General features: G+C 65.0%; 82 protein-coding genes. 49 read left to right on the top strand and 33 right to left on the bottom strand.

Annotated elements, in window-relative coordinates; all coding sequences use genetic code 11:
- The 10 genes from J5J83_RS12960 to purU form a co-directional block, all read right to left on the bottom strand.
- On the bottom strand, nucleotides 1-267 hold a 267-nt coding region (locus J5J83_RS12960; RefSeq protein WP_282959127.1), incomplete at its 3' end, for a tetrahydrofolate dehydrogenase/cyclohydrolase catalytic domain-containing protein.
- Between the two features lie 91 nt (nucleotides 268-358).
- Complete coding sequence (locus J5J83_RS12965) at nucleotides 359-1,720, bottom strand: FMN-binding glutamate synthase family protein (RefSeq protein ID WP_249115709.1); 1,362 nt, start codon at nucleotides 1,718-1,720, stop codon at nucleotides 359-361.
- Between the two features lie 24 nt (nucleotides 1,721-1,744).
- Entirely contained in the window at nucleotides 1,745-2,434 is a 690-nt protein-coding gene (locus tag J5J83_RS12970; RefSeq protein WP_212349749.1) for a protein glxC, read from the bottom strand.
- A complete protein-coding gene (locus J5J83_RS12975) occupies nucleotides 2,422-3,330 on the bottom strand; it encodes a class II glutamine amidotransferase (RefSeq protein ID WP_212349751.1) in 909 nt (302 codons plus the stop codon). Before J5J83_RS12975 ends, J5J83_RS12970 begins: the two co-directional genes overlap by 13 nt.
- Nucleotides 3,331-3,372: 42 nt before the next feature.
- Nucleotides 3,373-4,707, bottom strand: a complete 1,335-nt coding sequence (glnT, locus tag J5J83_RS12980) for a type III glutamate--ammonia ligase (protein WP_212349753.1) — start codon at nucleotides 4,705-4,707, stop codon at nucleotides 3,373-3,375.
- Nucleotides 4,708-4,740: 33 nt separating this feature from the next.
- Nucleotides 4,741-5,349, bottom strand: coding sequence for a hypothetical protein (locus tag J5J83_RS12985; protein WP_212349755.1), 609 nt, complete (start codon nucleotides 5,347-5,349; stop codon nucleotides 4,741-4,743).
- Nucleotides 5,346-8,246 carry a 2Fe-2S iron-sulfur cluster-binding protein gene (locus J5J83_RS12990; RefSeq protein ID WP_212349756.1) on the bottom strand — a complete coding sequence of 967 codons (2,901 nt, stop codon included), beginning with the start codon at nucleotides 8,244-8,246 and terminating at the stop codon, nucleotides 5,346-5,348. Before J5J83_RS12990 ends, J5J83_RS12985 begins: the two co-directional genes overlap by 4 nt.
- Entirely contained in the window at nucleotides 8,246-8,503 is a 258-nt protein-coding gene (locus J5J83_RS12995; protein ID WP_212349758.1) for a sarcosine oxidase subunit delta, read from the bottom strand. Before J5J83_RS12995 ends, J5J83_RS12990 begins: the two co-directional genes overlap by 1 nt.
- 12 nt (nucleotides 8,504-8,515) lie before the next feature.
- A complete protein-coding gene (locus J5J83_RS13000) occupies nucleotides 8,516-9,703 on the bottom strand; it encodes an FAD-dependent oxidoreductase (protein ID WP_212349760.1) in 1,188 nt (395 codons plus the stop codon).
- A 63-nt stretch (nucleotides 9,704-9,766) separates the two neighbouring features.
- Complete coding sequence (purU, locus tag J5J83_RS13005) at nucleotides 9,767-10,627, bottom strand: formyltetrahydrofolate deformylase (protein WP_212349762.1); 861 nt, start codon at nucleotides 10,625-10,627, stop codon at nucleotides 9,767-9,769.
- Between the two features lie 150 nt (nucleotides 10,628-10,777).
- Here purU and J5J83_RS13010 point away from each other — a divergent pair, with 150 nt between their 5' ends.
- Nucleotides 10,778-11,371: an XRE family transcriptional regulator gene (locus J5J83_RS13010; protein WP_212349764.1), complete on the top strand. Its 594-nt coding sequence runs from the start codon at nucleotides 10,778-10,780 to the stop codon at nucleotides 11,369-11,371.
- A gap of 60 nt (nucleotides 11,372-11,431) precedes the next feature.
- Here the strand turns inward: J5J83_RS13010 and J5J83_RS13015 are convergent, their stop codons facing one another.
- The gene (locus J5J83_RS13015) at nucleotides 11,432-12,886 is read right to left on the bottom strand and encodes an ammonium transporter (RefSeq protein ID WP_212349766.1); all 1,455 of its coding nucleotides are present in this window, start codon (nucleotides 12,884-12,886) and stop codon (nucleotides 11,432-11,434) included.
- Nucleotides 12,887-12,896: 10 nt separating this feature from the next.
- Nucleotides 12,897-13,235 (bottom strand): P-II family nitrogen regulator, encoded by a 339-nt coding sequence (locus tag J5J83_RS13020; protein ID WP_212349768.1) that lies wholly within the window; start codon nucleotides 13,233-13,235, stop codon nucleotides 12,897-12,899.
- 470 nt (nucleotides 13,236-13,705) lie between these two features.
- Between J5J83_RS13020 and J5J83_RS13025 the strand changes: the two genes are divergently transcribed.
- The 3 genes from J5J83_RS13025 (at nucleotide 13,706) to J5J83_RS13035 (ending at nucleotide 16,726) form a co-directional block, all read left to right on the top strand.
- Complete coding sequence (locus tag J5J83_RS13025; RefSeq protein ID WP_212349770.1) at nucleotides 13,706-14,677, top strand: tripartite tricarboxylate transporter substrate binding protein; 972 nt, start codon at nucleotides 13,706-13,708, stop codon at nucleotides 14,675-14,677.
- 93 nt (nucleotides 14,678-14,770) lie between these two features.
- On the top strand, nucleotides 14,771-15,214 hold the full coding sequence (locus tag J5J83_RS13030; RefSeq protein WP_212349772.1) for a tripartite tricarboxylate transporter TctB family protein: 444 nt from the start codon (nucleotides 14,771-14,773) through the stop codon (nucleotides 15,212-15,214).
- Nucleotides 15,215-15,217: 3 nt separating this feature from the next.
- On the top strand, nucleotides 15,218-16,726 hold the full coding sequence (locus J5J83_RS13035; RefSeq protein ID WP_212349774.1) for a tripartite tricarboxylate transporter permease: 1,509 nt from the start codon (nucleotides 15,218-15,220) through the stop codon (nucleotides 16,724-16,726).
- Nucleotides 16,727-16,843: 117 nt separating this feature from the next.
- Here J5J83_RS13035 and J5J83_RS13040 read toward each other — a convergent pair whose 3' ends face one another.
- Nucleotides 16,844-18,247, bottom strand: coding sequence for a sensor histidine kinase (locus J5J83_RS13040; RefSeq protein ID WP_212349776.1), 1,404 nt, complete (start codon nucleotides 18,245-18,247; stop codon nucleotides 16,844-16,846).
- Nucleotides 18,244-18,918: a response regulator gene (locus J5J83_RS13045; RefSeq protein WP_212349778.1), complete on the bottom strand. Its 675-nt coding sequence runs from the start codon at nucleotides 18,916-18,918 to the stop codon at nucleotides 18,244-18,246. Before J5J83_RS13045 ends, J5J83_RS13040 begins: the two co-directional genes overlap by 4 nt.
- A gap of 93 nt (nucleotides 18,919-19,011) precedes the next feature.
- Here J5J83_RS13045 and J5J83_RS13050 point away from each other — a divergent pair, with 93 nt between their 5' ends.
- From J5J83_RS13050 to J5J83_RS13060, 3 genes are all read left to right on the top strand, one after another.
- A complete protein-coding gene (locus tag J5J83_RS13050; RefSeq protein WP_249115710.1) occupies nucleotides 19,012-20,103 on the top strand; it encodes an ABC transporter substrate-binding protein in 1,092 nt (363 codons plus the stop codon).
- 32 nt (nucleotides 20,104-20,135) lie between these two features.
- Nucleotides 20,136-21,197 (top strand): AbrB family transcriptional regulator, encoded by a 1,062-nt coding sequence (locus J5J83_RS13055; protein WP_212349780.1) that lies wholly within the window; start codon nucleotides 20,136-20,138, stop codon nucleotides 21,195-21,197.
- Between the two features lie 146 nt (nucleotides 21,198-21,343).
- Nucleotides 21,344-22,108: a hypothetical protein gene (locus tag J5J83_RS13060; protein WP_349251893.1), complete on the top strand. Its 765-nt coding sequence runs from the start codon at nucleotides 21,344-21,346 to the stop codon at nucleotides 22,106-22,108.
- Between the two features lie 37 nt (nucleotides 22,109-22,145).
- Here the strand turns inward: J5J83_RS13060 and J5J83_RS13065 are convergent, their stop codons facing one another.
- The 4 genes from J5J83_RS13065 to J5J83_RS13080 all read right to left on the bottom strand — a co-directional run bounded on the left by J5J83_RS13065 (nucleotide 22,146) and on the right by J5J83_RS13080 (nucleotide 25,917).
- A complete protein-coding gene (locus tag J5J83_RS13065) occupies nucleotides 22,146-23,987 on the bottom strand; it encodes a DUF5666 domain-containing protein (protein WP_212349782.1) in 1,842 nt (613 codons plus the stop codon).
- Between the two features lie 2 nt (nucleotides 23,988-23,989).
- The gene (locus J5J83_RS13070) at nucleotides 23,990-24,823 is read right to left on the bottom strand and encodes a DUF6502 family protein (RefSeq protein WP_212349784.1); all 834 of its coding nucleotides are present in this window, start codon (nucleotides 24,821-24,823) and stop codon (nucleotides 23,990-23,992) included.
- Nucleotides 24,824-24,960: 137 nt separating this feature from the next.
- Nucleotides 24,961-25,425: a phosphate-starvation-inducible PsiE family protein gene (locus tag J5J83_RS13075; protein ID WP_212349786.1), complete on the bottom strand. Its 465-nt coding sequence runs from the start codon at nucleotides 25,423-25,425 to the stop codon at nucleotides 24,961-24,963.
- 69 nt (nucleotides 25,426-25,494) lie between these two features.
- Nucleotides 25,495-25,917: a TerB family tellurite resistance protein gene (locus tag J5J83_RS13080; RefSeq protein WP_212349788.1), complete on the bottom strand. Its 423-nt coding sequence runs from the start codon at nucleotides 25,915-25,917 to the stop codon at nucleotides 25,495-25,497.
- Nucleotides 25,918-26,100: 183 nt separating this feature from the next.
- Between J5J83_RS13080 and J5J83_RS13085 the strand changes: the two genes are divergently transcribed.
- The 11 genes from J5J83_RS13085 to J5J83_RS13135 all read left to right on the top strand — a co-directional run bounded on the left by J5J83_RS13085 (nucleotide 26,101) and on the right by J5J83_RS13135 (nucleotide 34,589).
- Nucleotides 26,101-26,994 carry a LysR family transcriptional regulator gene (locus J5J83_RS13085; protein ID WP_212349790.1) on the top strand — a complete coding sequence of 298 codons (894 nt, stop codon included), beginning with the start codon at nucleotides 26,101-26,103 and terminating at the stop codon, nucleotides 26,992-26,994.
- A gap of 88 nt (nucleotides 26,995-27,082) precedes the next feature.
- Nucleotides 27,083-28,156 carry a VanZ family protein gene (locus tag J5J83_RS13090; RefSeq protein ID WP_212349792.1) on the top strand — a complete coding sequence of 358 codons (1,074 nt, stop codon included), beginning with the start codon at nucleotides 27,083-27,085 and terminating at the stop codon, nucleotides 28,154-28,156.
- 23 nt (nucleotides 28,157-28,179) lie between these two features.
- Nucleotides 28,180-28,506, top strand: coding sequence for a ferredoxin (locus J5J83_RS13095; protein ID WP_212349793.1), 327 nt, complete (start codon nucleotides 28,180-28,182; stop codon nucleotides 28,504-28,506).
- Nucleotides 28,503-29,171 (top strand): alpha/beta fold hydrolase, encoded by a 669-nt coding sequence (locus tag J5J83_RS13100; protein ID WP_212349795.1) that lies wholly within the window; start codon nucleotides 28,503-28,505, stop codon nucleotides 29,169-29,171. The genes J5J83_RS13095 and J5J83_RS13100 overlap by 4 nt, the downstream gene beginning before the upstream one ends.
- A 14-nt stretch (nucleotides 29,172-29,185) precedes the next feature.
- Nucleotides 29,186-29,797, top strand: a complete 612-nt coding sequence (locus tag J5J83_RS13105; RefSeq protein WP_212349797.1) for a glutathione S-transferase — start codon at nucleotides 29,186-29,188, stop codon at nucleotides 29,795-29,797.
- The gene (locus J5J83_RS13110; protein WP_212349799.1) at nucleotides 29,797-30,795 is read left to right on the top strand and encodes an ATP-binding cassette domain-containing protein; all 999 of its coding nucleotides are present in this window, start codon (nucleotides 29,797-29,799) and stop codon (nucleotides 30,793-30,795) included. Before J5J83_RS13105 ends, J5J83_RS13110 begins: the two co-directional genes overlap by 1 nt.
- A gap of 11 nt (nucleotides 30,796-30,806) precedes the next feature.
- The gene (locus J5J83_RS13115) at nucleotides 30,807-31,061 is read left to right on the top strand and encodes a hypothetical protein (RefSeq protein ID WP_212353637.1); all 255 of its coding nucleotides are present in this window, start codon (nucleotides 30,807-30,809) and stop codon (nucleotides 31,059-31,061) included.
- A complete protein-coding gene (locus J5J83_RS13120) occupies nucleotides 31,048-32,199 on the top strand; it encodes a DUF1615 domain-containing protein (RefSeq protein ID WP_212349801.1) in 1,152 nt (383 codons plus the stop codon). Before J5J83_RS13115 ends, J5J83_RS13120 begins: the two co-directional genes overlap by 14 nt.
- A gap of 508 nt (nucleotides 32,200-32,707) precedes the next feature.
- Nucleotides 32,708-32,995: a T6SS effector amidase Tae4 family protein gene (locus J5J83_RS13125; RefSeq protein WP_212353115.1), complete on the top strand. Its 288-nt coding sequence runs from the start codon at nucleotides 32,708-32,710 to the stop codon at nucleotides 32,993-32,995.
- Nucleotides 32,980-33,387 carry a T6SS amidase immunity protein Tai4 family protein gene (locus J5J83_RS13130; RefSeq protein WP_212349802.1) on the top strand — a complete coding sequence of 136 codons (408 nt, stop codon included), beginning with the start codon at nucleotides 32,980-32,982 and terminating at the stop codon, nucleotides 33,385-33,387. Before J5J83_RS13125 ends, J5J83_RS13130 begins: the two co-directional genes overlap by 16 nt.
- A 416-nt stretch (nucleotides 33,388-33,803) precedes the next feature.
- Nucleotides 33,804-34,589 carry an ABC transporter permease gene (locus tag J5J83_RS13135; protein WP_212349804.1) on the top strand — a complete coding sequence of 262 codons (786 nt, stop codon included), beginning with the start codon at nucleotides 33,804-33,806 and terminating at the stop codon, nucleotides 34,587-34,589.
- Nucleotides 34,590-34,604: 15 nt separating this feature from the next.
- On the opposite strand, the gene J5J83_RS13140 is transcribed toward J5J83_RS13135, so the two are convergent.
- The gene (locus J5J83_RS13140; RefSeq protein ID WP_212349806.1) at nucleotides 34,605-35,885 is read right to left on the bottom strand and encodes an FAD/NAD(P)-binding oxidoreductase; all 1,281 of its coding nucleotides are present in this window, start codon (nucleotides 35,883-35,885) and stop codon (nucleotides 34,605-34,607) included.
- Between the two features lie 491 nt (nucleotides 35,886-36,376).
- Between J5J83_RS13140 and J5J83_RS13145 the strand changes: the two genes are divergently transcribed.
- Nucleotides 36,377-37,276, top strand: a complete 900-nt coding sequence (locus J5J83_RS13145; RefSeq protein WP_212349808.1) for a LysR family transcriptional regulator — start codon at nucleotides 36,377-36,379, stop codon at nucleotides 37,274-37,276.
- Nucleotides 37,277-37,300: 24 nt separating this feature from the next.
- Here the strand turns inward: J5J83_RS13145 and J5J83_RS13150 are convergent, their stop codons facing one another.
- From J5J83_RS13150 to hpaR, 5 genes are all read right to left on the bottom strand, one after another.
- Nucleotides 37,301-38,092, bottom strand: coding sequence for an enoyl-CoA hydratase-related protein (locus J5J83_RS13150; RefSeq protein WP_212349810.1), 792 nt, complete (start codon nucleotides 38,090-38,092; stop codon nucleotides 37,301-37,303).
- 19 nt (nucleotides 38,093-38,111) lie between these two features.
- Nucleotides 38,112-40,280 carry an acetate--CoA ligase gene (locus J5J83_RS13155; RefSeq protein WP_212353118.1) on the bottom strand — a complete coding sequence of 723 codons (2,169 nt, stop codon included), beginning with the start codon at nucleotides 40,278-40,280 and terminating at the stop codon, nucleotides 38,112-38,114.
- A 7-nt stretch (nucleotides 40,281-40,287) separates the two neighbouring features.
- Nucleotides 40,288-41,070 carry an enoyl-CoA hydratase/isomerase family protein gene (locus J5J83_RS13160; protein WP_212349812.1) on the bottom strand — a complete coding sequence of 261 codons (783 nt, stop codon included), beginning with the start codon at nucleotides 41,068-41,070 and terminating at the stop codon, nucleotides 40,288-40,290.
- Nucleotides 41,071-41,131: 61 nt separating this feature from the next.
- Complete coding sequence (locus J5J83_RS13165; RefSeq protein ID WP_212349814.1) at nucleotides 41,132-42,031, bottom strand: MurR/RpiR family transcriptional regulator; 900 nt, start codon at nucleotides 42,029-42,031, stop codon at nucleotides 41,132-41,134.
- 291 nt (nucleotides 42,032-42,322) lie between these two features.
- Nucleotides 42,323-42,853 carry a homoprotocatechuate degradation operon regulator HpaR gene (hpaR, locus tag J5J83_RS13170; RefSeq protein WP_212349816.1) on the bottom strand — a complete coding sequence of 177 codons (531 nt, stop codon included), beginning with the start codon at nucleotides 42,851-42,853 and terminating at the stop codon, nucleotides 42,323-42,325.
- Nucleotides 42,854-43,103: 250 nt separating this feature from the next.
- Here hpaR and J5J83_RS13175 point away from each other — a divergent pair, with 250 nt between their 5' ends.
- The 14 genes from J5J83_RS13175 (at nucleotide 43,104) to J5J83_RS13240 (ending at nucleotide 56,632) form a co-directional block, all read left to right on the top strand.
- Nucleotides 43,104-43,655 (top strand): TRAP transporter small permease, encoded by a 552-nt coding sequence (locus J5J83_RS13175; RefSeq protein WP_212349818.1) that lies wholly within the window; start codon nucleotides 43,104-43,106, stop codon nucleotides 43,653-43,655.
- Nucleotides 43,652-44,983 (top strand): TRAP transporter large permease, encoded by a 1,332-nt coding sequence (locus J5J83_RS13180; RefSeq protein ID WP_212349820.1) that lies wholly within the window; start codon nucleotides 43,652-43,654, stop codon nucleotides 44,981-44,983. Before J5J83_RS13175 ends, J5J83_RS13180 begins: the two co-directional genes overlap by 4 nt.
- Nucleotides 44,984-45,013: 30 nt before the next feature.
- Entirely contained in the window at nucleotides 45,014-45,703 is a 690-nt protein-coding gene (locus J5J83_RS13185) for a fumarylacetoacetate hydrolase family protein (RefSeq protein ID WP_212349822.1), read from the top strand.
- Complete coding sequence (locus tag J5J83_RS13190) at nucleotides 45,700-46,488, top strand: fumarylacetoacetate hydrolase family protein (protein ID WP_212349824.1); 789 nt, start codon at nucleotides 45,700-45,702, stop codon at nucleotides 46,486-46,488. Before J5J83_RS13185 ends, J5J83_RS13190 begins: the two co-directional genes overlap by 4 nt.
- Nucleotides 46,485-47,939 carry a 5-carboxymethyl-2-hydroxymuconate semialdehyde dehydrogenase gene (gene hpaE, locus J5J83_RS13195; protein WP_212349826.1) on the top strand — a complete coding sequence of 485 codons (1,455 nt, stop codon included), beginning with the start codon at nucleotides 46,485-46,487 and terminating at the stop codon, nucleotides 47,937-47,939. The genes J5J83_RS13190 and hpaE overlap by 4 nt, the downstream gene beginning before the upstream one ends.
- Before the next feature lie 153 nt (nucleotides 47,940-48,092).
- Nucleotides 48,093-49,241 carry an MBL fold metallo-hydrolase gene (locus tag J5J83_RS13200; protein WP_212349828.1) on the top strand — a complete coding sequence of 383 codons (1,149 nt, stop codon included), beginning with the start codon at nucleotides 48,093-48,095 and terminating at the stop codon, nucleotides 49,239-49,241.
- Nucleotides 49,242-49,271: 30 nt separating this feature from the next.
- Complete coding sequence (gene hpaD / locus J5J83_RS13205) at nucleotides 49,272-50,120, top strand: 3,4-dihydroxyphenylacetate 2,3-dioxygenase (protein WP_212349830.1); 849 nt, start codon at nucleotides 49,272-49,274, stop codon at nucleotides 50,118-50,120.
- 50 nt (nucleotides 50,121-50,170) lie between these two features.
- Entirely contained in the window at nucleotides 50,171-50,557 is a 387-nt protein-coding gene (locus tag J5J83_RS13210) for a 5-carboxymethyl-2-hydroxymuconate Delta-isomerase (protein ID WP_212349832.1), read from the top strand.
- 23 nt (nucleotides 50,558-50,580) lie between these two features.
- Nucleotides 50,581-51,384 carry a 2-oxo-hept-4-ene-1,7-dioate hydratase gene (gene hpaH, locus J5J83_RS13215; RefSeq protein ID WP_212349833.1) on the top strand — a complete coding sequence of 268 codons (804 nt, stop codon included), beginning with the start codon at nucleotides 50,581-50,583 and terminating at the stop codon, nucleotides 51,382-51,384.
- A gap of 10 nt (nucleotides 51,385-51,394) precedes the next feature.
- Nucleotides 51,395-52,192, top strand: coding sequence for an HpcH/HpaI aldolase/citrate lyase family protein (locus J5J83_RS13220; protein WP_212349835.1), 798 nt, complete (start codon nucleotides 51,395-51,397; stop codon nucleotides 52,190-52,192).
- A gap of 16 nt (nucleotides 52,193-52,208) precedes the next feature.
- Nucleotides 52,209-53,663: an NAD-dependent succinate-semialdehyde dehydrogenase gene (locus J5J83_RS13225; RefSeq protein ID WP_212349837.1), complete on the top strand. Its 1,455-nt coding sequence runs from the start codon at nucleotides 52,209-52,211 to the stop codon at nucleotides 53,661-53,663.
- Between the two features lie 80 nt (nucleotides 53,664-53,743).
- On the top strand, nucleotides 53,744-54,775 hold the full coding sequence (locus tag J5J83_RS13230) for a TRAP transporter substrate-binding protein (protein ID WP_212349839.1): 1,032 nt from the start codon (nucleotides 53,744-53,746) through the stop codon (nucleotides 54,773-54,775).
- Nucleotides 54,776-54,844: 69 nt separating this feature from the next.
- A complete protein-coding gene (locus J5J83_RS13235; RefSeq protein WP_212349840.1) occupies nucleotides 54,845-55,615 on the top strand; it encodes a class II aldolase/adducin family protein in 771 nt (256 codons plus the stop codon).
- 42 nt (nucleotides 55,616-55,657) lie between these two features.
- Nucleotides 55,658-56,632: a 2-dehydropantoate 2-reductase gene (locus J5J83_RS13240; protein ID WP_212349842.1), complete on the top strand. Its 975-nt coding sequence runs from the start codon at nucleotides 55,658-55,660 to the stop codon at nucleotides 56,630-56,632.
- A 50-nt stretch (nucleotides 56,633-56,682) separates the two neighbouring features.
- Here J5J83_RS13240 and hppD read toward each other — a convergent pair whose 3' ends face one another.
- Complete coding sequence (hppD, locus tag J5J83_RS13245; protein WP_212349844.1) at nucleotides 56,683-57,762, bottom strand: 4-hydroxyphenylpyruvate dioxygenase; 1,080 nt, start codon at nucleotides 57,760-57,762, stop codon at nucleotides 56,683-56,685.
- A gap of 440 nt (nucleotides 57,763-58,202) precedes the next feature.
- On the opposite strand from hppD, the gene J5J83_RS13250 reads away from it, so the two are divergent.
- The 4 genes from J5J83_RS13250 to J5J83_RS13265 all read left to right on the top strand — a co-directional run bounded on the left by J5J83_RS13250 (nucleotide 58,203) and on the right by J5J83_RS13265 (nucleotide 62,826).
- Nucleotides 58,203-58,910, top strand: coding sequence for an alanyl-tRNA editing protein (locus J5J83_RS13250; RefSeq protein WP_212349846.1), 708 nt, complete (start codon nucleotides 58,203-58,205; stop codon nucleotides 58,908-58,910).
- Between the two features lie 84 nt (nucleotides 58,911-58,994).
- Complete coding sequence (locus J5J83_RS13255) at nucleotides 58,995-60,422, top strand: AAA family ATPase (protein ID WP_212349848.1); 1,428 nt, start codon at nucleotides 58,995-58,997, stop codon at nucleotides 60,420-60,422.
- A 5-nt stretch (nucleotides 60,423-60,427) separates the two neighbouring features.
- Nucleotides 60,428-61,999 carry a VWA domain-containing protein gene (locus tag J5J83_RS13260; RefSeq protein ID WP_349251894.1) on the top strand — a complete coding sequence of 524 codons (1,572 nt, stop codon included), beginning with the start codon at nucleotides 60,428-60,430 and terminating at the stop codon, nucleotides 61,997-61,999.
- Nucleotides 61,996-62,826 carry a DUF364 domain-containing protein gene (locus J5J83_RS13265; RefSeq protein ID WP_212349850.1) on the top strand — a complete coding sequence of 277 codons (831 nt, stop codon included), beginning with the start codon at nucleotides 61,996-61,998 and terminating at the stop codon, nucleotides 62,824-62,826. Before J5J83_RS13260 ends, J5J83_RS13265 begins: the two co-directional genes overlap by 4 nt.
- A 13-nt stretch (nucleotides 62,827-62,839) precedes the next feature.
- Here J5J83_RS13265 and J5J83_RS13270 read toward each other — a convergent pair whose 3' ends face one another.
- On the bottom strand, nucleotides 62,840-63,847 hold the full coding sequence (locus tag J5J83_RS13270) for a LysR family transcriptional regulator (RefSeq protein ID WP_212349852.1): 1,008 nt from the start codon (nucleotides 63,845-63,847) through the stop codon (nucleotides 62,840-62,842).
- A gap of 283 nt (nucleotides 63,848-64,130) precedes the next feature.
- Here J5J83_RS13270 and J5J83_RS13275 point away from each other — a divergent pair, with 283 nt between their 5' ends.
- Genes J5J83_RS13275 through J5J83_RS13285 form a run of 3 tightly spaced genes read left to right on the top strand, consistent with a single transcriptional unit; the run spans nucleotide 64,131 to nucleotide 70,051 of the window.
- On the top strand, nucleotides 64,131-65,324 hold the full coding sequence (locus J5J83_RS13275; protein WP_212349854.1) for an efflux RND transporter periplasmic adaptor subunit: 1,194 nt from the start codon (nucleotides 64,131-64,133) through the stop codon (nucleotides 65,322-65,324).
- A gap of 9 nt (nucleotides 65,325-65,333) precedes the next feature.
- Nucleotides 65,334-68,537 carry a multidrug efflux RND transporter permease subunit gene (locus J5J83_RS13280; protein WP_212349856.1) on the top strand — a complete coding sequence of 1,068 codons (3,204 nt, stop codon included), beginning with the start codon at nucleotides 65,334-65,336 and terminating at the stop codon, nucleotides 68,535-68,537.
- Between the two features lie 14 nt (nucleotides 68,538-68,551).
- Nucleotides 68,552-70,051 (top strand): efflux transporter outer membrane subunit, encoded by a 1,500-nt coding sequence (locus J5J83_RS13285; RefSeq protein WP_212349858.1) that lies wholly within the window; start codon nucleotides 68,552-68,554, stop codon nucleotides 70,049-70,051.
- 89 nt (nucleotides 70,052-70,140) lie between these two features.
- Here the strand turns inward: J5J83_RS13285 and J5J83_RS13290 are convergent, their stop codons facing one another.
- Nucleotides 70,141-70,764 carry a LysE family translocator gene (locus J5J83_RS13290; protein WP_212349860.1) on the bottom strand — a complete coding sequence of 208 codons (624 nt, stop codon included), beginning with the start codon at nucleotides 70,762-70,764 and terminating at the stop codon, nucleotides 70,141-70,143.
- Between the two features lie 203 nt (nucleotides 70,765-70,967).
- Between J5J83_RS13290 and J5J83_RS13295 the strand changes: the two genes are divergently transcribed.
- Nucleotides 70,968-71,825, top strand: a complete 858-nt coding sequence (locus tag J5J83_RS13295) for an alpha/beta hydrolase (protein WP_212349862.1) — start codon at nucleotides 70,968-70,970, stop codon at nucleotides 71,823-71,825.
- A gap of 276 nt (nucleotides 71,826-72,101) precedes the next feature.
- Here the strand turns inward: J5J83_RS13295 and J5J83_RS13300 are convergent, their stop codons facing one another.
- Together J5J83_RS13300 and J5J83_RS13305 are read right to left on the bottom strand one after the other, a co-directional pair.
- Nucleotides 72,102-73,214 carry an alkene reductase gene (locus J5J83_RS13300; RefSeq protein ID WP_212349864.1) on the bottom strand — a complete coding sequence of 371 codons (1,113 nt, stop codon included), beginning with the start codon at nucleotides 73,212-73,214 and terminating at the stop codon, nucleotides 72,102-72,104.
- A 38-nt stretch (nucleotides 73,215-73,252) separates the two neighbouring features.
- The gene (locus tag J5J83_RS13305) at nucleotides 73,253-73,567 is read right to left on the bottom strand and encodes a metalloregulator ArsR/SmtB family transcription factor (RefSeq protein WP_282959128.1); all 315 of its coding nucleotides are present in this window, start codon (nucleotides 73,565-73,567) and stop codon (nucleotides 73,253-73,255) included.
- Nucleotides 73,568-73,754: 187 nt separating this feature from the next.
- On the opposite strand from J5J83_RS13305, the gene J5J83_RS13310 reads away from it, so the two are divergent.
- The 3 genes from J5J83_RS13310 (at nucleotide 73,755) to J5J83_RS13320 (ending at nucleotide 77,068) form a co-directional block, all read left to right on the top strand.
- Nucleotides 73,755-74,165 carry a group III truncated hemoglobin gene (locus tag J5J83_RS13310; RefSeq protein WP_212349866.1) on the top strand — a complete coding sequence of 137 codons (411 nt, stop codon included), beginning with the start codon at nucleotides 73,755-73,757 and terminating at the stop codon, nucleotides 74,163-74,165.
- A gap of 171 nt (nucleotides 74,166-74,336) precedes the next feature.
- Nucleotides 74,337-76,391 (top strand): ATP-dependent helicase, encoded by a 2,055-nt coding sequence (locus J5J83_RS13315; RefSeq protein WP_249115990.1) that lies wholly within the window; start codon nucleotides 74,337-74,339, stop codon nucleotides 76,389-76,391.
- A 479-nt stretch (nucleotides 76,392-76,870) separates the two neighbouring features.
- Nucleotides 76,871-77,068: a hypothetical protein gene (locus J5J83_RS13320; protein ID WP_212349868.1), complete on the top strand. Its 198-nt coding sequence runs from the start codon at nucleotides 76,871-76,873 to the stop codon at nucleotides 77,066-77,068.
- A 54-nt stretch (nucleotides 77,069-77,122) separates the two neighbouring features.
- On the opposite strand, the gene J5J83_RS13325 is transcribed toward J5J83_RS13320, so the two are convergent.
- The 3 genes from J5J83_RS13325 to J5J83_RS13335 form a co-directional block, all read right to left on the bottom strand.
- A complete protein-coding gene (locus J5J83_RS13325) occupies nucleotides 77,123-78,862 on the bottom strand; it encodes a diguanylate cyclase (RefSeq protein ID WP_212349870.1) in 1,740 nt (579 codons plus the stop codon).
- A gap of 318 nt (nucleotides 78,863-79,180) precedes the next feature.
- Nucleotides 79,181-79,630: a cytochrome c gene (locus tag J5J83_RS13330; RefSeq protein ID WP_212349872.1), complete on the bottom strand. Its 450-nt coding sequence runs from the start codon at nucleotides 79,628-79,630 to the stop codon at nucleotides 79,181-79,183.
- Nucleotides 79,631-79,762: 132 nt separating this feature from the next.
- Nucleotides 79,763-81,913 carry a bifunctional diguanylate cyclase/phosphodiesterase gene (locus J5J83_RS13335; protein WP_249115712.1) on the bottom strand — a complete coding sequence of 717 codons (2,151 nt, stop codon included), beginning with the start codon at nucleotides 81,911-81,913 and terminating at the stop codon, nucleotides 79,763-79,765.
- A gap of 276 nt (nucleotides 81,914-82,189) precedes the next feature.
- On the opposite strand from J5J83_RS13335, the gene gtfA reads away from it, so the two are divergent.
- Together gtfA and J5J83_RS13345 are read left to right on the top strand one after the other, a co-directional pair.
- Complete coding sequence (gene gtfA, locus J5J83_RS13340) at nucleotides 82,190-83,632, top strand: sucrose phosphorylase (RefSeq protein WP_212349874.1); 1,443 nt, start codon at nucleotides 82,190-82,192, stop codon at nucleotides 83,630-83,632.
- 320 nt (nucleotides 83,633-83,952) lie between these two features.
- Nucleotides 83,953-85,668: an ABC transporter ATP-binding protein/permease gene (locus J5J83_RS13345; protein ID WP_249115713.1), complete on the top strand. Its 1,716-nt coding sequence runs from the start codon at nucleotides 83,953-83,955 to the stop codon at nucleotides 85,666-85,668.
- On the opposite strand, the gene J5J83_RS13350 is transcribed toward J5J83_RS13345, so the two are convergent.
- On the bottom strand, nucleotides 85,654-86,760 hold the full coding sequence (locus J5J83_RS13350) for a glycoside hydrolase family 5 protein (RefSeq protein WP_212349878.1): 1,107 nt from the start codon (nucleotides 86,758-86,760) through the stop codon (nucleotides 85,654-85,656). The genes J5J83_RS13345 and J5J83_RS13350 overlap by 15 nt on opposite strands.
- A 200-nt stretch (nucleotides 86,761-86,960) precedes the next feature.
- Here J5J83_RS13350 and J5J83_RS13355 point away from each other — a divergent pair, with 200 nt between their 5' ends.
- The 3 genes from J5J83_RS13355 to J5J83_RS13365 are packed head-to-tail and all read left to right on the top strand — an operon-like array spanning nucleotide 86,961 to nucleotide 89,478.
- On the top strand, nucleotides 86,961-88,637 hold the full coding sequence (locus tag J5J83_RS13355; RefSeq protein ID WP_212349880.1) for an alpha-glucosidase: 1,677 nt from the start codon (nucleotides 86,961-86,963) through the stop codon (nucleotides 88,635-88,637).
- A gap of 40 nt (nucleotides 88,638-88,677) precedes the next feature.
- Nucleotides 88,678-89,019 (top strand): zinc ribbon domain-containing protein YjdM, encoded by a 342-nt coding sequence (locus J5J83_RS13360; protein ID WP_212349882.1) that lies wholly within the window; start codon nucleotides 88,678-88,680, stop codon nucleotides 89,017-89,019.
- A gap of 36 nt (nucleotides 89,020-89,055) precedes the next feature.
- The gene (locus tag J5J83_RS13365; RefSeq protein ID WP_212349883.1) at nucleotides 89,056-89,478 is read left to right on the top strand and encodes a cytochrome c; all 423 of its coding nucleotides are present in this window, start codon (nucleotides 89,056-89,058) and stop codon (nucleotides 89,476-89,478) included.
- Nucleotides 89,479-89,672 lie beyond the last annotated feature (194 nt).

Consider the following 89,672-nt stretch of genomic DNA (forward strand, 5'->3'; position numbering starts at 1 on the left):
CGGGTCGGCGTTGAGCTGGGCGATGCGGGCCAGCATCTCCACCTCCGCCATATCGGCCGGCAGCGCCACGTGCAGCGAGCGCACGCCGCACTCCTCGCACGCCTTCACCTTGTTGCCCACATACACCCGCGAGGCCGGATTGTCGCCGACCAGGATGACCGCCAGCCCGGGGCGCACACCCTGCGCCACCAGTTTTTCCACGCGCTCGCGAAAGCCCACGCGAAGCTGTTTCGACAGCGCCTTGCCGTCGATGATCTGTGCCGTCATGTCGATCGAATCTCCCTGAAAAAAGGGCCGGCCCGGTAACGCCGGCCCGGCCCGATATCGCCTCATCGGGGCGATGGCGGAATCGCTCGAATCAGAAGCCCTGACCCGGAATCCAGTTGGTGCCCGCCAGCGGCAGGCCGGCCATCGCGGCAGCCTCGATGGTGAGCGCAACCAGATCCTCGCGTTCGAGGTGATGCACGTTCTGCTTGCCGCAAGCCCGGGCAATGGTGGTGAGTTCCATGTTCAGGGTCTTGAGGTAGTTCCTGAGGTGCTTGGCGCCGACTTCCGGCGACAGGCGCTGCTCGAGGATCGCATCCTGCGTGGTAATCCCGACCGGGCACTTGCCGGTGTGGCAGTGGTGGCAGAAGCCCGCCGCTGCGCCAATCGCGGTGTAGTCGGCTTCGGCGCTGTGCAGGGTGCCATTCTGGTAGTAGGTCTCGCCGTTACAGCCGAGCGCGACCAGCACGCCCTGGCCGATGGCCACTGCGTCCGCGCCCATGGCCAGCGCCTTGGCGACGTCGGCCCCGGTACGGATGCCGCCGGACACCACGAGCTGGACCTTGCCGATCATGTCGAGGTCTTCGAGCGCATTCACCGCCTGACGCACTGCGGCCAGGGTCGGGATGCCGATGTGTTCGATGAAGCAGGTCTGGGTCGCAGCGGTGCCGCCCTGCATGCCGTCGACCACGATCACGTCGGCGCCGGAATGCACGGCCAGCTTGACGTCGTGGAAGGTACGGGTCGCGCCCACCTTGACGTAGATCGGCTTCTCCCAGTCGGTGATCTCGCGCAGTTCCTGGATCTTGATCGCGAGGTCGTCCGGGCCGGTCCAGTCCGGGTGACGGCAGGCCGAGCGCTGGTCGATGCCTTCGGGCAGGGTACGCATTCCCGCAACACGGGGCGACACCTTCTGCCCCAAGAGCATGCCGCCGCCGCCGGGCTTGGCGCCCTGGCCGATCACCACTTCGATCGCATCGGCACGGCGCACGTCGTCCGGGTTGAAGCCATAGCGCGACGGCAGGCACTGATAGATCAGGGTCTTGGAGGACTGACGCTCTTCCTGTGTCATGCCGCCGTCGCCGGTGGTGGTCGAGGTGCCCATCTCGGTCGCGGCGCGACCGAGCGCCTCCTTCACGTTGGCCGACAGCGAGCCGAAGCTCATGCCGGCGATGGTGATCGGGATTTCCAGCTCGATCGGCTTCTTGGCAAAGCGGGTGCCGAGCAGGGTCTTGGTGAGGCACTTCTCGCGATAGCCTTCGAGCGGGTAACGCGACATCGACGCGCCGAGGAAGACCAGGTCGTCGAAGTTGGGCAGCTTGCGCTTGGCGCCCATGCCGCGGATCTCGTACAGACCGTGGGCAGCGGCGTTGCGGATGTAGTCGAGCGTCTTGCGGTCGTAACCGTAGGATTCTTCGCGCGACACGTTCTTGAAATGCACGGGTTTGGTTTCCATCATCGAACTCCTCTTGATTCCTGCTCAATATTCCTGGTTCGCGTCAGCGTTCCAGTGGTAGAGGGAACGCTGCGAGGCGATCCGCTTGAATGCCTTGGGGTCGTGATCCAGACCGGCCTTGTCGAGCAGTCCGGCCACGGTGGCGATGTCGGCGTCAGTCATCGGCTCGAACTGCGCATCGGCGCCGAGCGACTTCACCGAGCCCTTCACGTACAGCACCGCCTCGTACAGCGAGTCGCCCAGCGCGTCGCCCGCATCGCCGCAAATCACCATGGTGCCGGCCTGGGCCATGAAGGCCGAGAAGCTGCCGACCGAGCCGCCCACGACGATGTTGCCGCCCTTGAGCGAGATGCCGCAGCGCAGCCCGGCGTCACCCTCGATGACCAGCAGTCCGCCATGGGCGGAGGCGCCGGCGCCGTTCGAGGCAAAGCCCTTCACATGCACCTTACCGCTCATCATGTTCTCGCCCACACCGGTGCCGGCGCTGCCGGTAATGGTGATGGTGGCGGACTTGTTCATGCCGCCGGCGTAGTAGCCGGCGTGGCCGACCACTTCGACGGTGATCGGGCAGTCGAGACCGACCGCGATATTGTGGGCGCCGTCCGGATTGACGACGGTAACCGCCTCCACTTTGCCTTCCCTGGCATCCGTGTGCAGGAAGGTATTGAGCTCACGCAGCGACGTGGTGGCGAGATCGAAAGTCAGGCGTTCCATACGTACATCTCCTCGGGCGCGGGTTCGAACACATGGGCGTGCTTCACGCCCGGCAGGTGGGCCAGCGACCGGAATTCGGAGGCGATGGCCACGTAGTCATCGGTTTCCGCCACGACGGCGGGTTTGCAGGCGAAGGGGTCGCGGATCAGCGCAAGCTTGTCCGGGGTGCCCATGAGGAAGGTGTAGAAGCCGTCGAGCTCCTCGAACCCCTTCTGCAGCGCGACCTCGAGGTCGTCACCTTCACGCAGGCGCCATTCCAGGAAGCGGCAGGCTGCTTCGGTATCGTTGTCGGTCTCGAAGCGGATGCCGCGCGGCTCCAGCATGCGACGGATGCCGTTGGGGTTCGACAGCGAACCGTTATGCACCAGGCAAAAGTCCTCGCCCGCGGTAAAGGGGTGGGCGCGGTCCGGGGTCACGGCCGATTCGGTCGCCATCCGGGTATGACCGACCAGGTGCGAGCCCTTGAGTCCTGCAAAACCGTAGCGTGCGGCCACTTCAGCCGGTGTGCCGATGTCCTTGTACAGGTCGATGCTGCGACCGGTCGACAGGATGTGCAGCCTGGGGTAATGCTCCTTCACCCAGCGCTTCACCACTTCGGGGGCGAGACTGAAGCTGAGTACCGCATGGTTGCCCTTGGCCTCGACCTGGGCGCTCACCCCGAGATGCGCCTTCAGTTCGTGACCGAGACCGAGCCAGTTGAAATCCGCACCATCTTCGGTCAGGCCCGAATACAGGCTGATCTTGCGCTCGCTCTCGGGCAGGGGCTGACCGAATACCGCGAGGCCGGCCGAATCGGGTCCGCGCTCGGTCATGCCGATCAGCATCGGCACCATCAACTCGCCCAGTCTTTCACGCAATGCCGGCGTCTTGACCAGCAATCCGACGATTCCACACATGTTTGCTTCTCCTTGTTTCCAATCTTGTCGCGTCAGGCCGAATCAGAAGAATTCGAGGTAGTTCTTGACTTCCCAGTCCGACACATGGCGCATGTACTCCACCCACTCCATGTGCTTGAGGCGCAGGAATTCATCCGCGACCGGCCCCAGTGCCTTGCACAGCACGGTGTCCTGTTCGAGTGCGACCAGCGCTTCATGCAGGTTCTGCGGCAGGATGCCGATGCCCGCTTCCTTCAGCTGCTCCGGGCTCATGTCGTACAGGTTCTGGTTGTGCGGCTCGCCCGGATCAAGATTGCGCTCGATCCCGTCCAGACCCGCCGCGATCACCGCCGCGGTGGCCAGGTAGGGGTTGCAGGCGCCGTCGGGCAGACGCAGTTCGAGACGCCCGCCGGGGATACGCACCATCGACGAACGGTTGTTGTCGCCGTAGCTGATGTAGGCCGGTGCCCAGGTGGCGCCGGTCAGCGAACGACCCACCACCAGACGCTTGTAGGAGTTGACCGTGGGCGCGCAGATCGCGGCCAGCGCCGGGGCGTGGGCGAGGATGCCGGCGAGGAACTGGTAGGCCAGCTTCGACAGCCCGAGGCCATGCTTGTCGGTCTTGTCGGCGAAGAGGTTGGCGTTGCCTTCCTTGTCACCGATCGACATGTGGATGTGCATGCCGTTGCCCGGCCGGTTGGCGAAGGGCTTGGGCATGAAGGAGCAGATCATGCCCAGATCGTTGGCGATCTCGGAAGCCGCCATCTTGAACAGCAGGTAGTGGTCGGCCGAGGTCAGGCAGTCGGCGTAGGTGTAGTTGATCTCGAACTGGCCGTTCGCGTCCTCGTGGTCGATCTGATAGACATCGACATCGACCTCGCGCAGGCTCTCCACCAGCTTTTCGAGGAACTCGCGATTGCGCGACAGGCCCTTGTAGTCGTAACAGGGCTTGGGCAGGGTGTCGGTCGGATCGGTCGGAATGATGTTCCCGGCGGCATCCTTCTTCAGCAGCGAAAATTCAGGCTCAAGCCCGGTGAAGAAGGTCCAGCCCCTGGCGTCGAGGCGCTTGATCTGCTCCTTCAGCACGACGCGGGTATCGAGCGGCCAGGGCTCGCGCTTGACGTGGCCGTCGCAGGCGATGCGGGCATAGCCCGGCTGCCACGGCACCAGCGACAGGGTGTCGAGATCGCCCACGGCCATGAAGTCAGGGCCATTGGGCTCGATGCCGAGCCCCCACACGGCGAAACCGGCAAAACCGGCGCCGTTGGTGAGGATCTCTTCGAAATGCGAAACCGGTACGGACTTGGTCTTGGCCGAACCGTGAATATCGACAAACTGGGCCAGGACATACTTGACCTTGTTGTCGGCGAGAAACTGCTTGGCTTCGATGGGCGTCATTGCCACTCTCCGGATAGGAATGTTGGGATCGGGTTATGCGTATAGATGCTGGGGTGATACCGTGCCGCCACCGAGCTCGTGCGCGATGTCGTGAAGCGTTTCAAACACATACCGGCCATAGCTGCCGTCACACCAGATGCGATAGATCAGCCCTTGCGCGGTCTGCTCCAGCAGCACCGTCACACCGACGCCGATCAGGCTGGTGAGCACCACCGGACGATCTGCGAGGTTCAGGGCCGCGAAATTCACGTTGCAGGTCTGGCGCAGCAGTTCATTCACCCGCGCACCGCCCAGCATCAGCGCCGCATCCTCGCGCTGAACCGGATACACCCCGGCGGCCCGCGGCGTCGTGGTGAGACGCTCGACCACCGCTGCATCGCCCTCGATCAGAAATTCGGTCATGCCCAGGCGGGCGATCCGGCCGCGTTCACCGAGCGGCAACCAGCTGTTGAATTTCTCCGGCACCGGCACGTCGAGGCTGTCGAGCCAGGCGACCGTGCCCGGCCCCTTGCAACCGCAGCGCACCTCCAGCGACACATCGGCAATGCCGAGCACTGCGGCGGCCTCGGCCTGCCGCACCGCATCGGTCAGCAATTCGGCGACGATCTCCGCCACCGGGCTGCTTGCAAGCGCCTGACTCATACCGCCTCCTTCTGCTTCAGGTTTTCGGGGTCATGGAACGGGGTCGGGCTGACTTCTACCTCGACCATGGCACCGTCGGTCAGGCGGATGCTGACCTTGTTGCCGACGGTGGCGAGATCGGGGCGCAGGAAGGCGAGCCCGATGTGGCGTCCCAGCGTCGCACTCCAGGCAATGCTGGTGACGCGACCGGCGATGTCGCCATCGGCGATGACGAGGTTGCATTCCAGCGGCACGTCACCGCTGTAGCCCGGCGGCAGCGTGAAACCGGCGAGCTGCTGCTTGAGCTTCTTCGAGGCGATCGCCTTGAGGCTGCGCTGACCGACGAAGAAGGGCTTGTTCATCTTCACAGCCCAGCCCATGCCGACTTCGAGCGGCGAGGTGAGGCCGTCGGTATCCTGGCCGATGATGATGTGGCCCTTTTCCAGACGCAGCAGACGCTGCGCTTCGACACCGAAGGGGCGGATGCCGTGGGCCGCACCGGCCGCCATCAACGCATCCCACAACGCGCCGCCGAAGCGTGCCGGAACGTGGATCTCGTAGCCCCACTCGCCGACAAAGCCCACCCGCATCAGTCGGGCGGGGATGTCCGCCACGGTGCATTCGCGCACCGCGAGGTAGGGGAAGGCAGCTGCCGAGAGGTCGGTCGCGGTCAGTGTGGCCAGCACTTCACGCGAGCGCGGGCCGGCCAGGTTCATGGCGGCGAAGGCGCCGGTGTGATTGACGATGCCGCAATCCAGCCCCCACATCGTGTTGAGGCGCGACAGTTCGCGATAGATCGTCGCCGCACCGGAGGTGGTGGTGGTGAAGTAGAAATGGTCCTCTGCCAGTCGCGCGACCACGCCGTCGTCGATCACCACGCCAGCCTCGTCGCACATCACGGCGTAGCGGGTCATGCCGACCTTGAGGTTGGCGTAGTTGGAGGTATAGACGCGCTCGAGGAACTCGGCCGCCTGCGGCCCGATCACTTCGAGCTTGCCCAGGGTGCCGACGTCGATCAGACCCACCCCTCCGCGCACCGCCGCCACTTCCTCGCGAATGCAGTCCAGGCGCACCTTGCCGGCCAACTGGTAGAACTCGGGACGCTGCCACACACCGGCCGGCATCCACTTCGCACCCAGCGCCTCATGGCGCGAGTGCAGCGGGGTACGGCGTTCCGGGTTGAAGCCGCGCCCGGCCAGCACCGCCATCGGTACCGGATGGTAGAAGGGACGTGCCGTCGTGGTGCCAACCTGTTGCGGCTCCTTGCCCGAGAGCCGGGCCAGGATGCGCAGACCGTTCATGTTGGAGTGCTTGCCCTGGCTGGGGCCCATGCCCACGGTGGAGTAGCGCTTGAGCAACTCGATGTTGTCGAAGCCTTCCTGCACCGCGTTGTGGAAATCCTTGAGCTGAAGGTCCTCGTCGAAATCAACGAAGTTCTTGCCCTCCGGATGCGCCACAATCGGCCACGGATGGCTGGGCGATTCCACTTCCGGCGCAAGCGCGCTGCCCACCGCCTCGCCAAAGCCTGCAGCCGCTGCGGCATGACTGCCGGCACGGGTGCCATCGGCCATGCGCCGCGAGAGTTCATGCACACCGTTGACGCGGCCGCAGGCGAACACACCGTCGGGCAGCACATCGGGGACGAACTGTTCGACCGCACGCTCGAAACGCATTTTGGTGCCGGCCTGATACAGCAGGTTGGCCGCCGGCGCCCAACCCACGCTCATCAGGATGCCGTCGCAAGCGATGTCGCGCAGGTCTGCCGCCGGCGAGCCGTCCGCCTGCACCGCGCCGACACGCGCTGCGGCCACGCTGGCACCGCCTGTACCAGGCACGGCCTCGACGATGCAGCTCGACATCAGCACCTCGACCTTCGCATCGCGCAGCTGCTGCACCAGCGTCGCCGCCGTGCCTGCACGCGCACGCAGATCGACCACTGCCGCCACGGCCACGCCGCGCGCCAGCAGGTCGAGCGCCGCGCGGTAGCCGTCGGCATTGGCCGTCAGCACCACTGCTCGCTGCATCGGCTTGACGCCGTAACGATGCATCAGGCGCTGTGCTGCCGAGGCCAGCATGACGCCAGGCAGGTCGTTGTAACGGAATACCGCCGGCTGTTCGAAACCGCCGCTGGCCACCACCACGCTGCCGGCTCGCATCTTGAGCATGCGCTCGGCACTGACCAGCGGTAGCCAGTGGTCCTTGTAGTAACCGGCCGCATAGGTGCTGGTGAGCACCCGGATCAGCGGATTGGCAGAGACCTGCGCCAACAGTCGGGCATGAATCTCGGCGCGCGCCGGGTCGTTGCCGATCTGATAGCCGGCGCTGCCGCCAGCGCGTGCGTTCTCATCGACCACCACGACACTTGCACCCTGGGCAGCCGCAGACAACGCGGCGGACAGGCCCGAGGGGCCCGCGCCGATCACCAGCACGTCGCAGAAATCGTAGGCCTTGGGCGTGCTGCGGCGCGGGCTGTCGAGGTCGACCTTGCCCAGACCGGTCATTGCACGGAACATGCGCTCCCACATCGGGAACAGGCCCTTGGTGTGGAAGGCCTTGTAGTAGAAGCCCACCGGCAGGAAGCGGGCGAAGCGGCCGAGCACCCGACCCTTGTCGCCGTCGAGGCCGCCGAAAGTATTGACCGCGGTAAGATCCATGCCGGCCTGCAAGGGCACCACGTCGGCGCGAAGGTTGAGCTGGTCGCCCCACTGGTGCAGCGCGTTGGTGTCATGGTTGGCGAGCGAGAGCACACCGCGCGGACGGTGATACTTGAAGCTGCGGCCGAGCACGCGGACATCCGCGCCCCACAGCGCAGAACTCACCGTGTCGCCGGTGTAGCCGGTGTAGCTGCGGCCTTCAAACTTGAATTCGATGGGTGCGGAGCGGTCAATCCACTCGCCGCTGGTCGCGGGCAGTCGCATCACGCATCTCCCTGATAGAAGTAGGTCTTGAGCACGACGTCCTTTTCGGTATCGCGCTCGGCGATGAACCAGGTGTTGCTCGGGGTGTGGCACCACCACTCGCGCTTGACGCCGGGAGCGCCGTTGCGGTTGAACACGTAGTCGGCCCACTCTGCGTCCGTGCAGGTGTCGGGGTCAGGCATCGGGCGCACTTCGCCCCAGTAGAAGAACTCTGAAACCGGGCGCGGGCCGTTCAGGGGACAGGTCATGATCTTCATGGCGTGATTCCTTCAGTGGCCGACCGACGCCGCACCCTTTTCACCGGTCAGCGCGTAGTGGCTGAAACGGTCGAGGGAGAAGCCGGTGATCAGGGGGTGCGGTGTGTCATTGACGAGGGTGTGGGCCATGGTCTTGCCGCACACTGGCGTGGCCTTGAAGCCCCAGGTACCCCAGCCGGAATCGAGGTAGAAGCCTTCCACCGGCGTCTTGCCCATGATCGGCGCGAAGTCCGGCGTCATGTCGGCCATGCCGGCCCACTGCCGCATCACCTTCACGTTGGACAGGAAGGGGAACATGTCGAGCATGTGCGAGGTGAGGCCCTCGACGAAGTCCAGGGTCGAGCGCGTCGCATGCAGCTCGTACGGGTCGAGCGAGGCACCCATCACCAGTTCGCCGCGTGCAGACTGGCTGATGTACACGTGCAGGCTGCCGGAGACCAGGATCGGGTCGAGCCAGGGCTTGACCGGCTCGCTGACCATGGCCTGCAGCGGATGGATGTAGATCGGCGTGCGCACGTCGACCATCTTCAGGATGCGCGGCGTCGACCCGGCGACCGCACACAGCACCTTGTTGGTGGAGATGTAGCCGCGCGAGGTATTGACTCCCTTCACCTTTCCGCCCTGAACGTCGATGCCAAGCACTTCGGTCTGCTGGTGGATTTCCACCCCGCGCTGATCGGCACCGCGGCCGTAGCCCCAGGCCACCGCGTCGTGACGCGCCACGGAACCCGGCGCGTGATAGAGCGCACCGAGGATGGGTGCATGACCGGCACACGAAAGATCGATCATCGGCGCGGCTTCCTTCACCGCTTCGGGTCCGACGACTTCGGAATCGACGCCGTAATGCTTGTTGACCTCGGCGCGCCAGCGCATGGTGCGCACAGCCGCATCCGTGTGTGCCAGCGTGAAGTGGCCGCGGTTGGCGTAGAACAGGTTGAGGTCGAAGTCGCGCGACAGGTCCTGCCACAGATTGACCGACTCGTCGTAGAACTTCACGCCCTCGGGGGTGAGGTAGTTGGAGCGGATGATGGTCGTGTTGCGACCGGTATTGCCGCCGCCGATATAGCCCTTCTCCAGCACGCACACGTTCTTGACGCCGTGCTCGGCGGCCAGGTAGTAGGCCGCGGCCAGACCATGGCCGCCGGCACCGATGATGACGACGTCGTAGCTCGACTTGAGTTTGTCGTGGTGGGTGAACATCCGGGGCTCCGGATGCTTCCTGTTCAGGGCAAAGCGTAATAGACGCCAGGGCATGGCTGTTCCTTAGCGGAAAACGACGGTTTTGTTGCCATGTACCAGCACCCGGTCTTCCAGGTGGTAGCGCAGGCCGCGGGCGAGGACCGCCTTCTCGATGTCCTTGCCATAACGCACCAGATCGTCCGGTGCGTCCGAGTGGTCGATGCGGATCACGTCCTGCTCGATGATCGGCCCCTGATCCAGCTCCGAGGTCACGTAGTGGCAGGTCGCCCCGATCAGCTTCACCCCGCGCGCATAGGCCTGGTGGTAAGGCTTGGCGCCGACGAAGCTGGGCAGGAAGCTGTGGTGGATGTTGATGATCTGACCCGGGTAGCGATCGCACAGCCCCGGCGACAGGATCTGCATGTAGCGCGCCAGCACCATCACGTCGCCTTCGGCCTCGCGGTACAGGTCCTCGACCCTGGCGTAGGCCTCGGCCTTGGTCTCGGGCGTGACCGGCACGTGATGGAAGGGAATGCCGTGCCACTCCACCAGACCGCGAAAGGTCTCGTGGTTGGAGATCACGCACGGGATCTCGATGTTCAGCTCATCCGCATGCCAGCGCGACAGCAGGTCGTACAGGCAGTGCTCCTGCTTGCTCACCAGCACCACCACGCGCTTCTTGCGCGCGCTGTCGCTGATCTTCCAGTCCATGCCGAACTCACGCGCGATCGGGGCGAACTTCTCGCGCAGCGCATCGATTCCGAAGGGCAGCGAGTCGGCCAGGATCTCCTGGCGCATGAAGAAGCGCTTGCCGTCCACGTCCGCGTGGTGGTTCGCCTCGGTGATCCAGCCCTGGTGGCTGGAGAAGAACGTGCTGACGGCGGCAACGATACCGACCCGGTCCGGACAGGAGAGCGACAGTGTGTAGCGGCGCTGGGGTGACATGGAGACCTCTGATGTTTCATGTAGAGAACTAATGATTCACATTCTGCACAGCAGCATTTTTCAAGTCAACTTATTTTCCTCATGGGAAACAATGTATTTTCGGGCGATATGCAATAATTCTGGAAACGACTGTTTCAGAGAGGAGAAGCCATGTCCGATGCGACCGCTGCAGGGAGCCTGGAGCGCTACCTTGGCAACACCCTGCGAGAGATCCGGCTCAAGCACGGCCTCACGATTGCCGATGTGGCCACGCTCGCCAACATCAGTCGCGGCATGCTGTCCAAGATCGAGAATGCGCAGACCGCCACCAGCCTGGATACCCTGTCCCGCCTCGCGCAGGCGCTCGGGGTCTCGCTTGCCACCCTGTTCAAGAGCTATGACGTACCCTCGGGCAGCGCGCAGCTGGTGCCGAAGGATGAGGGCATGGAAGTGGTGCGCCGCGGCACCAAGCGCGGTCACACCTACCATCTGCTGTCATACGGCCAGGGGCCGACGAAGACTTTCGAACCCTTCCTGATCACCATCGATCACGAATCCGAGACCTTTCCGATCTTCGAGCACCCGGGCACCGAGTTCATCTACATGCTCGAAGGCTGCATCGAGTATCGCCACGGCCAGCACACCTATGTGCTCAATCCGGGCGATGCCCTGACCTTCGACGGCGAAATTCCTCACGGACCGGAGAAACTGATTCAGTGCCCGATCCGCTTTCTCAGCATCCTGATGTATCCGAACCCGGCCTGATCCGGCCTGCCCGTGACCAGCCCCCAACGCGTCCGAGGCTGGTCACGGACAACACGCCAATCAGGCGTGGTAGGCCGTCTCACCGTGTGAGCTGACGTCCAGGCCTTCACGTTCCTCTTCTTCGGAGACACGCAGACCGATGGTCAGATCGACCAGCTTGAGGGCGATGAAGGACACCACGGCGGACCACACCACGGCCGTGCCCACGCCCCATGCCTGAGCAATCACCTGCGACACCATGTCGTACTCGGCGACGGTGTCGGTGACGTAGTCCCACACGCCGGTGCCACCGAGCGAAGGCGCAGCAAAGACCCCCGTGAGCAGGGCTCCGAGGATGCCGCCGATACCATGCACGCCGAACACGTCGAGCGAGTCATCCACGCCGAGGGCGTGCTTGAGGCCATTGACCCCCCAGTAGCACACCACGCCGACCAGACCACCCATGATCAGGCTGCCCATCGGGCCCACGAAGCCGCACGCAGGGGTGATCACGACCAGACCCGCAATGGCGCCAGAGATCGCGCCCAGCATCGAGGGCTTGCCCTTGCGCGCCCACTCGATCAGCGTCCAGGCGAAGGTCGCCGCGCAGGTTGCGAGCAAGGTGTTGATGAAGGCCAGCGTCGCCACGCCGGTGGCTTCCATGTTCGACCCCACGTTGAAGCCGAACCAGCCCACCCACAGCAGCGATGCACCCACCATCGTCATCGGCAGGTTGTGCGGCGCCATGGTTTCGCGGCCGTAGCCAATGCGCTTGCCCACCACGATCGCAGCCACCAGCGCTGCCACACCGGCGTTGATATGCACCACCGTGCCACCGGCAAAGTCGAGCGCGCCCTTCTGGAACAGGAAGCCCGCGGTCGCGCCGGCAGCCTCGGCCGCCTCGGCACTGGTGTAGGCGTCGGGACCGGCCCAGAACCAGACCATGTGCGCCATCGGCAGGTAGGAGAAGGTAAACCACAGCACCATGAACACCAGCACTGCCGAGAACTTGATGCGCTCGGCGAAGGCGCCCACGATCAGCGCCGGCGTGATGGCGGCAAAGGTGAGCTGGAAGGCGATGTAGATGAACTCAGGCACGACCACGCCCTTGCTGAAGGTGCCGGCCAGCGAATCCGCCGTCACGCCCTGCAGGAAGAGCTTGTCGAAGCCGCCGATGAAGGCATTGCCTTCGGTAAAGGCCAGCGAGTAGCCATAGATCGCCCACAGGATGCCGAGCATGCAGAACACCACCAGGGTCTGCATCAGCACCGAGAGCATGTTCTTGGCGCGCACCATGCCACCGTAGAAAAGCCCCAGCCCAGGTGCGGCCATCATCACGACCAGCAGGGTCGATACGATCAGCCACGTCGTATCACCCTTGTCAGGGACCGGTGCGGCAACCACCGCATTTGCCGTACCGCCGTCGGCCACTGCCGCCACTGCGGACGCGGCTACCTCGCCTCCCCCTTCTGCCCAGGCGGGCAGCGCAAAGCCGAAAGCGAACAACATCGCCACCACTGCGAGAATCCTCTGCATCGTGCGCTCCTTACAGTGCTTGCGTACCGGACTCACCGGTACGGATACGAACGACCTCGGCCAGATCGAAAACGAAGATCTTGCCGTCGCCAATCTTTCCGGTAGCGGCCGACTTCTCGATTGCTGCGATCACGTCATCGAGCCGGTCGTCATCGATGGCAACATCGAGTTTCGTCTTGGGCAGAAAGTCCACGACGTACTCGGCGCCGCGATAGAGCTCGGTATGCCCCTTCTGACGCCCGAACCCCTTGACGTCGGTCACGGTCAGCCCCTGCACCCCCACCGCAGCGAGCGCCATGCGAACCTCGTCGAGCTTGAATGGTTTGATGATTGCGCTGACAAATTTCACTGCGCCTCCCTTCGCGCCCGGATCTGCGCGCCGATCGTCCTCGTGCTGTACATGTAATTGACCCCCTGTATTGCAGTTTAAGAACAAATGTTTCCTCACAGGAAAAGCACGAGCCGTGCCACCCCCCGCCGCAGCGAAGAATCAACAAGTTATCTGTATGAATCTTTTATTCATGCACTAAAACATCGCACGCCGAGTGGTTTTGCACCAATATGGACTGCGCTCAGCCGCAGCATTGGCCACCGTGTTCGCCTGGAAGCAAGGCACAGGGGATTCGAAGGCGCTCCTCGCAGGCTGGCCGCCACCAGCACCGGGAAGCAGCGCGTCGACACCAGGCATGCGCGCACGTCTCAAGATCCGATCTTTCGCACTGAAAGCAGAACGAAAGCCGGTTCTCCTATCGTTTGCTGCACGTGCCGGCGTTCAGCGTCCGGATACGCCAAGAGATTCCAGAACGGAGGAGACCTGAAATGTTCAACAAGACCCTGCTCGTCATCGCCACCACCTTTGCGCTCGGCAGCGCCCATGCCGCGGCACCGGAGAAGCCCGAGTGCATCGCGCCGGCCAAGCCCGGCGGCGGATTTGATCTCACCTGCAAGCTCGTCCAGGGCGGATTGCAGAACGGCAAGTACATCGATGCGCCGATGCGCGTGACCTACATGCCGGGCGGCATCGGCGCGGTGGCCTACAACACGGTGATCGCGCAGCGCCCCGACGAAGGCGGCACCATCGTCGCGTTTTCCGGTGGTTCGCTGCTGAATCTGGCGATCGGCAAGTTCGGCCGATATACGGTCAACGACGTCAAGTGGCTGGCCACTGCCGGCGCTGATTACGGCGCCATCATCGTGCGCGCCGATTCGCCGTTCAAGGACCTGAAGGAGCTGATGGCGGCGATCAAGGCCGACCCCACCAAGGTCGTGTTCGGTGCCGGCGGTTCCGTCGGCAGCCAGGACTGGATGAAATCGGCATTGGTTGCCAAGGCTGCCGGCATCGACTTCAAGAGCATGCGCTACGTCGCCTTCGAAGGTGGCGGCGAGGCCATGACCGCGCTGCAGGGCGGGCACGTACAGGTCTATTCGGGTGACGCCTCGGAAGTGTCCGCCCACATGAAGGGCGGCCGCGTGCGCGTGCTGGGCGTGCTCGCCGCCGAGCGCCTGCCGGGCGAACTGAACGCCATCCCCACCGCCAAGGAGCAGGGCTACGACGTCGAGTGGCCGATCATTCGCGGCTATTACATGGGACCGAAGGTCGCCGACGCCGATTACAAGTGGTGGCTGGGGACCTTCGACAAGATGCTGCCCTCGCCCGAGTTCGCCAAGCTGCGTGAAGCCCAGGGACTGTTCCCCTTCAACCTGACCGGCGACAAGCTCGACGCCTACGTGAAGGAGCGCGTGAAGCACTACGCCGAGCTGGCCACCGAATTCGGCATGGTCGCCCAGTAATTTCGTCTGGTCCGGACGCGTCGGCCACGGCGGCGCCGCGAATGCGGCGCGACACGGCCGACGCTGCTCCCTCACCCACGACTGGAGAGAATCATGAGCGAACGCGTCTTTGGCGTCTTCCTACTGCTGCTTGCTGCGGGCGGCATCTACTTCGGTTGGGACCTGCGGGCCCCGATCTCCTACGAACCGGTCGGCCCGCGCGCGTTCCCGCTGCTGGTGTTCTCGCTGCTGGGCATCTGCGCAATCGGACTCATTGCCACCCGGCGCCCCCCCACCGAATGGGCACCATCACCGGTGTTGATGCGCATTGGCGCCATGTTCCTGGTCGTTCTGGCCTATGCGCTGTTGTTCGACAAACTCGGTTTCGTGATCTCGACCGCGCTGATGTCGATTCCGCTGGCCCGCTTCTTCGGCGGCACGTGGAAGCAGGCCGCGATCGGCGGCACCGGCCTCGGTATCGCATTGTTCGTGATGTTCGATCGCGTGCTCGACGTCGCCCTGCCCACGGGCTTCTGGCTCAAGCCACTTCTGGGGTAAGCCATGGAAATCATCTCTCATCTGCTCGACGGCTTTGCCGTCGCCGGCACCCCCACCAACCTGCTGATCTGCCTGATCGGTGCCTTCCTCGGCACCATCATCGGCATGCTGCCTGGGTTGGGTCCGATCAACGGGGTCGCGATCCTGCTGCCCATCGCCTATGCGATGAAGCTGCCACCGGAGTCCGCCCTCATCCTGCTTGCAGCGGTCTATTCCGGCTGCGAGTTCGGCGGCCGTATCTCGGCCATCCTGATCAACGTACCCGGCGACGCCGGTGCGGTCATGACCACGCTCGACGGCTACCCGATGGCCAAGAAGGGGCTGGCCGGCCCCGCACTGTCGATCTCGGCGGTCGCCTCGTTTACCGGCGCCATCATCGCCACCGTCGGCATCGTCGCCTTTGCGCCGCTGCTGGCCAACTGGGCACTGGCATTCGGTCCGGCCGAGTACTTTGCACTGATGGTGCTGGCCCTGTCCTGCCTCGGCGGACTGGTCGGCGACTCACTGCTCAAGGCGGCGATCGGCATGCTGATCGGCCTGGTCATCGCCTGCGTCGGCATCGATGCCAACAGTGGCGTGTATCGCTACACCTTCGACCTGCTTCATCTGTCGGACGGCATTCCCTTCATCGTGGTGGTGATCGGCCTGTTTGCCGTCAGCGAGCTGATGCTGATGCTGCAGGGTCACCATGGCGGCGTGCAGGCGGTGGAGGTTACCGGGCGCACGATGTTCAACTCGGCGGAGTTCCTGCGCGCGAAATGGACCATGCTGCGCTCCGCGGTCGTGGGCTTCTTCGTCGGTGTGCTGCCGGGCGCGGGCGCCTCGATCGCGTCGGCGATGACCTACTCGATGGAGCGCCGCCTCGCAGGCAAGGACCACTGCTTTGGCGAAGGCGACGTGCGCGGCGTGGCCGCGCCGGAAGCGGCCAACAACGCCTCCGCCTACGGTTCGCTGATTCCGATGCTGACCCTCGGCGTACCGGGCTCGGGCACCACCGCGGTAATGATCGGTGCGCTCACGCTGTACAACATCACGCCGGGTCCGACCCTGTTCCAGGACCAGCCGGTGATCGTGTGGGGCCTGATCGCATCGCTTGCCATCTGCAGCGTGATGCTGGTGCTGATGAACATCCCGATGATCAAGCTCTTCGTGAAGTTCCTGCAGATCCCGAACTGGATCCTGGTGCCGGGTGTCGCCGCAGTGTCGATGGTCGGGGTGTATGCCGTGCATGGGACCACCTTCGACCTCATCGTCGGCACGCTGCTGGGCGGGTTCGGCTACCTGCTCAGGGTGATGAACTTTCCCATGGCACCGTTCATCCTCGGCTTCGTGCTCGGAGACATGATGGAGCAGAATCTGCGCCGCGCGCTGTCGATCAGCAATGGCGAACTGGGCATCCTGTTTTCGAGCCCGATCTCGATCGGCTTGTGGATTGCCGCCATTGCGATGCTGGTGGGGCCCCGCGTGTTCAAGGCCATCGACGCCCATCGTCGCCAGCACGCAATGGCATGATGTCCGGCTCGGGCGGCGGACCTCCTCCCCGTATCCGCCCGGCCTGATGTGGCGCCCTCCGGAAATTGCGCCGGCGGCGATACATCCACCTGCAGGGCGCCCCGGCGCCCTGCTTTTTTATTCCGGCGCCCGGCGCGCCCGCGGAAACTCCACCAGCACGGTCAGCCCGCAGCCATCCGTACCCTCGTCGAGGGAAATGCTGCCACCGTGGGCAAGTACGATCTCGCGTACGATCGCCAGACCAAGTCCGCTACCCGAGGCCTTGTCCTGCCCGAGGATGCGATAGAAGCGCTGGAACACCTTGTCCCTTTCGGACGGCGGAATTCCCGGTCCCTGGTCACTCACGCACAAGGCCACCCGCTCTCCGGTCGCACCACTGGCGATGACCACCTGGGTATTGGCAGGGCTGTAGCGGATCGCGTTGTCGAGCAGATTGGCCGTCAGTTCGCGCAGCATCTGCAGGTTGCCATCGACGTGGGCTTCACCACCATCCTCGAAGGCCAGCTCGATACCCTTGTTCAGCGCCACCGGCGCCAGTTCGAGCGCCACCTCCCTGGCCAGGCGGCTGATGTCGACGCGCTCCTGCGACTGCATCAGCAATTCGGCCGATTCCGCATGCGACAGCGCCAACATCTGGTCGGCCATCCTGCGCGTACTGCGCAAGGTGCCGAGCAGGCTCTTGAAGGTATGCCGGACCTCCTGCAGATCGCTCAGGCGCTGGCCGTACTCGGCCTGGGTACTGAGCACCGCCAGCGGGGTACGGATCTGGTGTGCGGCATCTGCAAGAAAGCGCCGCCGCGCCGCATGCATGCGTGACAGACGTTCGGTGTGATGGTTGATTGCATCGATCAGCGGCCTGACCTCGGTCGGGACGTCGGTGGCGGTGATGGGCGTCAGGTCCTCCTCGTCGCGGGTACGAATGGCCTCGCGCAGCGCCAGCAGCGGACGAAAGGCCGAGGTCAGCGCCATCGCCAATACCACGGCGCCCAGCGCGACCAGCAGAAACTGCCTCTTCAGACTGTCGAAAAACAGCTCCTTTGCCAATTCGAGCCGCGACTCCGTCGTCTCGGCGAACACGATCGTTGCCGCATCCCCCCCGTTCAACGCGGGGTCGTAGAGACGTTTGCGGACCGCCCCCACGCGCACGCTGAAGTTGCGGTAGATGCTATCAACGATCTGCGGCGGCTGGTCGTCGGCCAGCCCGGACGGCGGCACGAGATCACCGTACCCCGTCACCAGAACGCCATCGGGCCCGATCACCGCATAGAACAGGCGCTCCTGCATGTTCGACTCGAATACGTCGAAGGCCGAATACGGCATGTCCACCGAGATATTGCCCTCGAGCGAATGCACGCGCTCTGCGATTGCACTGATGGACGCGGTGAGCGAACGGTCGTAGGCACGGTTTACCGCCGTGAGCGCGCCGTAATATGACAGCACCGCATTGATCAGCAGCAACGCGAGCAGCGAGGGCAGCAGCCAGGTCGCAAACCGGCGCCGCAGGCTGACGTCACGCGTCATCCAGCGGCTTCGCTCAACAGGTAGCCCAGGCCTCGCAAGGTCGTCACCACCGCGCCCGAACCATCGAGCTTCTTGCGCAGACGATGCACATAAATCTCGATGGCCTCGGCGCGCGCCTCCTCGTCGAAGGCAAACACTTTCTCGAACAGGGTTTCACGCGCCACCGGCCGCCCCTGGCGGGAAATCAGCACTTCCAGCACGGCAAGCTCACGCGGCGTCAGTGCCAGCGGCTTGCCATCCACCCTTGCCAGCCTGGAGCCGGTGTCGAATTCGAGCCGGCCGATACGGACCACGGGCACCAGATTGCCGGCACGACGCAGCAAGGCCTTGATCCGGGCCTCGAGCTCCGAGAGATCGAAGGGCTTGGGCAGATAGTCGTCCGCCCCCAGATTGAGGCCACGCACCCGATCTTCGGTGCTGCCACGCGCCGTCAGCACGAGGACCGGCGTATGCGCCGTCGTCTCGCGGGCGCGCATGCGCTTGAGCACCTCGAGACCGTCGAGCCCCGGCAGCGACAGGTCGAGCACCACCACATCGTAGGGCTGGGTCAGCAGTGCATGATCCGCGTGATCGCCACGGCTCATGACATCGACCGCATAACCGGCATGGTTCAGGGCTTTCGACACCCACTCGGCCAGGTCCGCATGGTCTTCCACGAGCAACAGGCGCATAAGAATGAAAGTGGATCGAAAGGTTGTTGGTCAATTATCCTGCCGCAAAACGCCTGCCGAGCAAAGCACCCCGCATCCGACTGGAGCATTCCATTGCGTATCCTGACCTGCCGTATCGGTCGCCTCGTCGCCCTGATGTGCGCGCTGGCGACTGCCACTACGGCCGCAGGTGCCGAATTCGTCTCGGATCAGCACGAGGCCGCCGTGCGCGAAGGCACGGTGGTGATCTATGCTGCGACCGACGAAGTCGTCGCCCGCGAACTCGTACTCGATTTCGAGCGCCGCTACCCGGGCGTCAGGATCGACTACCGTGACATGGCCTCGTCCGACCTGTACCGGCGCATTGTCGCCGAAGCGCCCGAGGGCGGTGTCGCGGATGTGGTGTGGAGCTCGGCCATGGACCTGCAGGTGAAGCTGGTCAATGACGGTTACGCCCAGGCGCACCGTTCGGAGCAGACCGCGGCGCTGCCGAAGTGGGCGATCTGGAAGGACGAAGCCTTCGGCACCAGCTTCGAGCCCGTGGCAATCGTATACAACAACAAACTGCTGCCGGCCGATCTTGTGCCGCGAAGCCACGCCGAACTGCTGCGTCTGCTGGCTCACCCGCCCACACGGATGCGGGGCAAGCTGATCACCTACGATCCCGCGCGCTCGGGCCTCGGCTATCTGTTGCACAGCCAGGATGTACTGGCCAACCCGGTGGTGTTCTGGCGCCTGGCCGAGGCGTTTGCCCGCACGGGCATCCAGACTGAACCTTCCACCGCCGACATGCTCGACCGCATATCCTCGGGAAACGCCCTGCTGGGCTACAACCTGCTCGGTTCGTACGCCGCACTTCGCGCGGCCCGGGATCCCGTATTGAGCATCGTCCTGCCCCGTGACTACACGCTGGTCATGAGCCGGGTAGCGTTCATCTCGCGTCAGGCGCGCCATCCGAACGGCGCGCGCCTGTGGCTCGACTATCTGCTGTCCCCGAGCGGCCAGCGCCTGCTGTCGAAAAATGCCGGGTTCTACTCCGTGCGCGCCGACGTCCCCGCCGAGTCCGCGGCAGGCGACCTCCAGCAGCAACTCGGCGCGGCCTTCCGGCCCATTCATATCGGCGCAGGCCTGCTGACCTACCTCGACCAACTCAAGGCACGCGATTTCCTGCGCCAATGGCAAGACACCATTGCCCCGCCGCCATGAAAGTCGGACCCGATCAACAACAGGCCGAGTGTATGTCCCCTGATCCTGCGGGCGCGAATCGATTGGGCAACATCGCCCTCGTTCTCGTCACCCTTGCGATCGGTGGCGCGGCCGGCGCTGCCGCCCTGAGCATTCGCAGCCCCCTGCCGTGGATGCTCGGGCCGCTATTCGGTGTCGCCTTGCTGCGCGTGCTCGGCGCCCCGCTGATGCCGGCGCCGGGTGGCCGGCATGCAGGACAATGGGCCATCGGCACCGCGCTCGGCCTCTATTTCACCCCGGCCGTGCTGAGCCTGCTCCAGGCAAACCTGATGCTGGTCAGCCTGATTGCCGGCGGCGCCCTGATCGTGGGCCTGCTGTGCGCCGTGCTCACGCTGCGTCTGGCGAAGGTAGACAAACCGACAGCGTTCTTCGCCGCCCTGCCCGGCGGCGCATCGGAAATGGCCGTGCTGGCGGAACGCTTCGGCGGTGCCGTCGACCGCATTGCCGCCGCGCACGCGCTCAGGGTCATGCTGGTGGTGGCCATCGTCCCCCTCGGGCTGAACTGGTCGGGCGCGCACGGTAGCGACCTCTATCAACCGCTGGCCGCCACCGTCGTGCCCTCGCAACTGCCGGCCCTTGTCGCCGCCAGCCTGGGTGGCGGCTTGCTGCTCACCGCACTGCGCATCGGCAACGCATGGGTGCTGGGCCCCTTGTTCGGGGTCGGCATCCTGACCGGGCTGGGTCTCAGCCTGTCTGCACTGCCAGGGTGGGTGGTCAATGGCGGGCAGTTGCTCATCGGGTGTTCGCTCGGCTGCCGCTTCTCGCCCACGTTCTTCCGCGCCGCGCCACGCTTTCTGGCGACAGCAGCCGTGTCAGCGCTGTTCGCCGTCGCCCTAGGATGCGTGCTGGCCCTGCTCGCAGCCAGTGCGTCAGACACGCCACTGGCAACACTCGTCCTCGCTGCCGCGCCTGGCGGCGTCGCCGAAATGTGCATTACCGCCAAGGTCCTCCAGCTCGGCGTGCCGCTGGTGACCGTGACCCACGTACTCAGGGTCGTCGTGCTCACCCTCGGCGCCCCCTTCCTGTACCGGGTCTTTCTCCGCCTGCCCGACTGAGCGCTGCCACGCAGCGCGACCCGAGCCGTGCTTCAGCCAGCGTTAATACTTGCCGTATACTCTTGCGGCCCACTGGCCCTGCGCGCAACGAGGCGCGTGACCGCACAGCCGGCGCTGTGCGGCTTGCTCGATGGAGAGGATCTTCCGTGAACAGAGGTTTACTGGCGCTGGGCCTGACCCTCGTTGCCAACGCCATGCCGGCTGCGGCCGGCGACTGGAGCATGATCTACGGGCTGGACTATTCGAGCGGAAAATACGGCGGATCGCGCACGTCCGAAACCTGGTATCTGCCCATCATTGGCAAATACGAAGACCACGCGATGACCTACAAGGTCACCCTCCCCTACCTCAGGACAACGGGACCGGGCGGGGTGTCGGTCGGCCCCGACCTGACACCGCTGCCCGGCACCGGGACCAGCCGAAGAACCGAAAGCGGTCTGGGAGACGTCGTACTCAGTGCATCATGGACCGCACTCGATGGCGCTGACGGCGGACTGCTGCTCGATGTCGTGACCAAGCTCAAGCTGCCCACCGGTGACGAAAAGCGCGGCCTCAGCACTGGTGAAGCCGACGTCGCACTCCAGGTCGATGTCGCCCACCGCTTCGGGCCGGTCACGGGTTTCGGCACGCTCGGCTGGAAGAAATTCGGCGACCCGCCCGGCAGCGATTTCCGCAACCCGGTCTACACCTCGCTCGGTCTGGCCTCCCGCCTCAATCCCGGCCTGACAGCCGGCATCTCCTATGACTGGCGGCAGAAGATCATCAAGCACGGAGCCGAAACCAGTGAAGCCACGCTCTTCCTGAGCCAGAGGCTGAGCGCATCGACGAAGATCCAGCTCTATCTGATCAACGGCTTTTCCGACGCCAGCCCCGACCGGGGGGGCGGACTGATGCTGAACCAGACGTTCTGATCAAGCCGCACGCATCGGGCGCGCGATCACTGTCTGCTCAGTGCCGCTCGAGCCTTTCCGCACGTTCGGGCGCTTCCACCTTTTCGGCCTTCTCCGGCCGTTCGACTTTCTCGACTGACTCCGGCCGCTCCACTTTCTCGACGCGCGCCACCCTGTCCATGCTTTCGGGGCGCTCGGCCTTTTCGACCCGCTCCACCTTCTCCACGGCTTCGGGGCGTTCGACACGCTCGACTTTCTCGACCCGCTCGACCTTTTCCACCGATTCGGGGCGCTCCACTCTTTCCACCCGCTCCACCTTTTCCGCGGTTTCCGGACGTTCGACGCGCTCGACTTTCTCGACGCGCTCGACCTTTTCAACCGATTCGGGGCGCTCCACTCTTTCCACCCGTTCCACCTTTTCCGTGGCTTCCGGGCGCTCGACGCGCTCGACTTTCTCGACGCGCTCGACCTTCTCGATCGAATCGGGCCGCTCCACTTTTTCCACCTTCTCGACCCGTTCGACCTTTTCCACCCTTTCGGCGCGCTCGACCCGCTCCACGACATCGCCGCGTTCAAGCCTGTCGATCCGTGCCGAAAGCGCTTCAGCATCGGCGTCCTGTGTGGCGTCGAGTCCAGTTGTTGTCCCCGCGACGCCGGCGGATGAATTGCCAGCAGCCACGTCGGCCGATCCTTCGCCGGTGCCGGCCGTCCCGTCCGACACCTCGACGCCCCCATCCTGAACCGTCCCACCGAGGCCGGACTCAAGCTCCTTCCCGTTATCCTTGCGACGCTCGCCGGGCATCTGCCTTTCCTGCTGCGGTCGCGTCTCGAGCACGTCGATGCGATCCGCAATCACGGATCGACCGCCATCGAGACGCCCGGTCACCCGCACCCGGGTGTCGACGCTGAAGCGGCTCGCATCGGCCTGCGCCACGGAACCGCCCTTCACCCGGACGTCGAAACCGCCCACCTTGAGAGCCTGATTCCCGGCGCCCTGGACAAGCCCCTCGATCACGGCCCTCGCTGCCGCGCCCCTGAAGGGCAATCCCGGATCCGCACGCGTCGCCGCAACCTCCATGACCCCGCCGTTCCAGCGTCCACTGACGAGGACGTTGCCGGCACCCGGGCGCGCCAAGGACGGTCCGCCCCGCAGCGGCAGACCGGTGCCCGGTCCCTGTCGTCCCACGCCGACAATCGCGCTATCGCCTCGGCCTGCAGGCGCCGGATCGAGGCGGGATGCGCGCACTGCGCCCGCAGCGGTCACCAGGCCGCTGACGGACACCCGCATTCCCGGGCGCAGGTCGACACCGATCAGGGTGTCGCGCGACAGCAGCACCGCCTGGCCCATGACACGGATCACCCCCCGGGCAAGATCCACGTCGGTCACCGGGCCCTCGTAGGCGTGCAGCACATCGATCCGGCGCGCTTCGAGTCCGCGTCGACCGCTGTAGGCCTCGATCGCCACCACCTGCCCGACTGCCAGCTCGCCCAGCCCCGCAGGCTGGTCATTGACCGCCACCGGCGTGCCGTTGTCATAGAAGACCTCGAGCCCATTGACGCATACCGACGCAAATCCGGTAATGGTGCCCACGATGCCGGTGCCACCGATGCCATCCTCGCCCGCCAGCGGCGCGCCCGTTCCTCCGACGCCTCCCGGCATCTGCGGCGCGCCGGTACCCCCCAATCCGCCGTCGTTAAGGGGCGCACCGGTGCCACCGATTCCCCCCTCCCGCTGCGGCGCGCCCGTACCCCCGATTCCGCCATGGTTTGCCTGCGCCCCTGTTCCGCCGATGCCGCCCGGATCCACGCAGGCCGGCTGCGACCACGCCGACACGGACGCGATGGCGGGCAAGGCCGCCATCAGGAAACGCGCTAGGAATGATCGCCAGTCAGACAGCATGCTCAATCTTCCTGTTTGCCGTCAGCGGGTTCGGTATAGCAGTAGAGCCCCACCGTGATGCGGTGTCTATCGACCAAGGTCGCTGCATCGCGCTGCTCGAGCTCCATCGCCAGACGGTTGAACGAGATCAGGGTTTCCATGCCCAATTCACCCACACGCTCAGAGATCTGCGCAACACTCTCCTTGCTGAGCGCGTCGTAGTGCACCGCGCGTTCAAAGAAGGGGGTGCCCTCGCCGACCAGGTTATGTACCGCGGCGGCGGCGTGGTCATGGACGTTATGCCCGAAATAGGCGACCTTTTCCTCGAAGCCTTTCTGCGGAATGAATGCATTGACGTTGAGGACCACATTGTCCTGCTCGTCGAGGCTGACGACGCCCAGACGCAACCATTCATCCAGCACGACTCTGGGCCGCACATCCCTCACGACATTCCCCACCAAAGACTCGAACGACAATTCGCCACCATAGCGCGCATGCCGCGGCAAGGGGCGCGGCCGTAACGCCTCGTCACAATAGGGAGGGACATTGGCCCACGTTGCAACCAGTCGGGCGCCGTAAGACACGGCCTCCGGCAGGGCCAGGGTCGCGCAATTTCCTGCCGCGCGAATGCGCTTGACGTCTTTCCGGTGCACACCGCTGATCAGGCTCAGCCGACTGTCGGATTGTCGCTTTCCATCGATCGGAAAATCGTGCTCGGCAACATCGATGAATACATCCTTCAGCAACTCGGAAAAATAGCCGTAGCTGACGCCCTTGGCGAGCAGCAGACGCACGATGGGCCGCATCACTTGGCGCAGGGCATGGACGAGAGCGGAGGACGGATCGGTACTGGCCATTCAACGGAAAAGCGGCAAAGCTGACTTGGGGAAAAAGCGCCGACAGCCCCTCCCCGCAAGAGAAGGGGGCTGCCAAAACAGCATGTTTGCCCAATGATACCCGTTGTGCCGCGCACGCCGGCATTGATTACGCGCCTTTACTCCGACTTCAGCGACACCAGCCAGTAGGTGATGCCGAGGGCCAGCACAATCACGCCGATCGCATACAGGTAGGATGGTTCGAGCACGCTGAGGTCGAGCACGATGACTTTCCGAGCAATGGCCATCAGCGCCGTCGCCAGGACCAGCTTCACATGGATGACGTCATCACGCAGGTAGAGCGTAATGTTGGCGAAGATCTCGATTGCGATCAGCACCGCGAGAAAAGCCGCAAAGACGACGAAGATGTCGTTCAGTTCCAGCAGCATGACCGGCGGTTCCGACAGCTTTTCATACAGCACGAGCACGACGTCCGCCACGCACCACAGAATGACGGCGACCATCAGCACCGCCAGCAACCGTATTGCCTGGCGGATCACCCAGTGCAGGCCGTCGATCAGTGGATCCTCATTTCTGGCGGACAGATGGTTGTCACACTCCGTCGCGGGCAGTTCTGGCCTCATGGGGCTCGATTCCTCGATCTGGTCGTGGCGGCCGGGAAGGCCCGGCCGCCATGGGGCAGGGCAGGATGCTCAGCCGCTGCGCCTTTCCTGCAAGCGGCTGCTCGCCTGCGCATTGGTCCACACGGCAGCCGCGTGCGACAGCAAGGCGGCCTCTTCCTCGGTTCGAACGCCATCCGCATGAACGATGTCGTCCATGGCCTTCAGGATCAGGGTCTGGAACGCCGGATCCTGGATCTCTTCCAGCAATAACCTCAATACGTCCGGCGCCAGGCGCAGGGCAATGCCATCGAGATACTCGGCACCCTGCAGCAGATCCTGGCAGTATGCCTGCAGCACGCCCTCGAACGCGTGCTCGTCGATCTTGAGGCGTTCGACGGCTTCGGACCGGGACAGTGACTCGAGTTCGGTCCGGTCCAGCCCTCCATCCGCGAGAATGGTGAGCGCAAGAATCCGCGCAGCAGCCTGGGCACTGTTGGTTGCATATTGACGCATGCTTCGTCCTCCTTGATCGGTATTCACCCCGCGTCGCCGCACCCGAAGCTTCCGGGACGGCAGCGCACTCGATGCGCGGTCAGGCGACATGCGCTGACCGTGAATCCAGCTTAGAGGAGCGCAACGCGACAAAAAAGTCGAATATAGTGTTACCACTCATCGACTTTTTCGAGGAATCGGGCGATGTCGCTGAACTTCAAGCATCTGCGTTATTTCTGGACGGTTGCCAAGGCCGGCAGTGTTGCGCGTGCCGCCAGGCTGCTGCATCTGACGCCGCATGCGATCAGTGCCCAGTTGGCGACGCTTGAAACCAGTCTCGGCACTAGCCTTTTCCATCGCGTGGGGCGGCGCCTCGAACTCACCGAAGCGGGTCAGCGCATACTCGGTCACGCGGACGAGATCTTTGCGCTGGGCGACCGGATCGTCGAGCTGATGCGGGACGAGAACCTGAACATTGCGCAGCCCTTCCGCATCGGGATTGCCGATTCGATGCCGAAATCGGTGGTCTATCGGCTCATCGAGCCGGCGCTCCAGCTCGACGCCGCGCCGCGCCTGATCTGCCGCGAGGGGCGACTGGAGGGGCTGCTGGGTGAGCTGGCCGTGCATCGGCTCGACATCGTGCTTGCCGATCGCCCCTTGCCGCCGGGTGTCAGCGTGCGCGGCTACAGTCATCTGCTCGGCGACAGCCCACTGTCGGTATTCGCCAGTCCCGCGCTCGCCGCAACCTTGCCGGGCAGCTTTCCGGCCTCGCTCGATCGCGCGCCCTTCCTGCTGCCAGGGGAGGATGTCGCCCATCGGCCGGCACTCCTGCAGTGGCTGGAGCGCATGGACGTGCATCCGCGAATCGTCGCCGAGTTCGACGACGGCGCCCTGATGAAAGCCTTCGGCCAAGCCGGCGCGGGGCTCTTCGTCGCCCCCACTGCCATTGCCGCCTACATTTGCGAGCAGTACAAGGTCATTGAACTCGGCAAAATCGACAAGGTCCGCGAGCAGATCTATGCGATCACGACCGAACGCAAGCTCACCCATCCGGCCATGCTGGCGATCCGCCAGCGCGCACGCGAGGCGATACCGTGACCCGCTGCGCGCACCGGGCACGACAGCCCGGCCGCCAGTCGGCTAGACTCGGGCTCCCGCATCGCTTTTCGCCAACCCGCCACGCACCGTGCCGCACACCTCTCTTCCGCGCAATCTCACCATCGCCTACGCACTGCTGGTGGCATACGCCTGCCTGCACCCGTTTGCCGGCTGGCGCGAGAGCGGCCTGCCTCTGTTCGACTATCTGATCGCGCCGTGGCCGAAGTACTTCCAGATCGAGGATCTCGTATTCAACGTGCTGGGTTACCTGCCATTCGGCTTCGTACTGGCCACCGCGCTGCCGACCCGATGGTCAGCGACGCGCCTGATAGGGGTCGCGTCCCTGTTGGCCGGGCTGTTCAGCTTCGGCCTCGAAACCGCGCAGCATTTCCTGCCATCGCGGATCTCGAGCAATATCGACCTTGGCGCCAATCTTGCCGGCGCCGCGCTCGGCGCCGTGCTCGGCGCCTGCTATGGCCAGCGCGTCTTTGCGCCGCGCGGCGGTATCGCGCGCTGGCGTAACGATCATTTCATCGGCGGCCACACCGGAGACATCGGCCTCATCCTGCTGGGGCTGTGGCTGCTCGCACAGCTCACGCCCAACAGCCTGCTGTTCGGCAGCGGCGACATTCGCCGGATGCTGGCGATTCCGCCCCCGCTGCCCTTCCGTCCGGAGCGCTTCATCGGCCTCGAAGCCGCGCTCGACACCTGCTCCGTGATCGCCATCGGACTCTTTGCGCGCTGCATGATGCGAACGTCGGCACCATGGCCGATCATTGCCGTCGTGGCACTCGGCATCGGCGCAAAGACGCTCGCCGCGGCCACCTTTTTCGTACCGACCGACCCGCTGGCCTGGCTCTCGCCCGGCGCCGAGCGCGGCCTGCTGCTGGGCAGCGCGCTGCTTGCCGCAGCCCTGCTGCTGCCACGCGTGGTCCAGCACGCGCTGGCCGGGACCGCGCTGCTGGTGGCCACGGCACTGGTCAACCTGCTGCCCGAAAACCCCTACGTGGGCAACGACCACGCGGTTCTGAACCGTGGCAACTTTCTCAACTTTCACGGTCTGACCCAGCTCGTCGCCAGCCTGTGGCCCTTCGTCGCGCTCGCCTACCTGTCCGCGCTCGGACTGTGGCGCGGCGAGCACCTGGACAAGCCGCGCCTATAATCGGCACACCAACGGAGACTTGAATGAGCTATTTCAAACACCACGTATTCTTTTGCTGCAATCAGCGTGCGCCCGGCGAAGACTGCTGCAACAATCATCAGGCCAGCGCACTGCAGCTCTACGCCAAAGAGCGCACCGGCGAGCTGGGCCTGAAGGGCAAGGGCAGCGTACGCATCAACAAGGCCGGCTGCCTCGGGCGCTGCGACGACGGCCCGGTGATGGTGGTGTACCCGGACAACGTCTGGTATACCTTTGTCGACAAGGAAGATGTGGACGAGATCATCGACGAACACCTGGTGCACGGCCGCATCGTCGAGCGCCTGCGCCTGCCCGATGGAGGAAACGCATGACCCGTGCCCTGCCGACCGAATCCGCCCTGCTGCGCGGTGCAGCAGGCAATATCGAAGTCCTGATCGACGCGCCCGAAACCGTGCGCGGCATCGCATTGGTGTGCCACCCGCATCCGCTTTTTGGCGGCGCCAACACCAACAAGGTGGCGCACACGCTGGCGCGCAGTTACCGTGACCTCGGCTTCGCCGCAATCCGTCCCAATTTTCGCGGCGTGGGCAAGAGCGAGGGCGAACATGACCACGGCACCGGCGAAACCGAAGACATGCTGTCGGTGATCGCCTGGGCGCAGTCGCGCTGGGGCAGCCTGCCGCTGGCACTGGGCGGCTTTTCGTTCGGCGGTTTCGTCCAGACCCGCATCGCCAACCGTCTGGCCGACGACATCAGCCCGCCGCGTCAGCTCGTGCTGGTCGGCATGGCGGCCGGCGTTGCCGCCGACGGCGCACGCAGCTACGACACCCCGCCGGTGCCCAAGAGCGTGCCCACCCTGGTGATCCATGGCGAGATCGACGACACCGTGGCGCTGGCGAACGTGCTCGACTGGGCACGACCGCAGGAGCTGCCCGTCATCGTCATCCCCGGTGCCGACCATTTTTTCCACGGCAAGCTGCACCTGATCCGTGAATTGATCGCCCGCAACGTTGCGCCGGCCCCCGGCCGCGCCTGATACCGGAGACCACGATGAAACTGCTCGCCTCGCTGACCAGCCCCTATGCGCGCAAGATCCGCATCCTGCTCGCGGAGAAGTCGCTGCCGTTCGAACTCGTCGTCGACTCCCCGTGGGAGGCGGCCACCCGCGTGCCCGACGTCAACCCGCTGGGCAAGGTGCCGGCGCTGGTGCTCGACAGCAGTGAGGTGTTCTTCGATTCGCCGGTCATCGCAGGTTATCTCGAAACCCTGCACGCCCCGCCGGCGCTGCTCCCCGCCAGCGGCATCGAGCGCGTGCGAGTGCGCCAGACCGAAGCCCTCGCCGACGGCATTCTGGATGCATCGGTGAACGCCTATCTCGAGAGCAAGCGCCCGCCCGAGCAGCAGAGCGCGCCCAGCATCGAGCGCCAGCTCGACAAGATCCGGCGCAGTCTGGACGAACTCGAAAGGCGCGCCACCGGCCGCGACTGGATCGACGGCGACGTCATGCAACTGGGTGACATCAGCGTCGGGGTCGCGCTCGGCTATCTCGACCTGCGCCTGCCCCAGACCGACTGGCGCGCTCGACGTCCCGCCCTCGTGGCCCTGTGCGATCGCCTGTTTGCACGTCCGAGCTTCGCCGACACCGTCCCGCCGGCCGGTTGATGACGGTCGCCGAACGCACGCTATCCTCTCCGCATTCGACGGCCGCGTCGCTGCGGCCATCGCCGCTGCTCATCCGCGGCCTGACCAAGCGTTATGGCGACACTGAAGTCGTTCGTGGCATCGACCTCGAACTGCGCGCCGGGGAGTGCTTCACCCTGCTCGGCCCCAACGGCGCCGGCAAGACCACCACGCTGCGCTGCGCGCTCGGCCTCACCGCCCCCGATGCAGGCGAGATCCGCCTGTGCGGCGAAGCGGTGCCCGAACGCGCCCGCGAGGCACGCATGCGGGTCGGCATCGTGCCGCAGATGGACAATCTCGACCCCGACTTCACCTGTGCCGAGAACCTGCTCGTCTATGGCCGCTATTTCGGTCTGAGCGATGCGGAGATCAAGACCCGCATTCCCGACCTGCTGGCCTTTGCCGGACTTGAAAACAAGCGCAACGCCCGCATCCAGTCGCTTTCGGGCGGCATGAAGCGGCGCCTGACGCTGGCACGCGCGCTGATCAACCAGCCCGAACTGCTGGTACTCGACGAACCCACCACCGGGCTTGACCCGCAAGCCCGGCACCTGATCTGGGATCGGCTCAAACAGCTCATCCGCAGCGGCACCACGGTTTTGCTGACCACGCACTTCATGGACGAGGCCGAGCGCCTGTCCGACCAGCTCGCCATTCTCGACGGCGGGCGGATGCTCGCCGGCGGTAGCCCGCGCGAAGTGATCGCCGAGCATATCGAGCCGCAGGTGGTGGAAGTCTTCGGCGACTGGAACGGCCACGACCTGCCGGCAGGCGGCGGCGCCGCTGCCTGGGCGAGTGCGCATGCGGCAGCCTTGTCGGACCGCTTCGAGATCAGCGGCGAAACCGCCTTCTGCTACCTCCACGACGCCGCCCCGCTGCTCGCCCACCTCGCTGCCCAGCGCGGCCTGCGCTACCTGCACCGGCCGGCCAACCTGGAAGATGTCTTCCTCAAGCTGACCGGACGCGACCTGCGCGACTGAAAGAACCGAACATGGACCCAGACGCCAACGCCCGCCACCGCCGCACCACCCGCGCCGCCGCCCCGACGCCGCGCCGGAGCAGCCTGCAGCTCATCCGGGCATGGACAATCAGCCTGTTGCTGACCGGTGCGATGAGCGGCTGCGCGGTCGTGGCAGTGGCCGACGCGGCCGTCACGGTCGTGGCGACCACGGTGAAGGTCGGCGCCAAGGTGGTTGGCGCGGGCGTGGATGTGATACTTCCCGATGACGAGCATGAAGACGAATAGCGGACATCCGCAGCTGGCACGCCACCGTCTCTGGTCTGTCGCCCTGAGCCTCGCGCTGCTCGCCGGCTGCACGAGCACCGTCTACCAGCCGGAACCCGCCCCGTCGCGACCCGCCGATATCCGTGCCCAGGTCTTGCGCCTGTTACCCCCCGGCACCGGCGACCGGAATGGCTGGGCCGCGGACATACAGGTGGCCTTCAGCGCGCTCGAGATCAGCCCCAGCGTAGCCAACCTGTGCGCCGCACTGGCCGTCGCCGAACAGGAGTCCGGCCTTGTGGCCGATCCGGCGGTCGCCGGCCTGCCCGCGATCGCATGGCGGGAGATCGAGCGCCGCGCCGAGCAACTGGGCATCCCGATGCTCGCGGTACGACTCGCCCTGAAACTGCCCTCGCCCGATGGCCGCGCCTACGCCGAACGTCTCGACCGGGTCCGCACCGAGCGCGAGCTGAGCCTGATCTTCGAGGACTTCATCGACATGGTCCCGATGGGCAAGCAGCTCTTTGCCGGTTTTAACCCGGTGCGCACAGCCGGCGCGATGCAGGTCAGCATCGCCTTTGCCGAGCAGCATGCGCGCGAGCGCACCTATCCCTACCCGGTCACCGAATCCATTCGCCGCGAAGTCTTCACCCGCCGCGGCGGCATGTACTTCGGCATTGCCCACCTACTCGACTACCCCGCCAACTACGACAGCCCGCTGTATCGTTTCGCCGACTTCAACGCCGGCCGTTACGCCAGCCGCAATGCGGCCTTCCAGAAGGCGGTCGGCACCGCATCGGGGATCAGGCTGGCGCTCGATGGTGACCTCGTCATCCACGGCAACACCGACCCCAACCGCATCGGTTCTACCGAACGTGCAACACGCGCGATCGGCAAATCAATCGACATGGACGATCGAGCCATCCGGCGTGCACTCGAACAGGGCGACACCGCGGACTTCGAACGCAGCCGGCTGTACACGCGCGTATTCGACCTGGCTGAAAAGCTCGAGGGCCGCAGCCTGCCGCGCGCCATCATGCCGCAAATCGCACTGTCGGGCCCCAAGATCAGCCGCAAACTGACTACCGAGTGGTTCGCGAGGCGCGTCGACACAAGGTATCGAAGGTGTCTGGCGCGGGGAGAAGGCCCCTCAGACCAGTAGTTCGCTCAAGGGATCGGCATCGCAAATTCCCAACGCGAATATCGAAGGGCAGCATCCGACACACCCAAACCTCAACCGTACGGAGCCGTTTCAGGCCACGCGGAGTGAGTTGCCCCCAAGCGCCGGACAGCTTCATAGCTATTCTCGATAGACGCTTGATCTTGATTCCCGGTACCGCGCCGGTTGCCCTGGCGCTTGTCACAAACCTTCGTGCCGATGATTCAAAGCGCTCGGCTAGTTGAGTTGGGCACAGGAAGTACCTTATGATGAAAACATTCTAAATGTCATTTTATCAGTAGGCATTCATGCCAATCAGAAGACCCGCCTTCAATAGCGCATGGAGCGCCTTCATGGCCGTCCGCCTCACTGTCCCTGACGTGGGCAAGAAGATCGGCGGAGTCGTGCAGAAGAACACGGAGATGGCAACCGGCGGTTTTGAAAACGCCTGCCCAATCCGAATGAGCTAAACCACACAGGCTTTCCCATCCCCAAGAGTTCCCGGTATGCGATGGTCAGTGGCGGCGATCATCGTCAGTACATCTACCGCCTCAATGACATGATGACCTATCTGGAACGCACGCTTGGTGCGCCGGACAAGACGGTGAGGTCTCCCAAACCGTCCGATTTCACAGGTTTGAAGGGGATCATTGTCGTCAAAGGACACGGCTGGGGCAACGCCAAGGGTCATGTGACCCTTTGGAACGGCAACATCTGTTCCGATACCTGCCATCTCATGGCCGACCCCGAAAATGGGCCTTTCATTCCTGAAACGGCGTCGATATGGTTACTGCCCTGAAGCCGGCTGCTGTTGCGCTGATCCTCGCGCTGTTTGCCTATGCCTGCCCCGCCCAGGCACAGGACAAGCAGACAGGAGCGTATTCGGTTCCAATGACCGACACGTATTCTCAGAAGACGTTGTTAAAGAACTGGGCTTTGAGTGTCTGTCTGGCGGCAGTCACCAAAGACGCCGATGCGAGAGATGATGCCAATGCAACCGCGAGCGCCTACCTGGAGTTTGGGCGGCAAGGGATTGAAGCATACGAAGCGCTAAGGGAACTGGCACATCAGTATGCCAATCGGAAATACGGGGGATCCATCAAGTCCGATTTCAACACGATGAAATGCATCGACCTGTTTCACAGCAAGGATCTGGATCGCATGGTCACCAAGCTGGTACACCAACGCTAGGCCTTCGACTACGTCTGTTCAAGCTCGTGCGTGACACCGGTTCGGCCGAACCGGAACTGCCTAGGCCTCCATCATGTCTCGCGTCGGAACAGAAGAAGGTGATCACCCCCCGGGCGATTGCGGAGTACTACGACTTGATGCTGCACCGTACCCGGCCGGATAAATGGATGCAGAAAAACTCGCATGCGATCTTTGCCTGTACCTTGCAGCAAGAAGCCGAAAGTGCAATGCTCAATGTGACCTTCGGCTTGCGCCAGCGCGGTGGTTTTTCGTTCTGGAACGGTCCGAATGCGGCTGTCACGATGCAAGCGGGGGTACGGTATTGCTCAGCGAGGATGCGCAGCATCTCGATCACTGCCTACAGGTCACCATCCCCCGGATCGACGTGGTGCCACCAAAATGACGGAACCCCACTGATGACTCCCGATCACTGGCGCCTGCCCCAGCTCTCACGCCGCTTCATCCCGGTGTGGCAGCGCAATTTCCTGGTGTGGCGCAAGCTCGCGCTGCCGTCGATCCTGGGCAACCTCGCCGATCCCGTGATCTATCTGTTCGGGCTGGGGTTCGGTATCGGCATGCTGGTTCCCGAGGTGGGCGGTGTGTCCTACATCAGTTTTCTGGCCGCCGGCATGGTGTGCTACTCGACGATGAACAGCGCGACCTTCGAAGTGCTGTACTCGAGCTTTTCGCGCATGCACGTGCAGCGCACGTGGGACGCGATCCTCAACGCGCCGGTGTCTCTCGACGACGTCGTATTCGCCGAACTGGTGTGGGCGGCATCCAAGGCGCTGCTGTCGGGCGCCGCCATCCTGCTGGTGGTGAGCCTGTTCGGGCTGGTCGATACACGCCATGTACTGTGGCTGCTGCCGCTGATTTTCCTCGTCGGGCTGACCTTCGGCGCACTCGGGCTGATCGTCACCGCCCTCGCACCGAATTATGACTTTTTCATGTACTACTTCACCCTCTTCATCACCCCGATGATGCTGGTGTCGGGCGTGTTCTTCCCTGCAGACCAGCTGCCGCCGACGATCCGCGCGGTCACCGCCGTGCTGCCGCTGTCGCACGCCGTCGAACTCGCCCGCCCGCTGCTGCTCGGCCGCGCCCCCGAACAGGCCGCGATGCACCTGCTCGTCCTCGGGGGCTACTGTGGCGTCGCGTTCTGGCTCGCCCTGGCACTCACCCGGCGACGCCTGCTCAAGTAGCCGCCGCCTGCAGGCTCAGTCGCTGCCCTTGAGCTTGGCGATGCCGATGGCGCTCATCACCACCCGTTCATACACCGGCTCGGTCGTGCCCTTGCGCATCTTGCGCAGGAAGTACTTCTCGAACCCGATCTTGGCCAGATGGACCCACTTGCCCTGGCCAAACCAGTTCATGTTGCGCGGTGGAATCTGCGGAATCGCCACGAAGGCAGCGCCGGTGTCCCCGAAGTCGGCCAGACAGACCGCGTTCCAGGTCGCCTTTTCGGTCGGCTCCTTGCCGTCGATCAGGCAGCGGATGTTGTGTGCGGTCGCCGTCACCATGGACTCGATCATGTAGCCGGTCTTGGGGGTACCAGTCGGCACCGGTGTCGTCTCTACCGGCGGGATTGCCACGCACACGCCTACCGAAAAGACGTTGCGGAAGGTCGGGTTGCGCTGGTGCTGGTCGATGAGCACGAAGCCGCGCGGATTCACCAGCCCCTCGATGCCGAACACGGCCTCCACCCCCTTGAACGCCGGCAGCATCATCGAATACTTGAACGGGAGTTCATGACGGCGCTTCTCCTTGCCGTCCTCGTCGTGCTCGATGACATGCATCTTGCCGTCTTCGATGCGCTCGACCTTCGCATTGCAGATCCATTTGACGTGGCGCTCGCGGAAGGCCGACTCCATGATGCCCTTGGAGTCACCCACGCCGGCCAGTCCGAGGTGACCGATATAGGGTTCGGAGGTGACGAAGGTCATCGGCACGCGGTCGCGCAGCTTGCGCTTGCGCAGGTCGGCGTCGAGGATCATCGCAAACTCGTAGGCAGGCCCGAAACAGGAGGCCCCCTGCACCGCGCCGACGACGATCGGCCCCGGGTCGGCCACGAACTGCTGCCATGCCTTCTCTGAAGTCACTGCGTGATCGACGTGACACACGGATTGCGTGAAACCGCCGTGGGGACCGAGTCCGGGCACTTCATCGAAGGCCAGCCGTGGACCGGTGGCGATGACGAGATAGTCGTACTCGAGGCGGCGGCCATCTTCGAGCTCGAGTGCGTTGTCGCCCGGCTCCACCCGCTTCACCCCGACCGGGATGAAATCGATCTTGCGGCGCGCGAGCACGTCCGCCGGATCGACCTCGATGTCCTCGCGCGAACGCCAGTTCACAGCCACCCAGGGGTTCGATGGCACGAAATGAAACTTCGCGTCCTTTGATACGACCGTGATGCGATCCTCCGCACGCGCGTGGTCGCGCATCTCGTAGGCCATCGGCAGACCGCCAATTCCAGCGCCAATGATGACGATGTGGGCCATGCAGTGCTCCTCCTCATATTGTTTGAATGGTCGTTGCATCCCTGCTGCCGGACGGCGGCCCATGCCCCGCGTCCGGCCGGCAAGGCTCCCCGGGCCAGAATGGAAGGCGCGGGATACGCGAAGCAAGACTTGTGTTCTGCAGTTCCCGATTCAGGGGATATGTATATATTAGTAACTGCTAATTTTATTAACAACCACTATATATGCGGCTATGCAGCAGAATGTGCGCGCCTCTTGGCTGTAATGGCCCCACTTGGTGGTGCCAGCATTGTTGCGACGCAAGTCCGTGACACTACGACGACGAACGCAGCGGTGCGAAGCAGGCAATGATCCGCCGCGATCCCGTCACCCGGTTCCCGGACGCGGCGACGCGGCACCGGCGAAGGTGGCCCGGCCAATCCCCACTGAATCGTCATGGCATGCGCGCGCAATCTGGTGTGTACTGCGCCTGTGCGGAATAGGCCGCACACTGGACGCACGCAAGGCCTGCCATGGAGCTCTACCACCTCAGAACCTTCGTCACGGTCGCGGAGGAACGCCATCTCACGCGCGCGGCCGACCGCCTGTTTGTCAGCCAGCCCGCGATCAGCGCGCACATCAAGGCACTCGAGGATGAACTCGGCCTTGCCTTGTTCGAGCGTACCCCGAAAGGCATGGTGCCGACAGCGGCGGGCGAAGCGCTCGCTGCCCGTGCCCGGCACGCCTTGTCGGCCGTGGCGGAGATCGGCCTGCATGCACAGGAGTTGCGCGGCGAGGTAATCGGTTCGGTACGCATCGGCCTGAACACCGACGCCAGTTTCCTCAAACTCGTCGAACTGCAGCAACTGCTCAAGGCCCGCCACCCCCGCCTTGATCTCGAATTTCTCGGCGGCACCACGGGCGCCAACATGCCAAAACTCAACAAGGGCCGCCTGGATGCAAGCTTTGTGAGTGGCGCAGTCGACGACACGGTGTTCGACAGCCAGGTGCTGCGGGAAGAGGAAATGGCGATTGCCGCACCGACGGCCCTGCGGGATGCCATCGGCGACGCGGATATCGCCACCCTGGCCCGTCAGCCGTGGATCCATTCCTCGCCCGACCGGATACAGCACGCGGTCATGCAGGCGATGTTCGAGCCGCACGGCTTGCAGCCCATCCGCAGCATGCTCGCCAACCAGAAGGATGCCGTACTCGCCCTCGTCGCGGCCGGCGTCGGCCTGGCAATCACGCGTCGACAGGACATCGAGCGTGCGGCCGAGGCGGGGGCCATTTATGCCATACCGCTGCCATTGCAGCCCGTGCCCACCGTCAGCCTGCGCTTTGCCTGCCTCAAGCGCCGGGCGGACGAGCCCTTGTTGCGGGCCGTGAGTGCGGCGGTACGGTCCGTGTGGACCGAGCACGCCGCACCGTGAAGGGACGTGCGTCGAGCATGCGGGTCAGGATTTCTCCAGCATCTTCCTCACCGCCTCCAGATGCTCGGGCTCGTTGTGGCACATGCCCTGGAAGGCCGCGCTGAGATCGAGGAAATCCTTGAGCTCCATGCGCTGCGCCATCTTCATCAGGCGTTTGGTCAGGCGTACCGCCTTAGGCGGCTGAGCGGCGAAGCGGGCGGCGATCTCGCCGGCGCGCGTCATCAGCGCGTCCGGGGCCACCACCTCGAGCACGATGCCGATCTCCTTCGCTTCGGCCGCACCCACGATGCGCCCGCTCAGCGTCAGCTCGAAGGCACGCTGGTAGCCGATCAAGCGCTGCATGAACCAGGCCCCGCCGTCACCGGGGATAATGCCGAGGTTGAGGAAGGTTTCGCCAAACTTGGCCCTTTCCGAGGCGACGCGGATATCGGCCATATTGGCGAGATCGAAGCCGGCACCGATGGCCGGGCCGTTGACCGCGGCGATAATCGGCACCTCGACCTGCTGCAGCGCCAGCGGAATACGCTGGATGCCGCGGCGGTAACGGGTGGCGACCTCGGCCACGTCGCCAGCAAAGTCGCCGCCGCGCTCGGCCATGTCCTTGACGTTCCCGCCGGAGGAGAAGGCCGCGCCGGCACCGGTGACGACGAGGACCGACACCTCGTCGCAGCGGTTGATCCACTCGGCGACCGCGATGATGTCCTCGATGAGCGCGGTACCGGTCAGCGCGTTGCGCACGTCGTCGCGATCGAGGGTGAGCGTGGCGACGCGGTTGGCCACGATCAGCCGCGCGTCGGTGAGTTGGGGCAGATTCATTGTGCGGGCTCCAGCAGGGTCAGAGAACGGAACGGTTGACGATGACGCGCGCATCGACAGCGGCATAGCCTTCGGGGTAGGCGATCACCGGGTTGAGGTCGAGCTCGGAAATCTGCGGATACGCACTGACGATGCCCGACACCTTGAGCAGCAGGTCGACGAGTGCGGCCTTGTCGGCCGGCGGTTCGCCACGCGCACCTTCCAGCACCTTGCGCGCCTTGAGTTGATCGACCATGGATTCGGCATCGTGCTGCGACAGCGGAATGGCGCGGAAAGCGACGTCCTTTAGAATCTCGACGAAAATGCCGCCCAGCCCGAACATCAGCACCGGGCCGAAGATGGGATCGCGGCTGACGCCGATGATGACCTCGGTGCCCTTCTTCGCCATCGGCGTCACCAGCGCACCGCGAATGTCGGCATTCGGATCGTAGGCGCGACACGACGACATGATGCGGTCGAAAGCCTGGCGCAGGTCGGCCTCGCCATGCAGGTTCAGTTTCACCCCGCCGGCATCGGACTTGTGCAGGATGTCCTTGGAGACGACCTTCATCACCAGCGCCTGGTCGCCGAACTGCGCCGCGACCGCTGGCAGCTCGTCCGCACTGCGGACCACCACTTCCGGCGCCACATCGACACCATGCGCGCGCAACAGCGTCTTGGCCTCGAACTCGAACAGATCGCGGCCTTCATTCTGCGCTCGGGCGAACATCGCCTTCATGTCCTCGCTCGGCACCACCGCAGGCGCATGTGAGTCGGCAGCACGGCTCTTGAGGTAGATGCCGCGCTCGCCCAGGGCGGCAAGCACGCGCACGGCATGCTCGATCGAGGTATACACCGGCAGACCGGCCTCGTGCAGCCGACGCAGCGCCGGCGGCTTGATCGGCGCATAGAGGCTGTAGACCACCACCGCCTTGTCGACACGGCGGGCGAGTTCGATCATCGACTCCGCCCCCCGCATCTCGCCACCCAGCAGGTCTTCGGCGAAGCGAATGCTGTAGCCGCCGAACATGCCGACGAGAAAGATGCTATCCACGTTGTCGTCTTCGGCCACGATTTCCATGCACTCGGCCAGCAGTGCCGGATTGGCATCGCTGCTGCCGGCCACGTCCACCGGATTGACCAGCGAGGCCTGCGGGAACAGGATCTCGCCGAGGCGACGACGGGTATGCTCGCTGAGTTCGGCCAGCTCCAGCCCCGCTTCAGCCAGGCGGTCGGAGGCAATCGTGGCCTGGCCGCCGCCGTCCGAGATCACCGCCACACGCTTGCCCGGCGCCTTCTGCATCAGCCCCAGCCCTTCGGCCACGGGCAGGATTTCATTGGAATGCTGCACGACGCTGACACCGACCTGGCGCAGCAGGTCGACGGTCATCGCATAACTGCCGGCCAGCGCGCCGGTGTGCGAACTGGCCGCTTTCTGCCCCTGCTCGGTCGAGCCCGACTTGTACACCACCACCGGCTTGACGGCCGAAATCTCGCGTGCGACCTCGAGAAAGCGCTGACCATCGCGGAAGCCTTCGACGTAAAGGGTCGCAACCCGCGTGTTCGCGTCTTCACCGAGGTAGCGCAGGTAGTCGTTGAAGCCGATATCGGTCTGGTTGCCGGGGCCGACATAGGTGGAAAAGCCGACATGGCCGTTGTGCTCCGCTTCCAGCACCAGCGACAGCAGCATGTTGCCGGACTGCGAGATGAAGCCGATGTCGCCGGGCTTGACGTTGGCCAGCGCCAGCAGGTTCACCTTCTTGTGCAGGTTGAACATGCCCGAAGTATTGGGCCCGATCACGCGCACGCCGCCGGCACGTGCGGCATCGAGCACCTGCTGTTCGAGCTTCGCGCCCTCGGAGCCAATTTCCTTGAAGCCGCTGGCGAGCACGATCGCGCCCTTCACCCCCTTGCGCCCGCATTCGGCGAGAATGCCGGGCACGGTGCTGGCAGGGGTGCAGATCAGCGCCAGATCGACCGGCCCCGGCACCGCGTCGAGCGAGGCGCAGGTCTTCACGCCGAGAACCCTGTCGATCTTAGGGTTGATCGGGTAGATCGCGCCGCGATAACCGTCCTTAATCAGCCCGATCATGGCCTTGTAGCCGCGCTTGGTGGGGTCGGCCGAAGCGCCGACGATGGCAATGGAATCCGGTGCAAGAAAATCGTGCAACGGGCTTTTTGCCGGCAGCGTTGCCGGCTGATCGTGCATGCTCATGTCACTCTCCCTTGAAGACCGGATCACGCTTCTCGGCGAAGGCATCGACACCTTCCTGCCAGTCGCGCGTGGTGCCGACGAACATCATGCCTTCGAGCTCCGCCGTCAGCGCGGCATCGAGCGTGCGCTCGGCAGCCATGTTGAGTTGCTCCTTGGCCAGCTGCATCGAGAACGGCGCCTTGGTGGCCAGCCTGCGCGCAAAGTCGCGCGCCGCACCATGGAAGCCCTCATCCGCAAAGCATCGGTTGGCCAGGCCGATGCGCACCGCCTCCTCCCCGCCGATGCGCTCGCCGAGGAAGACCAGTTCGCGCGCCTTGGCCAATCCCACCAGCCGCGGCAACAACCAGGTCACTCCGCCGCCGAGGAAATTGCCGATACTGATTTCAGGCAAGCCGATCCTGGCGCTGCCGGCCATGACGATGAAGTCGGACGCCATCGCCAGCTCGGCGCCTGCGCCCAGCGCATAGCCATTGACCGCGGCCACGACGGGCTTGCCCAGCTGCATCAGGCGCTTGCACACGACCTGCTCACCCTGCAGGTACTGCCGGCGATCGAACGCGGTGCGCCCGACCTTGTGCTCCTTGAGATCAGCCCCGACGCAGAACGCACGTCCCTCGCCCGTGATCAGCACCACCCTGGCATCACGGTCGGCCTCGGCACGGCCGAGTGCATCGTTGAATTCCTCATACAGTTTCGCGGTCACCGCGTTCAGGCGATGCGGACGGTTGAAACGGATCTCGGCGATTCCGTCCGTCATTGAATAGAGAATGGTTTCGTAGTTCATCGTTGTTCCTCTTTCTGTCGTACCGACGACGGAATTCATCAGCATCAGGCGCGCTCGGCACTCAACGCATCTCGATGTCCAGCGCTGCAATGAATTGTTCGTGGCGCTCGAGTGACTTCAGCGCCTTGCCGCCGAGCGCCTTGGCGACAAGGTTGATCAGGCCCTCGCAGAACACCGCGTAAGCACCGATGCTGTTGCTGATGAAACTGCTTGCATGAGGAATGAAGAACGCGTGATCCGCACAGGCCGTCAGCGGTGAGGCGCGCGAATCGGTCAGTGCGATCACGCTGATGCCGGCGGCAGATGCCGCGCTAGCAACCATCACCGCCTGCCGGCTGTAGGGGGAGACGCCCGACAGCAGCAGCACATCGCCCCCGCGCATGTGCGCGAGCGAGGCCGCAATGCTTTGCCCCGGCCCGTCGAGCAGGCCGACATCCGGGCGGACCAGACCGAGACCATAGGACAGCAGACTCGCCACCGCATGCATCTGGCGCGCACCGAACACTCGCACCCTGCGCGCCCGTGCCAGCACCCCGGCCGCCGCGGCGAGGTCACTGGCATCGAGCTGGGACAGACAGCCGTCGATGTTGCGGATCGACTCCTGTGCCAGCTGCGCCACCACGGCCAGCGGCCCGCTCCCTGCGTGTTCGTCATCATCGAGCAGGCGTTGCCCCTGCTCGCTGTAGAAGCGCTGTTGCCCGCGCGTCAGCGCATCACGGAAGACCTGCTGAAACTGGGCGAAGCTGTCGTACCCGAGGCTGCGCGCCAGCCGCGACAGGGTGGAGGCATTGACGCCCACGCTGGCGGACAGCGACATGATGCTGCTGACAGCGACCTCATCCGGGCGCTCGACCAGACTCGCCAGCACCTTGAGCGCCTTGCTGCCCAGGGAAATCTCGGCCTCGCCGCGACTGATGCGGACCACCAGCTCGCGCAGCGCCTGCACCGTGGGCGGCGCCATGGTCACATTGCCAGCTCTCTCTTCGTCCGCCATGCGGCACCCTGTCAGGTCTCACTCCTGGTGCAGGACCGGCACCGTCGCGCTGGCGCGTGGCACACACGGAGCAAGACAAATTTGTGCAAAACATCTTGCAAATCAGCCCTTACGTGCAAGTTTAATTGCACGATGGACAGTCGTGCAAGCCGAGCTGCACGCAGGCAGCGCGCCGGCAGCGAGTCCACGGCGTCGGACTCGACCGCGTTCGAGCGCATCTGGCAGCAGACCCCAGCCAGGCCCGGTTCCGGTTCCCGACTAGTCCTGGTCGGCGCGTACGGCCGCGGCGCGTTTGCGGCCATTGCCTTTCTGCGCCCCGATCGACAACGCGGTCTCGGGCAGCGGCACGTGCGCCACCGGTCGCGACTCATACTGCAGCACGCGGTCGAGCATCGCGTACAACTGCGTCAGCAGATCCTCGCCCACCGCGGCCTCCAGGTGGTGGTATTGCGCTTCGATGAGTGGCGCCAGTTCCTCGACCATGGCCTGGCTGTGGGCGGTCAGGCGCACCAGCACCCGACGCTGATCTTCCGGCACGCGCCGGCGCTCGACCAAGCCCACATCCTCCATGCGTGAAAGCACACCGGCGAGACTTGGGCTCAGGATCTGACAGGCCTCACAGATCTGCCACGGCTCGAGTGCGTCCTGCTCGCTCAGCGCCCGCATCACCCGCCACTGCTGCTCGGTAATGCCGTAATGGGCGAGGATGGGACGAAAGTGACTCAGAAAACTTTCCCGCGACTTGAGCAACAGCAACGGGAGGTTGCGAAAAGCGATCTTGCGCGGCATGGCCAGCGCTCCTTGCATCAGAGTGATTGAAATCGGTACGCGAGACAAACGTTCCGGACTGCCATTTTACCGCTTGACTTACTAAGATGTTATCGGTTTAATTACTAACATATTAACAAGTTCAAAGCGCCTCCGTTCGGCGCAATCCCTGACAAGGAGTGGAGACAATGCAGATCCAACGTTCGCCCCGCACTTCGCTGCTGACCGCTGTACTCGATGCCCCTCTACCGCGGACGGCACGGCAATGAGCATGAGCGCCACACACGACCCGATGGGCCAGCCTCACGAGCTGGTGGAGCACAACCGCATCGAGCACTACCTGATCCTGGGCAGTAAGGGCATGGCATTGAGCGGGGGGATGCTGTTCGTCGCCCTGATCGGCATGTCACTGGTCTCGATCGTCGGGCGCAAGACGGGCTTTGGCTCGGTGACCGGCGACATCGAGCTGATGCAGGCCGGCACGGCCGTCGCAGCAGGCGCATTCCTGCCGTATTGCACCCTGCTTGGCGAGCATCTCAAGGTCGATTTCTTCACCGAAAGCCTGCGCGCAGGTCTCAAGCGTTCAATTGACGGTTTCGCAGACCTGCTGCTCGCCCTCTTCGCAGCCCTGCTGGCTTGGCGCACCGGACTTGCGGCCCTCTCGCTCCATGACGTCGGAGAAGTCACACCGCTAGTGTCGCTGCCGGTGTGGATTCCGGTTGCGGCGCTGGTACCGAGCCTGGCCATGATGGGTGTGTGCGCGGCGTATCGTTTCGTGGCCGCATTCTCATCACGCAAGATGCTGGTCGGAGGTGAAGCATGAGCGGCACGATGATCGGCATGATCGGCTTTACCGGGCTGCTCGGCCTGCTCGCGGTGCGCATCCATATCGGTATGGCCATGTTCATTGCCGGCGCAGCGATCTACCTGGCAGTGAACACGTGGGAGCCCGCCGGGTTGCTGTTCACCCTCAACAACCTGGTCTATGCCCGCCTGTCGAATTACGACCTGGCCGTCATCCCCCTGTTCATCCTGATGGGCCAGTTCGCCACCCATGGCGGACTGTCGAAGGCGTTGTTCCGCGCCGCCGGCTCCCTGATCGGACACTGGCGCGGTGGCCTGGCCATGGCCTCGACCGCAGCGTGCGCGGCATTCGGGGCGATCTGCGGCTCCTCGCTGGCCACCGCGGCGACCATGGGTCAGGTCGCACTTCCCGAGTTGCGCGCACACGGCTACTCGGGAAAGCTCGCCACCGCCACGCTCGCGGCAAGCGGTACGCTCGGCATCCTGATCCCGCCTTCCGTGCCGCTGGTGATCTACGCCGTGCTCACCCAGGAGTCGATCGGCAAGCTCTTCGTCGCCGCAGTCATCCCGGGCATTCTCGCGGCCCTCGGCTATCTGCTGGTCATCCGCATCATGGTCACCCGCGATCCGTCAGCCGGCCCGGCCGGCGAACGCGCCAGCCTGGGCACCATGCTGCGCGCCCAGCTCGGCATCCTGCCGGTCCTGATGGTGTTCCTGGTGGTGATCGTCGGCATCTACGGCGGCTGGGCCAACCCCACCGAAGCCGCATCGATCGGTGCAGCGGCCTGCGGGATCATTGCTGCGGTATCAGGCGGAATGAAGACGAAGGACTTCGTACAGAGCGTATATGGCACCGCCCACGCCACCGCAATGATCTTTGTCGTGCTGCTTGGCGCCGACCTGCTCAACGCATCGCTCGCGCTGTCCCAGATGCCGGTCGAACTTGCCAACTGGGTCAAGGACAGCGGCTTCGAGCCGATGCTGGTGCTGCTTGCCATCCTGCTGATCTACCTGGTACTGGGCTGCGTGATGGATTCGCTGGCCATGATCCTGCTGACCATCCCCATCTTCTACCCCGTCATCATGGGCCTCGACTTCTTCGGCATGTCCGATGCGGACAAGTCGATCTGGTTCGGCATCGTCGCCCTGATGGTGGTCGAAATCGGCCTGGTGACCCCGCCGGTCGGCATGAACCTGTACGTCATCAACAAGATTGCGCGCGACGTGCCACTGAAGGACACGGCCAGCGGCGTGCTGTGCTTCCTCGCCTCCGATCTCCTGCGCATCGCCCTGCTGGTCTTCGTGCCAGGCATCTCGCTGTGGCTGGTTCATGCGACCGGCGGCTGACCCATTCAATCAATGTCCCGAGTCCGAATCATGACGTCTCAATTCTCCTCATCCTCCTTACCGGCGCCGCAAGTGGGCACGGTCTACGGTGTGGTCCTGAACGACCACCGCTCACTCGCCCGTTTTGGCGATGCGCTCGAAGCCCCCCCCTACAAGGGCGCACCAAAAGCGCCGGCAATGTACCTGAAGCCGGCCAATACCATCGTCGCCGACGGCGCCACGGTTCGCCTGCCCAAAGGCGAGACCGCGGTCGAGATCGGTGCCACGGTCGGCATCGTCATCGGCCGCCCGGCGGCACGCCTGACTGCGGACAGCGCATTGGCAGCGGTTGCGGGCTATGTGCTGGTGGCAGACCTCAGCCTGCCGCACGCAAGCTACTACCGGCCGGCGATCCGCGAGAAATGCTTCGACGGCGCCTGTCCGGTTGCTGCGCGGACCGTGCCCGCAGCCGAGGCCGGCAGACTTGCCGACCTCAAGCTCACCATCAGTGTGGATGGCGTAGCCGTTGGCACACGCACGTTTACCGAGCTGGTACGCGACGTTCCCCGCCTGCTCGCCGACGTGACCGAGTTCATGACCCTGTCGGTTGGCGACGTATTGCTGCTCGGCGTCGAGTACCAGGCCCCTCAGGCCAGGGCCGGCAGCAGCGTGCACATCGAGGCGGGCCCGCTCGGCACGCTCGGGTTCAACATTCAAGCTGCAACGGAGGCCGCACAATGAGGCGCGCACGCATCGCCTGGCAGGGCGCAATCCACGAAGCCGTGCCGCACGGCGAACAACAACTCAAGCTCGCCGACGGCCGCATCGTCGATGAGACCGAAGTCATCTGGCTGCCGCCGGTCGTACCGGGCACCGTGTTCGCACTCGGCCTGAACTACGCCGACCATGCGAAGGAACTCGCGTTCAAGGCGCCCGACGTACCCCTGGTCTTCCTCAAAGGCCCCAATGCCATCACCGGACACCGTGCTTTCAGCCGCCGCCCTGCAGATGCAAGCTACATGCACTACGAGTGCGAGCTGGCAGTGGTCATCGGCAAGACCGGCACCCGCATCGCGAAATCCGATGCGATGGACTACGTTGCCGGCTACACCGTGGCCAACGACTACGCGATCCGCGACTACCTCGAAAACTGGTACCGCCCCAATCTGCGGGTGAAGAACCGCGACGCCTGCACCCCGCTCGGCCCCTGGCTGGTCGATCGTGATGACGTCGCCGACCCGACGCGGCTGGCGCTCACCACCCGCGTCAACGGCGTCACCACCCAGCAGGGCACGACCGCCGACATGATCTTCGACATCCCGACCCTGATCGAATACCTGTCGTCCTTCATGACCCTCGCCCCGGGCGATCTCATTCTCACCGGCACCCCGGAAGGCCTGGCCGACGTCAAAGCGGGCGATGTCGTGGAAACCGAGATCGAAGGCATCGGTTGCCTGATGAACACCATCGTCGATGACGAAACCTGGTTCGCCAACGCGCATTTCGATAAAGCGAGAACAGCATGATCAAGCACATCATCAATGGCCGGAAGGTCGACAGCGCAGAAACCTTCCAGACCATCAACCCGGCCACCGGCGAGGTGCTCGCCGAAGTCGCCAGCGGCGGCGCTGAAGAGGTCAATGCGGCGGTGGCCGCTGCCAAGGCCGCGTTTCCGGGCTGGGCCGCCACACCGGTCAAGGAGCGCGCGCGTCTGGTACGCAAGCTGGGCGAGCTGATTGCGGCCAACGTCGAGCCGATCGCCGACATGGAAACCGCCGACTGCGGCCAGGTGACAAACCAGACCAAGCGCGTGCTGATCCCGCGCGCGTCCGACAACTTCAACTACTTCGCCGAGCTGATCCAGCACATGCATGGCGAAACCTACGACTCCGACACCGGCCACCTGAACTACACGCTGTGGCAGCCGGTCGGTGTGTGCGCGCTGATCTCGCCGTGGAACGTGCCCTTCATGACCGCGACGTGGAAAACGGCACCCTGCCTGGCCTTCGGCAATACCGCAGTGATGAAGATGTCCGAGCTGTCACCACTGACCGCCAATCGCCTGGGCGAGCTGGCGCTCGAAGCCGGCATCCCGCCGGGCGTCTTCAACGTGGTGCAGGGTTTCGGCGACAAGGCCGGAGAACCGCTGGTATCGCATCCGGACGTGCGCTCGATCTCCTTTACCGGCTCCACCGCCACCGGCAACCGCATCGTCAAGGCCGCAGGACTGAAGAAGTTCTCGATGGAGCTCGGCGGCAAGTCGCCCTTCATCATCTTCGACGATGCCGATTACGAACGCGCCCTCGACGCCGCGATCTTCATGATCTTCTCCAACAACGGCGAACGCTGCACCGCCGGTTCGCGGATCATCGTCCAGGCCGGCATCTACGACAAATTCGTCGCCGATTTCGCCGCCCGCGCGTCGCGTCTGACCGTCGGCGACCCGATGGACCCGAACACCGTGATCGGCCCGATGATTTCCAGGGGTCACATGGACAAGGTCAATTACTACATCGAGCTCGGCCAGCAGGAAGGCGCGGAGGTCGTCTTCGGCGGCGGCACGCCGGTGGTCGATGACAGGTTCAGGAACGGCTTCTGGGTGCAGCCCACCGTCTTCGCCAACGTCGACAACAGGATGCGCATCGCCCAGGAAGAGATCTTCGGGCCGGTGCCCTGCATCATCCCCTTCAAGACCGAAGAGGACGCGGTGCGCATCGCCAACGACACCATCTACGGCCTGTCGTCCTACCTGTGGACCAACAACACCGGGCGCGCCATTCGCCTGGCCAAGGCCATCGAGTCGGGCATGACCTTCGTCAACAGCCAGAACGTGCGCGATCTGCGCCAGCCCTTCGGCGGTTCCAAGGCCTCGGGCACCGGCCGCGAAGGCAATCATTACAGCTTTGAAGTGTTCTGCGAGGCCAAGAACATCGCGGTTTCGTATGGCGACCACCACATCCCGCGCTGGGGCATCTGAGCCTGCCCCAGCCTCGAGGAGGAGAAAGGCCGGAGCGGTTCGATGAAGTCCATGAAGCCCGCCCCGGCGCCCGAAGCACCACGGTAGTACCCAAGCGCACATCGGCCTCGGCGCAGAAATAGACCAATAGAGGACACGAAGGAGACAGTCTCAATGAACATAATCACTCTTGTTGCCCGGATCGCCGAGGCATGCCAACTGGGGTCCAGCAGGACTGACCGGTCAGCCCTTCCGACCCAGGCCTTCGAGCCTGGCGCCACCCGCGTGGGGCACCTGCCTGCCCGCTTCGATCACCAAATCCGAGCGACGCCAGCTGGATCAATTCGAGTCCACAAACCCGTGTGCGCGAAGCTGCTGGGCCTGGCGACCGCGCTTGCCCTGATCTGCAGCGCCGCGCAGGCGGAAGAACTGATGCGGGTCACCCTGCTCGGCACAGGCTCACCGCGCCCGGCCCCCGACCGCAACGGGCCGAGCACCCTGGTCGAGGCGGGCGGCCTGCGGCTGATGTTCGATTTCGGGCGCGGCAACACGGTGGCCCTGTTTCGCCTGAAAGTCCCGATTGGCAGCATCGACGCCCACTTCCTCACCCACATGCATTCCGATCACATCAACGGTCTGCCAGACACTTACCTGACCGGCTGGCTCGGGACGCCCTATGCCAATCGAACCAAGCCCTTTCGCCTTTTCGGCCCGAAGGGCACGCAAGCGATGATGGAGAACCTTTATGCCGCATTCTCGGAGGACCGCCGCATCCGCCAGGAGGATGAAGGCTATCCTCTGTCCGGGGTCGCATTCGATGCCAAGGATATCGAGGAAGGGACCGTCTTCGAGCAGGATGGAGTGCGGGTCAGTGCTTTCCCGGTCGATCACGGCGAGCATATCAAGCCGGCGTTCGGTTATCGCATCGACTACCGCGGCCATGCCGTGGTCCTGTCAGGCGACACCCGTTATTCGAAGCGCATCGAAAAGGAGGCGACGGGCGCCGACCTCCTGGTTCACGAAGTCGCCACCGTCTCGGGCAACCCGGACAAGGTGCTGGCGGACTTCCCCAACTATCGCACCATCCTTGCGCATCACACCAATCCGGTCGAGGCGGGGCGCCTGTTCGCTGCCGCCAGACCGAAGCTGGCGGTGTATAGCCATATCGTCAGTCCCGACAATCCGGCCAAGGGCGTGCCGTCCGCAACGCCAGCCGAGATCGTTGCACAAACCCGCCAGAGTTACGACGGCCCGCTGGTCGTCGGCGAGGATCTGATGCGCTTCTCGGTGACGGATGACGGCGTAGAGCAAATCAAGAACTGAATCACGAACTCAAGCAAAAGGAATCATCTCATGGGCAAACTCGCTCTCGCCGCCAAGATCACCCACGTACCCTCCATGTATCTGTCGGAAATCGACGGACCGCACAAGGGCTGCCGTCAGCCCGCCATCGACGGCCACATCGAGATCGGTCGCCGCTGCCGCGAACTCGGGGTGGACACCATCGTCGTGTTCGACACCCACTGGCTGGTGAATGGCGGCTATCACGTGAATTGCGCGCCGCATTTCGAAGGCGTGTACACCAGCAATGAGCTGCCGCACTTCATCAAGAACATGCCCTATGCCTATGACGGCAACCCGGCGCTGGGCAAGATCCTGGCCGAAGTGAGCACTGCCGAGGGCATCCACACCCGTGCCCATGACGCCACCACGCTGGCGCTGGAGTACGGCACTCTGGTGCCGATGCGCTACATGAACACCGACCGTCACTTCAAGGTGGTATCGGTGTCGGCATTGTGCACCGTGCATAACCTCGAAGACTCGGTGCGCCTCGGCGCGGCGATGCGCAAGGCCGTGGAGGAACAGTACGACGGCACGGTGGCCTTCTTCGCCAGCGGTTCGCTGTCGCACCGCTTCGCGCAGAACGGCACCGCCGAAGCATTCATGCACAAGATGTGGAGCCCCTTCCTCGAGACCATGGACCGCGCCGTAGTCGACATGTGGCAGCGCGGCGACTGGAAGACCTTCTGCGCGATGCTTCCCGAGTACGCCGACAAGTGCCACGGCGAAGGCTTCATGCATGACACCGCAATGCTGCTCGGCGCACTTGGGTGGGACGCTTACCAGGGCAAGGTCGAGGTGATCACCCCCTTCTTCGGCAGCTCCGGCACCGGCCAGATCAACGCCGTGTTCCCGGTCTGACCCCACGCCGACCCCGACAGAGCCCCCTACCACACACGGAGCCCGCACAGATGGCGCACCTCATCTTCGAATACACCGACAACCTCGGCACCGCGGCCGACATCCCTGGTCTGCTGCGAAAAGCCAATCAGGTGATGATCGCCCAGGATGTATTTCCTGTCGGCGGCATCCGTTCGCGCGCGATCGAACTCAAGGACTACTGCGTCGCCGACGGCAGCGCCGACGACGCCTTTGTTCATGCGACGGTCAAGATCGGCGCCGGCCGCAGCGCGGATGCACGGCAGAAAACAGGCGACGAGCTGTTCGAGATGATGAAGGCCCACTTCGCCGAGCTCTACGCCAGCCGCGGCCTGGCGCTCTCGCTCGAGCTCATCGAGTTTTCCGAAGCCGGCACATGGAAGCACAACAACCTCCACGCCCGCTACCGCAAGACCTGAACCCGATACAGGACCCGAACATCATGCTCCCTCCCGATACCATCGCTGCCATCGCCCGGCGCCTGCACCAGGCCGAGAAGAACCGCGAACAGGTGCGCGCGCCCTCGCTCGACCACCCCGAGATCACCATCCCCGACGCCTACGCAGTGCAGCGCGAGGGCATCCGCCTCAAACTGGCCGAAGGCCGCACGATCAAGGGCCACAAGATCGGCCTGACCTCACGCGCCATGCAGATGTCGTCGCAGATCGACGAGCCCGACTACGGCACCCTGCTCGATGACATGTTCTTCGACGACGGCGCCACGATCCCCAATGGCCGGTTCATTCTGCCGATGGTCGAAGTCGAACTCGCCTTCATCCTGTCGCGCCGCCTGGAAGGCGAGAACGTGAGCCTGTTCGACGTGATCTCGGCTTCCGAGTACGTGACCCCGGCCATCGAGATCATCGACGCACGCTGCCACCGGGTCGACCCCGAGAGCAAGCGCCCGCGCAAGGTCATGGACACCATCTCGGACAACGCAGCCAATGCCGGCATCATTCTGGGCGGACGTCCGATCAAGCCCCTGGACGTCGACCTGCGCTGGATCTGCGCCCTGCTCTATCGCAATGGCGTGATCGAGGAAACCGGCGTCGCCGCCGGTGTGCTGAACCACCCGGGCAACGGCATTGCCTGGCTGGCGCGGAAGTTTGCCCCCCACGGCGTCGCACTGGAAGCCGGACAGGTCATTCTCGCCGGCTCCTTCACCCGCCCGGTAGCGGCCCGCCCGGGCGACACCTTCCAGGCGGACTACGGCCCGATGGGCAGCATCAGCTGTCACTTCGCCTGAGGAATGCACCATGCTGATGCCCGAAAATCACTTCAAGCGCGCGCTCGCCGCGGGCGAGTTCCAGGTCGGCGCGTTTCTTGGCCTGATCGATCCTTATTGCGCCGAGATCATGGCCAGCGCCGGCTTCGACTGGCTGATGATAGACGGCGAGCACGGCCCCAATGACCCACGCTCGGTGCTCGCCCAGCTTCAGGCGATCGCACCCTACCCGGTCAAGGTGGTCGTGCGCACCGTGGATCACGACGCCGCGCGTATCAAGCAGTATCTTGATGTCGGCGTACAGTCGCTGCTGGTGCCGATGGTCGAATCCGCAGAGCAGGCCCGTGCGCTGGTACGCGCCATGCGCTATCCGCCGTCCGGCATCCGCGGCGTCGGCACCGCACTCGCCCGCGCCGCACGCTGGAACGGCGTCGATGGCTACTTCGCCCAGGCCGATGCACAGATGTGCCTGATCGTGCAGATCGAATCGCGCGCCGGACTCGAGGCGATCGACGAAATCCTTGCAGTGGAAGGCGTCGATGCGGTCTTTGTCGGTCCGTCCGACCTCGCCGCATCCCTCGGCCACCTCGGCAACCTCGGGCACCCGGAAGTCATCACCGTGGTCAGCGACGCCCTTTCGCGCATCGCCGCCGCCGGCAAGGCCGCCGGGGTGTTTTCCGCCGACCCCGCGGCCGCCGAGCGCTACCGCCAGGCCGGCGCCAGCTTCGTTGCCGCCGGCGTCGACACCCTGCTGCTACGCAACGCTGCCGTGCAGCTTGCAAGCCGCTTCAAGTCTGCCGACGCCCCGCGTGCCGGCGCAGCTTACTGATCATCAGGAACATGCCATGCTGAACCTCAAGGATCCCGGCCTGCTGAGGCAGGCTTGCTACATCGACGGCCACTGGGTCGCCGCGGACAGCGGAGAAGCCTTTCCGGTCACCGACCCGGCTGACGGCCAGGTCATTGCCAGCGTACCCCGTGCGGGCGCGGCCGAAACCGAACGCGCCATCGCCGCGGCGCAGAAGGCCCTGCCCGCCTGGCGCGCACGCACCGCGGCCGAGCGCGCCCGCATCCTGCGGCGCTGGTACGAACTGATGCTCGCGCATCAGGACGACCTCGCACTCATCATGACGGCTGAGCAGGGTAAGCCGTTGGCCGAGGCGCGAGGCGAAATCGCCTATGCCGCAGCCTATCTCGAATGGTTCTCCGAAGAGGCCAAGCGCGCCTACGGCGACGTCATTCCCTCACCGTTCGCCGACCGCCGCATCGTGGTCACCAAGGAACCGGTCGGCGTCTGTGCGGCCATCACACCGTGGAATTTCCCCTCGGCGATGATCACCCGCAAGGCCGGCCCTGCACTCGCGGCCGGCTGCACGATGATCCTCAAACCCGCCGAGCAGACCCCGCTGTCGGCGCTCGCACTGGCTGAACTGGCCGAGCGGGCCGGCGTGCCCGCGGGCGTGTTCAGCGTCGTCACCGGCGATGCGCGTGCCATCGGCGGTGTGCTCACCGCCAGCCCGGTGGTGCGCAAGCTCACCTTCACCGGCTCGACCGAAGTCGGCCGTCTGCTGATGCAGCAGTGCGCGCCGACGATCAAGAAGCTGTCGCTCGAACTCGGCGGCAACGCCCCCTTCATCGTCTTCGATGACGCCGATCTCGACGCCGCGGTCGCCGGTGCCATGGCGTCCAAGTACCGCAACGCCGGCCAGACCTGCGTGTGCAGCAATCGCTTTCTGGTGCAGGAAGGCGTGTACCAAGCCTTTGCCGACAAGCTCGCCACCGCCGTGGCGGCTCTCAAGGTCGGCAAAGGCACGGAAGACGGCGTGACCCAGGGACCGCTGATCGATGAGGCCGCCATTGCCAAGGTCGAGTCGCTGGTCGCTGACGCCCTCAGCAAGGGCGCCCAGGTGGTGTCCGGTGGCTCCCGCCACGCGCTCGGCGGCACCTGGTTCCAGCCCACCGTGCTCACCGACACGACACCCGACATGGCGGTGGCGAAGGAAGAAATCTTCGGTCCTGTGGCCCCGCTGTTCCGCTTCCGCACCGAGGAAGAGGCAATTGCCATGGCCAACGACACCGAATTCGGTCTGGCCGCCTATTTCTACTCGCGTGACATTGGCCGCGTCTGGCGGGTCTCGGGCCAGCTCGAATACGGCATGGTCGGCATCAATACCGGCCTGATCTCGACCGAGGTCGCGCCCTTCGGCGGCGTCAAGAACTCGGGCCTTGGTCGCGAAGGTTCGCACCATGGGCTCGATGAGTACATGGAGTTGAAGTACCTGTCGATGGGCGGGCTTTAGCACCGTCTTTCGTATCTGCGTAGCACCACCAGACACTCGCGCATCCGTTCGCGAGGCAATTCGATCATCAGGAGACAACCATGAACACCCTGCGCCTTTCATCCCTCGCCCTGCTTGCCGGCTTTGTCGCGCTGCCCGCCGCCGCGCAGGAAGTCACGCTGAAAGTCAGCCACTTCCTGCCCGGCATGGCCCTCGCCCAGAAGGCCGTGCTCGAGCCCTGGTGCGAGGATCTCGGCCGCGCCTCGGCCGGACGCATCAAGTGCCAGTTTTTCCCATCGATGCAGCTCGGCGGCACGCCGGCGCAATTGCCCGACCTGGTGAAGAACGGTGTCGCCGACATCGTATGGACCGCGCCGGGCTATTCGGCGGGCCGCTTCCCCAAGACCGAAGCGCTCGAGCTGCCGGGCGTGCTGCCGTTGGGTGGTGTTGCGCAAGGACGGGCGATCTGGCCCTTCTTCGAACAACACCTGCAAGCTGAATACGGTGCATTCAAGGTGCTTGCCATGCACGGCGACGGGGGCATGAACATCCACACGGCGAAGACGGCGATCAAATCCGCCGACGACCTCAAGGGCCTCAAGCTGCGCGCGCCGAACCGCACCATCGCCCGCACCCTGACCGTGCTCGGTGCCACACCGGTGGCGATGCCGCCCGCACAGATGACCGAAGCCATTTCCAAGGGTGTCGTCGATGGCGCGTCCGCGGTATGGGAGGTCATCGTGCCCACCAAACTCGACGAGGTCACGCACTTCCACATGGAAACCCCGGCCGATCAGCCGGCGATGGGCTCGACCATTCTGACCGTGCTGATGAACAAGGAACGTTATGCGGCCCTCCCCGCCGATCTGCGCGACATCATCGACCGCTACAGCGGCATGGCACTGGTCGAGCGTTTCGGCCAGGCGTGGGATGGTGCGATCACCGGCGCACGCGACAAGGTGAAGGCCGCCGGTCACACGGTGACCCAGGTTGAAGGCGCTGCCTACACCACCATGCGCGAACGTGCGCTCCCGGTCGAACAGGAGTGGATTGCCGACGCCAAGGGCAAGGGCTTCGACGGCGCCGTACTGGTTGCCGCCGCCCGCGACGCCGCCGCCAAGACCCGCCCCTGATACCGAACCCACCTCCCCCATGGCCGTTGCCCGGTTCAGGGCAGCGGCCCCCATTCTGAGGAACAGCCGATGTCGAACACCAAACGCTACTACGAACACCCCGCCCGCTTCGGCGACACCGAATGGCAGGCCCGCGTGCAGCTTGCCGCGATGTACCGCATCTTTGCCTATCTCAAGTGGGACGAATCGATCTACAACCATATCTCGCTGCGCGTGCCTGGCGAACCCGGTCACTTCCTGATCAACCCCTTCGGTCTGCATTACTCGGAAGTGTGCGCATCCAATCTGGTCAAGATCGACATCGACGGCAACATCATCGGCCATGCCGATTGGCCGATCAATCCGGCTGGTTTCACCTTTCATAGCGCGATCCATGCAACGGTGCCGGACGGCCACTGCGTGATGCACGTCCACACCACGGCAACCCAGGCCGTGTGCTGCCTGAAGGACGGGCTGTCGTTCAGCAACTTCTATGCGGCACAGCTCTACGGCAAGATCGCCTACCACGACTTCGAGGGCATTACCGTCCATCTGGACGAAGGTCAGCGCATCCTCGCCAGTGCGGGCGACAAACCCGTGCTGCTGCTGCGCAACCACGGACCGGTCGTGATCGGCGCAACCCTGGCACAGGCCTTCTCGCTGATGTGGCTGGTCAATCGCGCCTGCGAGATTCAGCTCGCCACCCAATCCATGGGACAGGCGCTTGAATTGCCGACGCCGGTTCTGGAAAAATGCGTGGCAGACTCGCTGAACTTCGATCCCAAGTACGGCGCCGGAGAAGACGCCTTCGCCGCCTTTGTCCGCCTGGTCGAAAGGCAGGACCCAGGCTTTCGTCACTGAGCACCCGGTTTCGGCCCTCCCGCCACGGGTGAAGGAGCAGGAATGAAGATCTGCCTGTACGGCGCCGGCGCGGTCGGCGGCCTTATCGGGGCACGCATTGCCGCCACCGGTCAACCCTTGTCGGTGGTCGCACGCGGCTCGACGCTGGCCGCGCTGCAGCACGACGGCCTCGGCCTTCAGCAAGTGGATGGCCGCCGCCACTTCGCGGTCACTGCGGTGGCCGACCCTGGCGAACTGGGGCCGCAGGATCTCGTGATCGTTGCCGTCAAGGAGCCGGCGATGGCCGCCGTCGCCGAGGCCATCGGGCCGCTGATCGGGCCCGACACCAAGGTGATGACGGCCATGAACGGCGTGCCGTGGTGGTTCTTCGACGGCCTGCCCGGGCCGCTGGCCGGCGCCACCCTTACCAGCGTCGACCCCACGGGCGAACTGCGCAGTCGCATCCCCTCCGCACAGGTCATCGGTTGCGTCGTGCATATCGCGTGCGCCACCCTGTCGCCTGGCGTCAGCCTGCACAAGATGGGCAACGGGCTGGTCATCGGCGATGCCACCGGCCCCGTCACGGTGGCCACCCGGGCGGTGGCCGGTCTGCTCACCGCGGCCGGCTTTGATCTCACCGTGTCCGATCGCATCCAGCGCGACATCTGGTTCAAGCTGTGGGGCAACATGACCATGAACCCGGTATCGGCAATCACCGGCGCCACCAGCGACCGCATCCTCGACGACGAACTGGTCGAATCCTTTTGTGTGCGGGTCATGGAAGAGGCCGCCGCCGTGGGCGAGCGCATCGGCTGCCCGGTGGCACAGAGTCCGGCCGAGCGTAACGCGGTCACGCGCAAACTGGGCGCGATGAAGACCTCGATGTTGCAGGACGTCGAGGCCGGCCGCGCGTTAGAGATTGATGCGCTGCTCGGCGTGGTGCACGAGATCGCCGGCAAGGCAGGCGTCGAGGTGCCCAACATCGCTGCCCTGCTCGGCCTGGTGAGGCTCTTTGCCCGCACCCGCGGGCTGTATTGAAATGCAGGCGCGCCTATCAGGGCGCGCCTTCCATGCCGAACGCGCCGGTACTATTCCGGGATCGTGATTGCGCCGCGCCGGATCTGGTCGCGTTCAAGCGATTCGAACAAAGCCTTGAAATTGCCCTCGCCAAAGCCATCGTCACCCTTGCGCTGGATGAACTCGAAGAACACCGGCCCGAGTAGGGTCTCGGAGAAGATCTGCAGCAACAGGCGGCGCTTGCCACCTTCGGTGCTGCCATCGAGGAGGATGCCGCGGGCGCTCAGTTCCGCCGCGTTCTCACCATGGCCGGGCAAGCGCTCGTCGAGCATCTCGTAATAGGTGGCCGGGGGCGCCGTCATCAGCGGAATGCCGGCAGCACGCAGCTTGTCCACACTGGCGATGAGATCGTCGGTGAGCAGCGCCACGTGCTGGATGCCTTCGCCGTTGAACTTCATCAGGAACTCCTCGATCTGCCCCGAGCCCTTCGACGCCTCTTCGTTGAGCGGAATGCGGATCTTGCCGTCCGGTGCGGTCATCGCACGCGAAGTCAGGCCGGTGTACTCGCCCTTGATGTCGAAGTAGCGAATCTCGCGGAAGTTGAAGATGCGCTCGTAGAAGCTTCCCCAATGGTTCATGCGGCCGCGATAGACGTTGTGCGTCAGGTGGTCGATGAGCTTGAAGCCATGCCCGACCGGATGCCGATCGACGCCTTCGATGAAGTTGAAGTCGATGTCGTAGATCGAGGTGCCGTCGCCGTAGCGGTCGATCAGGTACAGCGGCGCGCCGCCAATGCCCTTGATCGCTGGCAGGCGCAGCTCCATCGGGCCGGTCGGCATGTCCATCGGCTGGGCACCGAGCTCGATCGCGCGTCTGAACGCAAGATGCGCATCGCGCACGCGAAACGCCATGCCGCAGGCTGACGGCCCGTGCTCGGCGGCGAAATAGGCCGGAATGCTGCGCGGCTCTCGATTGACGATGAAATTGATATCACCCTGACGGTACAGGGTGACGTCCTTCGAGCGGTGCTGCGCCACGCGGGAAAAGCCCATCATCTCGAAGATGGGTTCGAGCACGTTGGGAATGGGCGAGGCGAATTCGACGAACTCGAAGCCCATGAGGCCCATCGGATTTTCAAAAAGGTCAGCCATTGTCTTGCTCCTGATAGCGAATGGTTCGGGTGGACCGCAGTCCAGGGTCGAAACGGCCTATCGGAACAAGGGGGGCGCACACGGCACCCCGCGCACACTGCGTGCGAGGTGATCGCCCACGAACAGCTCACTACCCCGTCCATGCCCGCGCGGCTGCGCTGAGCAGTCGTGGCAGCGAACCGGTGAACCGGGCTTGGGCATGCTGTGGTCTCCGCGGTGGCATGGGCGCGCTTGCGCCCTTGTTATTCGTTATAGTCCAACTACTTTAACACCACTGAAGACGAACGTCGTTCCCCCGAGGGGGACCGGGGCGCCCGGTGCGCCGCCAATCTCATCAGCCAGAACATTTGCATGTCCCGGACAACAGGGTAATAGTCCTGCTGCAAGCACCGCCAAGAGCGGGCACCTCACCCCCACACGCGAACCAACAAGGAGAGCCGATGACCGAACGTCTTTTCCATGCCGACAGCTATGCCCAGGCCTGCGACGCCATTGTCACCCGCAGCGAACCGGGCATCATCGAACTCGACCGCACCGTGTTCTACCCCACCGGCGGCGGCCAGCCCGGCGACATCGGTACATTGATCCTCGAGGACGGCAGCCGCCTCGAGGTGACCGACACGATCAAGGGCGATAGCGAGACCATCGTGCACCGCGTCGACGCCGCTGCCCCGGTGCCCGGCCCCGGCACCCGGCTGCGGGCAGAGATCGACTGGCCCCGGCGGCACACCCTGATGCGCTATCACACCTGCCTGCACCTGCTGTGCGCAGTGGTTGATGCTCCGGTGACCGGCGGCAAGATGGCCGTGGACAAGGCCCATCTCGACTTCGACATCGACATGGACAAACTGGTCGCTGCCGATATCGAAGCCGCGCTCAACGCCCTCATCGCGCGCGACCAGGCGGTGGAAACCGGATCGATCAGCGATGCGGAGCTCGACGCCAATCCAGGGTTGGTGAAGACCATGTCGGTACAGCCGCCGCGCGGACAGGGCAGCGTGCGCACCATCCGCGTCGGAGACATCGATTACCAGCCCTGCGGCGGCACCCATCTGCGCCACACCCGCGAGATCGGCACGGCCAGCGTGGTCAGAATCCGCTCGGAGGGCAAACGCAACAAGCGCGTGACGATCGTCCTCAATCGCTGAACCCGCCCGCCGCTGTCTGCGATGCATCCGGAGGACTTGGCCACGATCAAGAAAACTGCGCCGACGCGGTGCTAGGATCCGTTCATGGATCCGACGCCCTCACACAATTTCCCCGACCTGCGCGCGCGCCTGGCGGCCTTGCTCGACATGCTCGAAACCGGGCTGGTCGAGCGCCGCCAGGCGGTTCGCCTGAGCCTGCTCGGCGCGCTTGCCGGCGAACATACGCTGCTGATCGGCCCGCCGGGCACCGCCAAGAGCGAACTGGCGCGGCGCCTGCACACCGCGTTTGCCAATGCCCGCTATTTCGAGCGCCTGTTGACCCGCTTCTCGGTACCCGAAGAGCTGTTCGGCCCGTTGTCGATCAAGGCCCTCGAAGAGGACCGCTACGAGCGCCACACCGCCGGCTTCCTGCCCGACGCCTCGATCGCCTTCATCGACGAAGTATTCAAGGCCAACAGCGCCATCCTCAACGCGCTGCTGACGCTGCTCAACGAGCGCGAGTTCGACAACGGCGCCGGCCGCCAGCACTGTCCGCTGATCAGTGTGGTCGGCGCCACCAATGACGTCCCCGAGGACGAAGTGGCGGAGGCCTTTTTCGACCGCTTCCTGTTGCGTCTGCCGGTCGCACCGGTCAGCGCAGGCGGCTTTGCGCAGCTGCTGCAGACCCTGCACGGCGCGAACTGGACGGCGCCTCCCGCGGCGCTGCGCCTGGACACCACGGATCTCGACGCGCTGGCCAGCAGGGCCGGCAAGGTCGTTCTGGCCGTAGACGTGGGGGCGATCCTCGCCGAACTGCGCGCGCATTTCGCCGCAGAAGAAATCTATGTTTCCGACCGCCGCTGGGTCAAGGCCGTGTGGTGGCTGCGTATCGCCGCTGCGTGCGAAGGCCGCGCAACGGTGGCGGTGTGGGATCTGCTCCTGCTCCCGTGCTGCACCGCGCCCGATGCGCCGCGCCAGGCCGCGGTCGCCGAGTGGCTGCAGGCCCGTCTCGGTGTGCGCGAGGCATTCTCGCCACCGCGGCTGACACGGGTGATCGAAGCCTTCGAGGCGCAGCTCGACGCCGAATCGAAAGCCAACGAACTCGACTACGATGCTTCCGGACGCCTGCGCTTCTCCGCGACCGAACTCGCCGACGAGATTGGCGACGCCAAGGGCGGCGCCGGCGCACTGCGCATGCGCTACAACCGTCGGCGTCGTTACGGCGCCTGTCACATTGCGGCGCGTACCGGCCAGATCGATGCCCTGCTCGCCCGCATCGCAGGCTATGCCGACGAACTCGCCGCGCAGCGCGATGACCTGGCGGCCTACCTCGACAACAGTCTGTGGCTGGACCCCGTGCTCGGCCAGCGCGTAGACACCAATCTGGCGGCCGTGGCCACGGCGCTGGACAGTCTGCGACAGCGTGCAGAGGCGGCGCGCGAAGGCTTTACCCGCCTGCCCCGCCTGCCCGACAACGAAGACGATGGCAACGTGCCCGACCCCATCGCCGAGCCCCTGCCACACGCGCCGTGAACCCCGTGCCTCCCCAAGCGCGCCTGTTCGAGGCGCGCGAGCGGCGCCTGGCCGCACTCGACGCCTTGTCGCGCAAACTGTGGCTGGGTGGCATGACCCATGCCGAAGGCCAGCTCGAGCCACGCCTGGAAGGGCTGTGCCTGTTGCACGATGCCCTGTTCGCCGGGCAGTTGCCGCCTGCCGCCGTCTGGCCCTGGCCGCCGCCTCCGCTGACCGACGAACTGCACGCGACGCTGCAAGCGCTCACACTGCCGGCCTACTGTCGGGATCAGTCTGACTTGAGCGTCACGGTGCTGATGAGTGCGCTCTTCCACCTTGATTTCATCGTCGACTACCGCGATCGCGGTGCGGACCCATGCCAGGCGAGCCGAATGGCACTGGAGGCCTTTGCCGCCGACTGGCAGACGCGATGCGGCGAGATCGACGAATTGGTCGAGGTCTTCGGCAGCTTGCCCGACGGCAGCAAGAACACGCACTGGGACAGCCTGCGCGGCACCTTGCGCAGCGAGGGCTGGCAGGAGGTCCTGCGCATCCGTCGACTGATCGAAAAACTGCCGGAGTTGAGCCAGCTGATTCGCCGCCTCGGCCGCAGCCGCACCACCGACGAACCCGACCGCCACAGCCAGCGTCCGGTCGAGCGCATGGACGCGGCCATCGCCCGCCTGCCACAGGCGCGCAGCGTGCACATCCCCGATCTCCCCGGCGAGACCCGCGGCATCAAGCGCTCCGAGCGCATCGCGCGCATGTTGCCAGCCGAAGCCATGCTCCTGGGCCATCCACGCTTGCGCCTCGTGTGGCATGCACGTCGGGCCGAGCGTACGCTGCTCGCCTACGACGACGATGAGCGCATGGAGGAGCTGCACCAGCGGCAGGCGCCGACGCCGCGTCCGTCGCCACAAGCCGCGCCGGCGCGCCGGCTGGAGATGGGCCCACTGCTGATCTGTGTCGACACCTCGGGGTCGATGCAGGGCGGCGCCGAAGCGGTGGCCAAGGCCACCGTACTCGAGGCGGTACGCGCCGCTCACGCACAACAGCGCGACTGCCACGTTTTCGCCTTCGGCGGCCCGGACGAGGTGGTGGACATGGCGCTTGGCGTCGATGCCGGCGGCATCGAACGCCTGACGCGCTTTCTCTGCCAGACCTTTCGCGGCGGCACCGACATCTGCGGGCCGCTCGAGCACGCGATCGACAAGCTGGAAGACACCCGCTGGCAGCTGGCCGACCTGCTGCTGGCCTCGGACGGCGAATTCGGCGCCACCCCTGCCGTCGTCGCCCGCCTCAACCAGGCCAAGCAGACACAAGGTTTGCGTGTGCAGGGCATCCTCATCGGCGACCGCGAAACCGTCGGTCTGCTCGAAATAGCGGACGACATCCTGTGGGTGCGCGACTGGCGCCGTTTCGGCCATTCAGACGCAGACTCGCCGGTGCATTCGAAGAGCCTGACCGCGCTCTACTTTCCCGGGGCGCTGCGCAGCCCAGAAAACCGGCGCGCCACCGTCACCGGCGACACCGCCTCGGCCGCCGTCCGTGCCGGCCTGCACCGCGGCGAGACGCCCCCGAACCAGGAGACATCGTGAGTTTTGCCGACGACTACCTCGCCCAGCTCGAGCACTTTGCCGCCCGCAGCCCACTGCCGCGCATCCGCGCCCTGCACCTGCCACCGCTGCAGCCCAATACCGACGACCGCGGCGAATTCTGCGCATTGGAACTGGAAGACGGCTCGCTCGGCCTGTCCTACGTGCTGCTCGACGACACCCTTGCCCACCTGCACGCGCGGGCCGATCTGGCCGGGCTTGCCGGCACCGACGCCCTCGAGCTGGCGCGGCGTTACGCAGGCAGCAACGGGCTCGACAGAACCATCGGCTTCGCCGCCGCCAACGCCCTGACCCGATGCCTGTACACCCGCGCCGCTTTCTGCCCCGACACCAGCACCGACTCGATCGGCGAGCTGCAGCCCGTGGCCGGAGAACACATCGGCATGATCGGCCTGTTCCGGCCGCTGCTCGGCCGCATCCTCGCGGCCGGCGCCCGGCTCACCGTGGTCGAACTCAGGGCCGAACTCGCCGGCGAACGCGACGGCTACCGCGTCACCACCGACCCCGCTGCGCTTGCCGACTGCAGCAAGGTGGTATCGACCAGCACCCTGCTGCTCAACGACACCCTCGACCGCATGCTCGCCAGCTGCCGGCAAGCGTGCCGCTTTGCGATGATCGGCCCCAGCGCCGGCTGCCTGCCGGACGCCCTGTTCGCGCGCGGGGTGACCTTTGTCGGCGGCAGCTGGGTGACCGACCCGCCCGCCTTCATCGACGCCCTCCGGCGCGGGGTGCGCAGCAAGCACGCAGTGAAGTTCGGATTGACGCGCGACAACTACCCCGGCTTCGACGCGCTGCTGGCCCGCGTCTGAATTCGGTCGCCACTCAAAGGACGCTCTCAGCCAGGTTGTGCTGCTCGACCAGCGAGCGCAAGGTGTTGCCGTGCGTCTTGCCTTCGTAGCCGCAGCACACGTCGACGGCACCGCTGCCGCCGAGCAAGGGACAGGCAGCGAACAGCTCGGCCACCCAATCGACGAATGCGCGAACCTTTGGCGACAGGTGGCGATTGGCCGGATAGATCGCCGAGATCGGCATCGGCGCCGGCCCCCACTGCGGCAGGATTTCGCGCAACGCGCCGCTCTCGAGATGCGGCAGGGCCATGAAACGCGGCACCTGCACCAGGCCAAAGCCCTGCAACGCGCAGGCAAGGTAGGCATCGCCGTCATTGACCGACACCACGCCTTCCATCTTCACCTCCTTCACGACGCCGTCGACGACGAAGTCCCAGTCGAGGACGCGTCCGCTCAGGCTGGAAAAGTAGTTCACCGCACGGTGCTGGGCGAGCGCCTCCAGCGTCGTGGGCTCGCCGTAGCGCTCGAGATAGGACGGTGCCGCACAGGTGATGCCGGCAAAGGTGCCAATGCGGCGGGCCACCAGCGACGAATCCGGCAGTGCACCGACGCGGATAGCACAGTCAACGGCTTCGCGCACCATATCCACCGGGCGGTCGGTCATGCCGATCGCGAGTTCGACCTCGGGAAAACGCGTGTGGAAATCGCACAGCTGCGGAATGAGCACCAGGCGCCCGATCGTGGCCGGTACGTCGATGCGAAGCCGGCCACGCGGGGCACGTGCCGCCTCGCGGAATGAGGCTTCGGTTTCCTCCACTTCCGCAAGGATGCTCACGCAACGCTCGTAATACGCGGCACCGTCCTGGGTCAGGCTCAGGCGACGGGTGCTGCGATTGAGCAGCCGTACCTGCAGCAGGCGCTCGAGGTTCTGAATGATGTTGGTGACGGTGGCGCGCGGCAAGCCGAGGCTGTCCGCCGCGCGCGAAAAACTGTTCGCGTCCACCACCCGGGTGAACACCTGCATGGCCTGAAAGCGATCCATCACCCCTCCGCACCTGAATGTATTGCTGGCTGAATTATCGCGCAATCCGCGCATCGATTATTCGCCATGAGCAAATAGTGTTTCCACTTTTTGTGTATTTATCCAATCAACAACAACACCGAAGATTGATGCAGCGCCGCAAATCGATGAGGCGAGCAGTCCCGTCGCCACCGCTCGGTCCGCTGCATAGCCTCGCCGTATTTGGCACCCGCCCCGGCGCGACCTCATAACTTCAATCCGATGCCCGCCAGCCGGCGCACCGGTGCCCCACAGGAGCAACGCGATGCCACTCTTGCGCAAACCCTATGCCCTCGCGACCGTGATCGCGCTGGTCTTCGCCGTCGGCGGCGGCATGGCCACCCTGGCCGTACACGCCGGCCCCGAGGCGGCCCCGGTCGTCGCCGCACCGAGCCCGGTCGATGTCGCCACGGTCTCCAGCCAGCCGATCGTCGACTGGCACGACTATTCGGGCCGGCTCGAAGCCGTGGACCGTGTCGACATCCGGCCCCAGGTATCGGGCACGATTACCGCGGTGCATTTCAAGGACGGTGCGCTGGTCGCCAAGGGTGCGCCCCTGTTCACCATCGATCCACGCCCCTACGCCGCTGCGCTTGACCAGGCCCGTGCCGGTCTCGCCGCCGCCGAAGCGCGGGCCGCCTACACCGCCGCCGATCTCGCACGCGCCGAGCGCCTGATCGCCGACAACGCGATTGCGCGCCGCGTCCTCGAGGAAAAACAGAACGCCGCACGCGAGGCCGAAGCCAACCGCCTGGCAGCACGTGCCGCGGTGGAATCGGCGCGTCTCGATCTCGAACACACGCGCATCACCGCCCCGGTGGCAGGTCGCCTGTCGCGAGCCGAGGCAACCGTTGGCAACGTCGTGGCCGCCGGCGCCGGATCGGCGCCGCTCACCACCCTGGTCTCGGTCGCAAGGATCTACGCCGCCTTCGATGTGGACGAACAGAGCTTTCTCGCGCTGATCAACGGCCGTCACGGCGGCGCTGCCGTGCCGGTGCGCCTCGGCCTGGCCAATGAAGACGACTACCCGCGTAGCGGCAGCGTAAGTTCGGTCGACAACCGCATGGACACCTCCTCGGGCACGATCCGTGTGCGGGCGATATTCGACAACCCCGACGGTACGTTGCTGCCCGGGCTGTATGCCCGCATCCGCCTCGGCAGCAGCACCGCGCGCGATGCCGTGCTGATCGACGAACGTGCGATCGGCACCGACCAGGACAAGCGCTTCGTCCTGGTCGTGGACGCTGAAAACCGCACGGCCTACCGTGAAGTCACGCTGGGCGCTGCCCAGGGGTCCCTGCGCGTGGTGGAAAGCGGTCTGCAGGCAGGCGAGCGCATCGTCATCAACGGCCTGCAGCGCACCCGCCCGGGGCAGACCGTGTCACCCGTCCCGGTGCTGATGTCCGGCGCCACCAGTCAGCCCGCGCCGGCCGTGCTGGTTCGTGCAGACAACAGCTGAGGTACGGTCATGAATATCTCCAAGTTCTTCATCGACCGGCCGATCTTTGCCGGCGTGCTGTCGGTGCTGATTCTGCTCGGCGGCCTGCTGGCGATGTTCCAGCTGCCGATCTCGGAATACCCCGAGGTCGTGCCGCCCTCGGTCGTCGTGCGTGCCCAGTACCCCGGCGCCAACCCCAAGGTGATTGCAGCAACGGTGGCCTCGCCTCTGGAGGAAGCGATCAACGGCGTCGAGGACATGCTGTACATGCAGTCGCAGGCCAACAGCGACGGCAATCTCGCACTGACCGTGCATTTTCGCCTCGGCGTCGATCCCGACCACGCCCAGCAGCTGGTGCAGAACCGCGTGTCCCAGGCGCTGCCGCGCTTGCCCGAGGATGTGCAGCGCCTCGGCGTGACCACGGTCAAGAGCTCGCCGACCTTGACCCTGGTCGTCCACCTGGTGTCGCCGGACAATCGCTACGACGCCACCTACCTGCGCAACTACGCGGTACTCAACGTCAAGGACCGCCTGGCCCGCATCCCCGGCGTCGGCGAGGTGTCGATCTGGGGCGCCGGCAACTACGCAATGCGAGTCTGGCTGGACCCGCACAAGGTCGCCCAGCGCGGACTGACCGCGAGCGACGTGGTGCGGGCGATCCGCGAGCAGAACGTGCAGGTGGCCGCCGGCGTGATCGGCGCCTCGCCAACGCTGCCCGGCGTACCGCTGCAGTTCTCGGTGAACGCCCGCGGACGCCTGTCCACTGAGACGGAATTCCGCGACATCGTGCTCAAGACTGCCGCCGACGGCGGTGTCACGCGGCTGTCCGACGTCGCCCGGGTCGAGCTCGACGCGGCCGAATACGGTCTGCGCTCGCTGCTAGACAATCAGCCGGCAATTGGCATGGGCATCATGCAGGCGCCCGGCGCCAACGCACTGGCGGTGTCGGAACAGGTGCGGGCGGCGATGGCTGAACTGAAGCAGGACTTCCCCAGCTCGGTCGACTATCGCATCGAATACGACCCCACCCAGTTCGTGCGTGCCAGCATCAAGGCGGTGGTGGTCACACTGCTCGAAGCCGTGGCGCTCGTGGTGCTGGTGGTGATCGTGTTCCTGCAGACCTGGCGGGCGTCCATCATACCCTTGCTCGCGGTGCCGGTGTCCATCGTCGGGACCTTCGGCCTGATGCTCGCTTTCGGTTACTCGATCAACGCGCTGTCGCTGTTCGGCATGGTGCTGGCAATCGGCATCGTCGTGGACGACGCCATCGTCGTGGTCGAGAACGTCGAGCGCAACATCGCCGCGGGCCTGTCCCCGCGCGACGCCACCTACCGCGCGATGCAGGAAGTGAGCGGGCCGATCATCGCCATCGCGCTCACCCTGGTCGCGGTGTTCGTGCCGCTTGCGTTCATGACCGGGCTCACCGGCCAGTTCTACAAGCAGTTCGCGATGACCATCGCCATTTCCACGGTGATCTCCGCGTTCAATTCACTGACGCTGTCACCCGCCCTCGCCGCGCTGCTGCTCAAGGGGCATCACGACGGACAACGCCCCGACTGGCTGACCCGCGCCATGAACCGGCTGTTCGGCGGATTCTTCGCCCGCTTCAACCGCTTCTTCGGCCGCGCCTCCGAAAGCTACGGAAGCGGCGTCACCGGCGTGATCTCGCGCAAGGCCTCGGTGATGGGCGTGTACGCAGTGCTGCTGGCGCTTGCCGCCGGCGTGGCGTGGATCGTGCCCGGCGGCTTTGTGCCGGCACAGGACAAGCAGTACCTGATCAGCTTCGCCCAGTTGCCCAACGGCGCCGCGCTCGACCGCACCGAAACCGTGATACGCCGCATGAGCGAGATTGCGCTCGCGCAACCCGGCGTGCAGAGTGCGATCGCCTTCCCCGGACTGTCGATCAACGGCTTTACCAACAGCTCCTCGGCGGGCATCGTGTTCGTCACGCTCAAACCCTTCGACGAGCGCCGCGCGCCGACGCTTTCCGCGGCGGCGATCAGCGCCGAACTCAACGGCAAGTACAGCGCGATCAAGGAAGCCTTCATCGCCGTGTTCCCGCCGCCACCGGTCATGGGCCTGGGCACGCTGGGCGGCTTCAAGCTGCAGATCGAGGACCGCGGTGCGCTCGGCTACGCCGAGCTCGATGCGGCGGCCAAGGCCTTCATCGCCGCGGCCCAGAAGGCGCCCGAACTGGGCCCCACCTTCACCAGCTACCAGATCAACGTGCCCCAACTCGACGTAGACCTCGACCGCGTCAAGGCCAAGCAGCTCGGCGTGCCGGTCACCGACGTGTTCGACACCATGCAGATCTATCTCGGCTCGCTATACGTAAACGACTTCAACCGTTTCGGACGTGTTTTCCAGGTTCGTGCGCAAGCCGACGCACCATTCCGCGCCCGTCCCGAGGATATCGGCCAGTTGAAGACGCGCAACGCCGCCGGCGAGATGGTGCCGCTGTCCTCGCTGTTGCGGGTGAGCAATGGTTTCGGCCCCGAGATGGTGGTGCGCTACAACGGCTATACCGCGGCCGACATCAACGGCGGCCCGGCACCGGGCTATTCATCCGACCAGGCGCAGGCGGCCGCCGAGCGCATCGCCGCCGAGACCCTGCCACCCGGGATCAGGTTCGAGTGGACGGATCTCACCTACCAGAAGATCCTCGCCGGCAACGCGGGCATGTGGATCTTTCCGCTCAGCGTGCTGCTGGTGTTCCTGGTGCTGGCCGCGCAGTACGAAAGCCTGACCCTGCCGCTGGCGGTCATCATGATCGTGCCGATGAGCCTCCTTGCCGCACTTACCGGCGTGTGGCTGAGCGCTGGCGACAACAACCTGTTCACCCAGATCGGCCTGATGGTGCTGGTCGGCCTGTCGGCCAAGAATGCCATTCTGATCGTGGAGTTCGCCCGCGAACTCGAATTGCAGGGCAGCACGGCGATCGATGCCGCGATCGAGGCCAGCCGCCTGCGTCTGCGTCCGATCCTGATGACCTCGATCGCCTTCATCATGGGCGTGGTGCCGCTGGTGCTGTCCTCCGGCGCCGGCGCCGAGATGCGCCACGCGATGGGCGTGGCGGTGTTCTTCGGCATGCTCGGCGTGACCTTGTTCGGGCTCTTTCTGACCCCGGTGTTCTACGTGCTGCTGCGAACGCTGGGCAAGGGCCACAAGCTGCACACCGCCAGCCCGCACCTTGCGCCCATCACCACCACGCATGCAGCGTCCCACCGCGCCTGAACGGAGCCCACGACATGACCACGCAAACCACACCCCGCGCCACGACGCTGCGCATCCCGCTGTTGCTCGCTGCCTTGCTGACAGTGGCCGGTTGCGCGCTGACACCAGCCTACGAGCGTCCAGCGATGAGCATACCGCCCGCGTTCAAGGAAGCGGCCCCCGCACGCGACGCAGCCCCCTCCGACGAGGCGCGCTGGAAGACCGCGATGCCGGCCGAAGCGGCGCATCGCGGCGAATGGTGGACCGTGTTCGGCGACGCCACCCTGAACGCGCTCGAATCCGACGCGCTGGCTGCCAACCAGGATCTCAAGGCCGCTGCGGCACGCCTCGCCCAGGCGCGCGCGCTCGGCGGCAGCGCCCGCGCCGAACGCCTGCCGCAGATCGACGCCGGCCTTGGCCCCACCCGTCAGCGCCCCTCGCCCGCCTCGCAGGGTCTCGACGCCGACGCCTCCACCACCACGTCCACGCTGTGGCGGGCGCAGGCGAGCATCGGCTACGAGGTCGATCTGTTCGGCCGCGTCGCCGCCACGGTGGACGCAGCCGACGCCGGCGCGCAACACAGCGAAGCGCTGCTGCGATCCGTGCAACTCGCGCTGCAGGCCGACGTCGCCAGCACCTACTTCCTGCTGCGCGAACTCGACGCCGAACAGGCACTGTTCCGCGCCACGGTCGATTTGCGCAGCGACGCCTTGAAACTCGTACTGCACCGCTTCGAAGCAGGCGACATCGGCGAACTCGATGTGGCCCGCGGACGCACCGAGCTCGCCTCGGCGCAGTCGGAAGCGCACGGCATCGCCCGCCGCCGCGCCGCCGCCGAACATGCGCTGGCCATCCTGCTCGGCAAGCCCCCGGCGGAGTTCAGTTTCACCCCGCAGCCACTGGAGCGCCTCGCTATCGAGGTTCCCGCCGGACTGCCGTCCGAGTTGCTCGAACGCCGCCCCGACATCGCCGCCGCCGAACGGGAGATGGCCGCCGCCAACGCCCGCATCGGTATCGCCCGCGCCGCCTTCTTCCCGCGCCTGAACCTGACCGGCGCACTCGGCTATGAGTCGGGCGAGCTTGGCGATCTGCTGCAGTGGTCCAGCCGCAGCTTCCTGCTCGGCCCGCTCGCCGGCACCGTGCTGTCACTGCCGATTTTCGACGGCGGCCGCCGCCAGGCCGAACTCGATCGCAGTCGTGCGGCGTGGGATGAAGACGTCGCACGTTACCGTCAGACCGTGCTCTCCGCCTTCCGCGAAGTCGAAGACAGTCTCTCCGCCGTGCGCATCCTCGGCGACCAGGCCCGCGCCCAGAACGCGGCGGTCATGGCCGCCGAGCGCGCCGCGCAATTGTCGCAACTGCAGTACCGGGAGGGTGCGACGAGCTACTTCGAGGTCATTGACGCGGATCGCAGCGTCTTGCAACAGCGCCGGCTGGCGGTGCAACTGGACGGCGAGCGCGCGCGCTCGACCGTGGCGCTGATCCGCGCGCTGGGCGGCGGCTGGGACGCATCGCCTGGCCAAGGCGACGGCTGAAACACGGCCGATGGCGGGATCAGGAACGCGACAGGGACAGCCGCTCGTCCGCGGCTGTCATTTACACTGACGACACATGAACCATCCAATCAGCGCCTGAACGCGCCCAGCGCCACACCCGCCCCGACGAATGCGGCACCGGCGGTACGGTTGAACCAGCGCAGGCGACGGCCCTGCCTGAGCCAGATCGCCAGCCGGGCGCCGCCGCCCGCATACACGAACATCCAGCCGGTTTCGATCGCGATGAAGCTCAGCAGCAGGATGGTGGCCTGCGGCGCCAGTGCCTGGCCCGGATCGAGAAACTGGGGAAAGAAGGCGACGCCGAACAGGATGGCCTTCGGGTTGGACAGGGCCACCATCACGCCGATCCGGAAGCGTGCCCAGCCACCGGCGGCATCCGGCGCGTGTCCGGTGTCGAGCTGGCTGTCGGTCGAGCGCCAGGTCTTCACCCCGAGGTAGATCAGGTAGGCGGCGCCGGCATACTTCACCAGCTCGAACAGATGGCTGGACGTGAGCAGCACCGCCCCGAGCCCGCCGAGCGACACGCCGAGGATTACCGCCAGCCCGCCCAGCAGACCCGGCATGGTACTGCGCGCCGTGGGCGCGAGACCGTGCTGGATGCCATGCGTCATGGCCAGCAGCATGTTGGGGCCGGGCGTGCCGGAAATCACGAAGACGGCGGCCAGATAGGCAAGCCACAACTGCAATGACATGGGATGCTCCGAAATGGGGAATCGGCGGCCTGCAAGCGATCTTCGTCCAGCGTCCGGCGGGCTGCGCAGCGACATTATCGCCGATCAGCTGCGCCGTACGGCGATGAATCGTTGCGGGGGCAACCATCCCGGCTTCGAGGAGCTGCCGGCACGACGATGAGCGCCGGCCAAGCCGTGCGCAGATGCCCACTATAATCCTGCCCATGGAAAATCTGACTGCCGACGACGGCGAAACCATCCATCTGCGCATCTCCGGCGACGGTCGCCCACTGGTGCTGCTGCACGGTTGGACATCCAGCCATCGTGACTGGAACCCCTTCATCGAGCCGCTGGCCGCCGACTTCCGCGTCTTGCGCTGGGACGCCCGCGGCCATGGCGGACATATACCGCTGACCACCACGGTGCCGACGGTGCAACGCATGGCGCAGGACCTGCACCAGTTGATGGCGCATCATGATCTGCGCGATGCAATCGTGGTCGGCCACTCAATGGGCGCACTCACACTGTGGCAGTACGTGCGCGACTTCGGCTGCGAACGTCTGGGCGGGGCCGTCATTCTGGACCAGTCTCCGCGCCTGTTGACCGACGAGAACTGGAAGCTGGGCGTGTATGGGGACTTCGACGCCAAACGCAACGAGGCCTTCATGACCGAGCTGCGCGAGGACTTTGCCGAAGGCGTGCTGCGCTTGGTGGCGAACGGCCACAACCAGGCGGCCAGACAGGCATATGAAGCCAACACCGCAGGAATCCAGACCATGCGCCAGCGCCTGCAACGCCTGTCACCCGGCGCGCTGATCGCGTGCTGGGACAGCCTGACTGCAGCCGACTACCGGCCCGTGCTGGCGAAGATGAATATTCCCGCGTTGCTGATCTACGGCGGCGAAAGCAATTTCTACTCGACGGAAACCGCTGCTTACGTCGCCGGTCACCTGCCGGACGCAAGACTACGCATATACAAGGGAGTGGATCACGCCCCCCACCTTTGGCGGCGCGAGGCATTCGTGGCTGATTTGCTTGCGTTTGCAGGATCGGGAAGATCAATCGAATCCTCGCACCCATGAAGCACTCTGGCCCGGCTGGCGGTCGGATTTCAACGCGTCCCTACATCGAACGCGCCACACCTGCGGGATTAACATGGGCATCGCGTTCACGATCTCGAGCCCGATGGAGGATTCGTCAGCCGCAACAGCTTCGCAGTTGACGGGCAAGCGGCGCCCCAACATGTGAATCGTCCGGAGGCGAGGCGAGCGGAACGAAATGAATCCTGCCAGGCGGCACGGGCAATCGGGGCGCTATGGTCGTGGCCGCTGGCGGCCACGACTTGAATGACGGCCGCGTCAGGCCAGCGCCGGGTAGTCGAGATAGCCCTTCTCGGTACCGCCATAGAAGGTCGTCGAGTCCCACTCGTTCAGCGGCGCGTTCTCGCGCAGACGCCGGACCAGGTCGGGGTTGGAGATGAAGGCCTTGCCGAAGGCGACGAGGTCTGCGCGGCCCTCGGCCACCGCAGCCGCGGCGAGTTCACGGTCGTAGCCGTTGTTCACCATCCATGCCGCGCGGCCGCCGGCCTGCGTGTATGCGGCCTTCAATGCCGCATAGTCGAAGGGCTCGTCACCCTGCTGGAAGTCGCGCGCGCCGCCGGTGGCGCCTTCGATCACGTGCACATACGCGAGCGGCCAGCGCGCCAGCTGCTCGACGACATGCTTGAACAGCGGCGCGGGCGCGGGGTCGGCCGCATCGTTGGCCGGGGTCACCGGCGAGATGCGGATCCCGGTGCGGCCGGCGCCGATCTCGGCGACGATGGCCTCCATGACCTCGACCAGCAGGCGTGCGCGGTTCTCGATGCTGCCGCCGTAGGCGTCTGTGCGGTGGTTGCTGCCCGAGCGCAGGAACTGGTCAATCAGATAGCCGTTGGCGGCATGCACCTCGACACCGTCGAAACCGGCCTCGATGGCGGCGCGGGCGGCACGGCGGTAGTCCTCGACGATGCCAGGCAGTTCGCCGATGTCGAGCGCGCGAGGCGCCGACGTCGGTACAAAACTGCCGCTGCCATCCGGATTGATGATGTAGGTCTTGGCCTTGGCGGTGATCGCCGACGGCGCCACCGGTGCGCCGCCGCCCGGCTGCAGCGAGGTGTGCGAGATGCGGCCGACATGCCACATCTGCACCACGATCTTGCCGCCAGCCGCATGAACGGCATCGGTCACCTTGCGCCAGCCGGCGATCTGCTCTGGCGCGTAGAGCCCGGGTACATGCGCGTAGCCCTGGCCCTGATGGCTGATCGCGGTGGCCTCGGTAATCAGCAGACCGGCGCTGGCGCGCTGGGCGTAATAGGCCGCGGTGAGTTCGGTCGGCACGGCCCTGGGGGAACGATTGCGCGTCAGCGGTGCCATGGCGATGCGATTGGCAAGCGAGAGGTCGCCGGAAACGAGAGGGTCGAACAAGGTGGTCATGAGTACGTGCTCCAGGTCGGGAGGGGAACAAAGAGGGGTCAGAGATCGGTACCGATGCGGCGGAGAAATTCGTCGATGGTGTCGTCGTTGCGCTTGTAGAACACCCACTGGCCGATCCGCCGCGTCGTCACCAGGCCGGCGCGCTGCAGAATGGCCAGATGCGTCGACACCGTCGATTGCGACAAGCCACAGCGTTCGAACTTGCCTGCGCAAACACCGACTTCGAGCGGATGCTCCTGGTCGGCGAAGTGCTTTTCGGGCGCCTTCAGCCACTGCAGGATTTCACGCCGCACCGGGTGTGCCAGCGCCTTGATGACTTCATCGAGATCCATGGTGGACGGTTTCCTGTTCATATCGTGTTTCATCGAACTTTATATCGCGTTTTGTCGAATCATATATCGAATACAAACGAAGTCAACATCGACAATTGACGATATGAACAACGACACGTGACCAGGCAGTTCAGGAGAACCGGCCGTCGAGGTGCCGGTACGACCATTCTGGCGCTATATTCGCCGCATCAGGACTGAGGAGCGTGCCATGGCGGAACCCGCCGAACTGACCGAAGAGATGATCGCCGAGCTCGTGCAGGTCTTCTACGACCGCGCCCGCCTGGACGACGATCTCGGCCCGGTGTTCAACAATGCCGTCGGCGACTGGGACCACCACCTCGGCGTCGTCACCGATTTCTGGTCCAACGCCCTGCTCGGCACCCAGCGCTATGCCGGCCACCCTTTCCCGGTACACATGAACCTGCCGATCAAGCGCGAACACTTCGGCCAATGGCTGGCGCTGTTTCGCGACACCGCCGAGGAAGTCCTGCCGCCGGAGGCCGCCAGACTGGCCATCGGTCGCGCGGAGTTCATGGCGAAGAGCTTTCGGGCCGGGCTGTTTCCGTTTGACCCGGTCGTCCCTTCCTCCGCCACACGAACGAAGGACGCGCCGGGCTGAGGTGATCCGCTCGTGCCTGGCACGGCGGCAGACCCAAAAAAGGCGTTGAACTGGATAGAATTACAGTCATGAACAGTCCCCTCCCGCCTTCCGCCCAGCCGCCTGCCACCCAGCCGCCCTCCTGGCTGGCCGCCTTCCGCCCAGCCGCCTGCCACCCAGCCGCCCTCCTGGCTGGCCGCGCTCAATTCCGCCCAGCGCGAGGCGGTCGAGTTCGGCGTCAACCGTAGCCCCGGTACCCTCCCCGGCCCCTTGCTGGTCATTGCCGGCGCGGGTTCGGGCAAGACCAACACCCTCGCACATCGCGTTGCGCGCCTGATCATCGACGGCGCCGATCCCGGCCGCATCCTGCTGCTGACCTTCTCGCGCCGCGCCGCCGACGAAATGGGGCGGCGGGTGCAGCGCATCCTCGGCCAGGCCGCCGCCGACACACCTTGGCTGGCACAGGCCAGCCTGCAGTGGTCGGGCACCTTTCACGGCATCGGCGCACGCCTGCTGCGCGAGTACGCCGGGCGCATCGGACTCGATCCGGCATTCACCATCCACGACCGAGAGGACTCGGCCGACCTGATGAACCTCGCCCGTCACGAAGCCGGGCTGTCCGGCCGCAGCAAACGCTTTCCACAGAAGAACACCTGTCTGGCCATCTACTCCGCGGTGGTGAATACCCGTGCCCCGCTCAAGGATGTCCTGCAATCGACCTTCCCCTGGTGCGCGGAGTGGGAGGCGGACCTGAAAGCGCTGTTTCGCGCCTACGTTGCCGCCAAGCAGGCGCAGCAGGTGCTCGATTACGACGACCTGCTGCTGTACTGGGCGCACATGGTGGCCGAACCTGCGCTGGCGGCCGAAGTGGGCGGTCTGTTCCAGCATGTACTGGTGGATGAGTACCAGGACACCAATCACCTGCAGGCGGAGATCCTGCTGGCGATGAAGCCGGACGGCCGCGGTCTCACCGTGGTCGGCGACGATGCGCAATCCATCTACGCCTTTCGCGGCGCCACGGTGCGCAACATCCTCGATTTCCCGACGCGCTTCGATCCGCCCGCGCATCAAATCACGCTGGCGCAGAACTACCGCTCCACGCAGCCGATTCTCGATGCGGCCAACGCGGTGATTGCCCAGGCCAGCGAGCGCTACAGCAAGGATCTGTGGTCCGACCGCCGCAGCGATGCCAAGCCGCAGATCGTGTCGGTACGCGACGACGCCGACCAGGCCGCCTTTGTCGTCGAACGCGTGCTCGCCCGCCGCGAAGATGGCCTCAAGCTCAGGCAGCAGGCGGTGCTGTTTCGCGCCGCCAGCCACAGCGCCAGACTGGAGATGGAGCTGACGCGGCGCAATATCCCCTTCGTGAAGTTCGGCGGGCTCAAGTTCCTCGAAGCCGCCCACGTCAAGGATGTCCTTGCGCTGCAGCGCTGGGCGGAGAATCTGCGCGATCGCGTATCGGGCTTTCGCGTCGTGCAACTGCTGGCCGGCATCGGCCCGAAGACGGCCGCGCGCATCCTCGACAACGTGTGCACCGCGCCCGATGGCTGCGCCCTGCTCGCCGAGCAACCGGTACCCGATGCCGCGCGACAGGCGTGGGCGGAGTTCGCCGCACTGGTCGAGCAGCTTGGCCGGCCCGATGCCCCGTGGCCGACCAGCTTCGAGCTCGCCTGCCGCTGGTACGAAGCGCAGATGCCCCGCCTGTACGATGACGCGGTCGTGCGGCAGGGTGACATCCAGCAACTCGGTCGAATCGCCGCCACCTACCCGAGCCGCCAGCGCTTTCTCACCGAACTCACGCTCGACCCGCCCAGCGCCACCAGCGACGAAGCCGGTATGCCGCTGCTCGACGAGGACTATCTGATCCTGTCGACGCTGCATTCGGCGAAGGGCCAGGAGTGGAATGCGGTGACACTGCTCAATGTGGTGGACGGCTGCATCCCTTCCGACATTTCCACCCGCCATACGCTGGAGATCGAGGAGGAGCGGCGCCTGCTCTACGTCGGCATGACGCGCGCCAAGGACCACCTTGAGCTCGTGGTGCCGCAACGCTTCTACGTCACCCAGCAGCAAGGCCTGGGGGATCGTCATGTGTACGCAGGCCGCACGCGCTTCATCCCCAACCGTCTGCTATCGCATTTCGAGCAGTTGTCATGGCCCGCACCGCCACCGGAACTGCGCGGCACGCCTGCATCGCGGCAGGCCGCGCTCGACCTGGCGGCAAAGATGCGTGGCATGTGGGACTGAGCCCGCGCCCGGTCGTGCTGCATGTCGTCCTTGAAAGTGCGCCTGCGCGGACTACGCTGGTCTGATGGAGCACAACAATCGGGTCATCGGCGCGGCCTTCAGTCGGGACGCGCGCGGAGAGAAGCCGATCGGATACGCTCCTGATTTCCGCAGGCTGTCTATTCTTGACCCGGCAATCAGATATATGACGTCATGTGTTGGTACTTCGTCCCTCCCCCTTCAAGGGGGAGGTTAGGAGGGGGATGGGTCTCGGCGATACCGGTCAAACCCATCCCCACCCCAACCCGGTAGCCAGCGCGGAGACGCGCTGTCGATCGAGCGGCAGCGAGCGATGCTCGCTGAAACCCCGCTCTCACCCCCTTGAAGGGGAGGGGGCGAATCCGCCATCTATCGCCAGTTTGATTGCCAAGTTGATAGCAGGCAAGCGGCGGCACGGCATCAGACCGGGCCCGAGCCCGGCGTCGAACAAGGAGCGACCCATGAGAGAGACACGGGATATCGGAACACCGGCCGAGTTGCTCGAGCGCATCCAGGCCATGTCGCGCGGGCGCAAGATCGTGCTTGCGGTATTCGTCATCTGGGCGATGCAGGCGATTCCGAAATGGACCGCCGCGATCATGGCCGATGGCGAGACCTCGGCAACGATCATGCGCTACTTCGTCACGCCCTGGGGATAACGCGATGCGCCGTCCCTGCTGATCGCCCACCTGCACACGGTTGCCCGTGCGCGTTCAGTCAGGTGCCAGCACCGGACGCGCATCCGCATCCGACTGCGCACCATGCACGCGCCCGCGGCCGCGCTGCTTGGCGCGATACATGAAGCCATCCGCCTCCCGGATCAGGGCTTCCAGCGCGTCATGTCGATGGCGTTCGGCCACGCCCAGACTGGCCGAGAGCCTCAGCCCGGATACCTTTTCCGGCACCGTAGCCGCACGGATGTCGGCCAGCAGACGCTCTGCCATTGCCATGGCCTGACCGGCGTCCGTTTCCGGCAGGATCAGGATGAACTCCTCCCCACCCCAGCGCGCCGAAAAGTCGCCTCGGCGACAGCTCTTGCGCAGCACCTCCGCCACCGCAACCAGTACACGGTCACCAGTCTCGTGCCCGAAGGTATCGTTGATGGTCTTGAAGTGATCGAGATCGATGACGATCACCGACAGCGGCCGGCCGCTCCTGACCGCCGTACTCCACGCCGCTCCCGCACTGTCGAGAAAGGCGCGACGATTCAGCAGGCCGGTCAGTGGATCGGTGCGGGACAGATGCTCAGCCTGCATGCGTGCGGTCTGAATCAGGCGCATGCGGTAGGCGAGCGCCAGCGCGAGAAGGCTGCCTTCGATGACAATGCCCAGCTCCGCCACATGAAACAGGGTTTCCGAGTATGGCAGGCCAACCCACACTGCCAGTGCAGTCGTGGCGGCGCCGAACATCGCCACCACCGCACCCGCCAGAAAATAGTGCGCGTCCCCCTTCCCGCGTCTCGAGCACAGCAGCCCCAATCCCACCATCGCGACCGAGAACAGCAGCACGAAGACAAAGGCGACCAGTGCCGCAAGCGCCCGCTGCTCGAACACGGCACTCAGCGCAATGGCGCACAGTCCTGCATTCGCAAACAGGCGCACTGCGCGATCGGCACGCGGGCTGACACGCTCGAGTTCGAGAAAGCGGCGGGCGAAACGCAGTCCGGTGTAACCAAATACGACCATCAGCACGAGGATGACGTATTGCTGCAGGCCCGCGTACTGCGGCCACAGCCATTCGTAGCCGCGGCCCGTATAGCCGAGATTGACCACGATAAAGGCGCCGAGGTAGAGCGCGTAGTTGAGATAATTCGGATCGCGCAGACTGGCAAAAAGCACTGCGTTATATGCGATCAATGCCAGCAGGAAGCCGTACAGCATGCCATAGCCGTAATCCTGCAGGCGCATCCATGCCGTGGCATCCTCTGCACTGAGCAGTCGCAGCGGCAGTACCATCGGATCGGCGGTTTGTGCGCGCAACAGGATGTCGGTGGTGCCCGGCGCAAAGGTGTGGTCAAAGGCATAGCCCAGGTTGCCCAACGGATGCTGCCACCTCGCGTCGCCATCGCCGGCGAGCCAGTCTGACACCACCCGACCCCGCTCCACCATATAGACGTCGAGACGGTCGATCCACGACACGCCTGCCAGCAATCGCCGCGCCACCGACTCCATGCCGCGGTTTTCGACCGACAGATGAAGCCACACCGGCCCCGCCCCGATCCCGAATTTTGGCACGGCGACGCCAGCCGGCTCGAACTCACCACGCTCGAGCCGTGAGAGCGCATCTTCAATGGTCAGTACCTTGTCGCGCTCGACGTACACGCCGGCGGACAGACCGAGTGAGCCTTCCGGCACCTCGTCAAGCGGGATTGCCCGGGCATTCGCCACGACAGCGAAGGCCAGCGCTACGCCCAGCATGCAGATCCGGAGCAGGAGGGTGCAGCGCGAACTCATGTCCCGAGGTGCCACCAGTGCGCAGCTCCCCGGTCGTGCGGGCGAGCCTGTCCGCGATCCACGTGCGGACATGTGCCGTCCACTACGAAAGGCATAGCACTCCAACCAACAACCGAGCCACTACGATGTATGCGCAAGAGCATTTCGCCTGTCATCCAGGACACAACCAAAGCGGATGCGCCTGCGCCATTCTAGGCCAATAGCCATAACGCCAACATGACTTTTGCGGCCCGCGTGCGCATTTCAGTGCAAGAACGGGGCAAAATCCGTCTATCCCGCCGTCAACGCGGCACGTGCGCCCGGTCCCGGGCGCACGCCTTACTTGTCCTTGAAGTCGTTGTGGCAGGCCTTACAGCTGTCGTAGACCTTTTCGTAGGCCGGCTGAACCTGCGCCAGCTCCCGGCTCTGCGCCGCCAGCACAAGCGCGTCGGTCGCCTCGAAGAAAACCTGTCTGGCCTGTTCGAAAGCCTCGGGACGCGCCCAGACCGCCGCCTTGGCCTTGGTCGGCGGATAGTGCGTATCCGCGGTGAAATACGGCCACGGGCCATCGCGCAACGTGTGCAGCTCGGTCGCGAGCGCAGCGAATTTGCTGGCGTCGTAGCGTTGATCGCGGAGCATGGTACCCATCGGCTCGAAGGTCCGCAGCACCGCCTTGAACGCCTCCTGCCGATGCTTCACCGGCTGCCCCGGCCCGGTGTCCTCCACGGGCTGGTTGCAGCCGGACAGGACGAGCACGGCAAGAACAGATGACGCAAGCAATCGAGACATTCGGAATATCCGGCGAGAAAGTGGGCGGGAGGCTGAGAAACGCCAAGGAAGCGGTGGCGCATTATAGGACTTCCGCTTTCGCGATAGTTCCCGCCCGCCGCTTCGCGGCCCGCAATCGACACTCGACGACGCTCAGCTCGGCGCCTTGGGGATTAGCCCGCCATCAGCCAGCAGCCCAGAGAGTTCGATTTCGGGAACGGGGCGCGACAACAGGTACCCCTGGAACTCGTCGCAACCCTGGAAGCGCAGGAAGTCGAACTGAGCCTGATTCTCCACCCCCTCGGCAACAACCGTCTTGCGCAGACTCTGCCCGAGCGAGATCGCCGCGCGCGCGATCATCGCCACCTCTTCTTCATGTTCGAGTCCGGTCACCAGCGAGCGGTCGAGTTTGATGATGTCGAGCGGAAACCGGCGCAGATAGCTGAGCGACGAATAGCCGGTACCGAAGTCGTCCATCGCGAGACTGACGCCCAGGCGCTTGAAATCGCGCAAAATGCCGACAGCGCGGTCGCTGTCGCCAAGGAAGACGGTCTCGGTGATCTCAAGCTCGACTTGCGTCGGTGACAATCCCGCTTCGGCCAGCAGGCCGGCGATGTGGGCCACGATGTCGCCGCTGAGAAACAGGCGCGGGGACAGGTTGACGGCCATGCGCAGAGGCCGCTCCCGGCGATGGTTCCAGCGTCGCGCGGCAGCAAAGGCACGCCGCAGAATGGCCGTGGTCAGGGGCACGATCAGGCCGGTCTCTTCGGCCACCGGAATGAAACGATCCGGACCGATCGCACCGAGCTCCGGGTGAAACCATCGCGCCAACGCCTCCACACCGACGATGCGGCGCAGGTGGTCGACCTTGGGCTGGTAATGCACGTCGAATGCATCCTGCTCCAGCGCGGCCCGCATGGCGGCCTCGAGATTGAGCCGCTCTTCAGCCACGCGGTTGAGCTCACGGGTAAAGAACTGGAAATTGTTGCGTCCGCGATCCTTGGCCGCATACATGGCGACGTCCGCATGCTTGAGCAGGCTCTGCGCATCGCGCCCATCCTCGGGATACAGGGCCACGCCCAGACTCGCGCCGACCTGGAACTCGCGCCCGGAGAGCGTCACCGGCCGGGCAATCTCGGACAGCACACGTTCGAGCAGGGAGATCACGCCGCTGACCTCGTCGTGATCGTTCAGCACGAGGACAAACTCGTCGCCCCCCAGCCGCGCAACCGTGTCGGAGCCGCGCAAGGTCGTGGAGAAACGTTCGGCGATCGCGGTCAGCAGATCGTCGCCGGCCGTGTGACCCAGGCTGTCGTTGATGAACTTGAAGTTGTCCAGATCGATGAACACCACGGCGAGCAGGCAGCCCAGGCGTTCGGCGCGGGCGATGCCCTGCTCCAGGCGGTCGCCCAGCAGCACGCGGTTGGGCAAGCCGGTCAGCAGGTCGTGGTTGGCCTGGCGTTCGAGTTGCGCCTGGTAGTGCCTGCGCTCGGAGACATCCTGCACCGTTCCTTCGTAGCAGATGAACTCACCCTGGGCGTCACGCACGATGTGCGCATTCTCCGACACCCAGATGCGCGACCCGTCGTGACGGTACACTTCGGATTCGAAATTGAGCACCTCGCCATGGGTCTGCATCAGCCGATGAAATTCGTCGCGGCGCGTGGGATCGACATAGAGCCTGCGTCCGATGTCTGACAGGTTGTCGATCAGCGTCTGCGCATCGGGATAGCCGTAGAGCCGCGCAAGCGCGGGATTGGCAGCCAGGTAGCGGCCATCGCTGGAGGTCTGGAAGATGCCTTCGGAGGCGTGCTCGAAGATGTTGCGGTATCGGCTCTCGGCCTGCGCCAGCGCATCGAGCATGGCCCGGCGCTCGGTCACATCCTCGATGATGCCTTCGATGACACGGTCGCCCTGCTCGTCGGATACGGCCACACCGCGCTCGACCACCCAGCGCAGCTCACCGGAGCGGGTCTGAATCCTGTATTCGACAGAGAACCGACGCCGCGCGTTGGCGGCAACGTGAATGGCGTGGCGCACCCGCGCGCGGTCATCTGGATGGGTCAGCATTTCCCAGGAAATCACGCTCTGGTCGATGATTTCACTCGGCGTGTATCCAGTTAGATCGGTACAGCCATGGCTGACGAAGATCATCGTCCAGTGCGCGTCGTCCAGGCAACGATAGGCCATGCCCTGAAGGTTGTTCATCAGGGTTTCGAGGACGCGCGAACCGTCGAGCACGCCGCCGGCATGGAGGGAAGTCGGACGGAGACGGGCGGAGTTGTCGGACACGATAATGGGCAAGAAAAACATCCAGGAATCGGAACGAGGATCATGAAGCAAGCTTCGAGCCCGACCCTCGCGCCCCACTTCTGCGCGCACGATCCGCGTCGCGCGCGATTTCAGTGCATGCCACACGGGCACTGCGCCAACCTGGGGCGCATACCCCGCCATCGTCCCCGCGCGGTTGCCACCCTGCTTGCACGCCTCTGCCGTGATCGGTATTTTAGAAACACTGATCGATCGCCCCACTGGCGTGCTGTCGCGCCATGCCTAACAAGCTCGCCCGGAGGGTTTCGCATGCCCCTCAACAACAAGGTGCAACTCATTGCCTATCCGGACCGGATCGGCAATGACCTCAAGGATCTGGCCACCTTCATCGAAGGCCATCTGGACAAGGCGATCGGCGGACTGCATTTGCTGCCGCCTTTTCCGTCCAATGCCGATGGCGGCTTCTCGCCTTTGACCCACAAGGAAATCGATCCCGCATTCGGCACCTGGGCCGACGTCGAACATCTCGCGGCACGATACGACGTGTGCCTCGACCTGATTCTGAACCACCTCTCGGACAAGTCGCCCGAGTTTCTGGATTTCAAGCGCCATGGCAAGGCCTCGGCCTATGCGTCGCTGTTCGTCGATGTCGATGCGCTCGGCGAAATCGGCCCCGACGATCTGGCCAAGATCCACATCCGCAAGGAAAAGGAGCCCTTCCGCGATGTGGCGTTCGAAGACGGCTCGCAGGGCCGCGTGTGGTGCACCTTCAGCGAGAGCCAGGTCGACCTCGATTACAACGCCGATCTGACCTACCGCGTGATGACCGACACCATCGCCTTTCTCGGTGAGCGCGGTGTCAAGCTGTTGCGCCTGGATGCGTTCGGCTATACCACCAAGCGCATCGGCACCAGCTGCTTCCTGGTCGAGCCCGACGTGTGGCGCATTCTGGACTGGTTCCGGCAGACCGCGGCCGATCACGGCATCGAGATTCTGCCCGAGGTGCACGACCACCCCAGCTACCAATACGCCATGGCGCGCCGCGGAATGTGGGCCTATGCCTTCGCCCTGCCGCCGCTGCTGCTGTATTCGCTGATGGATCTCAATAGCACCTACCTCAAGGCCTGGCTGCGCATGTGCCCGCACAACCAGGTAACCGTACTCGATACCCACGACGGCATCTGCATTCCCGACGTCGAGGATATCCTGCCGCGCTACCACGTCGAAGCCGTGATCAAGAACGTGTCCGACCGCAGCGCCGATCCCATCCTGCGCCGCTCGGCGGCGAACGCACACAGCGTCGGGGCCATCTATCAGCTCACCTGCACCTTCTTCGAAGCCGTCCAGTGCAACGACGACGCCTACATTGCCGCACGCGCCATCCAGATGTTTGCGCCCGGCATTCCCCAGGTCTATTACGTCGGCCTGTTCGCCGGTCGCAACGACTTCGAGCTGATGGAGCAGACCGGCGAGGCGCGCGACATCAACCGCCACCGCTACACCCTGGACGAGGCGGCCGAGGCCCTTGGCACCGAGGTCGTCCAGCGCCAGCTCAAGTTGATGGAACTGCGCTCCACCCATCCGGCCTTCGACGGCACGTTCGAATTGCACTATTCGAACAATTCGAGTGTCTCGATGGGCTGGCGCCACGGCGGACATAGTGCTCACCTGTTCGTGGACCTGAACTTCCGCACCGCCACCGTGACCTGCACCGATATCGAGAGCTGGCAGGAAATCAGCTACCGGGTCTGACCGGCGCACCGACGACGTTCCCGGCTTCGCCGTGCAGCGCCGGAAAATGCGCGGGAATGCGCAAACAGATCACGGCAAAACGGCCACATTGCGATACTCTGCGAGAAACGAACATTCGAGCGCACGCGGAGAGAACGGATGGCCATGCGCACGTTGAGAACCGGCAGTACCCCGACGCGCGCGCGCGCACGCGCAACGTCACCCACGCATGACCTGCCTGCCCCGGGACGCCCCGCCCTGCGCCCGGCCTGAATCCCATGCGTCCCGACACGGCACCACCCCCCAGGCCCCCTCGCGACGCGGCATGGCAGTTCGCGCGCATGGCCCGCGAATACTGGAACAGCGGGCGAAAATGGACGGTGCGTGGCGCGCTGCTGTCGCTGGTCCTGCTCACCGCCGCTCAGGTGGTGCTGGTGATCTGGGTCAGTTACTGGCACCGTGAACTCTTCGATGCGCTCGAGAACCGCTCGCTCAGCGAATTCCTGCGCCTGATCCTGACTTTCGTGCTGATCTTCGCCCTCACCATGGGCGTCACCGCGCTGCACATGCACGTCAAGCGCTGGGTCCAGCTCGACTGGCGACGATGGATGACCAGCCTGCTGCTCGACGAATGGCTGGCACACGCCAACCATTACCGACTGCAGTTCTCGACCGGTGAACACGACAACCCCGACGGCCGCATTGCCGAGGACATCCGCATCGCCACCGAAGCGGCCGTCGGTCTTGCGCATTCGCTGCTGTACTCGGTACTCATCCTGGGCAGCTTCATCGACATCCTGCTCAGCGTCTCGGGCAGCGCCTACCTGCCCGGCACCACGGTGTCGGTGCCGGGCTACATGGTCCTGATGGCCTTCGTGTATGCCGGCGTCGGTACCGTATTCGGCCTGCTGCTGGGACGCCCCCTGATCCGCACCACCAACCGCCTGCAATCGGTCGAGGCCAGCCTGCGCTTTGGCCTGGCGCGCGCGCGCGAACACTCGGAAGCCATCGCCCTGATGCATGGCGAACCACTGGAGCGACGCAGCGCCGATCGCCTGTTTGCCGACGTCGGACGCGGCTGGGACCGGCAGACCTTTGCCTACCTGGGCATCGTCTCCTTCTCCACCGGTTACGGCACGCTGTTGCCGGTGTTCCCGATCCTGATCGCCGCCCCGCAGTACATCGGCGGCGCCATGACGCTGGGCCTGCTGATGCAGGCCGCTCAGGCCTTCCAGCGCCTGACATCGGCGCTGTCGTGGCCCATCGACAACCTCGGCGAACTGGCGCGCTGCCGGGCGTCGATCGACCGCATCGTCTCGCTCCACGACGACATTCTCAAGCTGGAGGCGCAGGACCTGAAAAAGGCCACCGGCAAGACGCGCATCGAATTGCAGCAATCGACCCATGCCGAACTCGATATCCGCAACCTGTGTCTGGCATCACCCTCGGGCCAGATCCTGCTGCAGGACTTCAATCTTCATGTGCGTCACGGCGAACGCATCCTGATTACCGGCGATCCGGCAGTCACCATCAGCCTGTTCAAGGCGGTGGCTGGCCTGTGGCCCTGGGGCGGCGGTCTCATCAGCCTGCCCGCCGGGCACAACATGATGTTCCTGCCGCAACGACCGTTCCTGCCCGAAGGCAGCCTGCGCGCGGTGCTGAGCTATCCGCACGACGCCGACCACTTCACGCTGCCCTGTCTGCACCGCGCGCTCGAATGCGCCGGCATCTCTTGGCTGGCGCCGCGCCTGGAAGACTACGACGACTGGGGGCGCGCGCTGCCGCTGCGTGCGCAGCAGCGCCTGGGTATTGCGCGCCTGTTCCTGCAGCAGCCGGGCTGGGTCTTCATCGAGGAAGCCACCGACGCATTCGATGCCAAGGACGAGATCGATACCCTGGAACTGCTGCATCACGAACTGCCCAGTGCAACACTGCTCAACATCAGCCTGCACAACGGCCTCGACCACTTCTACGACCGCAAGCTGGTGCTCGAGCGCCTGCGCGGAACGCGGGTGCGTCCGCCGGCGCCCGAACCGAGCCTGCTACCGGAAACTTGACGGCAACCAGCCTCGCTCCACCGACTCACGCAGGCACCACGCCGGCGTGGTCTCGGTCTTGTAGCTCCAGAAGAACCAGCCGAATAGCTTCTCGAACGACAACAGTTGCGCCGCCGCATAACCACGGCTGGCCACATCCTGCTGAAATTCGTCCATGTGCTCCAGCGCGTGGTTGTACGGCCCCTCCGCCCACAACGACACCACCCGCAGGTCCAGCCCCAGGCTCCACTCCCCGCACACCGCGGGCAGGCCCATCGCGGCATTGATCGAATCGGCCTCGTCGCGCCATTCGCCGCTGGCCTTGTGCATGTGGCCATAGATGTCGGTGTCGATGTCGCGGCGGTCGAAGCACTGGTAACGATGGTAGTCGAAGATCACGTTCTGCCACAGCGGTGGCTGCATGAAGCCGAGGAACTCGCGGTAGGACCGGAAGCCGTCGTGAAACACCACCGCCACCCGCTCGGGCGGGCAATGCTTGCGGATGCGGTCATACGCAGCCAGGTAGTAGGCCTTGAGATACTCGGTAGGCACATCCCAGCGCGGCTCGTTGAGCACTTCAATCGCATGCAGCGCGGGATGATCGCGATAGCGCTCGGCAAGACGTTCGAGCACAAGCAGCGAGTGTTCGAGGTATTCTGGCTTGGTGTGCCAGTCGACCACGCCCATGATGCCACCGTTGTCGAAGCCATTCTGGCAGCCGGGCGCGGCGTGCAGATCGAGCATGACCCTCAGGCCGAGCTGTCTTGCCCAGTCCATGGCGCGGTCGAGCACCTCGATGCCACCGGTAACGAAGGGATGGCGGTTGTCGCCATAGGCGGGGTGATAGGGGTAGTCGGGGCCGAAGATCCAGTGCCCCACCGGAATGCGCACCGCGTTGAGTCCGCGCTCGGCGATCCACGCGAAGTCGTCATAAGTGACGAAGGTATCCCAGTGCCGGCGCAGCTTGTCGCCCGCTGCGCCGCCGAGCTCCACACACCACGAGGTTTCGTCGGTGGCGTCCATGCCCTCGAACAGGCTGGGCACCATCCAGCGCTCCAGCAACAGCCAGCTGCCCAGGTTCACGCCGCGCAGCTTCACACTTGTCGCATCCATCGCACACCTCCCGCAAAAGGGTCATCTTCACGCGCTCCGGACACGGAACGCACATCCGCAACCATGCCGACAAGATTACGCCAGGGCGGGCCGATTGGGCAGGCCGTCGCGTCATTCCGACACCGCATTTGCGCCCCTCGCAACGGCTCGTCGCGGCGCCTACAATCGCTGTCGCGAGCACGCGCCGGGGAGCGAGAAAAATGCACGGAAAATGGTGGCAGGAGGCGGTCGTCTATCAGCTCTATCCGCGCAGTTTCATGGACAGCAACGGCGACGGCATCGGCGACCTGCCCGGTGTGCTGGCCCAGCTCGACTACCTGCAATGGCTGGGCGTCACGGTAATCTGGCTATGCCCGATCTTTCGCTCGCCCAACGACGACAACGGCTACGACATCGCCGACTACCGGGCGATCATGGACGAATTCGGCACCATGGCCGACTTCGACCGCCTGATGGCCGAGACCCGACGCCGTGGCATGCGCATCATCCTCGACCTCGTCGTCAATCACACCAGCGACGAGCACCCCTGGTTCATCGCCTCGCGCAGCCGCCGCGACGACCCGAAACGCGACTGGTACATCTGGCGCGACGGCAGAAACGGCGGCCCGCCCAACAACTGGGAGAGCATCTTCCGCGGCCCGGCCTGGCAATACGATGCCGGTACCGATCAGTATTTCCTGCACCTGTTTACCGCCCGCCAGCCGGATCTCAACTGGGAAAACGCCGAGGTTCGCGACGCCATCTGCGACATGGTGCGGTGGTGGATGGACAAGGGCGTCGACGGCTTCCGCATCGACGCCATCACCCACATGAAGAAGGCCCCCGGCCTGCCCGACGCACCCGCCGGGGACGGCCATGGCCCGGTACCCGCCTACGACTTCCACATGAACGTCGATGGCGTGCTCGACTACGTCGACACCCTCGCCCGCGAAGCCTTCTCACACGGCGACATCATGACCGTGGGCGAAGCCAACGGCATCGGCGCGGACGAAGCCGAACCCTGGGTCGGCGCAAGTCGCGGACGGTTGTCGATGATCCTGCAGTTCGAACACTGGCACCTGTGGTCGGGCGATCCGCGTGCCGGACTGGACCTGTGCAAGCTCAAGCGCATCCTGAGCCACTGGCAGAACGCACTCGAAGGCGTCGGCTGGAACGCGCTCTATCTCGAAAATCACGATCTCCCGCGCGTGCTGTCGCGCTGGGGCGACCCGCTGCAGCATCGCCATGCCAGTGCCACCGCGCTGGCGACGATGTACTTCCTGATGCAGGGCACGCCCTTCATCTACCAGGGACAGGAACTGGGCATGGCCAATACCGTGTTCCACAGCCTGGACGACTTCGACGACGTGTTCGCCAGGCAGCGGATTGTCGAGATGCGCGCCAATGGCATGGCAGACGACGACATCCTCGAGGAAATGGCGCTGACCGCGCGTGACAATTCGCGCACCCCCATGCCATGGAATGACGGCCTCAATGCGGGCTTCACCACGGGCACGCCCTGGCTGCCACTCAACCCGGACTATCCCCAGGTGAATGTTGCGCAACAGCAGACAGACCCCGGCTCGGTGCTCGGCTACTACCGCCGCATGATCGCCCTGCGCGCTTCGGAGCCCGCGCTGGTGTTTGGCCGTTACCGACTGCTGCTCGCGGACGACCCCCAGCTCTACGCCTACACCCGCAGCCTCGACGACACCACTTTCCTGGTGGTGTGCAACCTGTCCGCACGTGCCGCCCGCTATCGTCATGACGGCTTCAATCTCGAGTACGCCGCCTGCATGCTGGCCAACCGCCCCCTCTTGCCGCACCCACCCTGCAACGCCTTCGATCTGCGGCCCTTCGAAGCCCGCGTGTATCGGATTGGCCCCGCACCCGCCTGATGACCTAAAATAGCGGGCTCACTGTCAAAGGAAGTCGCCCATGTCCGCCCCCCTCGCCTGCCCCCAATGTACGCTGGAAAACACCTACCCGGACGGCGACAACTACGTTTGCGCAGACTGCGGCTACGAGTGGCCGATTGCAGCCGCGGCCGATTCGGAAGAAGATGACGATGCAGTGATCAAGGATGCCAACGGCAATGTGCTCACCAATGGCGACTCCGTCGTCCTGATCAAGGATCTCAAGGTCAAGGGCTCCTCCACCACGTTGAAGGTCGGCACCAAGGTCAAGAGCATCCGCCTTGTGGGCGGCGACCACGAAGTCGACTGCAAGATGGACGCCGGCAACTTCATGCTCAAGGCCTGCTACCTGCGCAAGGTCTGAGCCACCCGCCGGGGCGTCACGCAAACGAGGTCCGAAATGAAAAGACTGATCCTGATCGCCGCACTCGCAGCCGCCCCGGCCCTTGCCGAAGACACACGCTTCCTTGCCCCGCTGCCCCCCGCAGCGCAGGAGACCCTGCGCAAGGAAATGCTCGACAACCTGCTCGCGCTCAACGAGATCATCACGCTGCTGGCCGAAAATCGTGTGCGCGAGGCGGGTGACGTGGCCGAACAACGCCTGGGACAAAGCGCAATGGGCAAGAACGCCGCCCTGCCCTACGAGGCGCGCCCCGGCCCGCAGATGCCCATCGAGATGCATGGCCTCGGCCGCGACGGCCATACCGCGGCCAGCGCCTTCGCACGCGCCGCAGCAAGCGGCGACAGGAACGCCGCGATGGCCGCCCTGCCCAAGCTGACGGCAAGCTGCGTGGCCTGTCACGCGCTCTACCGAACGCGCTGAATCCCTACCACGCTGGCGGACTCGATCCGCGACCGGAAAGCCGCCGATCGCGCGGTATCACGCACGACCGTGCCCCCATCGACCGAATTAATGCCTTTGGCATCACCCACCCTTGACCACGTCGCACATTCACGCATTTGTCATATACAATGCCGTCATTCCTGACCTGACTGCATGACGATTGCGTCCTGACG

Source organism: Azoarcus sp. L1K30, from assembly GCF_018122735.1.
Classification (GTDB): domain Bacteria; phylum Pseudomonadota; class Gammaproteobacteria; order Burkholderiales; family Rhodocyclaceae; genus Parazoarcus.

Bases quoted from the DNA above. Each gene is read 5' to 3' on its own strand.
- J5J83_RS13035 (WP_212349774.1), top strand. From the start codon at position 15,218: ATGGAAATCATCTCTCATCTGCTCGACGGCTTTGCCGTCGCCGGCACC.
- J5J83_RS13325 (WP_212349870.1), bottom strand. From the start codon at position 78,862: ATGAGTTCGCGCTGCACCCTCCTGCTCCGGATCTGCATGCTGGGCGTA.
- J5J83_RS13135 (WP_212349804.1), top strand. From the start codon at position 33,804: ATGACTCCCGATCACTGGCGCCTGCCCCAGCTCTCACGCCGCTTCATC.
- J5J83_RS13355 (WP_212349880.1), top strand. From the start codon at position 86,961: ATGCACGGAAAATGGTGGCAGGAGGCGGTCGTCTATCAGCTCTATCCG.
- J5J83_RS13120 (WP_212349801.1), top strand. From the start codon at position 31,048: ATGAAGACGAATAGCGGACATCCGCAGCTGGCACGCCACCGTCTCTGG.
- J5J83_RS13160 (WP_212349812.1), bottom strand. From the start codon at position 41,070: ATGAACTACGAAACCATTCTCTATTCAATGACGGACGGAATCGCCGAG.
- J5J83_RS13280 (WP_212349856.1), top strand. From the start codon at position 65,334: ATGAATATCTCCAAGTTCTTCATCGACCGGCCGATCTTTGCCGGCGTG.
- hpaH (WP_212349833.1), top strand. From the start codon at position 50,581: ATGCTCCCTCCCGATACCATCGCTGCCATCGCCCGGCGCCTGCACCAG.
- J5J83_RS12970 (WP_212349749.1), bottom strand. From the start codon at position 2,434: ATGGAACGCCTGACTTTCGATCTCGCCACCACGTCGCTGCGTGAGCTC.
- J5J83_RS13085 (WP_212349790.1), top strand. From the start codon at position 26,101: ATGTCGCTGAACTTCAAGCATCTGCGTTATTTCTGGACGGTTGCCAAG.
- J5J83_RS13110 (WP_212349799.1), top strand. From the start codon at position 29,797: ATGACGGTCGCCGAACGCACGCTATCCTCTCCGCATTCGACGGCCGCG.
- J5J83_RS13095 (WP_212349793.1), top strand. From the start codon at position 28,180: ATGAGCTATTTCAAACACCACGTATTCTTTTGCTGCAATCAGCGTGCG.
- J5J83_RS13350 (WP_212349878.1), bottom strand. From the start codon at position 86,760: ATGGATGCGACAAGTGTGAAGCTGCGCGGCGTGAACCTGGGCAGCTGG.
- J5J83_RS13220 (WP_212349835.1), top strand. From the start codon at position 51,395: ATGCTGATGCCCGAAAATCACTTCAAGCGCGCGCTCGCCGCGGGCGAG.
- J5J83_RS12975 (WP_212349751.1), bottom strand. From the start codon at position 3,330: ATGTGTGGAATCGTCGGATTGCTGGTCAAGACGCCGGCATTGCGTGAA.
- J5J83_RS13235 (WP_212349840.1), top strand. From the start codon at position 54,845: ATGTCGAACACCAAACGCTACTACGAACACCCCGCCCGCTTCGGCGAC.
- J5J83_RS13200 (WP_212349828.1), top strand. From the start codon at position 48,093: ATGAACATAATCACTCTTGTTGCCCGGATCGCCGAGGCATGCCAACTG.
- J5J83_RS13345 (WP_249115713.1), top strand. From the start codon at position 83,953: ATGGCCCGCGAATACTGGAACAGCGGGCGAAAATGGACGGTGCGTGGC.
- J5J83_RS13360 (WP_212349882.1), top strand. From the start codon at position 88,678: ATGTCCGCCCCCCTCGCCTGCCCCCAATGTACGCTGGAAAACACCTAC.
- J5J83_RS12965 (WP_249115709.1), bottom strand. From the start codon at position 1,720: ATGGAAACCAAACCCGTGCATTTCAAGAACGTGTCGCGCGAAGAATCC.
- J5J83_RS13165 (WP_212349814.1), bottom strand. From the start codon at position 42,031: ATGGCGCCGCCCACGGTGCAGGCGCTGCGCGAGCTGGTGGTCCGCATC.
- J5J83_RS13305 (WP_282959128.1), bottom strand. From the start codon at position 73,567: ATGAACAGGAAACCGTCCACCATGGATCTCGATGAAGTCATCAAGGCG.
- J5J83_RS13330 (WP_212349872.1), bottom strand. From the start codon at position 79,630: ATGTCTCGATTGCTTGCGTCATCTGTTCTTGCCGTGCTCGTCCTGTCC.
- J5J83_RS13080 (WP_212349788.1), bottom strand. From the start codon at position 25,917: ATGCGTCAATATGCAACCAACAGTGCCCAGGCTGCTGCGCGGATTCTT.
- J5J83_RS13115 (WP_212353637.1), top strand. From the start codon at position 30,807: ATGGACCCAGACGCCAACGCCCGCCACCGCCGCACCACCCGCGCCGCC.
- J5J83_RS13065 (WP_212349782.1), bottom strand. From the start codon at position 23,987: ATGCTGTCTGACTGGCGATCATTCCTAGCGCGTTTCCTGATGGCGGCC.
- J5J83_RS13270 (WP_212349852.1), bottom strand. From the start codon at position 63,847: ATGGATCGCTTTCAGGCCATGCAGGTGTTCACCCGGGTGGTGGACGCG.
- J5J83_RS13075 (WP_212349786.1), bottom strand. From the start codon at position 25,425: ATGAGGCCAGAACTGCCCGCGACGGAGTGTGACAACCATCTGTCCGCC.
- J5J83_RS13000 (WP_212349760.1), bottom strand. From the start codon at position 9,703: ATGTTCACCCACCACGACAAACTCAAGTCGAGCTACGACGTCGTCATC.
- J5J83_RS13225 (WP_212349837.1), top strand. From the start codon at position 52,209: ATGCTGAACCTCAAGGATCCCGGCCTGCTGAGGCAGGCTTGCTACATC.
- J5J83_RS13010 (WP_212349764.1), top strand. From the start codon at position 10,778: ATGTCCGATGCGACCGCTGCAGGGAGCCTGGAGCGCTACCTTGGCAAC.
- hpaD (WP_212349830.1), top strand. From the start codon at position 49,272: ATGGGCAAACTCGCTCTCGCCGCCAAGATCACCCACGTACCCTCCATG.
- J5J83_RS13040 (WP_212349776.1), bottom strand. From the start codon at position 18,247: ATGACGCGTGACGTCAGCCTGCGGCGCCGGTTTGCGACCTGGCTGCTG.
- J5J83_RS13190 (WP_212349824.1), top strand. From the start codon at position 45,700: ATGAGGCGCGCACGCATCGCCTGGCAGGGCGCAATCCACGAAGCCGTG.
- J5J83_RS12995 (WP_212349758.1), bottom strand. From the start codon at position 8,503: ATGAAGATCATGACCTGTCCCCTGAACGGCCCGCGCCCGGTTTCAGAG.
- J5J83_RS12985 (WP_212349755.1), bottom strand. From the start codon at position 5,349: ATGAGTCAGGCGCTTGCAAGCAGCCCGGTGGCGGAGATCGTCGCCGAA.
- J5J83_RS13145 (WP_212349808.1), top strand. From the start codon at position 36,377: ATGGAGCTCTACCACCTCAGAACCTTCGTCACGGTCGCGGAGGAACGC.
- J5J83_RS13025 (WP_212349770.1), top strand. From the start codon at position 13,706: ATGTTCAACAAGACCCTGCTCGTCATCGCCACCACCTTTGCGCTCGGC.
- J5J83_RS13285 (WP_212349858.1), top strand. From the start codon at position 68,552: ATGACCACGCAAACCACACCCCGCGCCACGACGCTGCGCATCCCGCTG.
- hpaR (WP_212349816.1), bottom strand. From the start codon at position 42,853: ATGCCGCGCAAGATCGCTTTTCGCAACCTCCCGTTGCTGTTGCTCAAG.
- J5J83_RS13320 (WP_212349868.1), top strand. From the start codon at position 76,871: ATGAGAGAGACACGGGATATCGGAACACCGGCCGAGTTGCTCGAGCGC.
- J5J83_RS13150 (WP_212349810.1), bottom strand. From the start codon at position 38,092: ATGAATCTGCCCCAACTCACCGACGCGCGGCTGATCGTGGCCAACCGC.
- hppD (WP_212349844.1), bottom strand. From the start codon at position 57,762: ATGGCTGACCTTTTTGAAAATCCGATGGGCCTCATGGGCTTCGAGTTC.
- J5J83_RS13155 (WP_212353118.1), bottom strand. From the start codon at position 40,280: ATGCACGATCAGCCGGCAACGCTGCCGGCAAAAAGCCCGTTGCACGAT.
- J5J83_RS13100 (WP_212349795.1), top strand. From the start codon at position 28,503: ATGACCCGTGCCCTGCCGACCGAATCCGCCCTGCTGCGCGGTGCAGCA.
- J5J83_RS13130 (WP_212349802.1), top strand. From the start codon at position 32,980: ATGGTTACTGCCCTGAAGCCGGCTGCTGTTGCGCTGATCCTCGCGCTG.
- J5J83_RS13055 (WP_212349780.1), top strand. From the start codon at position 20,136: ATGTCCCCTGATCCTGCGGGCGCGAATCGATTGGGCAACATCGCCCTC.
- J5J83_RS13295 (WP_212349862.1), top strand. From the start codon at position 70,968: ATGGAAAATCTGACTGCCGACGACGGCGAAACCATCCATCTGCGCATC.
- J5J83_RS13275 (WP_212349854.1), top strand. From the start codon at position 64,131: ATGCCACTCTTGCGCAAACCCTATGCCCTCGCGACCGTGATCGCGCTG.
- J5J83_RS13365 (WP_212349883.1), top strand. From the start codon at position 89,056: ATGAAAAGACTGATCCTGATCGCCGCACTCGCAGCCGCCCCGGCCCTT.
- J5J83_RS13290 (WP_212349860.1), bottom strand. From the start codon at position 70,764: ATGTCATTGCAGTTGTGGCTTGCCTATCTGGCCGCCGTCTTCGTGATT.
- J5J83_RS12990 (WP_212349756.1), bottom strand. From the start codon at position 8,246: ATGCGACTGCCCGCGACCAGCGGCGAGTGGATTGACCGCTCCGCACCC.
- J5J83_RS13105 (WP_212349797.1), top strand. From the start codon at position 29,186: ATGAAACTGCTCGCCTCGCTGACCAGCCCCTATGCGCGCAAGATCCGC.
- J5J83_RS13175 (WP_212349818.1), top strand. From the start codon at position 43,104: ATGAGCGCCACACACGACCCGATGGGCCAGCCTCACGAGCTGGTGGAG.
- J5J83_RS13070 (WP_212349784.1), bottom strand. From the start codon at position 24,823: ATGGCCAGTACCGATCCGTCCTCCGCTCTCGTCCATGCCCTGCGCCAA.
- J5J83_RS13015 (WP_212349766.1), bottom strand. From the start codon at position 12,886: ATGCAGAGGATTCTCGCAGTGGTGGCGATGTTGTTCGCTTTCGGCTTT.
- J5J83_RS13310 (WP_212349866.1), top strand. From the start codon at position 73,755: ATGGCGGAACCCGCCGAACTGACCGAAGAGATGATCGCCGAGCTCGTG.
- J5J83_RS13045 (WP_212349778.1), bottom strand. From the start codon at position 18,918: ATGCGCCTGTTGCTCGTGGAAGACCATGCGGACCTGGCCGAGTGGGTG.
- J5J83_RS13255 (WP_212349848.1), top strand. From the start codon at position 58,995: ATGGATCCGACGCCCTCACACAATTTCCCCGACCTGCGCGCGCGCCTG.
- J5J83_RS13125 (WP_212353115.1), top strand. From the start codon at position 32,708: ATGGTCAGTGGCGGCGATCATCGTCAGTACATCTACCGCCTCAATGAC.
- J5J83_RS13240 (WP_212349842.1), top strand. From the start codon at position 55,658: ATGAAGATCTGCCTGTACGGCGCCGGCGCGGTCGGCGGCCTTATCGGG.
- J5J83_RS13230 (WP_212349839.1), top strand. From the start codon at position 53,744: ATGAACACCCTGCGCCTTTCATCCCTCGCCCTGCTTGCCGGCTTTGTC.
- glnT (WP_212349753.1), bottom strand. From the start codon at position 4,707: ATGACGCCCATCGAAGCCAAGCAGTTTCTCGCCGACAACAAGGTCAAG.
- J5J83_RS13210 (WP_212349832.1), top strand. From the start codon at position 50,171: ATGGCGCACCTCATCTTCGAATACACCGACAACCTCGGCACCGCGGCC.
- J5J83_RS13180 (WP_212349820.1), top strand. From the start codon at position 43,652: ATGAGCGGCACGATGATCGGCATGATCGGCTTTACCGGGCTGCTCGGC.
- J5J83_RS13185 (WP_212349822.1), top strand. From the start codon at position 45,014: ATGACGTCTCAATTCTCCTCATCCTCCTTACCGGCGCCGCAAGTGGGC.
- hpaE (WP_212349826.1), top strand. From the start codon at position 46,485: ATGATCAAGCACATCATCAATGGCCGGAAGGTCGACAGCGCAGAAACC.
- J5J83_RS13140 (WP_212349806.1), bottom strand. From the start codon at position 35,885: ATGGCCCACATCGTCATCATTGGCGCTGGAATTGGCGGTCTGCCGATG.
- J5J83_RS13250 (WP_212349846.1), top strand. From the start codon at position 58,203: ATGACCGAACGTCTTTTCCATGCCGACAGCTATGCCCAGGCCTGCGAC.
- J5J83_RS13030 (WP_212349772.1), top strand. From the start codon at position 14,771: ATGAGCGAACGCGTCTTTGGCGTCTTCCTACTGCTGCTTGCTGCGGGC.
- gtfA (WP_212349874.1), top strand. From the start codon at position 82,190: ATGCCCCTCAACAACAAGGTGCAACTCATTGCCTATCCGGACCGGATC.
- purU (WP_212349762.1), bottom strand. From the start codon at position 10,627: ATGTCACCCCAGCGCCGCTACACACTGTCGCTCTCCTGTCCGGACCGG.
- J5J83_RS13300 (WP_212349864.1), bottom strand. From the start codon at position 73,214: ATGACCACCTTGTTCGACCCTCTCGTTTCCGGCGACCTCTCGCTTGCC.